Annotated in this window: 99 protein-coding genes (2 of these 99 running past the window's edge); 56 read left to right on the top strand and 43 right to left on the bottom strand. The window is 58.7% G+C overall.

Annotated features, from left to right (window positions below; all coding sequences use genetic code 11):
- Together ACLEXF_RS11035 and ACLEXF_RS11030 are read right to left on the bottom strand one after the other, a co-directional pair.
- Positions 1 to 417 carry the 5' portion of a glycoside hydrolase family 31 protein gene (locus ACLEXF_RS11035; RefSeq protein ID WP_004886238.1) on the bottom strand. 1,947 nt of this gene lie to the left of the window's left edge, so only the first 417 of its 2,364 coding nucleotides appear in the window; the start codon lies at positions 415 to 417; its stop codon lies off the left edge, out of view.
- 15 nt (positions 418 to 432) lie between these two features.
- Complete coding sequence (locus tag ACLEXF_RS11030) at positions 433 to 1,734, bottom strand: MFS transporter (protein ID WP_004886240.1); 1,302 nt, start codon at positions 1,732 to 1,734, stop codon at positions 433 to 435.
- A 300-nt stretch (positions 1,735 to 2,034) separates the two neighbouring features.
- Here ACLEXF_RS11030 and ACLEXF_RS11025 point away from each other — a divergent pair, with 300 nt between their 5' ends.
- Positions 2,035 to 3,108 carry a LacI family DNA-binding transcriptional regulator gene (locus ACLEXF_RS11025; protein ID WP_407259878.1) on the top strand — a complete coding sequence of 358 codons (1,074 nt, stop codon included), beginning with the start codon at positions 2,035 to 2,037 and terminating at the stop codon, positions 3,106 to 3,108.
- Here ACLEXF_RS11025 and ACLEXF_RS11020 read toward each other — a convergent pair.
- The 6 genes from ACLEXF_RS11020 to moeA form a co-directional block, all read right to left on the bottom strand.
- On the bottom strand, positions 3,105 to 4,370 hold the full coding sequence (locus ACLEXF_RS11020; RefSeq protein WP_017900150.1) for a DUF1479 domain-containing protein: 1,266 nt from the start codon (positions 4,368 to 4,370) through the stop codon (positions 3,105 to 3,107). The two genes, ACLEXF_RS11025 and ACLEXF_RS11020, sit on opposite strands and share 4 nt — an antisense overlap.
- A gap of 140 nt (positions 4,371 to 4,510) precedes the next feature.
- Entirely contained in the window at positions 4,511 to 5,326 is an 816-nt protein-coding gene (locus tag ACLEXF_RS11015; protein WP_407259877.1) for a Cof-type HAD-IIB family hydrolase, read from the bottom strand.
- 179 nt (positions 5,327 to 5,505) lie between these two features.
- Positions 5,506 to 7,938 (bottom strand): formate C-acetyltransferase/glycerol dehydratase family glycyl radical enzyme, encoded by a 2,433-nt coding sequence (locus tag ACLEXF_RS11010; protein WP_407259876.1) that lies wholly within the window; start codon positions 7,936 to 7,938, stop codon positions 5,506 to 5,508.
- Between the two features lie 4 nt (positions 7,939 to 7,942).
- Positions 7,943 to 8,842, bottom strand: a complete 900-nt coding sequence (locus ACLEXF_RS11005; protein ID WP_004886257.1) for a glycyl-radical enzyme activating protein — start codon at positions 8,840 to 8,842, stop codon at positions 7,943 to 7,945.
- Between the two features lie 155 nt (positions 8,843 to 8,997).
- Positions 8,998 to 9,753, bottom strand: coding sequence for a molybdopterin-synthase adenylyltransferase MoeB (gene moeB, locus ACLEXF_RS11000; RefSeq protein ID WP_080837438.1), 756 nt, complete (start codon positions 9,751 to 9,753; stop codon positions 8,998 to 9,000).
- The gene (gene moeA / locus ACLEXF_RS10995; RefSeq protein WP_017900147.1) at positions 9,753 to 10,988 is read right to left on the bottom strand and encodes a molybdopterin molybdotransferase MoeA; all 1,236 of its coding nucleotides are present in this window, start codon (positions 10,986 to 10,988) and stop codon (positions 9,753 to 9,755) included. The genes moeB and moeA overlap by 1 nt, the downstream gene beginning before the upstream one ends.
- Positions 10,989 to 11,223: 235 nt before the next feature.
- Between moeA and iaaA the strand changes: the two genes are divergently transcribed.
- From iaaA to gsiD, 5 genes are all read left to right on the top strand, one after another.
- Entirely contained in the window at positions 11,224 to 12,165 is a 942-nt protein-coding gene (iaaA, locus tag ACLEXF_RS10990; RefSeq protein WP_407259875.1) for a beta-aspartyl-peptidase, read from the top strand.
- Positions 12,166 to 12,182: 17 nt separating this feature from the next.
- Positions 12,183 to 14,042 carry a glutathione ABC transporter ATP-binding protein GsiA gene (gene gsiA, locus ACLEXF_RS10985; protein ID WP_124989131.1) on the top strand — a complete coding sequence of 620 codons (1,860 nt, stop codon included), beginning with the start codon at positions 12,183 to 12,185 and terminating at the stop codon, positions 14,040 to 14,042.
- Positions 14,043 to 14,074: 32 nt separating this feature from the next.
- Positions 14,075 to 15,616, top strand: coding sequence for a glutathione ABC transporter substrate-binding protein GsiB (gene gsiB / locus ACLEXF_RS10980; RefSeq protein WP_124989132.1), 1,542 nt, complete (start codon positions 14,075 to 14,077; stop codon positions 15,614 to 15,616).
- A gap of 72 nt (positions 15,617 to 15,688) precedes the next feature.
- Positions 15,689 to 16,609 carry a glutathione ABC transporter permease GsiC gene (gsiC, locus tag ACLEXF_RS10975; protein WP_032455765.1) on the top strand — a complete coding sequence of 307 codons (921 nt, stop codon included), beginning with the start codon at positions 15,689 to 15,691 and terminating at the stop codon, positions 16,607 to 16,609.
- A 1-nt stretch (position 16,610) separates the two neighbouring features.
- Entirely contained in the window at positions 16,611 to 17,522 is a 912-nt protein-coding gene (gsiD, locus tag ACLEXF_RS10970; protein WP_004886276.1) for a glutathione ABC transporter permease GsiD, read from the top strand.
- Positions 17,523 to 18,109: 587 nt separating this feature from the next.
- On the opposite strand, the gene rimO is transcribed toward gsiD, so the two are convergent.
- On the bottom strand, positions 18,110 to 19,435 hold the full coding sequence (gene rimO / locus ACLEXF_RS10965) for a 30S ribosomal protein S12 methylthiotransferase RimO (protein ID WP_004141985.1): 1,326 nt from the start codon (positions 19,433 to 19,435) through the stop codon (positions 18,110 to 18,112).
- Between the two features lie 235 nt (positions 19,436 to 19,670).
- Positions 19,671 to 20,912 carry an oligosaccharide MFS transporter gene (locus tag ACLEXF_RS10960; RefSeq protein WP_049116963.1) on the bottom strand — a complete coding sequence of 414 codons (1,242 nt, stop codon included), beginning with the start codon at positions 20,910 to 20,912 and terminating at the stop codon, positions 19,671 to 19,673.
- 377 nt (positions 20,913 to 21,289) lie between these two features.
- Between ACLEXF_RS10960 and bssR the strand changes: the two genes are divergently transcribed.
- Positions 21,290 to 21,673, top strand: a complete 384-nt coding sequence (gene bssR / locus ACLEXF_RS10955; protein ID WP_004201285.1) for a biofilm formation regulator BssR — start codon at positions 21,290 to 21,292, stop codon at positions 21,671 to 21,673.
- A 115-nt stretch (positions 21,674 to 21,788) separates the two neighbouring features.
- On the top strand, positions 21,789 to 22,898 hold the full coding sequence (locus ACLEXF_RS10950; RefSeq protein ID WP_004201287.1) for a PQQ-dependent sugar dehydrogenase: 1,110 nt from the start codon (positions 21,789 to 21,791) through the stop codon (positions 22,896 to 22,898).
- A 2-nt stretch (positions 22,899 to 22,900) separates the two neighbouring features.
- Here the strand turns inward: ACLEXF_RS10950 and ACLEXF_RS10945 are convergent, their stop codons facing one another.
- Positions 22,901 to 23,527 carry a glutathione S-transferase family protein gene (locus ACLEXF_RS10945; protein ID WP_004201289.1) on the bottom strand — a complete coding sequence of 209 codons (627 nt, stop codon included), beginning with the start codon at positions 23,525 to 23,527 and terminating at the stop codon, positions 22,901 to 22,903.
- 255 nt (positions 23,528 to 23,782) lie between these two features.
- Here ACLEXF_RS10945 and dacC point away from each other — a divergent pair, with 255 nt between their 5' ends.
- Positions 23,783 to 24,985, top strand: coding sequence for a serine-type D-Ala-D-Ala carboxypeptidase (gene dacC, locus ACLEXF_RS10940; protein ID WP_004201290.1), 1,203 nt, complete (start codon positions 23,783 to 23,785; stop codon positions 24,983 to 24,985).
- A 39-nt stretch (positions 24,986 to 25,024) separates the two neighbouring features.
- Here the strand turns inward: dacC and deoR are convergent, their stop codons facing one another.
- Positions 25,025 to 25,783 carry a DNA-binding transcriptional repressor DeoR gene (gene deoR, locus ACLEXF_RS10935; protein ID WP_032455767.1) on the bottom strand — a complete coding sequence of 253 codons (759 nt, stop codon included), beginning with the start codon at positions 25,781 to 25,783 and terminating at the stop codon, positions 25,025 to 25,027.
- Positions 25,784 to 25,885: 102 nt separating this feature from the next.
- Positions 25,886 to 26,479, bottom strand: coding sequence for an undecaprenyl-diphosphate phosphatase (gene ybjG / locus ACLEXF_RS10930; protein WP_004201292.1), 594 nt, complete (start codon positions 26,477 to 26,479; stop codon positions 25,886 to 25,888).
- A gap of 326 nt (positions 26,480 to 26,805) precedes the next feature.
- Here ybjG and kdeA point away from each other — a divergent pair, with 326 nt between their 5' ends.
- Positions 26,806 to 28,038, top strand: coding sequence for a multidrug efflux MFS transporter KdeA (gene kdeA, locus ACLEXF_RS10925; protein WP_004201293.1), 1,233 nt, complete (start codon positions 26,806 to 26,808; stop codon positions 28,036 to 28,038).
- A 38-nt stretch (positions 28,039 to 28,076) separates the two neighbouring features.
- On the opposite strand, the gene ACLEXF_RS10920 is transcribed toward kdeA, so the two are convergent.
- Both ACLEXF_RS10920 and ACLEXF_RS10915 read right to left on the bottom strand, forming a co-directional pair.
- Positions 28,077 to 28,889, bottom strand: a complete 813-nt coding sequence (locus ACLEXF_RS10920) for a Cof-type HAD-IIB family hydrolase (RefSeq protein ID WP_017900140.1) — start codon at positions 28,887 to 28,889, stop codon at positions 28,077 to 28,079.
- Positions 28,889 to 30,091, bottom strand: a complete 1,203-nt coding sequence (locus tag ACLEXF_RS10915) for an MFS transporter (protein WP_017900139.1) — start codon at positions 30,089 to 30,091, stop codon at positions 28,889 to 28,891. The genes ACLEXF_RS10920 and ACLEXF_RS10915 overlap by 1 nt, the downstream gene beginning before the upstream one ends.
- A gap of 82 nt (positions 30,092 to 30,173) precedes the next feature.
- Here ACLEXF_RS10915 and ACLEXF_RS10910 point away from each other — a divergent pair, with 82 nt between their 5' ends.
- Positions 30,174 to 30,737, top strand: a complete 564-nt coding sequence (locus ACLEXF_RS10910; RefSeq protein ID WP_407259874.1) for a TetR/AcrR family transcriptional regulator — start codon at positions 30,174 to 30,176, stop codon at positions 30,735 to 30,737.
- 178 nt (positions 30,738 to 30,915) lie between these two features.
- Here ACLEXF_RS10910 and ACLEXF_RS10905 read toward each other — a convergent pair whose 3' ends face one another.
- On the bottom strand, positions 30,916 to 32,601 hold the full coding sequence (locus tag ACLEXF_RS10905) for an aspartate:alanine antiporter (RefSeq protein ID WP_004179131.1): 1,686 nt from the start codon (positions 32,599 to 32,601) through the stop codon (positions 30,916 to 30,918).
- A 267-nt stretch (positions 32,602 to 32,868) separates the two neighbouring features.
- Between ACLEXF_RS10905 and ybjM the strand changes: the two genes are divergently transcribed.
- Entirely contained in the window at positions 32,869 to 33,252 is a 384-nt protein-coding gene (gene ybjM / locus ACLEXF_RS10900) for an inner membrane protein YbjM (protein ID WP_004201325.1), read from the top strand.
- 6 nt (positions 33,253 to 33,258) lie between these two features.
- Here the strand turns inward: ybjM and ACLEXF_RS10895 are convergent, their stop codons facing one another.
- Positions 33,259 to 33,522 (bottom strand): GrxA family glutaredoxin, encoded by a 264-nt coding sequence (locus ACLEXF_RS10895; protein ID WP_002896352.1) that lies wholly within the window; start codon positions 33,520 to 33,522, stop codon positions 33,259 to 33,261.
- A gap of 202 nt (positions 33,523 to 33,724) precedes the next feature.
- On the opposite strand from ACLEXF_RS10895, the gene ACLEXF_RS10890 reads away from it, so the two are divergent.
- The 12 genes from ACLEXF_RS10890 (at position 33,725) to ACLEXF_RS10835 (ending at position 44,844) form a co-directional block, all read left to right on the top strand.
- Positions 33,725 to 34,012, top strand: coding sequence for a YbjC family protein (locus ACLEXF_RS10890; protein WP_004201326.1), 288 nt, complete (start codon positions 33,725 to 33,727; stop codon positions 34,010 to 34,012).
- On the top strand, positions 33,996 to 34,718 hold the full coding sequence (nfsA, locus tag ACLEXF_RS10885) for a nitroreductase NfsA (protein ID WP_043522161.1): 723 nt from the start codon (positions 33,996 to 33,998) through the stop codon (positions 34,716 to 34,718). Before ACLEXF_RS10890 ends, nfsA begins: the two co-directional genes overlap by 17 nt.
- A 114-nt stretch (positions 34,719 to 34,832) precedes the next feature.
- The gene (gene rimK, locus ACLEXF_RS10880) at positions 34,833 to 35,735 is read left to right on the top strand and encodes a 30S ribosomal protein S6--L-glutamate ligase (RefSeq protein WP_004201328.1); all 903 of its coding nucleotides are present in this window, start codon (positions 34,833 to 34,835) and stop codon (positions 35,733 to 35,735) included.
- A gap of 88 nt (positions 35,736 to 35,823) precedes the next feature.
- Positions 35,824 to 36,303: a YbjN domain-containing protein gene (locus ACLEXF_RS10875; protein ID WP_017899416.1), complete on the top strand. Its 480-nt coding sequence runs from the start codon at positions 35,824 to 35,826 to the stop codon at positions 36,301 to 36,303.
- Between the two features lie 348 nt (positions 36,304 to 36,651).
- Positions 36,652 to 37,764, top strand: a complete 1,113-nt coding sequence (potF, locus tag ACLEXF_RS10870; RefSeq protein WP_004201329.1) for a spermidine/putrescine ABC transporter substrate-binding protein PotF — start codon at positions 36,652 to 36,654, stop codon at positions 37,762 to 37,764.
- Positions 37,765 to 37,925: 161 nt separating this feature from the next.
- A complete protein-coding gene (gene potG / locus ACLEXF_RS10865) occupies positions 37,926 to 39,059 on the top strand; it encodes a putrescine ABC transporter ATP-binding subunit PotG (RefSeq protein ID WP_004201330.1) in 1,134 nt (377 codons plus the stop codon).
- A gap of 10 nt (positions 39,060 to 39,069) precedes the next feature.
- Positions 39,070 to 40,023, top strand: coding sequence for a putrescine ABC transporter permease PotH (gene potH / locus ACLEXF_RS10860; protein WP_004201331.1), 954 nt, complete (start codon positions 39,070 to 39,072; stop codon positions 40,021 to 40,023).
- The gene (gene potI, locus ACLEXF_RS10855) at positions 40,020 to 40,865 is read left to right on the top strand and encodes a putrescine ABC transporter permease PotI (RefSeq protein ID WP_002896372.1); all 846 of its coding nucleotides are present in this window, start codon (positions 40,020 to 40,022) and stop codon (positions 40,863 to 40,865) included. The genes potH and potI overlap by 4 nt, the downstream gene beginning before the upstream one ends.
- 57 nt (positions 40,866 to 40,922) lie before the next feature.
- Positions 40,923 to 41,411 (top strand): YbjO family protein, encoded by a 489-nt coding sequence (locus ACLEXF_RS10850; protein WP_004201332.1) that lies wholly within the window; start codon positions 40,923 to 40,925, stop codon positions 41,409 to 41,411.
- A 41-nt stretch (positions 41,412 to 41,452) separates the two neighbouring features.
- Complete coding sequence (rlmC, locus tag ACLEXF_RS10845; RefSeq protein ID WP_048294434.1) at positions 41,453 to 42,580, top strand: 23S rRNA (uracil(747)-C(5))-methyltransferase RlmC; 1,128 nt, start codon at positions 41,453 to 41,455, stop codon at positions 42,578 to 42,580.
- Positions 42,581 to 42,658: 78 nt separating this feature from the next.
- Positions 42,659 to 43,375 carry a response regulator transcription factor gene (locus ACLEXF_RS10840; protein ID WP_004201334.1) on the top strand — a complete coding sequence of 239 codons (717 nt, stop codon included), beginning with the start codon at positions 42,659 to 42,661 and terminating at the stop codon, positions 43,373 to 43,375.
- Positions 43,372 to 44,844: a sensor histidine kinase gene (locus ACLEXF_RS10835; RefSeq protein WP_407259872.1), complete on the top strand. Its 1,473-nt coding sequence runs from the start codon at positions 43,372 to 43,374 to the stop codon at positions 44,842 to 44,844. Before ACLEXF_RS10840 ends, ACLEXF_RS10835 begins: the two co-directional genes overlap by 4 nt.
- Positions 44,845 to 44,927: 83 nt before the next feature.
- Here the strand turns inward: ACLEXF_RS10835 and artJ are convergent, their stop codons facing one another.
- The 7 genes from artJ to yahO form a co-directional block, all read right to left on the bottom strand.
- Positions 44,928 to 45,659 (bottom strand): arginine ABC transporter substrate-binding protein ArtJ, encoded by a 732-nt coding sequence (artJ, locus tag ACLEXF_RS10830; RefSeq protein ID WP_004201336.1) that lies wholly within the window; start codon positions 45,657 to 45,659, stop codon positions 44,928 to 44,930.
- Between the two features lie 184 nt (positions 45,660 to 45,843).
- Positions 45,844 to 46,512, bottom strand: coding sequence for an arginine ABC transporter permease ArtM (gene artM / locus ACLEXF_RS10825; RefSeq protein ID WP_004201338.1), 669 nt, complete (start codon positions 46,510 to 46,512; stop codon positions 45,844 to 45,846).
- The gene (gene artQ, locus ACLEXF_RS10820) at positions 46,512 to 47,228 is read right to left on the bottom strand and encodes an arginine ABC transporter permease ArtQ (RefSeq protein ID WP_004201339.1); all 717 of its coding nucleotides are present in this window, start codon (positions 47,226 to 47,228) and stop codon (positions 46,512 to 46,514) included. Before artQ ends, artM begins: the two co-directional genes overlap by 1 nt.
- A 6-nt stretch (positions 47,229 to 47,234) precedes the next feature.
- A complete protein-coding gene (gene artI, locus ACLEXF_RS10815) occupies positions 47,235 to 47,966 on the bottom strand; it encodes an arginine ABC transporter substrate-binding protein ArtI (protein ID WP_002896390.1) in 732 nt (243 codons plus the stop codon).
- Positions 47,967 to 47,986: 20 nt separating this feature from the next.
- On the bottom strand, positions 47,987 to 48,715 hold the full coding sequence (gene artP / locus ACLEXF_RS10810) for an arginine ABC transporter ATP-binding protein ArtP (protein ID WP_004201340.1): 729 nt from the start codon (positions 48,713 to 48,715) through the stop codon (positions 47,987 to 47,989).
- 226 nt (positions 48,716 to 48,941) lie between these two features.
- Entirely contained in the window at positions 48,942 to 49,457 is a 516-nt protein-coding gene (locus ACLEXF_RS10805) for a lipoprotein (protein ID WP_049092390.1), read from the bottom strand.
- 250 nt (positions 49,458 to 49,707) lie between these two features.
- Entirely contained in the window at positions 49,708 to 49,980 is a 273-nt protein-coding gene (yahO, locus tag ACLEXF_RS10800; protein ID WP_004201342.1) for a DUF1471 family periplasmic protein YahO, read from the bottom strand.
- Between the two features lie 360 nt (positions 49,981 to 50,340).
- On the opposite strand from yahO, the gene ACLEXF_RS10795 reads away from it, so the two are divergent.
- Both ACLEXF_RS10795 and ACLEXF_RS10790 read left to right on the top strand, forming a co-directional pair.
- Complete coding sequence (locus ACLEXF_RS10795) at positions 50,341 to 51,480, top strand: sensor domain-containing diguanylate cyclase (RefSeq protein WP_004201344.1); 1,140 nt, start codon at positions 50,341 to 50,343, stop codon at positions 51,478 to 51,480.
- Positions 51,481 to 51,511: 31 nt separating this feature from the next.
- Positions 51,512 to 52,342 (top strand): N-acetylmuramoyl-L-alanine amidase, encoded by an 831-nt coding sequence (locus tag ACLEXF_RS10790; RefSeq protein ID WP_004201345.1) that lies wholly within the window; start codon positions 51,512 to 51,514, stop codon positions 52,340 to 52,342.
- Here ACLEXF_RS10790 and ACLEXF_RS10785 read toward each other — a convergent pair.
- From ACLEXF_RS10785 to poxB, 4 genes are all read right to left on the bottom strand, one after another.
- Positions 52,339 to 53,352, bottom strand: coding sequence for an NAD-dependent epimerase/dehydratase family protein (locus tag ACLEXF_RS10785; protein WP_032455772.1), 1,014 nt, complete (start codon positions 53,350 to 53,352; stop codon positions 52,339 to 52,341). The genes ACLEXF_RS10790 and ACLEXF_RS10785 overlap by 4 nt on opposite strands.
- An 87-nt stretch (positions 53,353 to 53,439) precedes the next feature.
- Positions 53,440 to 54,882 carry an SDR family oxidoreductase gene (locus tag ACLEXF_RS10780; protein ID WP_065878982.1) on the bottom strand — a complete coding sequence of 481 codons (1,443 nt, stop codon included), beginning with the start codon at positions 54,880 to 54,882 and terminating at the stop codon, positions 53,440 to 53,442.
- A 10-nt stretch (positions 54,883 to 54,892) separates the two neighbouring features.
- On the bottom strand, positions 54,893 to 55,894 hold the full coding sequence (gene ltaE, locus ACLEXF_RS10775; protein ID WP_004201348.1) for a low-specificity L-threonine aldolase: 1,002 nt from the start codon (positions 55,892 to 55,894) through the stop codon (positions 54,893 to 54,895).
- Between the two features lie 38 nt (positions 55,895 to 55,932).
- Positions 55,933 to 57,651, bottom strand: a complete 1,719-nt coding sequence (poxB, locus tag ACLEXF_RS10770; RefSeq protein ID WP_407259871.1) for a ubiquinone-dependent pyruvate dehydrogenase — start codon at positions 57,649 to 57,651, stop codon at positions 55,933 to 55,935.
- Positions 57,652 to 57,802: 151 nt separating this feature from the next.
- Here poxB and ACLEXF_RS10765 point away from each other — a divergent pair, with 151 nt between their 5' ends.
- Complete coding sequence (locus tag ACLEXF_RS10765; RefSeq protein WP_004201350.1) at positions 57,803 to 58,237, top strand: DoxX family protein; 435 nt, start codon at positions 57,803 to 57,805, stop codon at positions 58,235 to 58,237.
- A gap of 206 nt (positions 58,238 to 58,443) precedes the next feature.
- On the opposite strand, the gene hcr is transcribed toward ACLEXF_RS10765, so the two are convergent.
- The 4 genes from hcr to aqpZ form a co-directional block, all read right to left on the bottom strand.
- Complete coding sequence (gene hcr / locus ACLEXF_RS10760; protein WP_043522152.1) at positions 58,444 to 59,412, bottom strand: NADH oxidoreductase; 969 nt, start codon at positions 59,410 to 59,412, stop codon at positions 58,444 to 58,446.
- Positions 59,413 to 59,422: 10 nt separating this feature from the next.
- Entirely contained in the window at positions 59,423 to 61,075 is a 1,653-nt protein-coding gene (gene hcp / locus ACLEXF_RS10755) for a hydroxylamine reductase (RefSeq protein ID WP_064150680.1), read from the bottom strand.
- Between the two features lie 143 nt (positions 61,076 to 61,218).
- Positions 61,219 to 62,118, bottom strand: a complete 900-nt coding sequence (locus ACLEXF_RS10750; RefSeq protein ID WP_004201354.1) for a lysine exporter LysO family protein — start codon at positions 62,116 to 62,118, stop codon at positions 61,219 to 61,221.
- A gap of 115 nt (positions 62,119 to 62,233) precedes the next feature.
- On the bottom strand, positions 62,234 to 62,929 hold the full coding sequence (gene aqpZ / locus ACLEXF_RS10745; protein ID WP_004201355.1) for an aquaporin Z: 696 nt from the start codon (positions 62,927 to 62,929) through the stop codon (positions 62,234 to 62,236).
- 419 nt (positions 62,930 to 63,348) lie between these two features.
- Here aqpZ and ACLEXF_RS10740 point away from each other — a divergent pair, with 419 nt between their 5' ends.
- The 3 genes from ACLEXF_RS10740 to macB all read left to right on the top strand — a co-directional run bounded on the left by ACLEXF_RS10740 (position 63,349) and on the right by macB (position 68,206).
- Positions 63,349 to 65,007 carry an ATP-dependent endonuclease gene (locus ACLEXF_RS10740; RefSeq protein WP_023320055.1) on the top strand — a complete coding sequence of 553 codons (1,659 nt, stop codon included), beginning with the start codon at positions 63,349 to 63,351 and terminating at the stop codon, positions 65,005 to 65,007.
- Positions 65,008 to 65,153: 146 nt separating this feature from the next.
- A complete protein-coding gene (macA, locus tag ACLEXF_RS10735) occupies positions 65,154 to 66,269 on the top strand; it encodes a macrolide transporter subunit MacA (RefSeq protein WP_004201357.1) in 1,116 nt (371 codons plus the stop codon).
- The gene (macB, locus tag ACLEXF_RS10730; RefSeq protein ID WP_032455777.1) at positions 66,266 to 68,206 is read left to right on the top strand and encodes a macrolide ABC transporter ATP-binding protein/permease MacB; all 1,941 of its coding nucleotides are present in this window, start codon (positions 66,266 to 66,268) and stop codon (positions 68,204 to 68,206) included. Before macA ends, macB begins: the two co-directional genes overlap by 4 nt.
- 76 nt (positions 68,207 to 68,282) lie before the next feature.
- On the opposite strand, the gene cspD is transcribed toward macB, so the two are convergent.
- Positions 68,283 to 68,504 carry a cold shock-like protein CspD gene (gene cspD / locus ACLEXF_RS10725; protein ID WP_002896516.1) on the bottom strand — a complete coding sequence of 74 codons (222 nt, stop codon included), beginning with the start codon at positions 68,502 to 68,504 and terminating at the stop codon, positions 68,283 to 68,285.
- Between the two features lie 325 nt (positions 68,505 to 68,829).
- Between cspD and clpS the strand changes: the two genes are divergently transcribed.
- Positions 68,830 to 69,147: an ATP-dependent Clp protease adapter ClpS gene (gene clpS / locus ACLEXF_RS10720; RefSeq protein ID WP_109938529.1), complete on the top strand. Its 318-nt coding sequence runs from the start codon at positions 68,830 to 68,832 to the stop codon at positions 69,145 to 69,147.
- Between the two features lie 30 nt (positions 69,148 to 69,177).
- Positions 69,178 to 71,457, top strand: a complete 2,280-nt coding sequence (gene clpA / locus ACLEXF_RS10715; protein WP_004201360.1) for an ATP-dependent Clp protease ATP-binding subunit ClpA — start codon at positions 69,178 to 69,180, stop codon at positions 71,455 to 71,457.
- 123 nt (positions 71,458 to 71,580) lie between these two features.
- Here the strand turns inward: clpA and infA are convergent, their stop codons facing one another.
- From infA to trxB, 5 genes are all read right to left on the bottom strand, one after another.
- On the bottom strand, positions 71,581 to 71,799 hold the full coding sequence (infA, locus tag ACLEXF_RS10710; protein WP_001040187.1) for a translation initiation factor IF-1: 219 nt from the start codon (positions 71,797 to 71,799) through the stop codon (positions 71,581 to 71,583).
- Between the two features lie 350 nt (positions 71,800 to 72,149).
- Positions 72,150 to 72,854 (bottom strand): leucyl/phenylalanyl-tRNA--protein transferase, encoded by a 705-nt coding sequence (gene aat, locus ACLEXF_RS10705; protein WP_017899435.1) that lies wholly within the window; start codon positions 72,852 to 72,854, stop codon positions 72,150 to 72,152.
- 39 nt (positions 72,855 to 72,893) lie between these two features.
- Positions 72,894 to 74,615 carry a heme ABC transporter ATP-binding protein/permease CydC gene (gene cydC / locus ACLEXF_RS10700; protein WP_048323528.1) on the bottom strand — a complete coding sequence of 574 codons (1,722 nt, stop codon included), beginning with the start codon at positions 74,613 to 74,615 and terminating at the stop codon, positions 72,894 to 72,896.
- A complete protein-coding gene (gene cydD / locus ACLEXF_RS10695; RefSeq protein ID WP_060656386.1) occupies positions 74,616 to 76,382 on the bottom strand; it encodes a heme ABC transporter permease/ATP-binding protein CydD in 1,767 nt (588 codons plus the stop codon).
- Positions 76,383 to 76,496: 114 nt separating this feature from the next.
- Positions 76,497 to 77,465 (bottom strand): thioredoxin-disulfide reductase, encoded by a 969-nt coding sequence (gene trxB / locus ACLEXF_RS10690; RefSeq protein WP_043522138.1) that lies wholly within the window; start codon positions 77,463 to 77,465, stop codon positions 76,497 to 76,499.
- A 532-nt stretch (positions 77,466 to 77,997) separates the two neighbouring features.
- On the opposite strand from trxB, the gene lrp reads away from it, so the two are divergent.
- From lrp to ACLEXF_RS10645, 9 genes are all read left to right on the top strand, one after another.
- A complete protein-coding gene (lrp, locus tag ACLEXF_RS10685) occupies positions 77,998 to 78,492 on the top strand; it encodes a leucine-responsive transcriptional regulator Lrp (RefSeq protein ID WP_000228469.1) in 495 nt (164 codons plus the stop codon).
- 135 nt (positions 78,493 to 78,627) lie between these two features.
- Positions 78,628 to 82,893: a DNA translocase FtsK gene (gene ftsK / locus ACLEXF_RS10680; protein WP_407259870.1), complete on the top strand. Its 4,266-nt coding sequence runs from the start codon at positions 78,628 to 78,630 to the stop codon at positions 82,891 to 82,893.
- 122 nt (positions 82,894 to 83,015) lie between these two features.
- Positions 83,016 to 83,627, top strand: coding sequence for an outer membrane lipoprotein chaperone LolA (gene lolA, locus ACLEXF_RS10675; protein ID WP_004201368.1), 612 nt, complete (start codon positions 83,016 to 83,018; stop codon positions 83,625 to 83,627).
- A gap of 8 nt (positions 83,628 to 83,635) precedes the next feature.
- Positions 83,636 to 84,979: a replication-associated recombination protein RarA gene (gene rarA / locus ACLEXF_RS10670; RefSeq protein WP_004201370.1), complete on the top strand. Its 1,344-nt coding sequence runs from the start codon at positions 83,636 to 83,638 to the stop codon at positions 84,977 to 84,979.
- A 91-nt stretch (positions 84,980 to 85,070) separates the two neighbouring features.
- Positions 85,071 to 86,363, top strand: coding sequence for a serine--tRNA ligase (gene serS / locus ACLEXF_RS10665; protein ID WP_004201371.1), 1,293 nt, complete (start codon positions 85,071 to 85,073; stop codon positions 86,361 to 86,363).
- A gap of 198 nt (positions 86,364 to 86,561) precedes the next feature.
- Positions 86,562 to 89,000, top strand: a complete 2,439-nt coding sequence (dmsA, locus tag ACLEXF_RS10660) for a dimethylsulfoxide reductase subunit A (protein WP_407259869.1) — start codon at positions 86,562 to 86,564, stop codon at positions 88,998 to 89,000.
- A 10-nt stretch (positions 89,001 to 89,010) separates the two neighbouring features.
- Entirely contained in the window at positions 89,011 to 89,628 is a 618-nt protein-coding gene (locus tag ACLEXF_RS10655) for a DMSO/selenate family reductase complex B subunit (protein ID WP_004201375.1), read from the top strand.
- Between the two features lies 1 nt (position 89,629).
- Positions 89,630 to 90,493: a dimethyl sulfoxide reductase anchor subunit family protein gene (locus tag ACLEXF_RS10650; RefSeq protein WP_062914568.1), complete on the top strand. Its 864-nt coding sequence runs from the start codon at positions 89,630 to 89,632 to the stop codon at positions 90,491 to 90,493.
- Positions 90,494 to 90,767: 274 nt separating this feature from the next.
- Positions 90,768 to 91,916: an MFS transporter gene (locus ACLEXF_RS10645; protein ID WP_004201378.1), complete on the top strand. Its 1,149-nt coding sequence runs from the start codon at positions 90,768 to 90,770 to the stop codon at positions 91,914 to 91,916.
- A 151-nt stretch (positions 91,917 to 92,067) separates the two neighbouring features.
- On the opposite strand, the gene pflA is transcribed toward ACLEXF_RS10645, so the two are convergent.
- The 4 genes from pflA to ycaO form a co-directional block, all read right to left on the bottom strand.
- The gene (pflA, locus tag ACLEXF_RS10640; RefSeq protein ID WP_002898145.1) at positions 92,068 to 92,808 is read right to left on the bottom strand and encodes a pyruvate formate lyase 1-activating protein; all 741 of its coding nucleotides are present in this window, start codon (positions 92,806 to 92,808) and stop codon (positions 92,068 to 92,070) included.
- A 191-nt stretch (positions 92,809 to 92,999) separates the two neighbouring features.
- Positions 93,000 to 95,282, bottom strand: a complete 2,283-nt coding sequence (pflB, locus tag ACLEXF_RS10635; RefSeq protein WP_004201379.1) for a formate C-acetyltransferase — start codon at positions 95,280 to 95,282, stop codon at positions 93,000 to 93,002.
- Positions 95,283 to 95,333: 51 nt separating this feature from the next.
- Positions 95,334 to 96,191 (bottom strand): formate transporter FocA, encoded by an 858-nt coding sequence (gene focA / locus ACLEXF_RS10630; protein ID WP_004201380.1) that lies wholly within the window; start codon positions 96,189 to 96,191, stop codon positions 95,334 to 95,336.
- A 385-nt stretch (positions 96,192 to 96,576) separates the two neighbouring features.
- Positions 96,577 to 98,337: a 30S ribosomal protein S12 methylthiotransferase accessory factor YcaO gene (gene ycaO / locus ACLEXF_RS10625; protein WP_023320066.1), complete on the bottom strand. Its 1,761-nt coding sequence runs from the start codon at positions 98,335 to 98,337 to the stop codon at positions 96,577 to 96,579.
- Positions 98,338 to 98,452: 115 nt separating this feature from the next.
- Between ycaO and ACLEXF_RS10620 the strand changes: the two genes are divergently transcribed.
- The 13 genes from ACLEXF_RS10620 to ACLEXF_RS10560 all read left to right on the top strand — a co-directional run bounded on the left by ACLEXF_RS10620 (position 98,453) and on the right by ACLEXF_RS10560 (position 113,416).
- Positions 98,453 to 99,145 (top strand): DUF421 domain-containing protein, encoded by a 693-nt coding sequence (locus ACLEXF_RS10620; RefSeq protein WP_004201382.1) that lies wholly within the window; start codon positions 98,453 to 98,455, stop codon positions 99,143 to 99,145.
- Between the two features lie 188 nt (positions 99,146 to 99,333).
- Positions 99,334 to 100,422, top strand: coding sequence for a 3-phosphoserine/phosphohydroxythreonine transaminase (serC, locus tag ACLEXF_RS10615; RefSeq protein ID WP_276418430.1), 1,089 nt, complete (start codon positions 99,334 to 99,336; stop codon positions 100,420 to 100,422).
- A 73-nt stretch (positions 100,423 to 100,495) separates the two neighbouring features.
- Positions 100,496 to 101,779, top strand: coding sequence for a 3-phosphoshikimate 1-carboxyvinyltransferase (gene aroA / locus ACLEXF_RS10610; protein WP_023320069.1), 1,284 nt, complete (start codon positions 100,496 to 100,498; stop codon positions 101,777 to 101,779).
- Between the two features lie 174 nt (positions 101,780 to 101,953).
- Positions 101,954 to 102,637 (top strand): (d)CMP kinase, encoded by a 684-nt coding sequence (cmk, locus tag ACLEXF_RS10605; RefSeq protein WP_004201385.1) that lies wholly within the window; start codon positions 101,954 to 101,956, stop codon positions 102,635 to 102,637.
- A 133-nt stretch (positions 102,638 to 102,770) separates the two neighbouring features.
- The gene (rpsA, locus tag ACLEXF_RS10600; protein WP_002898162.1) at positions 102,771 to 104,444 is read left to right on the top strand and encodes a 30S ribosomal protein S1; all 1,674 of its coding nucleotides are present in this window, start codon (positions 102,771 to 102,773) and stop codon (positions 104,442 to 104,444) included.
- Between the two features lie 151 nt (positions 104,445 to 104,595).
- The gene (gene ihfB / locus ACLEXF_RS10595; RefSeq protein ID WP_002898165.1) at positions 104,596 to 104,883 is read left to right on the top strand and encodes an integration host factor subunit beta; all 288 of its coding nucleotides are present in this window, start codon (positions 104,596 to 104,598) and stop codon (positions 104,881 to 104,883) included.
- 202 nt (positions 104,884 to 105,085) lie between these two features.
- Positions 105,086 to 107,350, top strand: a complete 2,265-nt coding sequence (locus tag ACLEXF_RS10590) for a ComEC family protein (protein WP_407259868.1) — start codon at positions 105,086 to 105,088, stop codon at positions 107,348 to 107,350.
- A 36-nt stretch (positions 107,351 to 107,386) separates the two neighbouring features.
- On the top strand, positions 107,387 to 109,135 hold the full coding sequence (gene msbA / locus ACLEXF_RS10585; RefSeq protein WP_004201387.1) for a lipid A ABC transporter ATP-binding protein/permease MsbA: 1,749 nt from the start codon (positions 107,387 to 107,389) through the stop codon (positions 109,133 to 109,135).
- Positions 109,132 to 110,112, top strand: a complete 981-nt coding sequence (gene lpxK / locus ACLEXF_RS10580) for a tetraacyldisaccharide 4'-kinase (protein WP_117130241.1) — start codon at positions 109,132 to 109,134, stop codon at positions 110,110 to 110,112. Before msbA ends, lpxK begins: the two co-directional genes overlap by 4 nt.
- Positions 110,113 to 110,166: 54 nt before the next feature.
- Positions 110,167 to 111,396: a winged helix-turn-helix domain-containing protein gene (locus tag ACLEXF_RS10575; protein WP_336579187.1), complete on the top strand. Its 1,230-nt coding sequence runs from the start codon at positions 110,167 to 110,169 to the stop codon at positions 111,394 to 111,396.
- A 63-nt stretch (positions 111,397 to 111,459) separates the two neighbouring features.
- Positions 111,460 to 111,642: a protein YcaR gene (ycaR, locus tag ACLEXF_RS10570; protein WP_004201390.1), complete on the top strand. Its 183-nt coding sequence runs from the start codon at positions 111,460 to 111,462 to the stop codon at positions 111,640 to 111,642.
- Positions 111,639 to 112,385, top strand: coding sequence for a 3-deoxy-manno-octulosonate cytidylyltransferase (kdsB, locus tag ACLEXF_RS10565; RefSeq protein ID WP_004201392.1), 747 nt, complete (start codon positions 111,639 to 111,641; stop codon positions 112,383 to 112,385). The genes ycaR and kdsB overlap by 4 nt, the downstream gene beginning before the upstream one ends.
- Before the next feature lie 137 nt (positions 112,386 to 112,522).
- Positions 112,523 to 113,416 (top strand): YcbJ family phosphotransferase, encoded by an 894-nt coding sequence (locus ACLEXF_RS10560; protein ID WP_004201393.1) that lies wholly within the window; start codon positions 112,523 to 112,525, stop codon positions 113,414 to 113,416.
- Here ACLEXF_RS10560 and elyC read toward each other — a convergent pair.
- Complete coding sequence (elyC, locus tag ACLEXF_RS10555) at positions 113,393 to 114,172, bottom strand: envelope biogenesis factor ElyC (RefSeq protein WP_004201396.1); 780 nt, start codon at positions 114,170 to 114,172, stop codon at positions 113,393 to 113,395. The two genes, ACLEXF_RS10560 and elyC, sit on opposite strands and share 24 nt — an antisense overlap.
- Positions 114,173 to 114,293: 121 nt before the next feature.
- Between elyC and cmoM the strand changes: the two genes are divergently transcribed.
- Together cmoM and mukF are read left to right on the top strand one after the other, a co-directional pair.
- A complete protein-coding gene (cmoM, locus tag ACLEXF_RS10550) occupies positions 114,294 to 115,094 on the top strand; it encodes a tRNA uridine 5-oxyacetic acid(34) methyltransferase CmoM (RefSeq protein ID WP_017899447.1) in 801 nt (266 codons plus the stop codon).
- Positions 115,091 to 115,343, top strand: partial view of a chromosome partition protein MukF gene (mukF, locus tag ACLEXF_RS10545; RefSeq protein ID WP_002898189.1) — the start only. 1,070 nt of this gene lie beyond the right edge of the window; the window shows 253 of its 1,323 coding nt (coding positions 1–253); it begins with the start codon at positions 115,091 to 115,093; its stop codon lies off the right edge, out of view. The genes cmoM and mukF overlap by 4 nt, the downstream gene beginning before the upstream one ends.

The raw sequence follows: 115,343 nt of genomic DNA, 5'->3' as shown, positions 1-115,343 counted from the left end.
GTGGGCGACGCCGTCGCCGTGGGCATTGGCCAGATAGGCGCTGGTGGGGCGGTCGTTAGCAAGCTGCTGCCATTCCCCGGCGTCGTCGCGATAGCTCCACTCCAGCCACAGCGGCTGATGGACGGTGACGCGCAGCTGGCGGGTGGCGATGGTCAGCGTATCGGCCTCCTGTGTCAGCTGCCAGGCCGGGAGACTAAAACCGCTGAGGTCATCCCGGGCGCGGCCTTCCCACGGCACATCCTGCTGCGGAGCGATACTCCAGGTGCGATCCAGCGCCAGCTGGCCCTGGCGTTTCAGCAGCACGCGGAATAAATTCTCTTCCAGTACGTACAGGCACAGGGTGTGCTGGCCATCGACCGTCAGTTCAACGTGATGCTCCAGCTGTTGATGTAAACTCCAGTGTTTCAACGTTTTCATATCTTACATCCACTCTCAGGCGCGCTTGGCGCGACGTTCAGCAATAAATGCCACCAGGAAAACGGCGCCAATCAGGTCAAAGAAACCCATGGCGATGAACAGCGGGTTGAAGCCAATTTTGTCGGCGGTCACCCCGATTAATAACGAGAACAGGAAGCTGGCGATCCACGCCGCGGATCCGCGCATACCGTTTACCGTCGCCATTTGTCCCTTGTCGAACGACTCCACCACCAGCGCGCTGAGCATGCAGGAGATGATCTGATGTCCGAAGCCGCCAATGGAGATCAGGACGATGGTGATATAGGGATCGCGGGTGATAGCGACGAGGGCCAGGGAGATCATCAGAAATGCGCCGGTCACCGAGCTGGCGATCACTGAGTTGACTCGCGTACAGCCGAACCAGCGAACGTACAGGCGGGTGAGGTAGCCGCTGACCACGCTGCCGAGGTCGGCGGCGAGGAAAGGCAGCCAGGCGAACATGGCGATCTGCTTGAGATCCATGCCATGCTCTTTGGCCAGGTACAGCGGTACCCAGAAGCTCAGCACCGCCCAGGCGGGCTCGGCCATAAACGCGGGAATGGCGATCCCGTAGAAACGTTTATTCTTCGAGACGGTTTTGAGTGCGGTAAAGAAGGGCTGTTTCACCGGCGGCGCTTCGTTATCCTGCTTGATGTACTCCAGCTCGCTTTTGCTGAGGTTGGGGTGCTTTTCCGGGTTCTGATAGAAGGCCCACCACAGCACCACCCACAGCAGGGCCAGCGCGCCGGTAAACATAAACGCCCCCTGCCAGCCGAAGGAAGCGTGGGCGAAGTAGATGATCGGCGGGGCGAGCATTGCGCCGATAGAGAACCCGACGCCAGCCCAGCCGGCGGCGATTGGCCGTTCAGACTTCGGAAACCACTCGCCGATGGTTTTGGCGTTGGCCGGGGTGGCGGCCGCCTCGGCCCCGCCCATAAAGAAGCGCAATATCGCCAGGTGCAGCCAGCTGCCGGCCCCGGCGTGGGCGATACAGGCCAGCGCCCACAAGGTGGCGCAGATCATAAACCCGAGCTTCAGGCCGATGACGTCGATAAGCCAGCCACAGAGCGGCTGGAAAATCGTGTAAGCCAGCTGAAACGCGCCGACGATCCAGGAATATTGTTCGGTGGTAATGCCGAGCGTCGCTTTCAGTTCCGGGGCGATAATCCCCAGCGAGTTGCGTGTGATGTAGTTGACGGTGACGCCAAGTAAAAACAGGACCAGCACCCACCAGCGCAGGTTTTTTACCACCCGGCGCGTTTTGCTGACCGCGATATCATTGTTGAGGCCTTGACTCATAGCACACTCCACATGACGTTAGTAGGGGGAAAGTGACGACCTCAATCCTTGAGTGGCCACGTAGTGTTATTAACTATTTGAATAGTCTATTTTTTTATCTCAACATCATTGGTATAACTAGTATGGGAGATGTTGGACCAATTCAGGCTAAGGGAGAAAAAACGGCGGGCAAAGTGCTATTTATGCAAGTTTTTTCATGAAATGACCGGGATCTCAAATTTTGCGCTGTCATTTGCTTACAGGGAGCGCTTTGGCGATTATGAAAATTCTTTCATTTTTCAATCGGAGCTGGATCACAAAATGGATAAAAAGCTGCGCGTCGCCGAAATCGCCGCCCGCACTGGGCTGTCGGCCAGTACCGTTTCGCGCGTCCTGGCCGGAAAGGCGAATACCAGCGACAAGGCGCGCCGGGCGGTGCTGGAGTGCGCCCGCGAGCTGGGGGTCATGCAGGGGCTGGCCGCCGGGCGTCTGCTGCTCAATAATCTGCTGGTGTTTGCCCCGCAGCGCGCCTTCGATGAGCGGTCGGATATCTTCTACTACCGGGTGATCCAGAGCATCAATAACGTGCTGGCGGCGCATGAAGTGCGCCTGCGCTACTGCGCGCTGGACGAAAACGACAGCGACGCCAATCTGTTTCTTGCCCGCATGAACGAAGCGGAAACCCAGGCCGCGGTGCTGCTGGGGATCGACGATCCGCATATTCATGGCCTGGCGGCGGATCTGGGTAAACCCTGCGTCTTGATAAACTGTCGGGATGAAGGGATGCGGTTGCCGTCCATTGCCCCCGATCATCGTTTGATTGGCCAGTGCGCCGCCCGCTATCTGTTTGATATGGGGCATCGGGTGGTGATGAATGTCATGTGTTTGCGCCGCTATACCATGGAGCTGCGGCTGGGGGGGATCGAGGAGGCGTGGCGCGCGCGCAATTTGCGCTTTACCGCCAGCCGGGATCTCATCAGCGTCGCCAACTTTAGCGCCAGAGAGACCGAAGAGCAGGTGGGGGCCTGGCTTGATGGCTTACAGGGCAGGCCGTTGCCCACCGCCTTCCTGGTGGGCGGCGATTTCATGGCCGCCGGCACGGTCAGCGCATTGCAAAAGCGCGGCCTGCGGGTGCCGCAGGATGTCTCGGTGATGAGCATCGACGGGTTTAATCTGGCGGCGATCCAGGAGGTGCCGCTGACCGCGGTGCATGTGCCGCGGGATGAACTGGGCAGCGAGGCGGTGCATCTCCTGCAGCAGCGCCTGTTGCGCCCGGAGGCGCCGCACGGTTCGCTGCTGCTGCACGGCACGCTGGTGGTGCGCGATTCGGTACGGCGGATCCGGCCGGGCAAAGGCCATACCGCCGTGGAGCCGCAGGGGCTGTATGACGATTAAACCGGGATACCCAGCGCCCGCTTGCCGTGGATGTTCAGATCTTCCAGAGTGAAGCGCCCCTGCCAGCTGGCCTCATAGTCCTCGCGCGGGAAATCCCCCGGCGAGGCCCCTTTTTCCAGAGCAATTTTCACTTTCTGCGCGTAGGCGAGGTTCTTTTCGCACATCGGCGCTGCCGGAATGTACATCACATTGCCCCAGCCCTGCTGATTTTCCACCGGCGCCACCGAGTGAATGACGTCGCAGTGCCACCAGACGGAATCGCCAGCGTTCAGCGCCGGAATCGAACTGAGGGCTTTGATCAGCAGCGGGTGCCACTGCTCAGAGATCGGCAGTACTCTGCCCGGCGCGACGCCGCACAGCTCATCTTCCGGCACATCGTCAAGCAGCGGGCGCAGCAGAACATAAGCCATCGCCTCGGGGATCGGCACCACGTGCAGTAGCCCCTGACCCGGGATCATGTCCGACAGCGCGGTCCAGCCCTGGAAAGTGCGGAACACTGAGCATTTGGTGGTGTTGTCGACGGTGTACTCTTCCACTTCAGTACGGTGCGCGGCGTCCCACGGATCGTAAGCGTCGACATGACCGTTAAACACGTTGGCGAAGACCTGCTGGTAGGCGGGGAGCAGCCAGCGCTCCAGCGCACCGGAATCGGTATGCGCGCCCAGCCCCTTCGAGGTGGTTCCCGGCGGACGGCGGCGAATGCGGTCAGGGTAAATGACGCTGACGTCCGGATCGAACCAGCGCTTGCCGTCCTGCTCAAAGCGCCACAGGCGGTTGAGGAAGGACTGCGCCGCGGCCATTTCATCGCTCTGGCGGGCCTGCATTTGCGAGGGCGACCAGTAGATGGGATAGATTTCCGGCCGCGAAGCCTCAAGCGTACCGAAGAAGCTGTCGCCTGGCCCTTTGTAGACCTCGTCGAAATGGTTCAGATCCAGATATTCCAGCATCGCGGTATCCCAGGCCAGCGCCTGTTCGCGCGGAAAGTGGCCTTTGATCACCGCGCAGCCCCGGCGCTTAATAGCCGCGCGCTGGGCATCGCTCACGGTTCCCTCGGCGATATCGCGGAACGGAATGGTTGGCCAGACCTCCTGGCCTGCGGCTTTCAGCGTCTCAATCTCCTGCAGGCGCTCGCTGATGCGCGCTGAGAGCTTATCGAACACCGCCTGGACGTCGCCGATTTGCGCCCGCAGCGCCTGCTTCATCTGGCGAATCGCCGCTTTGTGGTCGGCGGGGAGTGTTTCGTGGGTCGGGAGAGCAGCCATAATAACCTCGCTGTATCTTTCATTCGAAAGTATTAAATCTTACAAACGTTAATTTAAGTTAAAATGGAGTTAATGCAAGTTTAAAATCTTGCTGCGGCGCACAAAATGGACAAGCCGGGGCGCGCAGCCCCGGAGAGAGGTCAATGGTTGAAGGGAGCGCTGTTATCGAGGACGGCCTGAATGACGTTCAGCGCGCCGTCATGGTTATTATCGTCGGTCGCGTATCCGGCGATAGCCTTAATGCTGTCGGCGGCGTTACCCATGGCGAAAGCGTATTTCACCAGCTTCAGCATTTCGGCGTCGTTGCCGCTGTCGCCGATGGCCACGCACTGCTGCGGCGACAGGTTCCAGCGCTTGAGCAGGCGGCTGATGCCGTTGGCTTTATGCAGGCCGGGAATAATCAAATCGACAAAGCCAAAGCCGCTGGTGACCGGCTTCATAATGCCGTCGAGCGACACGTGCAGTTTATCGATCAGCTGCGGGATCTCACTGTCCGGCAGGTTCAGAGAGAATTTGAACAGCGTATCGTCGATGGCGTGATAGTCGCTTACCCGCTGCAGACGGTGGTAGTGCTTTGACATCAGGTCGACGAAGGCATCCGGGGCGTTATCGCTGACGTAAGCGCTCTGCAGGCCGCAGGCGACGAAGTTCAGCTGCGGATCTTTGAGTAGTTCGCCAATCACCACCTGCGATTCGTGGCGGGTCAGTTCGCCGTGGAACAGCTGCTTACCATGCGCAAAGACCAGCGCGCCGTTTTCGGCGACGAACGAGATCTGCTCGCGGATCTCCGGGAAGAAGGAGATCAGCTGATAGTACTGGTTGCCGCTGGCGACAACGAATTCAATGCCGCGCTGCTGCAGCTGGGCGAATTGCGCCAGAAACCGTGCACGATCGTAGGTTTTGGCGTCATTGAGAAAAGTTCCGTCCATATCGGTGACGATAACTTTAACGGTCATAAGGGGGTGCTCCTGGCTTAACTTCGACCAGTAACATTCTAATTACAATGTGATGGGGAGCACAAATTTATTTCGAATGAAAGTTCATGCATTCAGAAAATGCCGGGAGGCGGCGTTGCCTTTCCCGGCCTGCAGGACAGGTAAGGCCCGCTAAGCGTCGCGCCAGCGGGCCTGAGGGGTTAGAGCGTATGCTCGGTACGGGCGATGATATCGTCCTGGGTATCCGGCGACAGGGCGGTAAAGAACGCCGAGTACCCGGCGACGCGCACCACCAAATCGCGGTACTGGTCGGGGTGTTTCTTCGCCTCCAGCAGCGTGTCGCGCGAGACAATGTTGTACTGGATATGCCAGCCTTTATGCACCTCGAAGAAGGTGCGCAGCAGCACCATCAGCTTCTGCTTATCGGACTCGTTCTCCAGGGTGGACGGATTCAGCTTCTGATTAAGCAGCACGCCGCCGAGGATCGCCCCGGTGGGCAGTTTACCCACCGAACTGATGACCGCCGTCGGTCCCAGATGGTCGGTTCCGGAGGCCGGGCTGGCCCCTTCCGCCAACGGGGTGTGCGCTTTACGGCCATCCGGCGTCGCCATGGTCTGCGCGCCGAACGGCACGTTGGCGGAGATAGACGACGTGCCGGCGTAATAGTTGCCGCCGATCGGGCCGCGGCCATAGCGCGGGTTGTGATACTGCTTCAGCTCGTCGATATAGGTCTGGTAGGCCCGCGCCAGCAACGTGTCCACGCTGTCATCATCGTTACCGTACTTCGGCGCGCCGTTGATCAACCGCTGGCGCAGCTGCTCGTGGGTCAGGCCGTCGAAATCTTCCGCCAGCGCCTTCGCCAGTTCCTGCTGGCCGATAACGCCCTGATCGAAGACCAGCTTTTTCACCGCCGCCAGGCTGTTGCCGAGGTTGGCGATGCCCACCTGCAGACCGGACACCCAGTCATATTTCGCGCCGCCTTGCTTGATACTCTTCGCCCGTTCGATGCAGTCGTCCACCAGCGCCGAACAGAGAATATCGTGGACGTTCTCTTCCAGCATGGTATCGACCACGTACTCAATCTCAATCGACTTACGGGTGTAGTAGCGGATCTGGCGGTCCCAGTCGGCCAGCACCTCGTCGAAGTTAGCGAAGTTGCCTTTCGACAGGGCGTGCTCCTGCGGCAGAAACACCTGGCCGCTGGTGGCATCGCGGCCGCCTTCCAGCGTCGCCAGCATCACCCGCGCGAAGTTGATAAAGCTCATGCCGGTGCAGCGATAGCCCCATTTGCCGCCGACCGCGGTTTCGATACAGCCGATGGCCGCATAATCGTAGGCGTCCTGCGGCTCAATACCCAGCTTGATAAATTCCGGGATCACGATTTCGTCGTTATTAAACGCTGGCATACCGAAGCCGCAGCGGATCACCTGGACGCAGGCGTCGAGGAAATCGTTGCTCATTCCGGCGTGGTAGCGCACGCTGAGGTTCGGCTGGGTGGAACGCAGACGACCGCAGGATTCCAGGATGGCATACGACAGCGGGTTGACCCCGTCCTGCGGCTGGCCATCCACCAGGTTCTGGCCGCCGATGGTGACGTTCTGGTACAGCGGGCTGCCGGCCGAGGCCTTGGAGTGCGAGCCGGAGCGGATCTTGTTAACCTCCAGCAGCTTCAGCCAGCAGCTGTGCAGCAGCTCAATGGCCTGTTCGCGATCCAACGATTGCTGCAGCTCAACGTCGCGGCGGTAGTACGGATAGAGGTACTGGTCCATGCGGCCAAACGAGACCGAGTGGCCATTGGATTCAATCTGCAGGATCAGCTGAATGAAGTAGCACAGCTGCAGCGCCTGCCAGAAGGTCTTCGGCGGCTCATGGGCGATGATGTCGCAGTTTTCGGCAATCGTCAGCAGCTCCTCGCGGCGTGCGTCACGGGATTCTGCCGTCGCCATCTCGCGCGCCAGCGCGGCGAAGCGTTTGCTGTGGTCGCTGACCGCCGCCAGCACAATATCAATCGCTTTCAGGAACTGTTCGCCGTGCAGGTCTTCCAGCACCGTCAGATTGATGCGCGACCGGCGTTCGGCGACTTTCGCGCGCAGGCCGTCCAGGCCTTTCTCCAGCAGCAGCGGGTAGTTGACCGCCAGGTGGGCGTCGCCGGAGGTCATGTTGCCCTCTGCCTTAATAATGCCGGTGGCGAGCAGCGCTTTCTGCTCATCGGTAAACATGCCGTAGCAGCGGTCCTGTACGGTCTGGCCGCGCCACCACGGGCACACTTCATGCAGCACGCGCTTGTTCTCTTCGCTGACCGCGAAGCCGGCGCCGGGGCGGTCGGCGAGATCGTCGATCTCTTTTTCGATCCAGCTGACGGTGTATTCCGGGAAGATCGGCGCGGCGCGCACTTCGCTGGCCTGGTTGCCGACGATCAGCTCATCGTGCTTGATCCAGATGGTGCGCTCGGCAAGGTGATGCGCCAGCGCCAGGGCACGACGCACCGGGATTGGCTTATCAAGATGCTGCTGATACATCTCGGTGTAGTGGCGGGCGCGTTCGGTACAGACCGGTGGCTTGACAATATGCACCAGCGCCATTTTATGGGCCTGGATGCGGGCGCTGAGGGTGTTGAGTTTCAGAGTCGTCATAAGGTTATCCTCGTAAGATCGCCGTTAGCCCCTTGCTCCGCGCATAATCCTGCGCAAAGGCGAGCAGCTCGGGAGCATCCAGCGGTTTATCCGGTGCGGTGTAGGGCTGACTGAGTAACTGGTATTTATTCATTCCCAGCGTGTGGTAGGGCAGGAAATGGATTTCGCTGACCCGCAGGCGGTCGGCGGCAAAATCAGTGATGGCGGTGATGTCGGCTTCGCTGGCGTTGAATCCCTGGATCAGCGGCACGCGAATAATCATGTTTTTCCCCGCCTGCGCCAGACGCTGCAGGTTGTCCAGCACCCGGCGGGCGCTGCCGTCGGTCCACTGCCGGAAGACGGCCTCGTCGACATGCTTCAGGTCGGCGAGAAACAGGTCGACGAAGGGTAAAGCCGGTTCAATGTATTTCCAGGGGACGTGCAGGCAGGTTTCCACAGCGGTATGGATCCCTGCCTGATGGCTGGCCTCGAACAGCGCCCGCGCCAGGCCCGGATTCATAAAGGGTTCGCCGCCGGAAAGGGTGATGCCGCCGCCGCTGCGATCGTAAAAGGGTTTATCGCGCAGCACCGTCGCCATGATCTCCTCGACGCTCTTCTCTTCGCCGCACACCGTGAGCGCGGTGGTGGGGCAGCAGTCGCGCAGCGCGGCGATATGGCTGTCGTTAACGTGTTGCCGGTGAATGATCAGGCCATCGAGGGTGCGGGTGATAACCGCCGGCGCCGCCTGCTGGCACAGCTCGCAGCCGGCAAGGCACAGGCGCGGGTCATACAGCAGGTCTTCGCTGCGGGCGCGGCTCTCCGGATTCTGGCACCAGCGGCAGCCCAGCGAGCAGCCTTTCAGGAAGACGACGGTGCGGATCCCTGGGCCGTCATGGGTGGAATAGCGCTGGATATTGAAGATCATGGTTTACCCTCTTTTTTTGCGTATGAATATAAAAACACTTTCGAATGAAAGTTATGTTGACGCAAATCAACAAGCGGGATGGGGATAAGTCAGAGGGGAGAAAATAACGAGAGCGGTCACAAAACCACCGGCGACTCTCGTCGCCGGTAGGGGGATTAGTGCGAGCCGCATACCTCGCACTGCGGGTGGCGCATCAGCTTCATTTCACGAAACTGGCAGGTCATGGCGTCGTACATCACGATTTTTCCGCTGGCGGGCGTGCCGTAGCCGGTCAGCAGCTTAATGGCTTCCATCGCCTGCAGGGAACCGATAGTGCCCACCAGCGGGGCCATCACGCCGGCTTCGACGCAGGTGAGGGCATTTTCGCCAAACAGGCGGCTCAGGCAGCGGTAGCAGGGTTCGCCCTGCTGATAGGTGAAGACGCTGATCTGCCCCTCCATGCGGATCGCCGCCCCGGAAATCAGCGGGGTTTGGTGGCGGAAGCAGCCGGCGTTGAGCTGGTTACGGATGGCGACGTTGTCGGTGCAGTCGAGCACCAGATCGTGCCCGGCAATCTGCGCCGCCAGCGCCGGTTCGTCCAGTAAGGCATTGAGCGGCACCAGATGAACGTGCGGATTAATGCGCGCCAGCGCCTCGCGGGCGGAATCCACCTTAGGCTGGCCGAGGGTGGCATCGCTGTGCAGCGTCTGGCGCTGCAGATTGGAGAGCGAGACGGTGTCGAAATCGAGCAGGGTGAGCTGCCCCACCCCGGCGGCGGCCAGATACTGCGCGGCGGCGCAGCCAAGCCCGCCGAGGCCGACCACCAGCACCCGAGCGGCCTTTAGCCGCTCCTGGCCGTCAAAATCAAAACCGCGCAAAACAATCTGCCGGTTATAGCGCAGCATCTCTTCATCGCTCAGCTCCACGGCCATTACAGCCCCCCAAACAGATGGCTGAACGGTTCGACCTCGACCCATTCGCCCGCTTCAACGTGGCCGCGCTCGCGCTCCAGCACGATAAAGCAGTTGCCGAGGCTGAAAGAGCTGAAAATGTGCGAGCCCTGATGGCCGGTGGTGGTCACCACCAGCTCGCCGTCCGGGTTGCGCTGCAGAATACCGCGTTGAAAATCGAGGCGGCCCGGCGACTTTTTCAGTCGTGTGGCGGCGCGTACCCGCAGGCGAGTTGCCTGAAGCGGGCCGTACTTGCCCGAGAGCTTCGCCAGCAGCGGCTGCACCAGCTGACAGAAGGTGACGGTGGCGGAAACCGGGTTGCCCGGCAGGCCGCAGAACCAGCTGCTGCTGAGCTTGCCGAAGGCGAAGGGTTTGCCCGGCTTGATCGCCAGCTTCCAGAAGCCGATCTCCCCCAGCTCTTCAAGAATGGTTTTGGTGTAGTCGGCTTCGCCCACCGAGACGCCCCCGGAGCTGATGACCACGTCGGCCTGCTGGTCGGCGGCGATAAAGGCCTCACGCAGTTGCGCCGGATCGTCAGGAATAATGCCGAGGTTAATGACCTCGCAGCCCAGCTGTTCGAGCATCAGATGCACCGCCAGGCGGTTGGTATCGTAAATCTGGCCGTCGCCGAGCGGTTGACCCGGCAGCTGCAGCTCATCGCCGGTCGAGAAGACCGCGACGCGAACCTTGCGCACCACCTCGACGTCGGCAATGCCCAGCGAGGCCAGCACCGGCAGCTCGGCTACCGTCAGCGGCGTTCCCGCCGGGAAGACCACCGCGCCATGGGCGATATCTTCTCCGCGGCGGCGAATATGCTGCCCGGCTTTCACCGGCGCGGTAAAGCGCACGCCGGCGTCGGTCTGTTCAGTCTCTTCCTGCATGACTACCGCGTCGCAGCCTGCAGGCACCGGCGCGCCGGTCATAATGCGGATACAGGTGCCGGTGGGCCAGGCGTCGTGAAACGGCTGGCCGGCGAAGGCCTTCCCGGCGACCGGCAGGGCCGCGCCGTCGCGAAGGTCGCTCAACCGGACGGCATAGCCATCCATCGCCGCGTTATCAAAGCCGGGGACATCCAGCGGGGAGATAATGTCATGGGCGGTAACGCGCGCGAAGGCCTGCAACAGCGGTACAGTTTCCGTGGCGCTCAGCGGCGTAATACGATCGAGCATCTGGGTGAGGGCTGTGTCGAGCGGCATCAGTCCGGCGGTAAAATCCATGGGTCACTCCTGCGGGCAAAACGGCGAAAACGCCTATTATGGCAGAAAAGCGGCGCGGGCTGTATGCCACCTGGGTACGAGGCTTTACATCGCCCGCCGCTCTTTCTATATTCAAAAATTGTATAAGACATTCAGCAATATAATGATATCAATACCCTTATTCCTGACGTGACCGGCGCCGCGACGCGCTACGACAGGGCGGGGGCTATCCACTTCATCGTTAAGGACTGGCGAAATGGGCAAGGCGGTTATAGCAATTCACGGCGGCGCAGGGGCGATTTCTCGCGCGCAGATGACGCCGGAGCGGGAGCGGGAGTACGTGGCGGCGCTGTCGGCTATGGTCGAAAGCGGACAGAAAATGTTGGCTGCGGGCGCCAGTGCGCTGGATGCCGTGACCGAGGCCGTCCGTCTGCTGGAGGAGTGTCCGCTGTTTAACGCCGGGATCGGCTCGGTATTTACCCACGATCAAACCCACGAACTGGACGCCTGCGTGATGGACGGCTACAGCCTGCAGGCGGGGGCGGTGGCCGGGGTCAAACATTTACGTAATCCGGTGCTAGCGGCGCGTCTGGTGCTGGAGAAGAGCCCGCACGTGCTGCTGATCGGTGAGGGGGCGGAAAATTTCGCCTTCTCCCACGGAATGGCGCGCGTCGATAACGATCTCTTTTCCACCCCCGAGCGCCTGCTGCAGCTGCAGGAGGCGAAAGCGGGTGGGGAGATCATCCTTGACCACCATGCCGCTCCGCTCGACGAACGCCAGAAAATGGGCACCGTCGGGGCGGTGGCGCTCGATCTGGCCGGCAATCTGGCGGCGGCGACCTCCACCGGCGGCATGACCAACAAACTGCCCGGACGCGTTGGCGACAGCCCGCTGCCGGGCGCGGGGTGCTACGCCAACAACGCCAGCGTGGCGGTCTCCTGCACCGGCACCGGCGAAGTCTTTATGCGTACTCTGGCGGCCTACGATATCGCCGCCCTGATGGAGTACGGTCAGCTCAGTCTCTATTCTGCCTGCGAGCGGGTGGTGATGGAGAAGCTGCCGGCCCTCGGCGGCAGCGGCGGACTGATTGCCGTCGATCGCGAAGGCAACGTCGTTTTACCGTTTAACAGCGAAGGCATGTACCGCGCCTGGTGCTATGCCGGCGATACGCCGACCATTGGCATTTATCGCGAATAGAACAAGGGAGAGGGAGAGTGCCGCAAACTCACGAAACGGATACCTGCGAAGTACTGGTGGTGCGCAACCTGAACGTGGCGTTTCGCCAGCAGGATGCGCCAGAGGTGCAGGCCGTGCGTCAGCTTTCCTTCAGCCTGCGCCGCGGCGAGACGCTGGCGATTGTCGGGGAGTCTGGTTCGGGAAAATCGGTCACCGCTCTGGCGCTGATGCGTCTGCTTGACGCCGCCAGCAGCGAGGTGAGCAGCGAGGGGCTGTGGCTGCGACGGCGCAACCGGCAGGTGATCGCGCTCAATGAGCAATCGGAGGCCGAAATGCGCCGGGTACGCGGCGCGGACCTGGCGATGATTTTTCAGGAGCCGATGACTTCGCTGAACCCGGTGTTCACCATCGGCGAGCAGATCGCCGAATCCCTGCGTCTGCACCAGGGGCTGGGGCGCGAAGAGGCGCTGCGCGCGGCAAAAAAGATGCTCGACCAGGTGCGTATTCCCCAGGCGGAAGAGATGCTCTCACGCTATCCGCACCAGCTCTCCGGCGGCATGCGCCAGCGGGTGATGATCGCCATGGCGCTCTCCTGTCGGCCGGCGGTGCTGATTGCCGACGAGCCGACCACGGCGCTGGATGTCACCATCCAGGCGCAAATTTTGCAACTTATCGCTGTCCTGCAAAAGGAGATGGCGATGGGGGTAATCTTTATCACCCATGACATGGGGGTGGTGGCCGATATCGCCGATCGGGTGCTGGTCATGTATCGCGGCGAGGCGGTGGAGACCGGCAGCGTCGAGGAGATTTTCCGTTCACCGCAGCACCCTTATACGCAGTCCCTGCTGGCGGCGGTCCCCCGGCTGGGTGAGATGCGCGGTCGGGATCTGCCGCGCCGCTTTCCGCTGCCGGGGCAGCCGCTGGCGGAGACAGAAACGCCAGACACGGTGGTGGCGGGGGAGCCGATTCTGCAGGTGCGCGATCTGGTGGCCCGTTTCCCGGTGCGCGGCGGGCTGCTCAATCGCGTGACGCGCGAAGTGCATGCGGTGGAGAAGGTGAGTTTTGATCTCTGGCCGGGAGAGACCCTCTCTCTGGTGGGGGAGTCCGGCTGCGGCAAGTCGACCACCGGCCGGGCGCTGCTGAGGCTGGTTGAGACCCAGGGTGGCACCATTACCTTCGATGGTCAGCGGATCGATACCCTCTCCGGCAGCAAGCTGCAGTCCCTGCGGCGCAATATTCAGTTTATTTTTCAGGATCCTTACGCCTCGCTCGATCCGCGCCAGACGGTCGGCGATTCGATTATGGAGCCGCTGCGGGTGCATGGCCTGCTGGACAGGGAGGCGGCTCGCGAGCGGGTCGCCTGGCTGCTGAAGCGCGTGGGGCTGCAGCCGGAGCATGCCTGGCGCTACCCCCACGCCTTTTCCGGCGGCCAGCGGCAGCGGATCTGCATTGCCCGCGCGCTGGCGCTGAATCCGAAGGTGGTGATTGCCGATGAGTCGGTGTCGGCCCTGGATGTCTCCATTCGTGCGCAGATTATCAATCTGATGCTCGACCTGCAGCGCGAGATGGGCATCGCGTTTCTGTTTATTTCCCATGATATGGCGGTGGTGGAGCGCATCAGCCACCGCGTGGCGGTGATGTATCGCGGCCGGATTGTCGAAATCGGCCCGCGCCGCGCAGTGTTTGAAAACCCGCAGCACCCCTATACCCGTAAGCTCATGGCTGCCGTACCGGTGGCCGACCCGGCCTACCGTCATCCGCAGCGGGTCCTGCTGTCTGATGACGTCCCGGGCAATATCTATAAGCGGGGCGAGGAGATCGCCAGCCCGCCATTGCAGCAGGTTGGGCCGGGCCACTTCGTCGCCCACGACGCCGCCGACGTGCTGGGCAGAACATAACAACACATAACGCACCTTTTCAGGAGAACACGATGACACAACCTGTTTCACGCAAATGGTGGCTGGCGCTGAGTATCGCGGCGGCCCTGGCGAGCGCCCCCGCTTTTGCTGCCAAAGATGTGGTGGTGGCGGTCGGGTCTAACTTCACGACGCTCGACCCCTATGATGCTAACGATACTCTGTCGCAGGCGGTGGCGAAGTCCTTTTATCAAGGCCTGTTCGGCCTTGATAAAGAGATGAAGCTGCAAAATGTTCTTGCCGAGAGCTACACCGTGTCGCCGGATGGCCTGGTGTACACCATCAAGCTGCACAGCGGGGTGAAATTCCAGGATGGCACCGACTTTAACGCCGAGGCGGTCAAGGCTAACCTCGACCGCGCCAGCAACCCGGAAAACCATCTCAAGCGCTATAACCTGTATAAAAATATCGCCAGCACCGAGGCGGTTGATCCGACCACGGTGAAAATCACCCTTAAACAGCCGTTCTCGGCGTTTATTAATATTCTCGCCCATCCGGCGACGGCGATGATTTCGCCGACGGCGCTGAAAAAATATGGCAAGGATATCGGCTTCCACCCGGTGGGCACCGGGCCGTATAAGCTCGATACCTGGAACCAGACCGACTTCGTGAAGGTCAGCAAGTTCGATGGCTACTGGCAGCCGGGGCTGCCGAAGCTGGATTCCATTACCTGGCGACCGGTGGTCGATAACAATACCCGGGCGGCGATGCTGCAGACCGGCGAGGCGCAGTTTGCCTTCCCGATCCCCTACGAGCAGGCGCCGCTGCTGGCGAAAAACAGCAAACTAGAGCTGGTGGCCAGTCCGTCGATCATGCAGCGTTACATCAGCATGAACGTGACGCAGAAACCGTTCGATAATCCGAAGGTGCGCGAAGCGATCAACTACGCCATCAACCGCCAGGCGCTGGTCAAGGTGGCGTTTGCCGGCTATGCCACCCCGGCGACCGGCGTGGTGCCGCCATCGATTGCCTACGCTCAGAGCTACCCCGCGTGGCCTTACGATCCGGCGAAAGCGCGCCAGCTGCTAAAAGAGGCCGGCTACCCCAACGGGTTTAGCACTACGCTGTGGTCGTCACATAACCACAGCACCGCGCAGAAAGTGCTGCAGTTTACCCAGCAGCAGTTGGCGCAGGTGGGCATAAAGGCGCAGGTGACGGCGATGGACGCCGGTCAGCGGGCGGCGGAAGTGGAAGGTAAAGGGCAGAAAGAGAGCGGGGTACGGATGTTCTATACCGGCTGGTCCGCCTCCACTGGCGAAGCCGACTGGGCGCTGTCGCCGCTGTTTGCTTCCCAAAACTGGCCGCCGACCCTGTTTAACACCGCTTTTTACAGCAATCCGCAGGTGGATAGCGCGCTGAGCGAGGCGCTGGAAACCACCGATCCGCAAGAGAAAACCAAACTCTATAAAGCGGCGCAGGATATTATCTGGAAAGAGTCGCCGTGGGTGCCGCTGGTGGTGGAGAAACTGGTCTCCGCCCACAGCAAGAACCTCACCGGCTTCTATATCCAGCCGGACACCGGCTTCAGCTTCGAACAGGCAGATTTAACACCGTGAAGGTCGAGATGATGCCCTCCGGCGCTAGTGGGCGGAGGGCGGTTTTTCCGCGGGGCGGGTTGTGGAGGTACGATGCTCAACTATGTGATTAAGCGCCTGCTGGGGCTGATCCCCACCCTGCTAATCGTCGCGGTGCTGGTGTTTCTCTTCGTCCATATGCTGCCCGGCGACCCGGCGCGGCTGATTGCCGGACCAGAGGCCGACGCCCAGGTGGTGGCGATGGTGCGCCAGCAGCTGGGACTTGACCAGCCGCTGCACGTCCAGTTCTGGCACTACATCACCAACGTGCTGCGCGGCGATTTTGGCATGTCCATGGCCTCGCGGCGTCCCGTTGCCAGTGAGATAGGCAGCCGCTTTATGCCCACCCTGTGGCTGACGCTGGCCAGCATGAGCTGGGCGGTGCTGTTTGGCATGGCGGCGGGGATCGCGGCGGCGGTGTGGCGCAATCGCTGGCCTGACCGTCTGGGAATGGCGCTGGCGGTGAGCGGTATTTCGTTTCCGGCCTTTGCCCTCGGCATGCTGCTGATGCAGGTGTTTTCGGTTGAGCTGGGCTGGCTGCCGACGGTGGGCGCCGACAGCTGGCGGCACTATATTTTGCCGTCGCTGACCCTCGGCGCGGCGGTGGCGGCGGTGATGGCGCGCTTTACCCGCGCGTCGTTCGTCGATGTGCTGCATGAAGACTATATGCGTACCGCCCGGGCGAAAGGGGTGAGCGAAACGCGGGTGGTGCTCAAGCATGGTCTGCGCAATGCGATGATCCCGGTGGTCACCATGATGGGGCTACAGTTCGGTTTCCTGCTCGGCGGCTCGATCGTCGTGGAGAAGGTCTTCAACTGGCCCGGGCTGGGGCGACTGCTGGTCGATTCGGTAGAAATGCGCGATTACCCGGTGATTCAGGCGGAAGTGCTGCTCTTTTCGCTGGAGTTTATTCTTATCAATTTAGTGGTGGATGTGCTGTACGCGGCCATAAACCCGGCTATCAGGTATAAGTAAGGTGCGATTGCTTAACTGGAGAAGGCAGGCGGCGCTGAACGCCATGCCGGGCATCAGGCCCGGCGAAATCCATACCCCCTGGCATGAGTTCTGGCGGCGCTTTCGGCGTCAGCCGGTGGCCATGGGCGCCGGTATTTTCGTGCTGTTGCTGATTGCGGTGGCCATCGTCGCCCCATGGATAGCGCCGTACGATGCGGAAAATTATTTCGACTACGACCGGCTTAACGAGGGGCCTTCGCTGGTGCACTGGTTCGGTGTCGACTCTTTGGGGCGCGATATTTTCAGCCGGGTGCTGGTGGGGGCGCAGATCTCGCTGGCCGCCGGGGTGCTGGCGGTGCTGATTGGCGCGGCCATCGGCACGGTGCTTGGGCTGCTGGCCGGCTACTATGAGGGCTGGTGGGACCGGCTGATTATGCGTCTGTGCGACGTGCTGTTCGCCTTTCCGGGGATCCTGCTGGCGATCGCGGTGGTCGCCGTCATGGGCAGCGGGATGGCCAACGTGATTATCGCCGTGGCGATCTTCTCGATCCCGGCTTTCGCCCGGCTGGTGCGGGGCAACACCCTGGTATTAAAGCAGCAGACCTTTATTGAATCGGCGCGCAGCATTGGCGCCAGCGATGCCACCATCCTCTTCCACCACATCCTGCCGGGGACGGTGTCGTCGATCGTGGTTTATTTCACCATGCGCATTGGGGTATCGATTATTTCGGCGGCCAGTCTGTCGTTTCTCGGTCTCGGCGCGCAGCCGCCCACGCCGGAGTGGGGCGCGATGCTCAACGAGGCGCGGGCGGATATGGTGATGTCCCCGCACGTGGCGCTGTTTCCGGCGGTGGCGATTTTCGTGACCGTGCTGGCGTTTAATCTGCTGGGGGATGGCCTGCGCGATGCGCTGGATCCGAAGTTAAAGGGGTAGGGGACGTCGGGTGACGGTCTGGCGCACGACGGGGGGATAAGCTGCATCGGTTGCCACTTTCTCTGCCCGGGAAAAGCGTTTATCACGTGTGGCGTCAGCGCACATTGCGCTCCCGGTTAATTTTCTGCGTTATGTCTGGCTTGGCGCAGGGAGCGCACAGGGGGCGGCCAGTCGCCGCCGCCCCCTGTACCCCCGGGCTCCGGCCAGCAACATCGCCACTTCGTGGTGCCTTCGACTTATCCCTGCAGGCTGCGGGTCGGGCCGAGGCAGCGTCCGTGCAAAACATGGCCCTCAGCCCGCATCCATGCGGGCTGCCCCGGCCTTCCGGGAACGTCTCAGCGATGTTGAGGCCGCCAGCACCGGCAGTTTCAGCGGCCCCATGTCCGGCGGCGATTCACATATTGGGACTGGACCCCGTAGGCCGGGTAAGCGTAGCGCCACCCGGCAAAATAACGGCGCAACAGGGTTGCCTGGAAGGTCATCAACGCTTGCCCGGCGGCGCTGCGCTTGCGGGGGCCTGGGGGGGGAGCCTACGGGAGGACCCCGTAGGCCGGGGAATGCGCTAAGCCGCTATCCGGGAAGCTGGACTAGACCCGGGTTCCCCACAGGTCGTATTCGTCGGCGTGCTCGACTTTCACCCGCACCACGTCGCCCGGCTTAACGCGGGTTTCGCCGTTCAGGTAGACCGCGCCGTCGATTTCCGGGGCGTCGGCCATGCTGCGGCCAATGGCGCCTTCTTCATCAACTTCATCCACCAGCACCAGGATTTCGCGACCCACTTTTTCCTGCAGACGCTCGGCAGAGATCTGCTGCTGCAGCTGCATAAAGCGGTTCCAGCGCTCCTCTTTCACCTCTTCCGGCACCTGATCCGCCAGCTCATTGGCGGTGGCGCCTTCAACCGGGCTGTACTTGAAGCAGCCGACGCGGTCGAGACGCGCCTCTTTCAGGAAGTCGAGCAGCATCTGGAAATCTTCTTCCGTTTCCCCCGGGAAGCCCACGATAAAGGTGGAGCGCAGGGTCAGATCCGGGCAGATTTCACGCCACTGCTTGATGCGCGCCAGCTGACGGTCAGCGGAACCTGGACGCTTCATCAGCTTCAGGATGCGCGGGCTGGCGTGCTGCAGCGGAATATCGAGGTACGGCAGAATTTTGCCTTCTGCCATCAGCGGGATCACATCGTCAACGTGCGGGTACGGGTAGACATAGTGCAGGCGCACCCAGATGCCGAGCTTCGCCAGCTCTTCGCACAGGCTGACCATGCTGGTCTTCACCGGCATACCGTTGTGGAAACCGGTGCGGTGCTTGACGTCGACGCCGTAGGCGGAGGTGTCCTGCGAAATCACCAGCAGCTCTTTCACGCCAGCGTCAGCGAGGCGTTTGGCTTCCGCCAGCACTTCGCCAATCGGACGGCTCACCAGGTCGCCGCGCATGGACGGAATAATGCAGAAGGTGCAGCGATGGTTGCAGCCTTCAGAAATTTTTAAGTAGGCGTAGTGGCGCGGCGTCAGCTTAACGCCCTGTTCCGGCACCAGGCTCAGGAACGGGTTGTGCTTCGGCTTTGGCGTATAGTGGTGGACGTGCTCCAGCACCTGCTCATAGCTGTGCGGACCGGTGATCTCCAGCACCTTCGGGTGCACTTCACGGATCTGATCCTCTTTTGCGCCGAGACAGCCGGTGACGATCACCTTGCCGTTCTCTTTCAACGCTTCGCCGATCGCTTCCAGCGATTCCTGCACAGCGCTGTCGATAAAGCCGCAGGTATTAACGATCACCATATCGGCGTTGTCGTAGGTAGGAACGACGTCATAACCTTCGGTGCGCAGTTCGGTCAGGATACGCTCTGAGTCCACGAGGTTTTTCGGGCAGCCCAGGGAGACGAAGCCGATTTTCGGCTGGTGCGTGACATTGCTCATAGCTTAAAAAGTGTTCAATTATTGGAATGGTCAGGGCAGGAATTCTACAGATCTTTGCGAAAAAGAGTATAGCTCCGTCACGGTTAATGGTGAAAAAGCGCACCCAGCCCTGCCTTTCATGCCCCTGCCGCTAAAGCGGATCCCGCACGCCCCGGAGCAGAGGGGCGGGAAACGCTTCCGGCAAGCCGTGCGCGCAGGCGGCGATTCACGCCCGGCGTTGCTGCCGGGCAGAGACTTATTGCGCCGGGGTGACGGCTCCGGAGGGGGCGGCGCCGGGCTTTTTCGGCTCGCGCTTATCCTGCAGCGTGAAGACAGAGATCAAAGTAAATAGTCCGGCGATGCCGCCGAGGATCAGATAGGTGTCGGCGAAGCCAATGGTATCGTACAGATAGCCAGCCAGCGGGGAGTAAATGGCGGTGGCGATCGAGGCGACAAACAGCACCAGTAAATAGACTGTCGAAGAGAGCTTGTGGTCGAAGTTGGCGGCGATGAATTTAAAGACCGACACCAGAATTAACGGTTTCTCCAGGGCATGCATCATTTTTACTGCGCCAATCCACACCGGGCCAAGAGGCACCGCCGAACCAACAATACGTACCGACATGATCAGCCCGGCAATGATCAGCGCCCACTTGGCGCCGGTCCGGTTAACAAACCACGGCATCAGGCATAAGAACAGCGTTTCGCCGCAAACCTGAATGGAGGCGAGGATCCCATACCAGCGGTTGCCTTCCTCCGGCGTCGGGAACTGTTGCGAGAAGTACTGGGCAAACTGCTGATCGTAGGTGTCATAAATTTGCGTGACGAACAGGGTAAAGAGCAGCAGCATCCAGAACTGACCGTTCTTCGCCAGCTCGAGGGCATGGGAGACCTTCAGCGATTCGCTTCGCGCCACATCAGCGTCGGTTAATTCAATTTTGGTCAGCATAAAGCAGATGGCGGCGATGACGATGGCGAGGCTGGCGAGCCAGAAGGCCAGATTGGGATTGCTGTCGATATATTTACCCACAATCCAGGCCGCCGCTGCCCAGCCTAACGAGCCCCACATCCGCACCCGACCGTATTCGAACTGGTAGCGACGGGAAATCTTATCGATGTAAGAGTCGATCACCCCGCAGCCGGAGTTAAAGATGATCCCCAGATAGATCCCCCCCAGCAGCGCGCCGAACCAGAAATTGTGCACCAGCAGCGGCGCGTAAACATAGATAAAGAAGGGGCCCACCGGCAGGAGCAGGGCGACCAGCAGCCAGATAAGCCGTTTTTTCAGGCCGAACTTGTCGGAGATAAAGCCGAAGAAAGGTTGCATCAGCAGGGCGATAAAGGCGTTGACCGAGTAGAGCAGGCCGGTTTTCGTGGCGCTGATGCCAAGATGCTGGGTGGTCCAAATGACAAAGAAAGCCATGGTCGACGACCAGGCGAACAGGTAGAGGAAATCGAAAAGACTCAACAGAAGGTAGTTTCTTTTACCGGGCGTCATGGTTCAGTTCCTTGCAAACGGGCAGAGAGATTATCAGCGAACCGCGGCCGCGGTCGCTGTTTTTATTAAATGTTATACGTATTACATAGATGATTTGTTATGGCACTCTGGCTGGCGATCTTGCAATAGCGTCTGCGATATAATGTGATCATTGCAGCACTATTTTGGCCACTTAATGGCGATGATGGCGATTTTGTTTCTTTGCGAAATTAAATGTGATCGTATTACATTTACTTTGTTATAGACCTGACAAAGCGGCAGAGTTGTCAAATTGTAAAGGGTGTTAAAGTCTTGGGAATAATTGACCTGGCGCATCATTTCGTACAAAAAATAACCGTATTATGGATAGGGTAAAGGACGACAGAGGAGGAACCGTGATGACCGTTGACAGACTATACCGCCACCTTTTGCAGAAGCTCATTAACGCCAATATCGATATTGACGCCTATCTGCAGCTGCGGAAGGCCAAAGGCTACATGTCAGTCAGCGAAAATGACCATCTGCGTGAAAACTTGTTTGAGCTTTGCCGTGAAATGCGTGCCCAGGCGCCGCGCCTGCAGCATGTCATTTCACCGGAGGAAAAGGATGCCCTTCGTTTGGCCGGCGAGTCCGTCGCCGCCGCTGCAGTATGCCTGATGAGCGGGCATCATGATTGTCCGCTGTACATCGCTGTTAACGTAGAGAAGCTAGAACGCTGTCTGACAGGATTGACTTCAAATATTCATAAATTGAATAAATTGTCGCCAATTCCTCATGCCTGATCGGCTGAAACCCAGGGGAAGTGGATGCTTCCCCTGTTAAAGGTTATGTAAAAATCCCCGCGCAAATTTCCCCGCTGGCTACCCTTTAGCGCAGAGCTGACGAAAGGAGAATGCCATGCGTCCGATCCCGCTGCTGTTGCTATTGAGCGCCCTGTCGCTGCCGGCCCTGAGCCAGGCCGCGGCGCGGGTGGAGGTATTGCAGAACCGGCTGGCCCATCCGTGGAGCCTGGCATTTCTCCCCGGCGACCAGGGCATGTTGATTACCCTGCGTGGCGGCGAGCTCAAGCGCTGGCAGCCGGGTAAAGGCCTGTCGGCGCCGATAGCCGGCGTGCCGCAGGTGTGGGCCAACGGCCAGGGGGGCTTACTGGACGTGGCGCTGGCCCCGGATTTCGCGCAGTCGCGGCGGGTGTGGCTAAGCTATGCGGAAAGCGACGCCAGCGGCAAAGCGGGCACCGCGGTGGGCTACGGGCAGTTGAGCCAGGATGCCACTCAACTGACGAATTTCACCGTGGTGTTTCGCCAGCAGCCGAAACTCTCCGTCGGCAATCATTTTGGCGGCCGGCTGGTGTTTGACGGCAAAGGGCATCTCTTTATTGGCCTCGGGGAGAACAATCAGCGTCCCACCGCTCAGGATCTCGACAAGCTGCAGGGAAAAGTGGTCCGCCTGACGGAGAACGGGGGTGTGCCGCCGGATAATCCCTTTGTTGGCCGGGCCGACGTGAGGCCGGAGATCTGGGCCTACGGCATCCGCAACCCACAGGGGATGGCGATAAATCCGTGGAGCGGGGCGCTGTGGCTGAACGAGCACGGCCCGCGCGGCGGGGATGAAATTAATATCCCGCAGGCGGGAAAAAACTACGGCTGGCCGCTGGCGACGCACGGCATTAACTACAGCGGCCTGCCCATTCCGGAGGCCAGGGGCAAAACGGTTCCGGGAACCGAGCCTCCCCTGTATGTCTGGCCGGTCTCGCCCGGGGTAAGCGGGATGGCCTTCTACGCGGCGCAGACCTTTCCCCAGTGGCAACATAAGCTGTTTATCGGCGCGCTGAAGGAGACGTCGCTGATTGTTCTGGCGGTGGACGGCAACCAGGTCCGCGAGGAGGGGCGCCTGCTGGAGGCGCGCGGGAAACGCATCCGCGACGTTCGCGTGGGACCCGACGGCTATCTGTATGTGTTAACCGACGAGTCTAACGGCGAGCTATTGCGGCTGAGTCCGGAGAAGTAGCGTCAGGTGACCGGGATCTGCACCACTTCGCGCCAGGCGGGACGCTGGCTAATCTGCTGATACCAGCGCTGCAGATGGGGCCGCGGTTGCCAGCTGTCGAGGATCGACAACAGGTTGTAGACGAAGGGGGCGACGGCAATATCGCCAAGGCCGAACTGCTCGCCAGAGAGCCACGGCATTTTGGCCAGTTCGTCATCCAGCATGGCGAACAGCGTTTCGCAGGCGCTGATCCCCGCGGCGATGGCCGCCGGGTCGCGTTGCTCCGGCGGCGTCCTCACCAGGCCCATTAACACCGGGCGATGAGCGGGAGAGAGGGTGCCGTTGGACCAGTCCATCCACTTTTCGCCTTGCGCGCGCTGCGCCGGCGCGGCCAGCCACAGACGGTCAACGCCATACTGGGCGGCAAGGTAGCGAATAATCGTATTTGATTCCCACAACACCACCCCGGTGGCATCGTCCTTTAACAGCGGCACCAGCCCGTTGGGGTTCATCGCCAGATATTCCGGGTCATGATTGAGACCAAACTCCAGCCCGGCGAGGATCTGCTCATACGGCAGATCCAGCTCCTCCAGCACCCAGCGCACTTTCTTCACGTTGGTCGAATTATTACGTCCCCACAGTGTAATCATTTTCGCTCCTGAGTTTGTTTCACTGCCGTTGCAGCGCGATCGGCGATCATGTTGGGATAAAGTTAATATTTAGGCAATCACGATCAAAAAAATTGTTCTGATTAAAGCACGGCGGCATGTTATTGCGTAAACTTTAAAAACTTTACCAACTCGCTGTTTCTTTAAGGTCATTTGTACGCTTTACTCACCGGTTGCTGCGGCGCGGTCAGAGTGGCGCGGCATATTTTGTTTGGAAAGGATACTTGGGTGGCTCTTATGATGCATGACGCTTTTTCCCTTCGCGGCCTCGCGGCAGGTTGCGCGCTGTTATTTCTTGTCGCACCTGCGGTGCAGGCTGCAGAACAACTCCCCGACGCCCCTTCGATTGACGCTCGCGCCTGGATCCTAATGGACTACGCCAGCGGGAAGGTGCTAAGCGAAGGCAATGCCGATGAAAAACTCGACCCGGCCAGTCTGACGAAGATCATGACCAGCTACGTGGTGGGGCAGGCGATAAAAGCGGGAAAAATTAAACTGACCGATATGGTGACCGTCGGGCGCGATGCCTGGGCGACCGGCAACCCGGCGCTGCGCGGCTCATCGGTGATGTTCCTCAAGCCCGGCATGCAGGTTTCCGTGGAAGATCTGAACAAAGGGGTCATCATTCAGTCCGGTAACGACGCCAGCATTGCCATTGCGGACTACGTGGCGGGCAGCCAGGACGCTTTCGTCAGCCTGATGAACGGCTACGCCAAAAAAATGGGGCTGACCAACACCACCTTTATGACCGTTCACGGCCTTGATGCGCCGGGGCAGTTCAGTACCGCTCGCGATATGGCGTTGTTGACCAAAGCGATGATCCACGATGTACCGGAAGAGTACGCGGTACATAAAGAGAAAGAGTTCACCTTTAATAAAATTCGTCAGCCAAACCGTAACCGTCTGCTGTGGAGCACCAACCTCAACGCCGATGGCGTGAAAACCGGGACCACCGCCGGGGCCGGCTATAACCTGGTTTCTTCGGCCACGCAGGGCGATATGCGTCTGATTGCCGTGGTGCTGGGGACCAAAACCGACCGCATTCGTTTTAACGAGTCAGAAAAACTGCTGACCTGGGGCTTCCGCTTCTATGAAACCGTGACGCCGATTAAACCGGATGCCACCTTCGTCACTCAGCGCGTGTGGTTTGGCGACAGCAGCGAAGCGAAACTGGGGGCTGGCGAAGCGGGCTCTATCACCCTGCCGAAGGGGCAGTTGAAAAACCTGAAAGCCAGCTACACCTTAAACCAGCCGCAGCTTACCGCGCCGCTGGAGAAGGGGCAGGTGGTCGGGACTATCGACTTTAAGCTGAATGATAAAACCATCGAGCAGCGCCCGCTGATCGTCATGGAGCCGGTGAAAGAGGGCGGTTTCTTCAGCCGGATGATCGACTTCGTACTGATGAAACTCCACGGCTGGTTCGGCAGCTGGTTCTCCTGATGTCATGACCGCGCCCGGCGGGGCGCGGTCCGTTCATGTTCAGTACAGCAGCGAAATCTGCTGCGCCTTCGCCAGCGCGACCAGCTCGTCATCCGGGCAGATATCGCTGGCGATCACATCAAACTTCGCTAACGCCCCCATGCGCGCCGGACGCACTTTGCCAAACTTGCTGTGGTCTACCACCAGCACGTGGTAGCGCGCGTGTCGCATCGCCCAGTGCTTGACCGGCAGTTCCTCCAGGTTATAGCAGGTTGCCCCTTGCTCGCAGTCAATGCCCGCCGCCGAGTAAAAGGCGATATCAGGGCTCAGATGGCTGAGGGTATCCTCAAGGCTCAGCGGCATAAAAATCGCGTTGCTGGCATGAAATTCCCCACCGCACAGGACCGCGCGGCACTGGGGCTTTTCCTGCAGGGCCAGAAAGGTGTTCAGGGAGTAGCAGACGCCGGTGAAGGGCATAGCGTCGTCAATGGCGTCGATGATCCACGGGGTGGTGGTCCCGCAGTCGAAGAAGGCCATCTGATGGGCCTCCAGCAGCGCGGCCGCATGGCGGGCGGCGCGGCGTTTTTCCTCGACCAGCCGGGTTTTTTGGTCGCTGAGCAGGTAATGGGTGGCGCTGCGCGGCTCCAGCACAATGTATCCGCCGAGCAGCACGACCGGACCGCTGTGGCCGTTGAGGTCGCGACGAATGGTCATTTCCGACACCCCGAGCAGGGAGGCCGCTTCTTTCAGATGCAGCTTATCGCTGCGCTTGAGTGCCTGAATGAGCTGACTGATGCGTTCGTCACGGCGAGTTTCCATATTCCCTCTGCGCTAAAATCGCCCTGCGGAGGCAGGGCGTTAGCGGGATTTTACCTGTCGCTTGCGGGTTAGTCACGCGGTCGCCGCCGCGACGGTCGGCGTTTAGCCGCGCACCCAGCCTTTGCGGATCGGCAGGGAGAAGCAGAGGCGATAGAGGCGCTGCAGCTGACGGTACAGCGCCGAGCCGACAGTATGCCAGATTAGCGCCGCGCCAAGGCAGCCGCACATCCCGGCCAGCAGGCCGCCGACCATGTCCAGCGGCCAGTGGACGCCGAGATAGACGCGGGACCACGCGATGGCGGCGGCAAGGGCCATCAGCAGGGCGCCGGACCAGACGCGGTGCCAGAACAGGAAGGCCAGGGCAAAGGTAAAGCTGACGGTGCCGTGGTCGCTGGGGAAGGAATCGTCCGCCGCGTGGTGCAGGAAGTTATAGCCCACGCCAGCGACAAACGGCCGATCGTGCGGATAGAGGTGGCCGATCGCCCATGAGACGGTCAGGCTGATGCTCAGCGCCAGCATCAGCTTAAACACCATCTGCCGCTGGGCAGGCCCCCACAGCCACAAGGTCACCACCAGCAGGGGCACGATCAGAATTAGATCTTTAGCGATGAAAATCGCCACCTCAATGGCCCACTGCGGCGAGGCCGGGGTCGCGTTGAGCAGGGCGAACAGCGCGTAGTTAATATTTTCCAGCATAGACTTCCAGGCTCGTTGGTCCGATAGCAAATAAGCCGCTTACCCTAAATAAAAGCGGTGCGGAGATAAAGCAGTATTGTCTTAAATATCAGGTTGTTAAGAAATGTCGCCTTCTGAGGTGCGGCGCTAACTCCCTGAAAAGCGTCAGTATATCCTTTGTCACATGGCTGAAACATAAACGGAATATATACGCAGAGTGAATTGCTAAGACGAGCCCTGACGCTGGCGCGCAACTCGCAATATTGTGCGGTGTCACCCACAATTCACTATCTCCGCGCCGGGAGTTTCATTACACTTTGCGCGATTTTTGATAGATAAGAGATTTCATGCAAAATTATTCGCTTTCAGGTCGCCGCCTCGGAAGGCAGGCGCTGCTGTTCCCGCTATGTCTGGTGCTGTACGAGTTTTCCACCTATATCGGCAACGATATGATCCAGCCGGGTATGCTGGCCGTGGTTCAGGAGTTTCAGGTGGGCAACGAGTGGGTACCCACCTCGATGACCGCTTATCTGGCCGGCGGCATGTTTCTACAGTGGCTGCTGGGGCCGCTGTCGGACCGTATTGGCCGCCGTCCGGTGATGTTGACCGGGGTGGTGTGGTTTATCGTCACCTGCCTGGCGACGCTGCTGGCGCAGACCATTGAACAGTTCACCCTGCTGCGCTTCCTGCAGGGGATCAGCCTGTGCTTTATCGGCGCGGTCGGCTACGCGGCGATCCAGGAGTCCTTTGAGGAGGCGGTGTGTATTAAAATCACCGCCCTGATGGCCAACGTGGCGCTGATTGCCCCGCTGCTGGGGCCGCTGGTGGGCGCCGCCTGGGTGCATATCCTGCCGTGGGAGATGATGTTCGTGCTGTTCGCCGTGCTGGCGGCTATCTCGTTTGTCGGCCTGCAGCGGGCGATGCCGGAAACCGCGACGCGACTGGGTGAAAAGCTGTCGGTCAAAGAGCTGGGCCGCGACTATCGGCTGGTGCTGAAGAACCTGCGCTTCGTCGCCGGCGCGCTGGCTACCGGCTTTGTCAGCCTGCCGCTGCTGGCGTGGATCGCCCAGTCGCCGGTGATTATTATCAGCGGCGAACAGGCGACAAGCTATGAGTATGGCATGCTGCAGGTGCCGATTTTCGGCGCGCTGATTGCCGGCAACCTGGTGCTGGCGCGCCTGACTTCGCGCCGTACCGTGCGCTCGCTGATTATCATGGGCGGCTGGCCTATCGTGTTTGGCCTGCTCCTCTCCGCGGCGGCGACGGTGGTCTCTTCCCACGCCTATCTGTGGATGACCGCCGGTCTGAGCTTCTACGCCTTCGGGATTGGCCTGGCGAACGCCGGCCTGGTGCGCTTAACCCTGTTCGCCAGCGAGATGAGCAAAGGCACGGTTTCGGCGGCGATGGGGATGCTGCAGATGCTGATCTTCACCGTCGGCATCGAGCTCAGCAAACATGCTTACGAGCTCGGCGGCAACGGGCTGTTCAGCCTGTTTAACCTGTTGGGCGGGGTACTGTGGCTGGGGCTGATGATCTACTTCCTGAAAGATAAAAGCGTCGGCAATTCGCAGCAGGGATAACCGGTTGAAAACCCGGATGCGCTCGCATCCGGGTCTTATCAGGCGAATGGCGCTTCGCGATCCAATACCTTATCGATAATCTGCAGAACACCCTCTTCGTTATTGTGCGGCGCGTGATAGCGGGCGACGGCTTTGACGTCTTCCCGGGCGTTGGCCATGGCGAAGCCAAATCCGGCGTGCTGCAGCATTTCGATATCGTTGCCGCTGTCGCCGAACGCCACCACCTCGTGATCTTCAATACCCCAGCGCTGTTGCAAAATACGCAGGCCGTTGGCTTTGTGCACCCCCGGGATAATTAAGTCGATGCTACCGTAGCCGGTGGCTACCGCTGTCACCATGTCCCCCAGCGCCGCGTGCAGCTTCGGCTGAATCTCCGGGATCAGGCGGTCCGGCACGTTGAGACCAAATTTGAGGATGGTGTCATCGAGATGGTTAAAATCATCCACCAGTTCAAGGCGGTGATAATACTTCGCCGCCACCGTCTTCAGCGCGTCGTTGTAGCGGTTGAGGGTGTAGGCGCTGCGCTTCCCGCAGGCGATGATTTCGATATTCGGCAGCGTCTGCAGATGGTCGACCACGGCGTTGAAATGGTGAACCGGCAGCTGGCAGTTGAAGACGTCTTCATTGTCGCTCACCACCCAGCCGCCGTTTTCCGCCACGAAGGCGATCTGGTGGGCGATCTCCGGGAAGAAGGAGATCAGCTGGTAGTACTGGTTGCCGCTGGCGACCACGAAGCGAATGTTTTGCTCGCGCATCCGCTGATACTGGGCGAGGAAGCGCGGCCGGTTGTAAGTTTTGGCATCGCTTAAAAAGGTGCCGTCCATATCCACCGCAATCAGTTTGATGCTCATTAGCTGTTCTCCATAACGGGTTCAGACTGTGGCTTAGCCACCGCGCGGGCGACCAGCGCCGCCACCATCACCAGGCCCAGCACCACCATCATGGCGCTGCGCAGGCCGAAATGCTCGCCGAGGAAGCCCAGCAGCGGCGGCCCGACGAGGAAAGCAAGATACCCGGTAATCGCCACCACGCTGACGCGCTTAGGGGCATCCGGACCGGTATCGCTGGCGGCGGAGATGGTCAACGGGAAGCCGAGCGAGGCGCCAATGCCCCACAGCAGCACCGAAATGCCCGCCACCCAGGGGTTGTCGACGAAGATAATCAGGCCAATGCCCAGAGCGCCCATCACCGCGCTGCCACGAACCACCGTCACCCGGCTGTAGCGATCGATAAACCAGCCGCCGGTAAAGCGGCCCAGCGTCATGCCGAGGGTGAAGCCGGCATAGATCAGCGAGCCGGAGGTGGGGCTAAAGCCGTGGCCGTCCACCATCAGCAGCGGCAGCCAGTCATTGGCTGAGCCTTCGGCGAAGGCCATCGCCAGGACGATAACCCCGATAAGCAGCAGCTGCGCATCGCGCCATACCGGCAGACCTTTCGCCTCGCCGTGGGCGGCTTCGGCGGCATTTTTACCGGTACCCTCCGGAATGGCACGGATAGCAATGGCGATGGGCAGGATGGCCACCAGCGCGGCCGCCAGGATATGCGGGGCGGCGGGAAGGCCGAACCCGGTCACCGCCATGCCCACCCCGGCGCCGAACAGGGTGCCAAAGCTGTAGAAGCCGTGCATCATCGGCAGCACCGTTTTATTCATCTCCCGCTCAACCGCCGCGCCTTCGACGTTAATGGCGACCTCTGCCGAGCCAAAGCTGGCGCCAAAGATGGCCAGACCGAAGGCGAACAGCGGGGCGGAGGCAAGCCACAGCGCCAGGCTGAGCACCAGCATGCCGAGTACGGCGAAGGACATGGTGGTGCGGATGACCTTGCGGGTGCCAAAGCGCTTCACCAGCCACGCCGAGCAGAGAATACCGCTCATCGACCCCACCGACAGGCCAAACAGCACGACGCCCATCTCTGCGGTAGAAAGCGCCAGCAGATCGCGGATCGCCGGCGTGCGGGTGGCCCAGGAGGCCATTAATAAGCCAGGGATGAAAAAGAACATAAACAGCGCCCACAGTCGAAGCTGGAGCGCTCTGCGCGAAGATTGCGTCGTCATCCGTAAACGCCTTAAAGGAGAAGAATGAAGACAACAGTAGCAAGCATGTGTACATTTGTACATAAACCGGAAGAGGAAAATCATGGCCCGTAGACCGAACGATCCGCAGCGCCGCGAGCGCATCCTGCAGGCGACGCTGGACACCATCGCGGCGCACGGCGTCCATGCGGTGACGCACCGTAAAATCGCCACCTGCGCGAATGTGCCGCTGGGGTCGCTGACCTACTATTTCAGCGGCATCGAGGCGCTGATCGAGGAGGCGTTCAGCCTGTTTACCGCCGAGATGTCGGCGCAGTATCAGCAAAGCTTCGCCGGGGTAGCGAACCGGCAACAAGCCTGCGATGCCATCGCGGAGCTGATCTTCAGCGCCCAGGTGACCACGGCGCGCAATATGGAGCTGATGTACCAGCTGTATGCGTTCTGTAGCAGCCAGCCAGCGCTGAAGGCGGTGATGCAGAACTGGATGCGGCGCAGCCAGCAGACGCTGGAGCAGTGGTTTGCCCCTGACACCGCCCGCGGCCTCGACGCCTTTATTGAAGGGATGACCCTGCACTTTGTCACCGACCGCGCGCCGCTGTCGAAGGCGGCGATCCGCATGATGGTCGGGCAGCTGGCGGGGGAGAGGGCGCAGGAAGAGGAGTACTGAGGCGGCGTTTCACCCGGAATGGCTAAACGCAGGCAACAAAAAACCCATCAACCTTGAACCGAAGTGGCGGGGTTGATGGGCTCCACAAAATGGGGACATCAAAGAAAAGCAGTGGCATTACTTATGACTGATGCCCTGAGAAAAAGTTCTGCCTGTGGCGGCTTTTTTCGCAAAAAATTTATTGTAGCCCCGGCCAGATGATCACGATGAGCGTCCCGGCGAGGGTGAGCAGCACGTTGGCGATGGCGTAGGTGCCCGCATAGCCGAGCGCCGGAATGTTGCTGCGCGCGGTATCGCTAATGATCTCCATCGCCGGGGCGCAGGTGCGCGCCCCCATCATGGCGCCGAACAGCATCGCCCGGTTCATGCGCAGCACATAGGCGCCAAACAGGAAGCAGATCACCACCGGCACCAGGCTGACGATAAGCCCTGCCGCCAGCATCTGGCCGCCGACGGCGCCCAGCCCGTTATTGATCCCGGCCCCGGCGCTGAGCCCGACCCCGGCCATAAACACCATCAGGCCAAACTCTTTCACCATGTTCAGCGCCCCCTGCGGGATATAGCCGAAGGTTGGGTGGTTGGCGCGCAGGAAGCCAAGCATGATGCCGGCGAACAGCAGGCCGGCGGCGTTGCCGATGCCGAAGCTGAAGGAGCTGAACTGGAAGGTGATCATGCCGATCATCAGGCCGACGATAAAGAAGGCGCAGAAGGCCAGCAGGTCGGTCACCTGGCTGTGAATGGAGATAAAGCCGATGCGATCGGCAACGGTCTTCACGCGGCGGGCGTCGCCGCTGACCTGCAGCACGTCGCCTTTGTTCAGCACCACGTTGTCGTCGATAGGCATCTCGATCTGGCTGCGAATAACCCGGTTTAAGAAGCAGCCGTGGTCGGTGAGCTTGAGCTGCGCCAGGCGGCGGCCGACGGCGTTGTGGTTTTTGACCACAATCTCTTCGGTGACGATGCGCATGTCGAGCAGATCGCGGTCGAACACCTCTTTACCGTTGCGGAAGCTCGGGTCGAGGCGAGCGTGCGCGTCCGGGTAGCCCACCAGCGCAATATCGTCGCCCATCTGCAGCACCGCGTCGCCGTCCGGGTTGGCCAGAATGCCGTTGCGGCGGATGCGTTCGATATAGCAGCCGGTCTGGCGATAAATGCCCAGCTCGCGCAGATTTTTGCCATCCGCCCACGCCACCAGCTCCGGGCCGACGCGATAGGCGCGGATCACCGGCAGGTAAACTTTACGTTTGGAATCGGTATCGAGGCCGCGCTCGCGGGCGATTTGCTGGGCGCTGGTCTGCAGATCCTGATGCTGCAGCTTGGGCATATAGCGGGCGCCGACGATGAGGCTCACCAGACCAACCAGGTAGGTCAGGGCATAGCCGAGGCTCAGATGGTCAAGCGACTGCGCCAGCTGATCGCTGGGCAGGCCGAAATGGCGCAGAGTGTCACCCGCGCCCACCAGCACCGGGGTGGAGGTCATCGCCCCCGCCAGCATACCGGCGGTGAGCCCGATATCCCAGCCGAACACTTTACCCAACACCATGGCGATCAGCATCGCGCTGCCGACCATCACCAGCGCCAGCATCAGATAGTTTTTCCCGTCACGGAAAAAAATCGAAAAAAAGTTAGGACCGGCTTCCACGCCGACGCAAAAAATAAACAGCATAAAGCCGAGATTAAGGGCATCGGTGTTAATCGCGAAATGCTGCTGACCTAATAATAGAGAAACGACTAAAACGCCAATGGAATTACCAAGTTGTACTGAGCCGAGACGCAGTTTTCCCAGGCATAGTCCTAATGCAAGTACAACGAATAATAACAGGATGTAATTCCCGTTTAACAAATCTGCGACGTTTATATTCACGAAAGCCAACTTCTCGTTTACTAGTAAGTTGTTGAAGGAAATGGTTATTTGGTCTAAGGTTGCTCAGGCGTTCGCGTTGTCGCGAACCTATTCTGGCACCCTGTTATAACCAGCAAAAATATACCCGCTAGTTTAATCCTTCCTGGATGCGGCGGCTAGTGACAATCGTTTTCAGGCTGGCAGGGGAGTTATTGGCATGGATTGCCGAAATGCTTTATCTGACTGGGCGACGTGGACGTGAGTTAGAGGCAACATCAGGAGGATACGGTGAAATCTGAGCGTAGTTGGGCCGGCATTATCTGTGGCTTCGTTCTGTTCATTGTGGTGTGCTTATCGTTGTTGTTACATATGAAAGGGGCCTTTCGCGCCAGCGGCAACCCGGAGCTGGGCCTGCTCTTCTTTTTGCTGCCAGGAGCGGCGGCGAGCTGTCTCTCTCCCGGTCGGCGGGTGCTGCGTCCTTTGCTCGGCGCGATGCTGGCGGCGCCGGTCTGTATGGTGACGATGCGGCTGTTTTTCGTCACGCACCGGACGTTCTGGCAGGAGATGGCGTGGGTACTGAGCGCGGTGTTCTGGTGTGCGCTGGGGGCGTTGTGCTTTTTGTTTATCTGCGCCTGGCTTGATACCTGGCGCAGTCATTCATCGAGCAAATAAATTTACTCAGGCAAACAGGCCAAGGTTCTCTTTCGCCCAGGCTTCGAAATCGGTGCAACCGCCGATGTGTTTCTGGTCGACGAAAATCTGCGGTACGGTTTCAACCGGTTTGCCGACGGTTTTTTCCAGGTCAGCTTTGCTGATGCCTTCGGCGTGAATATCCACGTAACGGTAGTTAAAATCATCACGCTCGTTGGTCAGTTTTTCGGCCAGCTCTTTGGCGCGAACACAGTAAGGGCAGCCTGGACGACCAAAAATAACGGTAAACATTGCTTCTCTCCTTAAACCTCAGCCGGATGGCGAATGGCGCTTATGATGCCTGCATTGGCCGGTGAGGGAAAGCAGGTTCTGCCTTTTGCTTCGATGGTTTACGGCTATGTTTGATAAATGTCGTACTATCAAAACCCGTATACTGACCCGGCGGCGCGGCGGCATTGGCTGGCGCGTTGCGTTTATCAACCGGAGAGGCGTGATGCGAAAATTTGCCCCGTTGCCGAAAAGCATTCTGCTGGTTGAGATCCTCGGGATGGGGCTGTTAACCCTCGCCTGGCTCTCACTTAACCAGTATGTCCAGCTGCCTGCGCCCATTGCCAGCCCGACCGCGGCGCTGGTGATGCTCTTTGCCGGGATCGTGCTGATGATCCCTGCCGCCATCGTCGTGATGTGGCGGATGGCGCAGATCGTGGCCCCGCAGTTAACCCACTCTCCTGAGCCTGAATCCTTGTCTGACAGAGAAAAACGAAATGACGCCGACCATTGAGCTGCTGCGTAGCCACCGTTCTATCCGCCACTTCACCGATGCGCCCGTGAGCGACGAACAGCGCGCGGCGATTATCGCCAGCGCGCAAGCGGCATCTACCTCGAGTTTTTTACAGTGCACCTCCATCATTCGTATTACTGACCCGGCCCTGCGTGAACGTCTGGTCCCACTGACCGGCGGCCAGCAGCATGTCGCCCAGGCGGCGGAGTTTTGGGTCTTCTGCGCCGACTTTAATCGCCACCTGCAGATCTGCCCGCAGGCGGAGCTGGGGCTGGCGGAACAGCTGCTGATCGGCGTTGTCGATACGGCGCTGCTAGCGCAAAACGCGCTGACCGCCGCCGAGTCCCTCGGGCTGGGCGGCGTCTATATCGGCGGGTTGCGCAACAGCATCGAGGCGGTGACCGAGCTGCTGGAGCTGCCAAAGCACGTCCTGCCGCTGTTCGGCCTTTGCCTTGGCTGGCCGGCGGATAACCCGGACATCAAGCCGCGGATGCCGGCCGGCATGCTGGTGCATGAGAACCGCTATCAGCCGCTGGATAACGCGCTGCTGGCGGAGTATGACGACCAGTTGGCGCACTATTATCTGTCGCGCGGCAGCAACGCCCGCCGCGATACCTGGAGCGATCATATCCGTCGCACTATCGTGAAAGAGAGTCGTCCGTTTATTCTCGACTATCTGCATAAGCAGGGGTGGGCAACGCGCTGATTACGTGTACACTGCTGCTCCGGCCAGGCGGTATCCGCCGCTGGCGGCAGGAAAGGTGAAAATGTGTTCGATAGCTGAGGCCCGCCAGAGCGGGTCTTTTTGCAGAGGTGCAGGATGAAAATTGCCATATTATCCCGGGATGGAACGCTTTATTCATGTCGACGCCTGCGCGAAGCGGCGCAACAGCGCGGGCATCAGGTCGAGATCCTCGATCCGCTTTCCTGTTATATGAACGTCAGTCCGGTGGCCTCGTCGATCCACTACAAAGGTCGCCAGCTGCCGCACTTTGATGCGGTGATCCCGCGCATTGGCTCAGCGATCACTTACTATGGCACCGCGGCCCTGCGACAGTTTGAGCTCCTGGGAAGCTATCCGCTGAACGAATCGGTCGCTATTACCCGCGCTCGCGATAAGCTTCGCTCGCTGCAGCTGCTGGCGCGCCAGGGCATCGATCTGCCGCTGACCGGCATCGCTCACTCCCCCGATGACACCAGCGATCTGATCGCCATGGTCGGCGGCGCGCCGCTGGTGGTGAAGCTGGTGGAGGGCACCCAGGGGATCGGCGTGGTGCTGGCGGAGACCCGTCAGGCGGCGGAGAGCGTGATAGACGCCTTTCGCGGGCTGAACGCCCACATCCTGGTGCAGGAGTACATTGCCGAGGCAAAAGGCTGCGATATTCGCTGCCTGGTGGTCGGCAATGAGGTGGTGGCGGCGATCGAACGGCGGGCGAAAGAGGGCGATTTTCGCTCTAACCTGCACCGCGGCGGCATGGCCTCGGTGGCGCAGATTAGCGACGAGGAGCGGGCCATCGCCATCAAGGCGACGCAAACCCTGGGGCTGGACGTCGCCGGTGTCGATATTTTACGCGCCACCCGCGGGCCGCTGGTGATGGAGGTAAATGCCTCGCCCGGGCTGGAAGGAGTGGAAACCACCTCCGGTGTGGACATCGCCAGCAGGATGATCGCCTGGATCGAGCGCCAGGCGACACCGGAATTCTGTTTGAAAATAGGCGGCTAACCGCCGGATGCAAGACTGTCATGGTATGCGGCGCTTTTTTTGCGTAAGCTATGGCGTCGTTTTTCCACTGTAAGAGGTCACAGGCACTATGGATTCACTGGTCGTACCGGGTCTGGATACGCTACGTCGCTGGCTGGATGAGATCGGCATCAGCTTTTTTGAGTGCGATTCCTGCCAGGCATTGCACTTGCCGCATATGCAGAATTTCGACGGTATTTTTGATGCCAAAATTGACCTGGTGGACAACGTGGTGCTCTTTTCCGCCCTGGCGGAGGTGAAGCCGACTGCTCTGTTGGCGCTGTCAGCGGATCTCTCGGCCATCAACGCCAGCTCGTTAACCGTGAAGGCGTTTATCGACATTCAGGACGATAATTTGCCCAAGCTGGTGGTCTGCCAGTCGCTGTCTATCGGTCCTGGGGTGACCATGGAGCAGTTCGCCTGGTTCTTCCGCCAAAGCGAGGAGCAGATCTCGATGGTGATCCTCGAAGCCGGCGCCAATCAGCTGCTGTACAAAGGCGAAGAAGAAGAGCCCGCCGCGGAAAACGTGCAATACCATTTTCTTCACTAAACCTGCCTAAAATTAGCGCAGCCACTACCGCAGCGGCTGCGTATTACCCGCTTTTATTCTGTATTTAACCTTTCTTTAAAGCATTATTCACCGCCATTCAGGCCGTTTTGGCTTATCACGTAGACCGTTACTGCATAAAAATTTGATAAAAGGCGTTTTTTTACCTGGGCTATAGCCTCTTATTCTGGCTACAGTTATTCTGGCGATGCTTCCAGTTGCGAGCAACCACTCCGGGAGAGATCCGCTCTCCTTTTCTCAGGCAATGAAAAAATATGCATGATTTTTGCATGCGTAGAAATGCGTATATTTGAGCCCGTAAGTTAACGGGCGTTGAGAAGGAAAAGAGATATGACCGCCTTTGGTAAAAAATGGTTAACAGGTCTGGTTACGGGTGCGCTGATGGCTGTCTCTGCCGGTTCGCTCGCTGCCGAACAAAAAACCCTGCATGTCTATAACTGGTCTGATTATATTGCGCCGGACACTGTGGCCAATTTCGAAAAAGAGACCGGGATTAAAGTCGTGTATGACGTTTTTGATTCCAATGAAGTGCTGGAAGGCAAATTGATGGCCGGCAGCACCGGTTTCGATCTGGTGGTGCCGTCGGCAAGCTTCCTTGAGCGCCAGCTGGCGGCGGGGGTGTTCCAGCCGCTGGATAAGAGCAAGCTGCCCAACTGGAAGAACCTTGATCCCGAAGTGCTGAAGCTGGTCGCCAAGCATGACCCGGATAATAAATACGCTATGCCTTACCTGTGGGCGACGACGGGCATTGGCTATAACGTGGATAAAGTGAAAGCCGTCCTCGGCAAAGATGCGCCGGTGGACAGCTGGGATCTGGTGCTGAAGCCGGAGAACCTTGAAAAACTGAAAAGCTGCGGCGTCTCCTTCCTCGACGCGCCGGAAGAGATTTTCGCCACTGTGCTGAACTACCTTGGCAAGGATCCGAACAGCAGCAAAGCGAATGATTACACCGGTCCGGCTACCGATCTGCTGCTGAAGCTGCGGCCGAACATCCGCTACTTCCACTCTTCGCAATATATTAACGACCTCGCCAATGGCGACATCTGCGTGGCGATCGGCTGGGCAGGGGACGTCTGGCAGGCGGCTAACCGTGCGAAAGAGGCCAAGAACGGCGTCAACGTCTCTTACTTTATTCCGAAAGAGGGCGCGCTGGCGTTCTTTGACGTCTTTGCCATGCCGGCCGACGCCAAAAATAAAGATGAGGCCTATCAGTTTCTTAACTATCTGATGCGCCCGGATGTGATCGCCAAAATCAGCGACCAGGTGTTCTACGCCAACGGCAACAAGGCTTCCACGCCGCTGGTCAGCGAGACTATCCGTAACAACCCGGCGATTTATCCGCCAGCGGATGTGTTCGCCAAACTGTTCACGCTGAAGGTGCAGGATCCGAAGATCGACCGCGTGCGTACTCGCGCGTGGACCAAAGTGAAGAGCGGTAAATAAACTCTGACGGCCCGGTAAGCGGGCCGAATCAGAACGGCACTCGCCGGGAAATGGCAGCGCGCCCGGCGAGCAGAAGCACCAGGATGGTGCACATGCACTGTTAAGCACGAAGTATGGCACCGGACCATATGGTGATCGTTTTTTTGCCGGAGAGCACCCGATTGAACGACGTAATGCCCCGCCCACAGGCGAAAGCCCCCAAAGCGCTGACCCCGCTGCTGGAAATCCGTAACTTAACCAAGTCGTTTGACGGCCAGCATGCTGTCGACGATGTCAGTCTCACTATTTACAAAGGCGAAATTTTTGCTCTGCTGGGCGCATCAGGCTGCGGGAAATCGACCCTGCTGCGCATGCTGGCGGGCTTTGAGCAACCGACCGCCGGACAGATTATGCTCGACGGCGTGGATCTGGCGCGCGTGCCGCCCTATCAGCGGCCTATCAATATGATGTTCCAGTCCTACGCCCTGTTTCCCCATATGACCGTTGAGCAGAATATCGCCTTCGGCCTGAAACAGGATCGCCTGCCGAAGGCGGAAATCACCGCCCGGGTGCAGGAGATGCTGGCTCTGGTGCACATGCAGGAGTTCGCTAAACGTAAGCCGCACCAGCTCTCTGGCGGCCAGCGCCAGCGTGTCGCGCTGGCGCGCAGTCTGGCGAAACGACCTAAGCTGCTGCTGCTCGACGAACCAATGGGGGCGCTGGATAAAAAGCTGCGCGATCGCATGCAGCTGGAGGTGGTGGATATTCTTGAGCGCGTTGGCGTGACCTGCGTGATGGTGACCCACGATCAGGAAGAGGCCATGACCATGGCGGGCCGTATCGCCATCATGAACCGCGGCAAGTTTGTGCAGATTGGCGAACCGGAAGAGATTTACGAACACCCGACCACCCGCTACAGCGCCGAGTTCATCGGCTCGGTGAACGTCTTTGAAGGACTGGTGAAAGAGCGCCTCGAAGATGGCCTGGTGCTGAGCTCGCCGGGCCTGGTGCATCCGCTGAAGGTTGACCCCGACGCCTCGGTGGTGGACAACGTGCCGGTATGGGTGGCGCTGCGTCCGGAGAAGATCATGCTGTGCGATGAGCCGCCGGCGGATGGTTACAATTTTGCCGTCGGCGAGGTGATTCATATCGCCTATCTGGGGGATCTCTCTATCTATCATGTGCGCCTGCAAAGTGGGCAGATGATCAGCGCCCAGCTGCAGAATGAGCACCGCCATCGGAAAGGGACGCCCACCTGGGGTGACGAGGTGCGTTTATGCTGGGATGCGGACAGCTGTGTTGTACTGACGGTGTAAGGAGAGGGCGATGAGTACCGTTGAATCCCCGTCAGGGGCGAAAAAACCGGGCGGCTTCGCGCTGTGGGCGGCGCGCCTGCAGATGGCGCATGGCCGCAAGCTGGTGATCGCGCTGCCCTATCTGTGGCTGATCCTGCTGTTTATGCTGCCGTTCCTGATCGTGTTCAAGATAAGTCTTGCCGAGATGGCGCGGGCGATCCCTCCCTACACCGATCTGATGGAGTGGGCGGATGGCCAGCTGACGCTGACCCTTAACTTTGCCAACTTCCTGCAGCTGACCGACGATCCGCTCTATTTCGAGGCTTATCTGCAGTCGCTGCAGGTGGCGGGCATCTCGACGCTCTGCTGCCTGCTGCTGGGCTATCCGCTGGCCTGGGCGGTGGCGCACAGCAAGCCATCGACGCGCAATATTCTGCTGCTGCTGGTGATCCTTCCGTCGTGGACGTCGTTTTTGATCCGCGTCTATGCCTGGATGGGGCTGTTGAAGAGCAACGGGGTGTTGAATAACTTCCTGCTGTGGCTAGGGGTTATCGATCAGCCGCTGGAGATCCTGCACACCAACCTGGCGGTGTATATCGGTATCGTCTACGCCTATCTGCCGTTTATGGTGCTGCCTATCTATACCGCGCTGACCCGCATCGACTATTCGCTGGTGGAGGCCTCGCTGGACCTCGGCGCCCGGCCCCTGAAGACCTTCTTTCAGGTGATCGTTCCGCTCACCAAAGGGGGGATTATCGCTGGCTCCATGCTGGTGTTTATCCCGGCGGTGGGGGAGTTCGTGATCCCGGAGCTGCTGGGCGGGCCGGACAGCATTATGATTGGCCGCGTGCTGTGGCAGGAGTTCTTTAACAACCGCGACTGGCCGGTCGCCTCGGCGGTGGCGATTGTCATGCTGCTGTTGCTGATTGTGCCGATCATGTGGTTCCACAAGCACCAGCAAAAACAGATGGGGGAGCAGGGATGAACGACTTGCCTGTAGTACGCTCGCCGTGGCGCATTCTGATCCTCGTGCTCGGATTCACCTTCCTTTATGCCCCGATGCTGATGCTGGTGATCTACTCGTTCAACAGCTCGAAGCTGGTGACGGTCTGGGCCGGGTGGTCGACGCGCTGGTATAGCGAACTGTTCCACGATGACGCGATGATGAGCGCGGTGGGGCTGAGCCTGACTATCGCCGCCTGCGCGGCGACGGCGGCGGCGATCCTGGGCACCATCGCCGCGGTGGTGATGGTGCGCTTTGGGCGTTTTCGCGGCTCCAACGGCTTCGCGTTTATGATCACCGCGCCGCTGGTCATGCCGGACGTGATCACCGGGCTCTCGCTGCTGCTGCTGTTCGTGGCGCTGGGTCACGCCATCGGCTGGCCGTCGGATCGCGGGATGTTGACCATCTGGCTGGCGCACGTCACCTTCTGTACCGCCTACGTGGCGGTGGTGATCTCCTCGCGCCTGCGCGAGCTGGACCACTCGATCGAAGAGGCGGCGATGGATCTGGGCGCCGCGCCGCTGAAGGTCTTCTTCGTCATCACGCTGCCGATGATTATGCCGGCGGTGATCTCCGGCTGGCTGCTGGCCTTCACGCTGTCGCTGGATGACCTGGTGATCGCCAGCTTTGTCTCCGGTCCCGGGGCCACGACCTTGCCGATGCTGGTCTTCTCCAGCGTGCGCATGGGGGTCAACCCGGAGATCAACGCCCTGGCGACGCTCATCCTCGGCGTGGTCGGTATTGTTGGTTTTATCGCCTGGTATTTGATGGCCCGCGCAGAAAAGCAGCGAGTGCGCGATATCCAGCGTGCAAGACAAGGCTGAACCACCTAAAATCGGTACAGCAGCCTCCGGTCGGCGCCACCCTGTGGCGCCGTTTTCATGGAAGACATTACGTTGGGATTGTTTACGAAAACTCGCTCATCGCATGCCCGCCTTAACGTCCCTGCGCTGGTGCAGGTGGCGGCCTTTGCTATTATTTTGATTCGCGGTTTGGATCTGCTGATGATCCTCAATCTGTTGGGCCTGCAGGGGCTGAACGAATTCATACACCGTAGCGTCCAGACCTGGAACCTGACGCTGGTCTTCCTCGGCAGCCTGGCGCTGGTGTTTATCGAAATCTGGTGCGCCTTCTCGCTGGTGAAAGGGCGCAACTGGGCGCGCTGGGTCTATCTGCTGACGCAGATGATAGCCGCCGGCTACCTGTGGGCGGCGTCGCTGGGCTACGGGTATCCGGAGTTGTTCAGCATTCCCGGCGAATCCAAACGGGAGATCTTCCACTCGCTGGTGATGCAAAAACTGCCTGATCTGCTGGTCCTGACGCTGCTGTTTGTGCCCGCGAACTGCCGCCGGTTTTTCCGCCTGCAATAACGGTGATACAATCCCCGCCCCTGGAATTTTGAAGGTCAATTATGCATTGCGCACTCTACGACGCCGGCCGCTGCCGCTCCTGTCAATGGCTGGAACGGTCGGTTCCGCAACAGCTCGCCGATAAAATGGCCGACCTGCGCACGCTGCTGGCGGCGATCCCCGTCGCCGACTGGGGCGAGCCGGTCAGCGGGCCGGAGGCGGCATTCCGTAACAAGGCCAAAATGGTGGTCAGCGGCAGCGTTGAGCGTCCGCTGCTGGGGATGCTGCACCGCGACGGCACCCCGGTGGATCTCACCGACTGCCCGCTCTATCCCGCCGAGTTTGCGCCGGTGTTTGCCGTCCTGAAGCCCTTTATCGCCCGCGCCGGGTTAACCCCCTACAACGTCGCGCGCAAGCGCGGGGAGCTGAAATATCTGCTGCTAACCGCCAGCCAGCAAGGGGAGATGATGCTGCGCTTCGTGCTGCGCTCAGAGGCCAAGTTGGCCCAGCTGCGCGCCGCGCTGCCCTGGTTACAGGCACAGTTGCCGCAGCTTAAGGTGATCACGGCGAATATCCAGCCAGTGCATATGGCTATTATGGAAGGCGAGCAGGAGATCTTCTTCACTGAACAGCAGGCGCTGGGGGAGGTCTTTAATGAGGTGCCGCTGTGGATCCGTCCGCAAAGCTTCTTTCAAACTAACCCGACGGTAGCCAGCCGGCTGTACGCCACCGCCCGCGACTGGGTGCGCGCGCTGCCGGTCCAGCATATGTGGGATCTGTTTTGCGGCGTCGGGGGTTTTGGCCTGCACTGCGCGACGCCGGCGATGCGCCTGACCGGTATAGAGATTGCCCCGGAGGCGATCGCCTGCGCCAGGCAGTCTGCCGCGCAGCTGGGGCTCAGCAATCTGCATTTTCAGGCGCTGGACTCCACGCAGTTCGCCACGCATGAAGCGGATATCCCGCAGCTGGTGCTGGTCAACCCGCCGCGTCGCGGCATTGGCGCCGAACTGTGCGACTATTTAAGCCGCATGGCGCCGCCCTATATTATCTATTCCAGCTGTAACGCCCGCACCATGGCGACCGACATTGCTCTTCTTAGCGGCTATCGCGTCGAGCGGGTCCAGCTGTTTGATATGTTCCCCCACACCGCCCACTACGAAGTGCTGTCCCTGCTGGTCCGCGAAGTTTAAACAAAATGTGAAGGCTTTGCGTCGCAGAAATCGGGTAAGCTTGACGCAGCATGTTTTGTTATTGGTGGGGGGAATCTAATGGCCAAAACCATTCTGCTGGTGGAAGATGATGAGGATATTGCCACGCTGCTGCGGCTCAATCTTCAGGATGAGGGCTATCAGATTGTGCATGAGGCCGACGGCAGCCAGGCTCTCGCCCGGCTGGAAACGCGGGTCTGGGATGCGGTGATCCTCGATTTGATGCTGCCCGGCGTCGATGGCCTGGAGATCTGCCGGCGTATCCGCCAGATGACCCGCTATCTGCCGGTGATCATCATCAGCGCTCGCACCAGCGAAATGCACCGCGTGCTGGGCCTGGAGATGGGCGCCGACGACTATCTGGCGAAACCCTTTTCGCTGCTGGAGCTTATCGCCCGCGTTAAAGCGCTGTTTCGTCGCCAGGAGGCGATGGGGCAGAACCTGCTGATGGACGCCGGGCGCCTGTCCTGCCATGGTCTGAGCATCGATCCGCTGTCCCGCGAAGTGAGGCTGCGCGGCGAGTTGGTGGATCTCACGCCGCGCGAATTCGAGCTGCTGTATTACTTTGCCCGCCATCCCGGGGAGGTGTTTTCGCGGCTGGCGCTGCTGGAGCAGGTCTGGGGATATCAGCACGAGGGCTATGAGCACACGGTCAATACCCATATCAACCGCCTGCGCAGCAAAATTGAACGTGACCCGGCCGAGCCGGACATCATTCTGACCGTCTGGGGCAAAGGCTATAAGTTCGCCCCGGTGACGCAAGAGGCCGCCCCGTGATCCGCCGCCTGAGCCTCAGCCAGCGGCTGGCGCTGGTGGTGGTCTCCCTGCTGATACTGTGCGCGGCGGCGGTGTGCGTCGTTCAGTTACATAGCAGCGCGCAGTATGGCAACGCCATGGTGCAGCGCCTCTCCGCCGGGCTGGCTCAGCAAATTGTGGCCCGCGAACCGCTGCTGGACGCCCACGGCGAGGTCAACCGGCAAACCCTGAAGTCGCTGTTTGACCGTCTGATGACCTTTAATCCCAGCGTGGAGCTCTATCTGCTGTCGCCGGATGGCGACCTGTTGGCCGATGCGGCGGCGCCGGGACATATCCAACGCCAGCGGATCGACATGGCGCCGGTGCAGGTTTTTCTCACCGGCAGTACGTCGCCGGTGTATGGCGACGATCCCCGCAGCCTTGACGGGCGAAAAGTCTTCAGCGCCGCCCCGCTGCGCGTCGACGGCCAGCTGCGCGGTTACCTGTATATCATTTTGCAGGGGGAGACCTTTAATCAGCTGGCGGCCGACGCCTGGCAAAAAACGCTGTGGAGCATTGTTCTGTGGACCCTGCTGCTGGTGACTCTGTTTGGCCTGCTGGCGGGAGGCCTGGCATGGTTCTGGGTGACCCGGCCGGTCCGCCAGCTCACCGCCCAGGTGGCGGCGAACGATCGGGACAGCATCAGCGCCATCAAAACCCTGGCGGCCCGCACGCCGGAGCCCCATCCCGGTAACGAGGTGGCGGTGCTCGAAAATCGCTTTATTGACCTTGCCCGGCAGATAGCCGGTCAGTGGGATCGGCTGGCCGACAGCGACCGCCAGCGCCGCGAATTTGTGGCCAATATTTCCCACGATTTACGTACGCCGCTCACCTCGCTGCTGGGGTATCTGGAAACGCTGACCCTGAAGGACGAACGGCTGACCGCCGAGGAGCGCAGGCAGTATCTCACCATCGCCCTGCGCCAGGGCAACAAAGTGCGCCATCTTTCGCAGCAGCTCTTTGAGCTGGCGCGACTGGAGCACGGGGGCATTAAGCCGCAGCGCGAGCGTTTCGCGATGGGGGAGCTGATTTCCGACGTGGCGCAGAAGTTTGAATTAACCGCCCGCACGCGCGAGGTGAACCTGCAAATTGATGTGCCGGGGCCGCTGCCGCTGGTTAACGCCGATGTGTCGATGATTGAGAGGGTGGTGACCAACCTGCTCGACAACGCCATGCGGCATACTCCCGTCGGCGGGGAGATTCGTCTGGCGGTCTGGCAGGAGAATCAACAGATCCAGGTTGAAGTGGCAGACAACGGAACGGGCGTCGATGCCGCGCTGCGCGACGATCTGTTCCAGCGGCCGTCGGCGTTGTCTGCCCAGGCGTCGCGGGAGGATCGCGGCGGGTTAGGGCTGCTGATTGTGAAACGAATGCTGGAGCTGCACGGGGGCGGGATCAGGCTGGTGGAGTCGGTAAGCGGGGCGCGGTTCAGGTTCTTCGTGCCACTTTGAGAAATTGCCGGGTGGCGGCTACGCCTTACCCGGCTACGGGGAAAGTGTAGGCCGGGTCAGCGCAGCGCCACCCGGCAAAAAAGTTACTCCGGGAACCACTGGTTGCTGATTTTCTGGTAGGTACCGTCGGCTTTAATCGCCTTCAGCGCCGCGTTCAGTTTCTCCAGCAGCGCCTTGTTATCCGGGCGCACGGCAATCCCAAGGCCGGTGCCGAAGTATTGCGGGTCGGTCACTTTCGGCGTGGCTGCCCCCAGCTGCGGGTTGGTTTTCAGCCACTCGTTGACCACAGCCGTGTCGCCGAACACGCCGTCGATACGGCCATTTTTCAGATCGATAATCGCGTTCTGGTAGCTGTCATAGGCGACGGTCTTCACCTCAGGATGTTTATCCTGCAGATATTTCTGGTGGGTGGTGCCGTTTTCCATGCCGATCCGTTTGCCTTTCAAATCATCGAACGAGTGGAATGCGTCTTTTTTGGCGATCACCAGCGCGGAGTTGGCGTAGTACGGGTCGGTGAAGGCGACCTGTTTGCTGCGCTCCGGCGTAATATCCATTCCGGAAATCACCGCGTCATACTTCTTAAACTTCAGCGCCGGGATCAGGCTGTCAAACGCGTGGTTGGTAAAGGTGCATTCTGCCTGCATTTGTTTGCACAGCGCATGGGCCAGATCGATATCAAAGCCGACAATCTGGTTATTAGCGTCCATCGATTCAAACGGCGGATAGGTCGCGGACACGCCGAAGCTGATTTTCTCCGCGGCGGCGGCGCCGAAGGTGAACGTGGTGAGCAGTGCAGCCAGAACTAACTTTTTCATCGTGGAACTCCCGTCTATCAATCTTATGATTATTCGCCGTGTCTGCGGCATAGGGTGACAATGCCATTAAATGAATTTATATGCAATAAAAATGATTAAGTATTTTATTTAATATAAAAAAAGACGGACAGATATTAGACTTGTCCGTCTTGTTGTTCACTTATTATGCAAAATACGCCAGGCGCTAATTACGCCGCTCGAAGGCTAGCGCTTTGCGCTCCACCAGCCGCATCAGCAGCGTCAGCAGCCCGTTGACGATGAGATAGATAATCCCGGCGGCGCCGAACACCATCACGTCGTAGGTCCGTCCGTACAGCAGCTGGCCGTGGCCCATCACTTCCATCAGGGTGATGGTGTAGGCCAGAGAGGTACTCTTAAAGACCAGCACCACTTCGTTGGAATAGGACGACAGCGCGCGCTTAAAGGCATACGGCAGCAGGATCGCCAGGGTATCCTTTTTACTCATCCCCAGCGCGCTGCACGACTGCCATTGCCCGTCGGGGATCGCCCGGATGGCGCCATAAAACAGCTGGGTGGTATAGGCGGCGCTGTTGAGCGACAGGGCGATCAGGGCGCACAGCCACGGCTCGGAGATAAGGTGCCAGAGCCAGGGATATTCCTGTAGCGAAGGAAACTGTCCTGGGCCGTAGTAGATCAGGAAGATCTGCACCAGCAGCGGTGTACCGGTAAACAGGGTGATGTAGCCGCGCACTATCCACACCAGCCCCGGCGTCTTCAGCGTCAGGATAATGGTAAAGATCAGCGACAGGATCAGCGCCACGATAATCGACGCCACGGTCAGCGTCAGGCTGGTATGCAGTCCTTTCAGCAGTTCGGGTAAGTAGTCGAGCATCAGCCTGGTCTCCGTTCGAAGCGCGTCGCACGCTGGTCAATCCGCTTAAGGATGTATTGACTCAACAGGGTGATGACGAGATAGATTGCCGCGGCAATGATATACCAGTTAAAGGGCTCCTGAGTGCGGGTGGCGATGCTTTTAGTCTGCAGCATCAGATCGTTGACGCTGATAAGGCTCACCAGCGCGGTGTCCTTCAGCAGCACCAGCCACTGGTTGCCGAGACCGGGCAGCGCATGGCGCCACATCTGAGGCATCACCAGGCGGAAGAAAATGGCCGCTTTCGACAGCCCCAGCGCCTGGCCGGACTCCCACTGACCCTGCGGAACGGCTTTCAGCGCGCCGCGCAGCGTTTGCGAGGCGTAGGCGGCATACAGCAGCGACAAGGCGATCGCCCCGCAGAGGAACGGACTGACGTCAAAGTTCTCAATCTGCATCTGCACCGGGATCTGGATGAACCCGAGCGGGATGGTAAAACCGTCAGAGAGCGTCAGCAGCAGCTGGGACGAGCCAAAATAGATAAACAGCACCACCAGAATTTCAGGTAGTCCGCGCAGGATGGTCACAATGCCGGTTGCAAGCCAGGCTACCGGGCGCCATTTCACTGACTCCAGTACCGCGAAGAGCATCGCCAGGACGAGGCCGATGGCGAGCGCGCAAACGGCAAGGCCGACGGTCATCCCGGCGGCGCTTGCTAATGGAAAAATTTCGTTCATTCAGTCTTACTTCTGGAACCATTTGTTATAGATGGTCTGGTAAGTGCCGTCTTTCTTCACTTTTTCCAGCGCAGCGTTAAATTTCTGCTGCAGGTCGGTGTTGCCCTGACGCACGGCAATGCCCAGCCCGGTGCCGAAATAGGCTTTGTCGGTCACTTTATCACCCACTGCCGCCAGCTTCGGATTGCTCTTCAGCCATTCGGTGACCACGGCGGTATCACCAAAGACCGCGTCAATACGACCATTCTGCAGATCCAGCTTCGCATTCTGGTAGCTGTCGTAAGGGACGGTAGTGATTTCCGGATGTTTATCGGTGATAAATTTCTGGTGAGTGGTACCGTTCTGTACGCCCACTTTTTTGCCCTTCAGCTGATCAATGCTGGTGAACTTGCCCTGCTGACCGACGAACAGCGCCGAGTTGTCATAATACGGGGTGGAGAACAGTACCTGCTTTTCACGCTCAGGCGTGATGTCCATCCCGGCCATGACCGCGTCGAAACGGCGGAATTTCAGCCCCGGGATCAGGCTGTCAAAGGCCTGGTTGGTGAAGGTACAGGTGGCATCGATCTCTTTACACAGCGCGTTAGCCAGATCCACATCGAAACCGACGATCTGGTTGTTGGCGTCCACCAGCTCAAACGGAGGGTAGGAGGCCTCGGTGGCGAAACGAATGGTCTGCGCGGCGGAAGCGGAGAGGCTCATGCCTGCGAGCAGGGCGGCAATCAGTACTTTTTTCATCGTCATTTCCCCGAAAAACATCAATGTGAAAGATAGTTTTTAAACGCGTCAGTTTGCGGATGCGTGAAGCAGGAGGCATCCCCTTGCTCGACGACATGGCCATTTTCCATATACACCACCCGGCTGGCCGTCTTGCGCGCCACTTCAACTTCATGGGTGACGATAACCTGGGTGATGCCGGTTTCAGCCAGCTCGCGGATGATGCTAACGATCTGGGCGGTGATTTCCGGGTCGAGCGCCGCGGTAGGCTCATCGAACAGCAGAACCTGCGGCTCCATCATGAGCGCGCGGGCGATCGCCACACGCTGCTGCTGGCCGCCGGATAAATGCAGCGGGTAACGATCGCTGTAGGGCTTCAGACGCAGGCGCTCCAGCAGCTTCTCGGCGCGAGCCAGCGCCTGATCCTTGCTTAACCCCAGTACGCGACAGGGGGCCTCGATCAGGTTCTGCTGTACCGTCAGGTGCGGCCACAGGTTGTACTGCTGAAAAACCATGCCGACGTTCTGCCGCAGTTCGCGAATCGCTTTATCGGACGGCGCTCTGGTGAAGTCGAAATGGTTACCGGCGATGGTTAACGAACCGGAACGCGGCATCTCCAGCAGGTTGAGTACGCGCAGCAGCGAGCTCTTCCCGGCACCGCTGGGGCCGAGCAGCACCAGCGTTTCCCCCTGCGGGCAATCCAGCGTGATGTCGAACAGCGCCTGGTGCGCGCCGTAGAAGCAATTAATGCCGTTTAGTTTAATACTCATCTGGGCAGTCTGATACGAATAGCTATTGAGGCCGCAAATAGTACCTTTGGCAGAATAGTTATGCAATATTTATGCGTTAAAAGTTAAATCTAAACCACGTTTAGCTTTAAAGTTAGCACAAAATATTGCCTGGTGGGTGAGGGGGGCGTAAATGTCGGCATTCTCGGGGCGAATACCGACATTTTACCGGGGTTATCGTTTCAGCGGCGTCGCTTCAACTCCCGAACTAGCGTTTCTCCAGACTCTGTCGCAACGTTCCGGCCGGCGCGTGGCTGTTGTTGCCGAGATAGCGAACGTCATCGACGGCCCAGCACTGGCCTTCCTGGATCATCAGCACTTCGTCTTTCCAGTTCTGGGTTCCCTGTTTCAGCTCCACGCGCAGCGGAATGTTGCGCGCATCGCGATTAGGGATGGTTGAGGCGCTGGCGACGACGGCGCTCTCCGCGGGGGTGCTGCTGCTGGAGAACGGGTTAGCCTGCAGCAGCTTGCTGTTGGCCGGATCCTGACGGGCGTCATTGAGTAACTTCGCCAGGCCGTCGCTGAGATAGGGGCGCAGCGCCGCCGGATCCTGAGTACGGTTCTGGATCTGAGTGTCGTAGAATTTTTGCGCTACGTCGTCAGGGCCGCCTTCGACACAAGGGCCGCTGCGGGTGCCATTATCTTTATAGGCCGGGGTGACGGTCGTACAGGCGCTGAGCGCCAGCGCGCAAGGGAGAAGTGCTGCAAGAAGTTTGTAGCGCATGATGATTTCCTTATAAGCGAACTACGTTTTCAGTTTCCGTTAAAGCATAGCGTATAGCGTGCGGATTGTACTTGACGCAAAGAGCTAAGACCTTGATGTGGCTACAGCCTTAGGGCTGGAAATCAGCAGGGGGATGACGGCGGTTTTCAGGCAGAAAAAATCACGGCGGGATAAAAATAAATTATGGCTTTGCATAAACAAGAAACACTACCCCGGAAACAGGGTAGTGTTTCTTGAGAGATAAGATTAGTTATTTCTTCTTATAGATATTAGCGGAAATGTGCAGTTTTTTATCCGTGTTCCCGGAAGAGAGCACGATAACATCCGCGCCTTTTTCATCAGCTTTTTTAATCAGCTCTTCACGAGCGTCGCTCGGTGCGGTCTGGCCGGTAGAAGAAATGGTGCCGATCTTGGTGTATTGCGTATGGACCTTATCAAAAGCTTCTTTCGATAAAATCTCAGCGGAGAAGGCGTTCGCCGTTAAAAACAATGCCGCACCTGCCACTAAAGCTGCATATTTCATATTTTTAGACTCCATTGTTTATCTTGCTATCATCATGCTCTTGTTTTAACTCACCAATGAGCGATTTCAGATTGTACTAACACTGCTTTTTTTTCAAGCAAAATACTGCAATTTTATGACGGCTAGTTAACTCTTTTTTAAAGAAAAGATGACAGAATTCGCATTGATAATGCTTGCTTTTTTTTGCCGTTTACACATCGTGAACGGAGCATACCAATTTCTACTGACATTAGCTGAAAATCAGCTTAAGAGGCCGGGGCAGGGGAGACAGCGCGCGGACAGACATTCCCGGAAACATAGTTTATCATATAGACAAGCAGGGGCTGCGCCTATGGTCATGCAGGTCACCAGGGAGATAAGATGTTAACAAATAAGCGAGAGCGCGCCCGGCAGCAGCGAACCGCGTTGTGGGCCACCAGAGATGATGTCCAGCGCCATGCGCTGTCAATGAGTCTGCCCTGGCTGGCTTTTGTAAATATCGCGTTTGCGTTAATGATTTTCTCCCGCAACTTTATTTTTACCTATTTTGATAAGAAGCTCCTGACTCACCAGGCGGTTATTCCTTATATCGAAATAGCGCTGATTGCGGTTATTATTATTTCGGCCATTTTAGTGATTATTGCCATCACGCCGCGTCTGGCGCAGGGGCGTTATACGCTGAATATCATCACCGCGCTGCTGCTGGTGCTCAGCCTGTGCTGGTCCCTGAGTAATTACTGTTTTATCTTTTTCTGGGCTTTGCCCTTCGCCTGGCCGCTGCTGGTTATATTGTTGACCACTGGCCTCACTGCGTTGTATCACCATTGGCCGGGCATTATCGCTTTTATGCTGCCGCTATGGGGGACGGCCTTGCTAGCGGGAATTCAGATCCACTATCACGCTGAAATTCGCTTTTTGATCCTGTGGACCATCTTTACGGCGATTTTGCTGTATGGACGACGTATTCTCCAGCGCTGGTACGATGAAGCCTGGGATACGCATCAGGAAAATATGCAGCTTATTCAGCGGCTGGAAAGTATTGCCAACCAGGATGCATTAACCGGGACCGCTAACCGCCGGGCGCTGAATGCGTATCTGGCGGAGATCTGGCAGCAAAACACGCCGTTGTCGCTGATGATGATCGATGTCGATTACTTTAAACGCTATAACGATCGCTATGGTCATCAGGCTGGTGACGAGTGCTTATCTTCTGTCGCGCAGGTGCTGAAAATGGCGGTCCGGGCCGAAGATGATCTGGTGGCTCGCTATGGCGGCGAGGAATTTGTGGTGGCGTTGCCTAGGGTTCCCCTGGTGCATGCCACCGCGATTGCCGAGCGCATTCAGCAGAAAATTCACGAGGCGGCGCTTCCTCATGAGGCATCAGAGGTGGCGTCGGTGGTGACCGTCAGTATCGGGATCGTCGATTCCGATGGCACGGTCCCGATGGAGACGCTGATCGCCCGGGCGGACAGTGCGCTGTACCAGGCGAAAAATAAAGGACGTAATCAATGGTCTTATTAACCCGGAGACGCTGCCGGGCAAGGGAGAAGGGATGAAACGGATTGCCTATGTACTCCTGTTGGCGCTACTGCTGGCCGGCTGCGCGGGGGAAAAAGGCATCATCGATCGCGACGGATATCAGCTGGACACTCGCCATCCGGCGCAGGCGGCCTATCCGCGCATAAAAGTGCTGGTTATCCACTATACCGCAGATAATTTTGATGTCTCCCTGGCAACCCTGACTGATAAAGAGGTCAGCTCCCACTATTTAATTCCTGAACAGCCGCCGCGCCACCATCATAAACCGCGGATCTGGCAGCTGGTGCCGGAAGAGGATCTGGCCTGGCACGCCGGGGTGAGCTACTGGCGCGGCAGCACGCGCATCAACGATACTTCCATTGGTATTGAACTGGAAAACCGCGGCTGGCAGAAGACTGCGGGGGGTAAAAGCTTTACCCCCTTTCACCCGGAGCAGATCGCGGCCCTGATCCCGCTGGCGCGCGATATTATCACCCGCTACCACATCGCGCCGCAGAACGTGGTAGCCCATGCCGATATCGCCCCGCAGCGCAAAGACGATCCGGGACCGTTGTTCCCCTGGCAACAGCTGGCGCAGCAGGGGATTGGCGCCTGGCCGGACGAGCAGCGGGTGGCTTTCTATCTGAACGGGCGCCCGGCCAGTGAGCCAGTGGACCCTGAGGTAGTACTGGATTTGCTGGCGCGCTACGGCTATCAGGTCACGCCGGAGATGACTCCCGCGCAGAAAAAACGAGTGATTACCGCCTTCCAGATGCACTTCCGCCCCCAGCGCTGGGATGGCGTAGCAGATGCGCAAACCGAAGCGATAGCCGAGGCGCTGTTAGAAAAGTATGGTCAGGGTTAGCGGTGAAGTTTACCGTGGTCGCGCAGCCAGGCGGCGGTACGCACAATCCCGTCGTCCAGCGTCACCACCGGCTGATAACCCAGCTCATCCTGCGCGCGAGTGATATCGAGCGTAAAATCAAAATTCAGTTTCGAGACGCCGTAGTGGGTAAAGGCCGGCTCTTTGGCCGTTTTATCGCCAAAACGCTCCATGCTGCGGGCGATAATATCCAGCATCGGGTAGGGGACTGAGCGGATCCGGCATTTGATGCTCAGCTCGTCGATCAGTTTCTGCACGATACTGCGCAGGGTGCGCGGTTCGCCGTTGCTGATATTCCACGCGCGGGCGGAGGGAAGATGATCGCACGCCGGCTGGCTCGCCAGCCACATCGCGTGGACGGCGTTTTCATAATAGGTCATATCGACCAGCGCGCTGCCGCCCCGTGGCAACAGGACGCTGCCATAGTGTTGCATCATTTGCGCCAGCCGGGGAATAAAGACTTTATCGTGCGGCCCGAACAAACTCTGCGGGCGCAAAATGGTAAAACGGGTGTGCGGGTTGGCCTGCGCCAGCAGGTTGATCACCTCTTCGCTGGCTGCCTTGCTGCGGGCAAACTCGTTGGCGAAGCGGTGCGGGCGGAAATCTTCCTGAATATCGCGATGGTGGTGATAATCAAAATAGAGCGAGGGCGAAGAGATATGAACGAAATTGCGTACGCCCCATGCTACCGACCACTCGCCGAGGCGACGGGTGGCGCGGACGTTAGCGAGATCGAAAGCCTGCTGCGTGCCCCAGGGCGAGGTAAAGCTTGAGCAGTGCCACAGGGTATCGATACCGGCGAGCATCACTTTAGCCTGCGAAGAGACCAGCTCGGTTAAATCCGCCGGGATGAATTCCGCCCCCATTTTGCTCAGAAGCTTACCCATCGCTTCGTTGCGCCCGGTCGCTCGCACGCTGATGCCCTTGTTGCGCAGATATTCCACTGCGTTGCGGCCTAATCCGCTGGTCGCACCGGTAACCAGTACCTTCATATCACTCTACTGTCCCAGAAAAGAATTTCGTGCGCATTTTTCCGTGATTCTCCCGACTATGCAATGAGAATCATGAAAGAATAATGCTTATCCTTCGACTCTACCTGAGATTTGTTCGGCCAACCGGGCGATGCGTTGCGCCATACCGCGGAAAATAAACAGGTGCGCCGGGATCATCAGCAGCCAGTAGACCAGGCCCGGCATACCGTGCGGGTGCCACCAGGCGCGGACGTCCAGTTCACGACGATCGCCTTTATCGTTAATGGTAAAGCTTAACCGGCCCAGCCCCGGCGCTTTCATGCCGAACAGCAGAGTGAGCTGTTTTTCTTCCTCCACAATAATCACCTTCCAGCTGTCGACCGTATCGCCGGTCTGCAGATAGTCGCGCTGCGGTCGCCCTTTGGCCAACCGGTGGCCGACCAGCAGATCCATCGCGCCGCGGGTTTTCCACAGCAGATTGCCGAAAAAATATCCCTCTTTACCGCCGATTTGGTTAACAACCTGCCACAAAGCTTCGCGGCTCGCCGGAGTGGCGACGGTGCAGCCTGCCTGTTTCGGATAGTAGCCGTACTCCGGTCGCCAGCGGGCGAAAGCCTGGGCGTCGTAGCCCCAGTCGCTGGAGTTTACCAGCTGCTCTTCTTCTTTCAGGGTGCGGCGAACCGCCTGATCGAAGGGGATCAGCGTTTGCGGGATCAGCGCCCGCAGCGTCCGGTCATCGGCGATCAGATCGTGCTTCAACCCCTGAATCAGCGCTTTGGCGATGGTCGGAGGTACCGAGGTGATGACATTGAGGAACCACACCGAGATCCAGCGCGTCGGCAGGGGAATCGGAATAAGCGGGCGGTGTTTGCCGCTGACGGCCATAAAGCGAATGAACTGCTGCTGGTAGCTTAACACCTCCGGACCGGCGGCTTCGAAGACGCGGTGCGCGTCGGAAGGATGATTCAGCAGCTCAACGAGGTCAACGAGCAGGTTTTCCAGCGCGACAGGGGTGGTACGCGAACGCACCCAGCGCGGAGGAGTCAGCACCGGCAGGTTATAGACCATGTCGCGCATCACCTCGAAGGCGGCGGAGCCGGCGCCGACGATAATCCCGGCCCGCAGCTCGGTGACCGGCACACCCGACTCGCGCAGGAGATCGCCGGTGACCTGACGAGCGCGCAGATGGTCGGACTGCTCCTGCGCTGGTGCCTGCAGCGAGCTGAGAAAGATAATCTGACGCACCGGCGTCTGGCGCAGGGCATCGCGAACATGCGTCGCCACCCGACGCTCATGGGCGATAAAATCGCCGCCTTCGCCCATGCCATGTACCAGATAATAAAGCGTATCGATACCGGTGAGCAGCGCAGGCAGAATCTGCGGTTGGTTGAGATCGACGGACCGGCAGGTGACGCCGGGCAAATCGAGCTTTTGCAGTCGGTCGGTATGGCGCGCCGCCGCCAGCACTGGATAACCCCGCGCGCTTAACTCGCGCACCAAATGCTGACCGATATAGCCGCTGGCGCCGAGCACCAGAACAGATTGCGACACGCCTGACTCCTTAGCGTTGTAAAAAAGCCTGCCAGTGGGCGACCACCTCGCTCAACTGCTGACGGTCGACATCCAGGTGAGTGACCAGACGGACGACTGGCGAAGCGTTGATCAGCACGCCGCGCGCCTGCATAAACTCGCCGAGCGCCCGGGCCTGCTCATCACCGACGCGAACGAACAGCATGTTGGTATCGTGACGAGTAACGTCGGCGCCGATGGCGCGCAGCTGATCCGCCATCCACGCGGCGTTATCGTGATCCTCCTGCAGGCGCTGCACATTATTTTTCAGCGCGTACAGCCCGGCGGCGGCCAGAATGCCCGCCTGGCGCATCCCGCCGCCGACCATTTTCCGCCAGCGAACGGCGCGACGAATGTACGCCTCACTACCGACCAGCAGCGAGCCTACCGGGGCGCCAAGCCCCTTTGACAGACAGATGGTGAAGGAGTCGCAGTATTGGGCGATATCGCGTAACTCGCAGCCGTAGGCCACCACGGCGTTAAAGATGCGCGCGCCGTCGACGTGCAGCGCCAGATTGCGCTGGCGGGTAAACGCCCAGGCTTCCTGCAGATAGTCGCGAGGCAGCACCTTACCGTTATGGGTGTTTTCCAGACTCAGCAGGCGGGTCGGGGCAAAATGGATATCGTCAGGTTTGATTTTTGCTGCGACTTTATCCAGCGGCAGCGAACCGTCTGCCGCGGCGTCAATCGGCTGCGGCTGAATACTGCCGAGAACCGCCGCCCCGCCGGCTTCGTACAGATAGTTATGCGCCCCCTGGCCGACGATATACTCTTCGCCGCGCTGGCAATGGCTGAGCAGGCCGACGAGGTTGGCCTGGGTGCCGGTGGGCAGAAACAGCGCCGCCTCTTTGCCGGCCAGGTCGGCGGCGTAGCGCTGAAGTTCATTGACGGTAGGGTCGTCGCCATACACATCGTCCCCGACCGGGGCGGCCATCATGGCTTCCAGCATGGCGCGCCCGGGGCGGGTAACGGTATCACTGCGCAGATCGATCACGGCTATTCCTTGTTCTGGTTCAGAGTATTGCTTCTGTTTTACCTGAGCCAGTTGGTTTTCGCCAGTTCGATGACTTCATCGCCGCGCCCGCTGATGATCGCCCGCAGCATATACAGGCTAAAGCCTTTAGCTTGCTCCAGCTTGATCTGCGGCGGGATCGCCAGCTCCTCTTTGGCGACCACGACGTCGACCAGCACTGGACCGTCGGTGCGGAAGGCGGTCTGCAGCGCTTCATCCACCTCGGCGGCTTTCTCAACGCGAATACCTTTAATCCCGCAGGCTTCGGCGATGCGGGCGAAGTTGGTGTCGTGCAGCTCCGTGCCGTCGGTGAGATAGCCCCCGGCCTTCATCTCCATCGCCACGAAACCCAGCACGCTGTTGTTAAAGATGATAATTTTCACCGGCAGCTTCATCTGCGCCAGCGACAGAAAATCCCCCATCAGCATGCTAAACCCGCCGTCGCCGCACATGGCCACCACCTGACGCTCCGGCGCGGTGGCCTTGGCGCCAATGGCCTGCGGCATGGCGTTGGCCATGGAGCCGTGATTGAATGAACCCAGCAGGCGGCGTTTGCCGTTCATCTTGAGATAGCGTGCCGCCCAGACGGTCGGGGTGCCGACATCGCAGGTGAAAATGGCGTCTTCATCGGCAAAATGGCTGATCTGCTGCGCCAGATATTGCGGGTGGATCGCCTTCTCGCTGGGCTTCGCCAGATCGTCGAGTCCTTTTCGCGCGTCGCGATAGTGCTCCAGCGCCTTATCGAGGAAGCGGCGATCGGTTTTCTCTTCCAGCAGCGGCAGCAGCGCCTTCAGCGTTGATTTAATGTCGCCCACCAGCGCCATATCGACCTTACTGTGCGCGCCGATGCTGCCGGGGTTAATGTCGATCTGAATAATTTTGGCGTCGGTCGGATAGAAGGCGCGATAGGGGAACTGGGTGCCGAGCAGGATCAGGGTGTCGGCATTCATCATGGTGTGGAAGCCAGAAGAGAAGCCAATCAGCCCGGTCATGCCCACATCATACGGGTTGTCATACTCCACATGCTCTTTACCGCGCAACGCATGGACGATGGGAGCTTTAATTTTCGCCGCGAACTCCACCAGCTCCTGGTGGGCGCCGGCGCAACCGCTGCCGCACATGAGCGCGATATTGCTGGAGTAGCGGATCATCTGGGCCAGCTTGCGCAGCTCTTCTTCCGCCGGGGTGACCGTCGGCAACGGCGCATGATACCACTGGCTGCTGGCGCTCTCCGGGGCCGCCTTCAGCGCCACGTCGCCGGGCAGCACCACCACCGAAACGCCGCGGTTGATCACCGCCTTGCGCATCGCCACCGCCAGCACCTGCGGGATCTGCTCCGGGGTGGAGACCAGCTCGCAGTAGTGGCTGCATTCGCGGAAGAGCTCCTGGGGATGGGTCTCCTGGAAATAGCCGCTGCCGATTTCGCTGGATGGAATGTGGGCGGCAATCGCCAGCACCGGGACATGGTTGCGGTGACAGTCAAACAGACCGTTGATCAGATGCAGGTTACCCGGTCCGCAGGAACCAGCGCAGACCGCCAGTTCGCCGGTCAGTTGCGCCTCCGCGCCGGCGGCGAAAGCGGCAACCTCTTCGTGCCGGGTGGCCATCCAGTCGATGGTGCCCATGCGGTTCAGGCTATCGCTCAATCCATTGAGGGAATCGCCGGTGACGCCCCAGATACGTTTCACGCCGGCCTGTTCCAGCATTTTGGCAATGTATGCGGCCACGGTTTGTTTCATGATCTCCATCTCCTTTTTTTGATAACGCCTTCAAGCTTAGATGAAACTGCAGCTTACGTTGCCGATTGCCCTCAATTTTTTGCTGGTTTTATTGCTGAAGCAATGGGCATACTCTGGGATCTCACAGGGTGTAAAACAGGAAGCACATCAAATGGTTAAGGGATTGTTAAATGCAGTAAACAGAACGCTGTCGCATGAAGACGCCGGTAAACTCTTGTTACGACTCGCCGTCGGCGGGTTAATGCTGTTTCACGGTTTGCACAAGCTGCTGGATGGCGTGGACGGCATTAGCGGGATGCTGGCGGCGAAGGGGTTGCCGGGGTTTATCGCCTACGGTGTGCTGGTGGGGGAGGTGGTCGCCCCCTGTTTGTTGATTGTCGGCATCCTGACGCGCCCTGCGGCGCTGGTGTTGGCTTTCACCATGGTGGTGGCGTGGCTGATGGTCGGTCTCGGCAAGACATTTGCGCTTGATGCGGTGGGGGCGTGGGCGATCGAGAATCTGGTCTATTTCTTTGTTGGCGCGCTGGCGATTGCGCTTTTGGGCGCCGGGCGTTACTCGCTGGCCGGTCAGTCGGTCTGGCGGTAAAAATGCCTCATTCGTCCTGGGGCGTAAAGTCGATACTGTTGTCGGTTGGCCGCTTTTCAGTCCGGGAAAGCGTTTATCTCATGTCGCCTGAGAGTTTATTGTCGCCAAGGGTTTTCCCGGAGGCGGCGCATTGCGCCTTCTCCGGGCTACCAAATCGCACAGCGCTGTAGCCCCGGTAAGCGGTAGCGCCACCGGGGATTTTGACCTCAGGCGAGAACCAGATCGCTCTGCGGGTGACAGGAGCAGGCCAGCACATAGCCGTCGGCGATTTCATCTTCGGTCAGCGTCATGGTGCTGGTGACGCTATACTCCCCGGAAACGACTCTGGTTTTGCAGCAGCCGCAGACGCCGGCGCGGCAGGCGACGGTCACCGGCACCTGATTGCTCTCCAGCGCCTCGAGCAGGGTGGTGCCCACCGGCGCGTAAAACTCTCTCGCCGGCTGCAGTTTGGTGAATTTCAGCCCGCTGGTGGCGGCCTCTGCCACCGGTGTGAAGAACTTCTCCTTAAAGAAGCGGGTGACACCCAGGGCGGCCACCTCCTGCTCAACCTTCTCCATATACGGCGCTGGCCCGCAGGTCATCACGGTGCGGCTGGCGATATCCGGCACGCTCTGCAGTAGCTCCAGGGTCAGACGGCCGGCGACAAAACCGTGCGTTGCGTTGTGCTCCGCCACCAGGGTAACCGGATAGTTGCGCCACTCCTCGGCAAAGATCACATCCTCCGGCGAACGAACGCTATAGATCACTTGCACGTCTGCCAGCGGGCGGTACTTCGCCAGCCAGCGGCGCATCGACATTATCGGCGTCACCCCGCAGCCGGCGGCCAGCAGCAGGAATTTATCTTCTGCTTTATCGTCGCAGATAAACTCGCCCATCGCATCGGACAGCCAAAGATAATCGCCGCGTTTGACCTCGTGGGTTAACCATTGTGAACCCGCACCCTCGTTAATGCGGCGAACGGTCAGCGTAATATACTCGCTGACCCCCGGCGTGGAGGAGAGGGTGTAGGCGCGCAGCGTTTCCGCGGAATCACGCACGCTGACCAGGGCGTACTGCCCGGCGCGATACGGATAGTAATCGTGGCACAGCAGCGAAAGGGTCCACACGTCCGGGGTTTCCTGGTGAATGTGGTGAACCTGCATCCGCCACGGGCATTGCGAAGTTGGCATGGTCATCAGGGACTCCTTACGCGCTCAGCAGCTGCTGCATATCTTGTTCCACGGTGGTCACGGAACGCAGACCAAACTTCTCATTGAGGACAGCCAGCAGATCCGGAGTGAAGAAGCCCGGCGCCGTCGGGCCGGTGACGATATTTTTCACGCCGAGAGACAGCAGCGTCAGCAGGATGACAATCGCTTTCTGTTCGAACCAGGAGAGCACCAGCGACAGCGGCAGATCGTTGACGCCGCAGCCCAGTTTTTCCGCCAGCGTGACCGCCAGAATAATCGCCGAATAGGCATCATTACACTGACCAGCGTCGACCAGACGCGGCAGGCCTTCGATATCGCCGAAATCCAGCTTGTTAAAGCGGTATTTACCGCAGGCCAGCGTCAGGATCAGACAGTCGTCCGGCACGCTGGTGGCAAAATCGGTGAAATAGTTACGTTCCCCGCGCGCGCCGTCGCAGCCGCCGACGAGGAAGATATGGCGCAGTTTTTCACGGCTGACCAGATCGATCAGCGTATCCGCCGCGCCGAGCAGGGTCTGACGGCCAAAGCCGACGGTGATCAGATGCGGGATTTCGCTGTACGGGAAGCCCGCCATCTGCTGCGCCTGGGCAATGACCGGGGAGAAGTCTTCGCCTTCCAGGTGGTTCACGCCCGGCCAGCCGACGATGCTGCGAGTCCAGATGCGATCGTCGTAAGCGCCGACGGTGGGATCGATGATGCAGTTAGAGGTCATCACGATGGGGCCCGGGAAGCGGGCGAATTCCACCTGCTGGTTCTGCCAGCCGCTGCCGTAGTTGCCGATCAGATGTTTGAATTTACGCAGCTCCGGATAGCCGTGCGCCGGCAGCATTTCGCCGTGGGTATAGACGTTGACGCCGGTGCCTTCCGTCTGCTCCAGCAGGTTGTAGAGATCTTTCAGGTCGTGGCCAGAGATCAGGATACATTTACCTGCGGTGGCTTTTACGTTGACCTGAGTCGGCGTTGGGTGGCCATATTTCGTGGTTTCGCCGGCGTCAAGGATGCTCATCACTTTGAAGTTCATCTGGCCGATTTCCATCGAACATTCGAGCAGCGCATTCATATCCGCAGGCCAGGTGCCCAGCCACGCCATGATCTTGTGGTACTGGGCGTAAATGGCGTTGTCGTACTGGCCGAGCACGTGGGCGTGTTCCATATAAGCCGCAGCGCCTTTCAGACCATACAGGCACAGCAGGCGCAGGCCGAGGATATTCTCGCCGATAGCGGCTTTATCTTTATTCGGGGCATAGTCTGCCGCCTGACGCTGCAGGCCACCCAGATCGTCGCCGACCAGCTGCAGGTCGGCCACCGGGCTGTCAACTTTGGCGCTGGCATCAAGGTCCAGGCACTGCGCTTTCAGCGCCTCACGCATGGCAATCGCCTGACGGGCATAGCCGACGATGCGCGGAGAATCGAAATTGACGTTAGTTAGCGTAGAGAAGAAGGCGCGGGGGGCGAAGCTGTCGACCTCATGATCGATAATGCCATATTCGCGGGCCTTAAGCGCCCAGGCGGAGAGGCCTTGCAGTGACGCAATCAGCAGATCCTGTAGATCGGAGGTTTCCGCTGTTTTACCGCACATCCCCTGCGCGTAAGAGCAGCCGTTGCCGGCCGGGGTACGAATGGTTTGTTCACATTGCACACAAAACATGGTCACACCTTTAAAGTTATATTTGATATACATGTTTAAGGTTATGCCCGAGCGCGTGAGGAGAAAAGGTATTTCTGATACAACTTAAAGGGAGATTGATTTAGCGCAAAATTGGCGGCAGGAAGTCTGCCGCCAGCGCGTACTCAGGCGGCAAAAAAGGCGATCAGGATCGGGACCAGCAAGCTCAGCAGAAAACCGTGCACGATAGCGGCAGGGACGATCTCCACGCCGCCGGAACGCTGCAGCACCGGTAGGGTGAAGTCCATGGAAGTGGCGCCGCACAGACCCAGCGCCGTGGAGCGGCTACGGCGAATCAGGCCCGGAATTAACATGATGGCCAGCAGCTCGCGGCACAGGTCGTTGAAGAACGCCGCGCTGCCGATTACCGGGCCAAAGGATTCGGTCAGTAAAATACCGGAGAGTGAATACCAGCCGAAGCCGCTGGCCATCGCCAGACCGGTCTTTAGCGGCAAATCCAGAATAAAGGCGTTGAGGATGCCGCCGAGTAATGAACTGATCGTGACCACCACGGCGACGATCATTCCCCGGCGGTTAAGGACTATTTGTCGCAGACTCATTCCATTATTGCGTAATTGAATACCGACGAGGAACAGGAGAAAGATCAGCGTATATTCGCTGGCTTCGGTGGCGTGTTGTAAAAAAGGCAGGCCGGTCAGGCCAAGCAAAAAACCGAGGACCACCACCCCGCACAGCTGGAGTGATTCCAGGGCCATGGCCAGGCGCGAGGGTAATTTCTCCTGACGATGCAGACTGCGCCAGGGCATTTTTCTTTCCAGCCACAGCAGAGCGGTAATATTACACAGTAAAATGATGACCACGCTCACCGCGGCGTAATGCAATATCGCCAGCAGATTGCTGGCCAGATTGTCGAGAAACGCCAGGCTGATACCCATAAAAAAGAGGATCACATAGACAATCCAGCTCAGCATCCGGTGAATCAGTTTTAGCGCAGAGGAGTGACGAAGAGGCAGTAAATAGCCGACGACCAGCGGCAACAGAATGATGAACAGTCCCGAGAACATGAACGACGCAGCCCTTGCATGATGAGAATAGCGCTCATGACACTACCCAAATAGCCGGGCCGAGTAAAGCTGTCGCCAGAAAGAAAAAGCCCGGAGACCCGGGCTTTAGAAAGGATTAATCGCGTTTTTCCAGCAGAGTGCGGTACAGCACGCCGCCAAGGATCCCGCCGACGATCGGCATGACCCAGAACAGCCACAGCTGCTGCAGCGCCCAACCGCCCTGGAAAATCGCCACCGCGGTGCTGCGCGCCGGGTTGACGGAAGTGTTGGTGACCGGAATGCTGATTAAATGGATGAGAGTCAGCGCCAGGCCGATAGCGATCGGCGCGAAGCCCGCCGGCGCGTGTTTATCGGTAGCGCCATGGATAACCAGCAGGAAGCCGCAGGTCAGTACGATTTCAATAACGATAGCCGACAGCATAGAGAAGCCGCCCGGGGAGTGTTCGCCATAGCCGTTTGAGGCAAAGCCGCTGGCGGCGGCATCAAAGCCGGCTTTACCGCTGGCCACCACGTACAGCACCGCGGCGGCAATAATTCCGCCGACCACCTGGGCGATAATATAGCCAATGACCTCTTTCGCCGGGAAACGACCACCGGCCCACAGGCCTAAGGTCACCGCCGGGTTGAAATGACCGCCGGAAATATGGCCAACCGCATACGCCATGGTTAATACGGTTAAACCAAATGCCAGCGCCACGCCGGCAAAACCGATACCCAACTCGGGAAATGCTGCGGCAAGTACGGCGCTACCGCAGCCGCCAAATACAAGCCAGAAGGTGCCGAAGCATTCGGCTGCTAATTTTCTGAACATAACCACCTCAATTTAAATGTATACGCGCACGAGCGGACCGTGCCGGTCTTTATTTATCGTGATAAGGGACGACGATAAAAATAAAGCGGCGTTATTCTAGAGATAATCGCCATCCCAGAGCCAGTTAAATATATTGATATTATTTGATTTAGGGCAAGGTGAAGGGATTGCGTTTGCCAGTTTAACTCTTCCTATATCCATCCAAGATTATCAATAGTGTAGAACATAACGTCTGAAATAAAACTATTTTGTTTGATGAATAATCAATAGCCGTTAATAGACGATAAGTGCGTAATTTTATGAATATATTTAATCTCCTGAATAGGATGCGCAGAGGTGATTAAGCGGAGTGTCATCTTGCCGCCGCCCTCGCTATACTGTTGATTACTGAAGGAGAGTGGTGGTGTAGCGGAGGGGATATGCTTCTTGAGCGCGTAGAAATCGTCGGTTTTCGCGGTATCAATCGTCTGTCGTTGATGCTGGAGCAAAATAACGTCCTGATCGGGGAGAACGCGTGGGGGAAGTCCAGTCTGCTTGATGCGCTGACCCTGCTTTTGTCGCCAGAGTTCGATCTTTATCACTTTGTCCGCGATGACTTCTGGTTCCCCGCGGGCGACATCCAGGGGCGCGAGCACCATTTGCATATTATTCTGACCTTTCGTGAAACCGAGCCGGGGCGCCATCGGGTGCGGCGTTTCCGTCCGCTTCAGCGCTGTTGGGTGCCCTGTGATGACGGGTATCACAGGGTGTTCTACCGCCTGGAAGGCGAACTCGCCGATGACGACAGCGTGATGACCCTGCGCAGTTTTATCGATGGCGAAGGCGAAGCGCTGGCGCTGGAGGATATCGATGAGCTGGCCAGACACCTGGTGCGTTTGATGCCGGTGCTGCGCCTGCGCGACGCGCGCTTTATGCGGCGCATTCATAACGGGACGGTACCGCACTCGCCGCAGATAGAGATCACTGCCCGCCAGCTGGATTTTCTCTCCAGAGAGCTGGTCAGCCATCCGCAAAATTTATCCGACGGTCAGATCCGTCAGGGGTTGTCGGCCATGGTGCAGCTGCTGGAGCATTACTTTGCCGAGCAAAGCAGCGCCCAGACGCGACATCGCCTGATGCGTCGACGTTCCCATGATGAGCAGCGTAGCTGGCGTTATTTGGATATTATCAACCGCATGATCGACAAGCCCGGCGGGCGCAGCCATCGGGTGATCCTGCTGGGGCTGTTTGCTACCCTGCTGCAGGCGAAAGGGACGGTGCGCCTCGATCGCGACGCGCGGCCGCTGCTGTTGATTGAGGATCCCGAGACCCGCCTGCACCCGATCATGCTCTCCGTCGCCTGGCATCTGCTGAATTTGCTGCCGTTGCAGCGTGTGACCACCACCAACTCCGGAGAGCTGCTGTCCCTGACGCCGGTGGAGCAGGTTTGTCGGCTGGTGCGTGAATCGGCGCGGGTGTCGGCATGGCGGCTGGGGCCGGGCGGAATGAATGCCGAAGAGAGTCGACGCATTGCCTTTCACATCCGCTTCAATCGCGCCTCATCGCTCTTCGCCCGCTGTTGGCTGCTGGTGGAGGGGGAGACGGAAACCTGGGTTATCAACGAGCTGGCCCGCCAGTGCGGCCATCATTTTGATGCTGAAGGGGTGAAAGTGATTGAATTCGCCCAGTCGGGCCTGAAGCCATTGATCAAATTCGCCCGCCGGATGGGGATCCAGTGGCACGTGCTGGTGGATGGCGATGAGGCAGGAAAAAAATATGCCGCGACCGTACGCGGTCTGCTGAATAATGATCGCGAGCTGGAGCGCGACCATCTGACCGCTCTGCCGGCGCTGGATATGGAACACTTTATGTATCGTCAGGGATTTGATGACGTTTACCACCGGGTGGCGCAGATCCCGGATAATGTGCCCATGAATATGCGGCGGGTGATCACCAAGGCCATCCATCGCTCATCCAAGCCGGACCTGGCGATTGAGGTGGCAATGGAAGCCGGCCGCCGTGGGGTGGACGCTGTGCCGACGCTGCTGAAAAAAATGTTCTCGCGGGTACTGTGGCTGGCCCGCGGTCGCGCTGATTAATCTCTTCGCCGTCGGGAATTTCGGCGGCGCAAAGCTCTCCGGCAGCTAAACAAAACATCATTGGCGCGAAAAATGGGTGTCCTGTTGCCGACGGGTTTCGATAGAATCACCGCCTGGAGCGGCAGGGAAACAGCAGGAATCGGAATATGAAAGTGAAGGGAAAACGCAGGACCGTCTGGTGGCTGTTGGCGATCGTTGTGCTGGGTCTGGCTGTCTGGGGATGGCGGATTCTCAATGCGCCGCTACCGCACTACCAGACGCTGGTGGTGCGCAAAGGCGATCTCCAGCAGAGCGTGCTGGCCACCGGCAAGCTGGATGCCCTGCGAAAAGTTGACGTCGGCGCCCAGGTCAGCGGACAGCTGAAGACGCTGCACGTGAATATCGGCGATAAGGTCAAAAAGGATCAACTGCTGGGGGTTATCGATCCTGAGCAGGCGCAAAACCAGATCAAAGAGGTGGAGGCAACGTTGATGGAGCTGCGCGCCCAGCTCAATCAGGCGCGCGCGGAGAGTAAGCTGGCGCAGGTGACCCTGGCCCGTCAGCAGCAGCTGGCGCAGCGCCAGCTGGTCTCGCGACAAGACCTCGATACCGCGGCCACCGACCTGGCGGTGAAACAGGCGCAAATCGGCACCATTGAAGCGCAAATTAAGCGCAACCAGGCAACGCTCGACACGGCGAAGACCAACCTCGACTACACGCGGATCCTGGCGCCGATGGCTGGTGAAGTGACGCAAATTACTACCCTGCAGGGACAGACGGTGATCGCTGCCCAGCAGGCGCCGAACATTTTGACCCTGGCGGACCTCAGCACCATGCTGGTGAAAGCGCAGGTCTCCGAAGCGGATGTCATCCACCTCAGACCGGGACAAAAGGCGTGGTTTACCGTGCTGGGCGACCCGCTAACTCGCTATGAAGGCAAGCTGAAGGACATTCTGCCGACGCCGGAAAAAGTCAACGACGCCATCTTCTATTATGCCCGCTTCGAGGTCCCGAACCCGCAGGGAATTCTGCGCCTCGACATGACCGCGCAGGTGCATATCCAACTGGCCGAGGTGAAGAACGTGATCACCATCCCGCTGAGCGCCCTGGGTGATGCGGTCGGTGATAACCGCTACCACGTCCGGCTGTTGCGTACCGGCGAGGTCAAAGAGCGTGAGATTGTCATTGGCGCGCGCAATGATACCGACGTCGCGGTGGTGCAGGGACTTGAAGAGGGGGATGAGGTGATCGTCGGCGAGAGCGCGAGCGGGGCGGCAAAATGACGGCCCTGCTCGAGCTGCGTGATATTCGTCGCAGCTATCCTTCCGGCGACGGCAGCGTTGAGGTCCTCAAGGGGATCACCCTCAGTATCCATGCCGGGGAGATGGTGGCGATCGTGGGCGCCTCCGGCTCGGGAAAATCGACGCTGATGAATATCCTTGGCTGCCTCGACAAACCCACCAGCGGCACCTATCGGGTGGCGGGAACCGATATCGCGCAGCTGGATGGCGATGCGCTGGCCCGTCTGCGGCGGGAGCACTTTGGTTTTATCTTTCAACGCTATCACCTGCTGTCGCATCTGACCGCCGCGCAGAACGTCGAAGTGCCGGCGGTGTATGCCGGTAGTGAACGGCGGGCACGCCTGGCGCGCGCGCATGAGCTGCTGTTGCGGCTGGGGCTGGGCGAGCGCGCCGACTATCAACCGTCGCAGCTGTCCGGCGGCCAACAGCAGCGGGTCAGTATCGCCCGCGCCCTGATGAACGGTGGGGAAGTGATCCTCGCCGATGAGCCCACCGGCGCGCTGGACAGCCATTCCGGCGAAGAGGTTATGGCGATCCTGCACCAGCTAAAAGCGCAGGGGCACACGGTCATCATTGTGACCCACGATCCGCAGGTCGCCGCTCAGGCGGAGCGGATCGTCGAGATCCGCGATGGCGAGATCGTCCGCAACCCGCCCGCCAGCCGCCAGGGCGGCGGACTGCGCGCCCGTCCGCAGGCGGAGCCTTCGGCGTGGCGTCAGTTTACCAGCGGCTTTCGCGAAGCGCTGGTGATGGCCTGGAGAGCGATGGCGGCGAATAAAATGCGTACCCTGCTGACCATGCTCGGCATTATTATCGGTATTGCCTCGGTGGTGTCGATCGTGGTGGTGGGGGATGCCGCCAAGCAGATGGTGCTGGCAGATATTCGCGCCATCGGCACCAATACCATTGATGTGTATCCTGGTAAGGATTTTGGCGACGACGACCCGCGCTATCAGCAGGCGCTGAAGTATGACGATTTGCTGGCGATCCAGAAGCAGCCGTGGGTGCGCTCCGCCACGCCGGCGGTTTCAAAAAGCCTGCGCCTGCGCGCCAACAATATTGACGTTGCCGCCAGTGCGGAGGGGGTCGGTCCACAGTATTTTAATGTCTACGGCATGACCTTTAGCGAAGGCAATACCTTCAATGAACTGCAGCTCAACAGCCGGGCTCAGGTGGTGGTGCTCGACAGCAATACCCGTCGCCAGCTGTTTCCCAATAAAGCGAAAGTGGTGGGCGAGGTGATCCTGGTGGGTAATATGCCGGCCACGGTGATTGGCGTTGCGGATGAAAAGCAGTCGATGTTCGGCAGCAGCAAAATTCTCCGCGTCTGGTTGCCCTACACCACCATGGCGGGAAGAGTAATGGGCCAGTCGTGGCTGAACTCCATCACTGTGCGCGTTCATGAAGGCTACGACAGTGAAACCGCAGAGAAACAGCTGCTGCGTCTGCTGGAGCTGCGGCATGGTAAAAAAGATGTATTCACCTGGAATATGGACAGCGTCTTGAAAACCGCCGAAAGGACCACACATACCTTACAGCTGTTCCTGACATTGGTGGCGGTGATTGCCCTGGTGGTCGGCGGGATTGGCGTAATGAATATTATGCTGGTGTCGGTGACCGAACGGACGCGGGAGATCGGCATCCGCATGGCGGTTGGCGCGCGGGCCAGCGATGTGCTGCAGCAGTTTCTCATCGAGGCGGTGCTGGTTTGCCTGGTCGGCGGTGCGCTGGGGGTGACGTTGTCGCTGATGATCGCGTTTATTCTGCAACTGTTTCTCCCGGGCTGGGAGATCGGTTTTTCGCCGCTGGCGCTGGTGACGGCGTTTCTCTGTTCGACGTTAACCGGGGTGCTGTTTGGCTGGCTGCCGGCGCGCAATGCGGCGCGGCTCGATCCGGTGGATGCCCTGGCGCGGGAGTAGTCGGGATGAGAAATAAAAATGCCAGTCAGAAGGACTGGCATTTTATTAGCAGGATGTACACAATGAAGCAAAAGAGTTATGCAGCCGTTTCCGCTTCCACAGGGACGATCACGCTGGCGTGGTTGCCTTTTGGCCCCTGGTGAACATCAAACCGAACGGCTTGTCCGGCTTTTAGCGTTCTGTAACCATCCATCTGGATGGTGGAGTAATGGGCGAAAATGTCTTCGCCGCCGCCCTCAGGGCAGATAAAACCGAACCCTTTGGCATTGTTGAACCACTTAACAGTACCCATTTCCATACTTCGACATCCTTCGTAAATCTTTATTAGTAAGATGGAATGAACCGGTGGTGGAGTGACGAGTTGTTCAATTGCTCGCCAACTCTCGCCACTACAATTTAGAGAAATACGAAAACGCGTCAAGCGATTGAGGAGGGGGAACGGCGAAAAATGCGTCAAAATTTGAAGCAGTTAACGCTATTGCCGGGGAATGTGACAGCCGTCGCGGATAGAAGCGATAGATGATAGTTATCTATGATCTGTTGTAGATTTGTGATGAGCATAACCTCTGGTCATCGACAGGCCTCCGCCTGTTGGCAACAGCAACCGATGATGAACACTGACGATGAGTAAGAGAGATTGGCTGGACTTCGAGCACCTGGTTGACAACGAAGTTCGTGATGCGATTAAACCGCCATCTATGTATAAAGTGATATTGGTCAATGATGACTACACTCCAATGGAGTTTGTTATTGACGTGTTACAAAAATTCTTTTCTTATGATGTTGAACGTGCAACGCAACTGATGCTCACGGTTCACTATGAAGGTAAGGCGATTTGTGGCGTGTTTACCGCGGAAGTGGCGGAGACCAAAGTCGCTATGGTGAATCAGTACGCGAGGGAGAACGAGCATCCATTGCTGTGTACGCTGGAAAAAGCCTGAATTCAGGCATGAAAATTGGGGGAGGTGCCTATGCTCAATCAAGAACTGGAACTCAGTTTAAATATGGCTTTCGCCAGAGCGCGCGAGCACCGTCATGAGTTTATGACCGTCGAGCACTTGCTGCTGGCTCTGCTAAGCAACCCCTCGGCCCGTGAGGCCCTGGAAGCGTGTTCAGTGGACCTGGTGGCATTGCGTCAGGAACTTGAAGCCTTCATCGAACAAACCACACCCGTCCTGCCAGCCACGGAAGAAGAGCGCGACACCCAGCCGACGCTGAGCTTCCAGCGTGTGCTGCAGCGCGCCGTTTTCCACGTGCAATCTTCTGGCCGCAGCGAAGTGACCGGCGCCAACGTGCTGGTGGCCATTTTCAGCGAGCAGGAGTCGCAGGCCGCCTACCTGCTGCGTAAACATGAAGTGAGCCGACTCGATGTGGTGAACTTCATTTCTCATGGTACACGCAAAGATGAGCCGAGCCAGTCTTCCGATAACAGCGGAAGCCAGCCTGGCAATGAAGAGCAAGCCGGCGGGGAGGAACGTATGGAAAACTTCACCACCAACCTCAATCAGCTTGCTCGCGTTGGCGGCATCGATCCCCTGATCGGCCGTGAAAAAGAGCTGGAGCGCGCCATTCAGGTCCTGTGCCGTCGGCGTAAAAATAACCCGCTGCTGGTGGGGGAATCCGGCGTCGGTAAAACCGCCATCGCCGAAGGCCTTGCCTGGCGTATTGTGCAGGGCGATGTGCCGGAAGTCATGGCTGACTGCACCATCTACTCGCTTGATATTGGTTCTCTGCTGGCCGGGACGAAATACCGTGGCGATTTTGAAAAACGCTTTAAAGCGTTGCTGAAACAGCTGGAGCAGGATACCAACAGCATCCTGTTCATTGATGAGATCCACACCATCATCGGTGCGGGAGCGGCGTCTGGCGGCCAGGTCGATGCGGCTAACCTGATCAAACCGCTGCTTTCCAGCGGCAAGATCCGGGTGATTGGCTCCACCACTTACCAGGAGTTCAGCAACATCTTTGAAAAAGATCGTGCGCTGGCCCGCCGTTTCCAGAAAATCGATATTACCGAACCGTCGGTGGAAGAGACCGTCCAGATTATCAACGGCCTGAAGCCGAAGTACGAAGCGCACCACGATGTGCGTTATACCGCCAAGGCGGTGCGTGCGGCGGTTGAGCTGGCGGTGAAATACATTAACGATCGCCATCTGCCGGATAAGGCGATTGACGTGATTGACGAGGCGGGGGCGCGGGCGCGCTTAATGCCGGTCAGCAAGCGTAAGAAAACGGTCAATGTGGCGGATATCGAGTCCGTGGTGGCGCGCATTGCGCGGATCCCTGAGAAGAGCGTCTCCCGCAGCGATCGCGATACGCTGAAAAACCTTGGCGATCGACTGAAAATGTTGGTCTTTGGTCAGGATAAGGCCATCGAGGCGCTGACGGAAGCCATCAAGATGGCGCGCGCCGGGCTGGGCCATGAGCACAAGCCGGTGGGTTCATTCCTGTTCGCCGGGCCGACCGGGGTGGGGAAAACCGAAGTGACCGTGCAGCTGGCGAAGGCGCTGGGTATTGAGCTGCTGCGTTTTGATATGTCCGAATATATGGAACGTCATACCGTCAGTCGTTTAATCGGGGCGCCTCCGGGCTACGTCGGCTTCGACCAGGGCGGGCTGCTGACCGATGCGGTGATTAAACATCCGCATGCGGTGCTGCTGCTCGATGAGATCGAAAAAGCGCATCCGGACGTGTTCAACCTGCTGCTGCAGGTGATGGACAACGGCACGCTGACCGATAACAACGGACGTAAAGCGGACTTCCGCAACGTGGTGCTGGTGATGACTACCAACGCCGGGGTGCGGGAAACCGAGCGTAAATCGATTGGCCTTATCCAGCAGGACAACAGTCCGGACGCAATGGATGAGATCAAGAAGATCTTTACGCCGGAGTTCCGTAACCGTCTCGACAACATCATCTGGTTCGATCACCTCTCCACCACGGTGATCCATCAGGTTGTCGACAAGTTTATCGTCGAGCTGCAGGTTCAGCTGGATCAGAAAGGCGTCTCCCTGGAAGTCAGCCAGGAAGCGCGCGACTGGCTGGCGGAAAAAGGCTACGACCGGGCAATGGGGGCACGTCCAATGGGACGCGTCATTCAGGACAACCTGAAAAAACCGCTGGCGAACGAGCTGCTGTTTGGCTCGCTGGTCGACGGCGGGCAGGTGACGGTCTCTCTGGACAGCGCGAAAAATACGCTGACCTACGACTTCCAGAGCGCGCCGAAGCACAAACCGGAAGCCGCCCATTAAGGCGATATCTTCAATGTAAAAAACCGGCCAGGGGCCGGTTTTTTTTTGCCTGCTGGCGGTAGAAATGAAAAGACCGGGAATTATCCCGGCCTTCAGCATCTGACGCCTTAAGGGCGAAAACAATCAGCGACTACGGAAGACAATGCGGCCTTTGCTCAGGTCGTACGGGGTCAGCTCAACAGTCACTTTGTCGCCCGTCAGAATGCGGATGTAGTTTTTACGCATTTTACCGGAGATATGCGCGGTTACCACGTGACCGTTTTCCAGTTCTACGCGGAACATAGTGTTAGGCAACGTTTCAAGTACGGTGCCCTGCATTTCAATATTGTCTTCTTTGGCCATCTAGTCCTCTGGGGTATCACTACCGTAGTTTTGAACCGGCAAGATAATGCCGAAGTTCATCATGTAAGTAAAGTTTTACGTGTCTACCCTGAATCATTCACCTTGCCGCAAGGCGCGCAGTCAGCACGCCGGCAATGGAAATATGACGGGTATGAATCGCCGAAGTAGTTTTGGCGCATTGCCCGGGACACACACGGCCATGCCGCGTGACAGGCGCAAACGTAAAGGGGAGTGACAGAACGATGGGCGTTATCTGACTCTTATTATTCCCAAACGGCGGCGGGGCAACAGGCAGAAGCTACTCTACCGCGCAATTATACCATCCTGACGCAAAATGTGCTGAAAACATTTTATTGTCCGCCCGGAAATAGCACCCGCGGTACCCAAAATCGCTCGGGCAGACGGTAGCCGCGTAATACTGACAGATAGTCCAGATAATCGCGGCGGGGAATATCCACCGCGCCTAATGATGCGGTATGGTTGTTCAGCACCTGACAGTCAATTAATTTACCGCCGCTCTGCGCAAAGTCCTGGCAAAATACCAGCAGCGCGGTTTTGGAGGCATTTTCCGCCCGGCTGAACATCGACTCGCCGCAAAACAGCGCCCCCTGTGCCACGCCGTACATTCCCCCCACCAGAGTATTCTCCTGCCAGACTTCAATGGAGTGGGCATGCCCCAGTTCATGCAGCTGGTGGTAGGCGCGAACGATGCTGCTGGTTATCCAGGTGCCTTCGTCACGATCGCTGGCGCAGCCCTCTATCACCTCGCCAAAGGCGTGGTTGAGCGTGACGCGGTAGGGCGAACGCTGATGAAAGCGCTTCATGCTGCGGCTGAGATGGAACTGTTCCGGCCAGAGCACCGCCCGGGGATCGGGCGACCACCAGAGGATCGGGTCGCCGGGGGAAAACCAGGGAAAAATACCACGCTGATAGGCCATCAGCAGGCGCGCGGGGCTCAGATCGCCGCCGAGCGCCAGCAGGCCGTTAGGTTCACGCAGGGCGCCTTCCGGAGAAGGGAAGGCGATAGAATGCCGGGAGAGCTGAACCAGACGCATTTTAACCTCAATACGCATCAGCAAAAATTAGATAATAGCCTACAGACGCTGTTTAAACTGGAAGTACCGGCCCTGTTTAGCGAGCAGCTCCGCGTGACTACCTTGCTCAATTATCTGGCCGTTGTCCATGACTATTATCTGATTAAAACGCGCCAGGCCTCGCAGGCGGTGGGTGACCATCAGCACGGTTTTCTCGCGTAAGACTTCCGCCAGCAGATGCAGGATCTGGCTTTCGGTGGCCGCATCCAGACCTTCTGTCGGTTCGTCCAGCAGCATCAGCGGCGCATCGTGGAGCAGCGCACGGGCAATGGCCAGCCGGCGCAGTTCGCCGCCGGAAAGCTGGCGTCCGCCTTCGCCCAGCCAGCCGTTGAGTCCGCCATCTTCCAGCAGTTTTTCCAGGCCTACCTTCTCAAGGGTGGCGCAGAGCAGAGTGTCATCAGCCTCAGGCGCCGCCAGCAGCAGGTTGTCGCGCAGGGTGGCGCTGAACAGGTGCACGCGCTGCGGCACCACGCTCATTGACTGCCGCAGGGTGGCTTCGCTGAGCCCGGACAGCGGCTGGTCGTTGAGCAATATTTCACCCTGTGTCGGATCCCATGCGCGGGTGAGTAACTGCAACAGCGTCGACTTTCCGCAGCCGGTTCGGCCAAGAATAGCAATATGTTCCCCGGCGGCAATCTGCAGGGAGATGTTCTCCAGAGCGGGGGAGGGCTGCTGCGGGTAGCGGAAGGTGACCTGCCTGAAAGCTAAGGCCACCTGCGCAGGCTTGCTGGCCTCGCCCTCGACGAAGGAGACTTCCGGCTGCTGGTCAGTGATCTGCGAGATCCGCAGCGCGGAGGCGATCACCTGACCTAAATGCTGGAAAGCGCCGGTGACGGGCGCCAGGGCTTCGAAAGCCGCCAGGGCGCAGAAGACGAACAGGGCGATCAGCGCCCCGGGCTGGCTGTTGCCGCCGACGCCATCTGAGGCCAGCCAGAGCATGGCCACCACGGCGATACCGCCGATCAACAGCATCAGCGCCTGCGAAAGCGCGGTCAGCTCGGCCTGGCGACGCTGCGCCTCCTGCCAACTGAGCTCGGTCTTTTCCATTTGCGCGCGATAGCGGTCGCTGGCGTTAAACACCATCAGCTCCGCCTGGCCCTGCAGCCAGGCGGTAAGCTGTTGCCGATACTGGCCGCGCAGCTGGGTCATACTCTCTCCGGCCGGTTTACCGGCGCGATAGAACAGCGGCGGCATAACCAGCAGGGTCACCAGCATGATACCGCCGAGCGTTAGCGCGAGGGTGACATCGAGCAGGCTTAATCCGCAGGTCACCACCACAATCACCACCAGCGCGCCGACCAGCGGCGAAATGACCCGCAGGTAGAGATGATCCAGGGTGTCGACGTCGGCTACCACGCGGTTGAGCAGTTCACCCTGGCGAAAGCGCGCCAGCCCCGCCGGAGAGAGGGGGAGTAGTTTGCTGAAGGTGAAGACGCGCAGGTGCTGTAGCACGCGGAAGGTGGCGTCGTGGCTGACCAGACGCTCGAAGTAGCGTCCGGCGGTCCGGATAATCGCTGCGCCGCGAACGCCCGCGGCGGGCAGCATATAGTTAAAACTGTAGATCCCGGCGACGCCCACCACCGCAGAGGCGGAGAGAAACCAGCCGGAGAGCGTCAGCAGGCCGATACTGGCCAGCAGGGTCACAATTGCCAGTACGATGCCGAGCAGCAGCATCCATTTGTGGCGTTTGTACAGTGCCAGATAGGGTAAGAGCGCGCGCATTTAAATCTCCTCCTGACGATGGGCCAGCAGCGCCGAGAAGACCCCGCCGGCGCGGGCCAGCGTGGCGTAGTCGCCTTGTTCGATAATCTGTCCGTCCTGCATCACCCAGACGGCATCCCAGTCCGCCAGTCCCTCAAGCTGATGGGTAACCAGCAGCGTGGTTTGCTGGGTGGAGGCGTGGGTCAATGCCTGCATGACCCGTTGTTCGCTGTGGGCGTCGAGGCTGGCGGCGGGTTCATCCAGCAGCAGCAGGCGGCACGGCACCAACAGCGCGCGGGCGACCGCGATACGCTGCGCCTGGCCGACCGACAGACGGCCCGCCTGATCGCCCACGGCGGTATGGATCCCATCCGGCAGCAGAGCGATAAACTCGCTCACCCAGGCCTTGTCCAGCGCCAGTCGAAGCTGGGCATCGCTGGCTTCCGGCCACGCCAGCAGCACATTTTCCCGCAGCGTGGCGGCAGGAAGCTGGGGATTCTGCCCCACCCAGCTTAACAGGCGACGCCAGCGATCGGCGTCCAGCTCGCGCAGCTCCACGCCATTGACCTTCAGCGAACCCTCATAGGGCAAAAAGCCGAGCAGGGTGTTCAGCAGTGAACTTTTCCCTGAGCCGCTCTGCCCCACCAGCACCACCCGCGCGCCTGCAGGCAGTGAAAAGGTCAGCGGCCCGGCGAGGACTTTCCCTTCGGGAGATTTGATCAGCAGATCGCGCGCTTCCACGCCAATCAGATCGTTGTCATTTAAGGTTTTTTCGCCACGCTCCACCTGGGTCAGCGGGGTTTCCATAAACGTTTTCAGGCTGTCTGCGGCGCCCACGGCCTGGGCTTTGGCATGGTAGAAGGTGCCCAGGTCACGTAACGGCTGGAAAAATTCCGGGGCGAGGATCAGCGTCAGGAAGCCCGCCATCAGCGTGACGCCCGCGCCATAGTGGCCGAAGTTCAGCTCGCCAAGGTATGAGAAGCCAAAATAGACCGCCACCAGCGCAATGGAGAGCGAGGTGAAAAATTCCAGTACCCCGGAGGAGAGGAACGCCAGGCGCAGGACTTCCATGGTGCGTTGGCGAAAATCCTGCGAGGCGTCGCGAATATTATCGATTTCTGCCTGACCGCGGTGAAAAATACGCAAGGTTTCCATGCCGCGCAGGCGGTCGAGGAAGTGGCCGCTGAGGCGGGCCAGCGCCTGGAAATTACGCCGGTTGGCATCGGCGGCGCCCATCCCAACCAGGGCCATGAACAGGGGGATCAGCGGCGCAGTGCCGAGGAGGATCAGCGCGGCGGCCCAGTTTATCGGGAAAATAGTGATAACGATCAGCAGCGGCACGCAGGCCGCCAGCGTCATTTGCGGCAGGTAGCGGGCATAATAATCGTGCATATCATCGATCTGCTCGAGGATAAGCGTTGCCCAACTGCCGGCCGGTTTGCCCTGGATCCACGCCGGGCCCGCCTGCTGGAGGCGGTCGAGCACCTGGCGGCGAATTTCATAGCGAATATGCTGCCCGGCCTGAAAGCCGACCCGTTCACGCAGCCAGACCACCCAGGCGCGCAGCACAAAGGTCAGCACCAGCAGGGTTAGCGGCAGCAGCAGGGCGGTCGCAGGAATATTCTCCATCACCATCCGATGCAGGATCCGCGCCAGGAACCAGGCCTGCGCCACGATCAGCAGACCGCTCGCCACGCCAAGGAGGCGGGAAATCATCAACCAGCGACGGGAGATAATGCTTTGCTGTTTTAACCAGCGGGTTAACTCTTGTTGACGGGTTTTATTCATTGCGCGCTTTGCAGGTGTCGTTATCGGAATATTGGGCACGGCAATGTTACATCGCGGCAAAAATAAAGGCGACTTTTCGTCGCCTTCTTTACCTTTGTTACTGACTTGTAAAGATTATTTGCAGGCGTCAGCCAGACCGTCGAGGTAACGTTCAGCGTCCAGCGCCGCCATGCAGCCGGTGCCGGCGGAGGTGATAGCCTGACGATAAATATGGTCCATGACATCGCCGGCGGCGAACACGCCCGGGATGCTGGTCTGGGTCGCATTGCCATGGATACCGGACTGCACTTTGATGTAGCCGTTCTCCAGCTCCAGCTGACCTTCAAAGATGGCGGTGTTCGGGCTGTGGCCGATGGCGACAAACAGACCGGCTACTTCCAGGGACTCGACGTTGTCGCTGTTTTTGGTATCGCGCAGACGCAGGCCGCTGACGCCCATCTGGTCGCCGGTCACCTCTTCGAGGGTGCGATCGGTATGCAGCACGATGTTGCCGCTTTCCACTTTGTCCATCAGGCGTTTGATGAGGATTTTTTCCGCACGGAAGGAATCGCGACGGTGGATGAGGTGTACCTCAGAGGCGATGTTTGACAGATACAGAGCCTCTTCAACCGCGGTGTTGCCGCCGCCGATCACCGCCACTTTCTGGTTGCGATAGAAGAATCCGTCACAGGTGGCGCAGGCGGAAACGCCGCGGCCCTTGAAGGCTTCTTCGGAAGGCAGGCCCAGGTAACGGGCGGAAGCGCCGGTGGCGATAATCAACGCGTCACAGGTGTATTCGCCGCTGTCGCCGGTCAGACGGAACGGCCGGTTTTGCAGATCGACGCGGCTGATATGGTCGAAAATAATCTCGGTTTCAAATTTCGCGGCATGCTCGTGCATGCGCTCCATCAGCAGCGGACCGGTCAAATCGTTCGGATCGCCTGGCCAGTTTTCCACTTCCGTCGTGGTGGTCAGCTGACCGCCTTTTTCCATCCCGGTGATCAGCACCGGCTGCAGGTTGGCGCGTGCGGCATAGACCGCCGCGGTGTATCCCGCAGGTCCAGAACCAAGGATAAGCAGTTTACTGTGTTTGGCTGTGCCCATGAGATCCCCATAATAATTGGCATACATTGGGCTGGGATTGTAGGGAATTTGTTGTCGTAAAAAAAGAGCGCAGCGATTTTGTTAACGATGTGTGCAATAGAAGCGGCCGATGAATTGGCGATTTTCCCGGCAAGGAATATAACTATTTCTACTGTTGGCGGGACAATTATAAGACGAAAAAATGAGAATCAACCAGGGTAGATGATGAATATCTGGCATCTTGTACTAAAAATCGATGTTTTGCTTTGACAATCCCCTGTGCTTTTGCGAAAACATTCAAGGAAGAAGAAAAGCAGTATTTGGCGTGCGGCGAATTTTCATGCACGCAAATGCCATTTTTATCCGGGTCAACGAAATCTACGCATGGTGTGGACAGACGCCATGCGTGATGTCGGTGACTGCCGTCAGGCAACGGGCTTCTCACGTACCCCTGGGTTACCCAATGTCGTACGGGTAATAACAGGATGGGCTCTGGCAGTGAAGGCACAGAGCCGGAACAGGAGTAGGGAAGGAATACAGAGAGACAATAATAATGGTAGATAGCAAGAAGCGCCCTGGCAAAGATCTCGACCGCATTGATCGTAACATCCTGAATGAATTGCAAAAAGATGGGCGAATTTCTAACGTCGAGCTTTCTAAACGGGTGGGACTTTCTCCGACGCCTTGCCTTGAGCGTGTGCGTCGTCTTGAAAGACAGGGTTTTATTCAGGGCTATACGGCGCTGCTCAACCCGCATTATCTGGATGCATCACTTCTGGTATTTGTTGAGATTACTCTGAATCGTGGCGCACCGGATGTGTTTGAGCAATTTAACGCCGCAGTGCAAAAACTTGAAGAAATTCAAGAGTGTCATCTGGTTTCCGGTGATTTCGACTATCTGTTGAAAACCCGCGTACCGGATATGTCAGCGTATCGTAAATTACTGGGCGAGACCTTGCTGCGCCTGCCGGGCGTTAACGACACCCGTACCTATGTGGTAATGGAAGAAGTCAAGCAAAGTAATCGTCTGGTTATTAAGACGCGCTAACACGGAACAGGTGCAAACTCGACGTAGTTTGATTACACTCCTGTTAATCCATACAGCAACAGTGCCGGGGAGACCCGGCGCTGTTGTCCGTTTTAGCAGCAGGCAGGAAACAGCCTGATACCTGGAGAGCCTTTCTTGAGCCAGGAATACACCGAAGACAAAGAAGTCAAACTTACCAAACTCAGCAGCGGGCGCCGACTCCTCGAGGCGATGCTCATCCTTTGCTCCCTCTTCGCCATCTGGCTGATGGCGGCATTACTGAGCTTTAACCCCTCGGACCCAAGCTGGTCGCAAACGGCATGGCATGAGCCTATCCATAATTTAGGCGGCGCCCCCGGCGCGTGGCTTGCCGATACCCTCTTTTTCATTTTTGGCGTCATGGCCTACACCATCCCGGTGATCATCATCGGCGGATGCTGGTTTGCCTGGCGGCATCAGGAAAATGACGAATATATTGATTATTTCGCCGTTTCGCTGCGCCTCATCGGTGCGTTAGCCCTGATCCTGACCTCCTGCGGTCTGGCGGCGATTAATGCCGATGATATCTGGTACTTCGCCTCTGGCGGGGTGATTGGCAGCCTGCTCAGCACCACCCTGCAACCGCTGCTGCACAGCAGCGGCGGCACCATCGCGCTGTTGTGCATCTGGGCGGCCGGCCTGACGCTGTTTACCGGCTGGTCGTGGGTCAGCATTGCGGAAAAACTGGGCGGAGGCATCCTGTCCGTACTCACCTTTGCCAGCAATCGTACCCGTCGGGATGATACCTGGGTCGATGAAGGCGAATACGAAGACGACGATGAAGAGTACGACGACGAAGAGGCGGCAACCCCCCAGGAGTCGCGTCGCGCCCGTATCTTGCGCAGCGCACTGGCGCGGCGTAAACGTCTCGCTGAGAAGTTTACCAACCCCATGGGGCGTAAAACCGACGCGGCGCTTTTCTCCGGCAAACGGATGGATGACGGGGAAGAGGCAGTGCAGTACAGCGCCAGCGGTGCGCCTGTTGCCGCCGACGATGTACTGTTTTCCGGCGCCAGCGCCGCGCGTCCCGCCGAGAATGATGTGTTGTTCTCCGGCGCCAGCGCCGCGCGCCCGGGCGATTACGACCCTTACGATCCGTTGCTGAACGGCCAGAGTATCGCTGAGCCGGTGGGCGCAGCGGCGGCGGCCACTGCCGCGCCGCAGCCGTGGGCCGAATCACCGGCTGGTCATCAGGGCGCTGCGCCGGTTTATCAGCCGGAAGCTGGTTACCCGCCGCAGCCCTACCAGCCAGAGCCGGCACCGTATCAGCAGCCTGCTTATGCTCCTCATGCCGGTCAGCCGGCACCGCAGGCGTATCAGCCTGAGCCAGTGCAGTATCAGCAGCCGGTTTACGATCCGTATGCCGGCCAGCCTGCGCCGCAGGGGTATCAACCCGAGCCTGCGCCGTATCAGCAGCCGGTTTACGATCCGTATGCCGGTCAGCCTGCGCCGCAGGGGTATCAACCCGAGCCTGTGCCGTATCAGCAGCCGACTTACGATCCGCATGCCGTCCAGCCGGCACCGCAGGCGTATCAGCCTGAGCCAGTGCCGTATCAGCAGCCGGTTTACGATCCGCATGCCGTCCAGCCTGCGCCGCAGGGGTATCAGCCAGAGCCGGCGCCGTATCAGCAGCCGGTTTACGATCCACATGTTGCTCAGCCTGCGCCGCAGGGGTATCAGCCAGAGCCGGCGCCGTATCAGCAGCCGGTTTACGATCCACATGTTGCTCAGCCTGCGCCGCAGGGCTATCAACCCGAGCCTGCGCCGTATCAGCAGCCGGCTTACGATCCGCATGCCGGTCAGCCTGCGCCGCAGGCGTATCAGCCTGAGCCCGCGCCGGTACCTGCCGCGCAGCCAGAGCCTGAGGTCGTGCAGGAAGAAGTGAAACGTCCGCCGCTCTATTATTTCGAGGAAGTGGAAGAGAAGCGGGCGCGCGAACGCGAGCTGCTGGCTTCCTGGTATCAGCCTATTCCGGAGCCGGAAAGTCCGATCGCCACCAAACCGCTGACGCCGCCCGCCTCGCCGTCCAAACCGCCCGTGGAGTCAACCGTAGTTTCTGCGGTGGCGGCAGGAGTGCATCAGGCAACGGCTGCCAGCGGCGGCGCAGCCGCTGCGAAGACGGCGACCGCCGCGGCCGCAGCGACAGCGCCATTGTTCAGCCCGGCCTCCAGCGGACCGCGGGTCCAGGTGAAAGAGGGCATTGGTCCAAAACTACCGCGGCCAAATCGCGTTCGCGTCCCGACGCGTCGGGAACTGGCCTCCTACGGCATCAAGCTACCGTCGCAGCGGGAAGCTGAACAGCGCGCGCGGCAGGCCGAGCGCGACCCCCATTATGATGATGAGCTGCTCTCGGATGAGGAAGCGGATGCTATGGAGCAGGATGAGCTGGCTCGCCAGTTCGCCGCCACTCAACAGCAGCGCTATGGCCATCGCTGGGAAGACGATAACGCGACTGATGACGATGACGCCGATGCCGCGGCGGAAGCGGAGCTGGCGCGCCAGTTTGCCGCCACCCAGCAGCAGCGCTACGCCTCCGAGCAGCCGCCGGGCGCTAATCCGTTCTCGCCGGCGGATTATGAATTCTCGCCGATGAAAACGCTGGTCAATGAGGGTCCGAGCGAGCCGCTGTTTACGCCGACACCGGAAGTACAGCCGCAGCAGCCAGCCCAGCACTATCAACAACCAGCCGCCGCTCCGCAGCAGGGTTATCAACCTGCGCAGCACCAGCCGGTACACCCTCAGCCAGTGCCGCAGCAGCCTTACCAGACTGCGCCGCAGCCCGTGCAGCAGCAACAGCCGGTTGCCCCACAGGGGCACCAGCCTGCCGCGCCTGCGCCGCAGGAGAGCCTGATCCACCCGCTGCTGATGCGCAATGGCGATAGTCGACCGCTGCAAAAGCCGACAACGCCGCTGCCGTCGCTGGATCTGCTCACGCCGCCGCCCAGTGAAGTCGAGCCGGTCGATACCTTTGCTCTTGAGCAGATGGCACGACTGGTGGAAGCGCGACTCGCCGATTTCCGCATTAAAGCGGATGTGGTGAACTACTCGCCGGGGCCGGTGATCACCCGCTTCGAACTGAATCTGGCGCCTGGCGTCAAAGCGGCGCGAATCTCTAACCTGTCACGGGATCTGGCGCGTTCGCTGTCCACGGTCGCCGTGCGCGTGGTGGAAGTGATCCCGGGTAAACCGTATGTCGGGCTTGAGCTGCCGAATAAAAAGCGCCAGACCGTCTACCTGCGTGAAGTGCTCGACAACAGCAAGTTCCGTGATAACCCGTCGCCGCTGACCGTGGTGCTGGGTAAAGACATCGCCGGCGATCCGGTGGTGGCCGATCTGGCGAAAATGCCGCACCTGCTGGTGGCCGGTACCACCGGTTCCGGTAAGTCAGTCGGCGTCAACGCCATGATCCTCAGCATGCTCTACAAAGCGCAGCCGGAAGATGTGCGTTTCATTATGATCGACCCGAAAATGCTCGAGCTGTCGGTCTACGAAGGTATTCCGCATCTGCTGACGGAAGTGGTCACCGACATGAAAGACGCCGCCAATGCGCTGCGCTGGAGCGTCAACGAGATGGAGCGTCGCTACAAGCTAATGTCGGCGCTGGGCGTACGTAATCTGGCGGGCTATAACGAGAAGATTGCTGAAGCGGCGCGCATGGGCCGTCCGATCCCGGATCCATACTGGAAGCCAGGCGACAGTATGGACGCCGTGCACCCGGTACTGGAAAAGCTGCCGTACATAGTGGTGCTGGTGGACGAATTCGCCGACCTGATGATGACCGTCGGTAAGAAGGTGGAAGAGCTGATCGCTCGCCTGGCGCAGAAAGCGCGTGCGGCGGGGATCCACCTGGTGCTGGCGACGCAGCGTCCGTCGGTGGATGTCATTACCGGTCTGATTAAGGCCAACATTCCGACGCGTATCGCCTTTACCGTGTCGAGTAAAATTGACTCGCGTACCATTCTCGATCAGGGCGGTGCGGAATCGCTGCTCGGGATGGGGGATATGCTCTACTCCGGGCCGAACTCCACCACGCCGGTGCGCGTCCATGGGGCGTTTGTTCGCGATCAGGAAGTCCACGCTGTGGTTCAGGACTGGAAAGCCCGCGGTCGTCCGCAGTATGTTGACGGCATTACCTCCGACAGCGAAAGCGAAGGCGGCGGCGGCGGTTTCGACGGCGGTGAAGAGCTGGATCCGCTGTTCGATCAGGCGGTCAGCTTTGTGACCGAGAAGCGTAAAGCGTCGATTTCCGGGGTGCAGCGCCAGTTCCGCATTGGCTATAACCGTGCCGCGCGTATCATCGAACAGATGGAAGCGCAGGGCATTGTCAGCGAGCAGGGCCATAACGGTAACCGCGAAGTGCTGGCGCCGCCGCCCTTTGAATGAGTGCAAAGTTGGGTAAATAAGCGCAAAATCAGCCAATTCTTCTGTCCCGCCGCCGTCGGCGGTCCTACATTAGGGGCAGAAGAGGCTCCCGCGTCGGGAGTGACGCACATTAAGGAAGAACAATGAAAAAACTCGCAATCACCTGTGCATTACTGTCTGGTATGGTCGTCAGCCAGGTCTGGGCAGATGCGGCCAGTGACTTAAAAAGCCGTCTTGATAAAGTGAGCAGCTTCCATGCCAGCTTCACGCAAAAAGTCACCGACGGCAGCGGCAACGCCGTGCAGGACGGACAGGGCGACCTGTGGGTAAAACGCCCGAATCTGTTTAACTGGCATATGACCCAGCCGGATGAGAGCGTCCTCGTTTCGGATGGTAAAACCCTGTGGTTCTATAACCCGTTCGTCGAGCAGGCCACGGCGACCTGGCTGAAAGACGCCACCAGCAACACGCCGTTTATGCTGATTGCCCGCAACCAGTCCAGCGACTGGCAGCAGTACAATATCAAACAAAACGGCGATGATTTTGTGCTGACGCCGAAAAGCGGCAGCGGCAACCTGAAGCAGTTCACGATCAACGTCGGTCGGGACGGCACCATCCATCAGTTCAGCGCCGTCGAGCAGGACGATCAGCGCAGCAGCTATCAGCTGAAATCGCAGCAGAACGGCGCCGTCGACGCATCTAAGTTCACCTTTACGCCGCCGAAAGGGGTGACGGTGGACGATCAACGTAAGTAGAGGCGAAAGTGAGCAATCTGTCGCTCGATTTTTCCGACAACGCGTTTCAACCTCTGGCCGCTCGCATGCGGCCAGAAAATTTAGCGCAGTATATTGGCCAGCAGCACCTGCTGGCGCCGGGCAAACCCCTGCCGCGGGCGATCGAAGCCGGGCACCTGCATTCGATGATCCTCTGGGGGCCGCCGGGTACCGGCAAGACTACCCTGGCGGAAGTTATCGCCCGTTATGCCAGCGCCGATGTCGAAAGGATCTCGGCGGTGACCTCCGGGGTGAAAGAGATCCGCGAGGCCATTGAGCGCGCGCGGCAGAATCGCAACGCCGGCCGACGAACGATTCTGTTTGTTGACGAAGTGCATCGCTTCAATAAAAGCCAGCAGGATGCCTTTCTGCCGCATATTGAAGATGGCACTATCACTTTTATTGGCGCGACCACCGAAAACCCTTCCTTTGAGCTTAACTCAGCGCTGCTCTCCCGCGCCCGCGTCTATTTACTGAAATCGCTCACTACCGACGATATCGAGCGGGTGCTTGACCAGGCGATGAACGATAAAACCCGCGGCTACGGCGGCCAGGATATCGTTTTGCCGGATGAGACCCGCAGGGCCATCGCCGAACTGGTAAACGGCGACGCGCGGCGGGCGCTGAATACCCTGGAAATGATGGCCGATATGGCCGAGAGCGATGATGCGGGCAAGCGGGTGCTGAAGGCGGAACTGCTGACCGAGATCGCCGGCGAGCGCAGCGCGCGCTTTGATAATAAAGGCGACCGTTTCTACGATTTGATTTCCGCCCTGCATAAGTCGGTGCGCGGTAGCGCGCCGGACGCGGCGCTTTACTGGTACGCGCGGATCATCACCGCCGGGGGCGATCCGCTGTATGTTGCCCGCCGTTGTCTGGCGATTGCCTCGGAAGACGTCGGCAACGCCGACCCGCGGGCGATGCAGGTGGCCATATCGGCGTGGGACTGCTTCACCCGCGTCGGGCCGGCGGAAGGCGAACGGGCGATTGCCCAGGCTATTGTCTATCTGGCCTGCGCGCCGAAGAGCAATGCGGTCTACACCGCCTTTAAAGCGGCGCTGGCCGATGCGCGAGACCGTCCGGACTATGACGTTCCGGTGCATCTGCGCAATGCGCCGACGAAGCTGATGAAAGAGATGGGCTACGGGCAGGAGTATCGCTACGCTCATGACGAACCTAACGCCTACGCCGCCGGCGAGCAGTACTTCCCGCAGGAAATGGCGCAAACGCGCTATTATCACCCGACAAACCGGGGGCTTGAGGGCAAAATTGGCGAAAAGCTCGCCTGGCTCGCTGAACAGGATCAAAATAGCCCGATAAAACGCTACCGCTAATTGAGGCGTTGCGGTAAGGTTATTACACTATTTCCGTGGCCGTAGCCTGCGGCCACTTTTCTTTTTTTAATTCGATAAGCACAGGATAAGCATGCTCGATCCCAATCTGCTGCGTACCGAGCCAGACGCAGTCGCAGAAAAACTGGCACGCCGGGGCTTTAAGCTGGATGTAGATAAACTTCGCGCGCTTGAAGAGCGTCGTAAAGTTCTGCAGGTGCAAACGGAAAACCTGCAGGCGGAGCGCAACTCCCGATCGAAATCCATTGGCCAGGCGAAAGCGCGCGGGGAAGACATCGAGCCATTACGCCTGGAAGTGAACAAACTCGGCGAACAGCTGGATGCCGCAAAATCCGAGCTGGAAGCGCTGCTGGCGGAAATCCGCGATATCGCGCTGGCGATCCCGAATATTCCTCACGATGACGTGCCGGTTGGCCGTGACGAAAACGACAACGTTGAAGTCAGCCGCTGGGGCACGCCGCGCCAGTTCGATTTTGACGTGCGCGATCACGTGACGCTGGGTGAAATGCACGGCGGGCTGGATTTTGCCGCCGCCGTTAAGCTCACCGGTTCGCGCTTCGTGGTGATGAAAGGCCAGCTGGCCCGTCTGCACCGCGCCCTGGCGCAGTTCATGCTGGATCTGCACACTGAACAGCATGGCTATAGCGAAAACTATGTCCCGTACCTGGTAAACCAGGACACCCTGTATGGCACCGGCCAGCTGCCGAAATTCGCCGGCGACCTGTTCCATACTCGCCCGCTGGAAGAAGAGGCTGACAGCAGCAACTACGCGCTGATCCCGACGGCGGAAGTGCCGCTGACCAACCTGGTGCGTGATGAAATTATCGATGAAGACGATCTGCCGATCAAAATGACCGCCCATACGCCGTGCTTCCGTTCCGAAGCGGGTTCTTATGGTCGCGACACCCGCGGTCTGATCCGTATGCACCAGTTCGATAAAGTTGAGATGGTGCAGATTGTCCGTCCGGAAGACTCCATGGCGGCGCTGGAAGAGATGACCGGCCACGCCGAGAAAGTGCTGCAGCTGCTGGGCCTGCCGTACCGTAAGGTCGCGCTGTGCACCGGCGATATGGGCTTCAGCGCCTGCAAAACCTATGACCTCGAAGTGTGGGTTCCGGCGCAGAACACCTACCGTGAGATCTCTTCCTGCTCTAACGTCTGGGATTTCCAGGCGCGTCGTATGCAGGCTCGCTGCCGTAGCAAGTCCGACAAGAAGACCCGTCTCGTTCATACCCTGAATGGTTCTGGCCTGGCGGTTGGTCGTACGCTGGTGGCGCTGATGGAAAACTATCAGCAGGCCGATGGCCGTATCGAGATCCCGGAAATCCTGCGCCCGTATATGCGCGGCCTCGAATATATCGGTTAATTTTTACCATCTCCCTTAAAAGCGCCTGCGGGCGCTTTTTTTACACCCTTATTGATACCGGGCAATAATCCCTTCCGCGAATGCAGTGATACTCCCTTTGGATTAAATCAGCATAAAAAACCAATAATATTTCAAAGCATTATATATATGACTATATAGCGCTTATCAGTTTATTGTGAGCAACCAAAGCGAGTATCCATGAAAATTAAAGCCCCCGATGCTTTACTGGCTGCTGAGGTAAGCCGCCGTGGTCTGATGAAAACCACGGCAATAGGCGGCCTGGCGCTGGCCAGCAACGCACTAACGTTACCCTTTTCCCGTATGGCCCATGCCGCCGACACGCCAGCCCCGGCCAGTGAGAAGGTGGTCTGGAGCGCATGCACCGTCAACTGCGGTAGCCGCTGCCCGCTGCGCATGCACGTGGTGGATGGCGCGATTAAATACGTTGAAACCGATAATACCGGTGACGATAACTATGACGGCCTGCATCAGGTGCGCGCCTGCCTGCGCGGACGTTCTATGCGCCGCCGGGTTTATAACCCCGATCGGCTGAAATATCCCATGAAGCGCGTAGGTAAACGCGGTGAGGGTAAATTCGAGCAAATCAGCTGGGAAGAGGCTTTCGATATCATCGCCAGCACGACGCAGCGGCTGATTAAAGACTACGGCAACGAGTCCATCTATCTGAACTACGGCACCGGCACGCTGGGTGGCACGCTGACCCGCTCCTGGCCGCCGGGGAAAACCCTGATTGCCCGTCTGATGAACTGCTGCGGCGGGTATCTCAATCATTACGGCGACTATTCATCCGCGCAGATTGCTGCCGGGTTGAATTACACCTACGGCGGTTGGGCAGATGGCAACAGTCCGTCGGATATTGAAAACAGCCAGCTGGTAGTGCTGTTCGGCAACAACCCCGGGGAAACGCGGATGAGCGGCGGCGGGGTGACCTACTATCTTGAGCAGGCGCGCCAGAAATCCAATGCCAGGATGATCATTATCGATCCGCGCTATACCGACACCGGCGCCGGACGCGAAGATGAATGGATCCCGATTCGCCCCGGCACCGATGCGGCGCTGGTATCGGGTCTGGCGTGGGTGATGATCACCGAGAATCTGGTCGATCAGCCGTTCCTCGATAAATACTGCGTGGGATACGACGAGAAAACGCTGCCCGCCGGTGCGCCAGCCAATGGTCATTACAAAGCTTACATTCTTGGCGAGGGCACTGACGGTATCGCCAAAACGCCGGAGTGGGCCTCGACCATTACCGGTATTCCGCGCGAACGCATTGTTAAACTGGCGCGGGAAATTGCCACCGCTAAACCGGCCTATATCAGCCAGGGCTGGGGGCCGCAGCGTCATGCCAACGGCGAAATCGCCACCCGGGCTATCGCGATGCTCGCCATTCTGACCGGTAACGTCGGGATCAACGGCGGCAATAGCGGCGCGCGCGAGGGCTCCTACAGCCTGCCGTTTGAACGTATGCCGACGCTGGAGAATCCGGTTCAGACCAGCATCTCGATGTTTATGTGGACCGATGCGATTGAGCGCGGTCCGGAAATGACCGCCCTGCGCGATGGGGTGCGTGGCAAAGATAAGCTCGATGTGCCGATCAAAATGATCTGGAACTATGCGGGCAATTGCCTGATCAATCAGCACTCTGAGATCAACCGCACCCACGAAATCCTGCAGGACGATAAGAAGTGCGAGATGATTGTGGTCATCGACTGCCATATGACCTCGTCAGCGAAATACGCCGATATTCTGCTGCCGGACTGCACCGCCTCTGAGCAGATGGATTTTGCGCTGGATGCCTCCTGCGGCAACATGTCCTACGTCATTTTTGCCGACCAGGCCATCAAGCCGCGTTTCGAATGTAAAACCATCTATGAGATGACCAGCGAGCTGGCGAAGCGCCTTGGCGTCGAGGAGAAATTTACCGAAGGCCGTACCCAGGAAGGCTGGATGCGCTATCTGTATGAGCAGTCGCGCAAAGCGATTCCAGACCTGCCGGATTTCGACACCTTCCGTCAGCAGGGCATCTATAAGCAGCGCGATCCGCAAGGTCATCATGTGGCCTACAAAGCCTTCCGTGAGGATCCGCAGGCTAATCCGCTGACCACGCCTTCGGGCAAGATCGAAATTTACTCGCAGGATCTGGCGAAAATCGCCGCCACCTGGGAGCTGCCGGAAGGGGATGTTATCGATCCGCTGCCGATCTACACCCCGGGTTTCGAAAACTATAACGATCCGATGACAGCGAAATACCCGCTACAGCTCACCGGTTTCCACTATAAATCTCGCGTCCACTCGACCTACGGCAACGTCGATGTACTGAAGGCCGCCTGCCGGCAGGAGATGTGGATTAACCCGATCGATGCCCGCCAGCGCGGCATTGCCAACGGCGATCGCATTCGTATCTTCAACGACCGTGGGGAAGTGCATATCGAAGCGAAGGTGACGCCGCGCATGATGCCGGGCGTCGTCGCGCTGGGGGAAGGGGCCTGGTATAACCCGGATGCCGCGCGCGTGGATCAGGCGGGCAGCATTAACGTACTGACCACCCAGCGCCCCTCGCCACTGGCGAAGGGAAACCCGTCGCATACCAACCTCGTCCAGGTTGAGAAGCTGTAAGGAGTAACCGATGACAACTCAGTATGGATTTTTTATTGATTCCGCCCGTTGCACCGGTTGCAAGACCTGCGAACTGGCCTGTAAGGACTACAAAAATTTGACCCCGGAGGTCAGCTTCCGTCGCATCTATGAATATGCCGGCGGCGACTGGCAGGAGGATAACGGCGTCTGGAATCAGAACGTGTTCGCCTATTACCTCTCCATCGCCTGTAACCACTGCGAAGATCCAGCCTGCACCAAAGTCTGCCCGAGCGGTGCGATGCACAAGCGCGAAGACGGTTTTGTGGTGGTCAACGAAGAGGTCTGCATTGGCTGCCGTTACTGCCATATGGCCTGTCCGTACGGCGCGCCGCAGTATAACGCCGATAAAGGCCATATGACTAAGTGCGACGGCTGCCACGAGCGCGTCGCCGAAGGGAAAAAGCCGATCTGCGTCGAGTCCTGCCCGTTGCGGGCGCTCGATTTCGGGCCGATTGCCGAACTGCGCGCTAAGCACGGCCAGCTGGCGGCGGTGGCGCCGCTGCCTTCGGCGCACTTTACCCGGCCGAGCATCGTGATCAAACCTAACGCCAATGCCCGGCCGTGTGGCGATACCACTGGTTACCTGGCGAACCCGAAGGAGGTGTGAGATGGGAAACGGATGGCATGAATGGCCGCTGATGATCTTTACGGTCTTCGGCCAGTGCGTCGCGGGCGGCTTCATCGTCCTGGCGCTGGCGCTGATGACGGGCAAGCTTTCCCGTGAGCAGGAGCAGCGCGTGGTAGGTAGCATGTTCGGCCTGTGGGTATTGATGGGGGTCGGGTTTATCGCCTCGACAATGCACCTCGGTTCGCCGCTGCGGGCCTTTAATTCGCTCAATCGCGTGGGGGCCTCGTCGCTGAGTAATGAGATAGCCAGCGGGGCGATCTTCTTCGCCATTGGCGGGATTGGCTGGCTGCTGGCCGTGTGCAAAAAGCTGCCTGCCGGACTGCGTAGCCTGTGGCTGGTAGTGACCATGGCGCTGGGGGTGATCTTCGTCTGGATGATGGTGCGGGTCTATAACACCATCGACACGGTGCCGACCTGGTATACCGTCTGGACGCCGCTGAGCTTCTTCCTGACGCTGTTTATCGGCGGCCCGCTGCTGGGCTATCTGCTGCTGCGCGTCGCAGGCGTCGACGGTTGGGCGATGCGCCTGCTGCCGGTGGTCACTTTGCTGGCGCTGCTGGCGAGTATTGTGGTGGTCCTGATGCAGGGGATTGAACTCGCCACTATCCGCAGCTCAATTCAGCAGGCCTCCGCCCTGGTGCCGGATTATGGGCTGCTTATGGCCTGGCGCGTGGTGCTGCTGGCGCTGGCCCTGGCCTGCTGGTGCGTGCCGCAGATTCGCGGCCGCAAGCCGGCGCTCTCGCTGCTCGGCCTGGCGTTTGTTCTGGTGCTGGCGGGAGAGATGATTGGCCGCGGCGTATTCTATGGTCTGCATATGACCGTCGGGATGGCTATCGCCAGTTAATCAGCCTCATCATGCCGGCGCAGGCGTGCCGGCATGATGAAAACGTGCTGTTGATAGATGAAATTTTTCGACTGAAATTAACGCCGGGATTTATTAATAAATTAAGAAAAACAATAGCGTATTATTTGTTGCCTCACCTTTCCCCCTTCTGTGGATAAAAAACTTCTATCGTGCCCTGCAAAACCGCGTCAGGCCTGATTTCAGGTGGATTGACAATGTTTTTAGCGGTGGCATGATGCGCTCGCGATCTGAACATTCCTCACGGTTTTTACCCATGACCATCTACACCCGGCCAGTGCAAATGCTGCTCTGTGGCCTGCTTTTACTGACCCTGGCGATAGCGGTGCTGAATACGCTCGTCCCGCTGTGGCTCGCCCATGAAAATATGCCAACCTGGCAGGTCGGCATGGTGGGGTCATCTTATTTTACCGGCAACCTGGCCGGTACGTTGCTTGCCGGCTGGGTGATCAAGCGCCTGGGGTTTAACCGCAGCTATTATCTCGCGTCGTTAATCTTTGCCGTCGGCTGCGTAGGGCTGGGGATCACCGTGGGCTTCTGGACGTGGCTGAGCTGGCGGTTTATCGCCGGCGTAGGCTGCGCGATGATTTGGGTGGTAGTGGAAAGTGCGCTGGTCTGCAGCGGCACTTCTCGCAGCCGCGGTCGTCTGCTGGCGGCGTACATGATGGTTTATTACGTTGGTACCGTACTCGGCCAACTGATGGTCAGTAAACTACCCACTGATTTAATGAGCGTCCTGCCGTGGGTGACGGGCCTGGCGCTGGCGGCGATCCTGCCGCTGCTGTTTACCCGCATTATGGGGCAGGCCGAAGAGCCGCATGAAACGGTACGGATCTGGCCGATGCTTAAGCTGCGCCAGGCGCGCCACGGGGTCAATGGCTGTATTATCTCGGGGATTGTCCTCGGCTCGCTGTATGGCCTGATGCCGCTGTGGCTGAACCATCAGGGCGTCAGCGACGCCGGCATTGGCTTCTGGATGGCGGTGATGGTGAGCGCGGGGATCCTCGGCCAGTGGCCGGTAGGGCGGCTGGCAGACCGCTACGGTCGCCTGCTGGTGCTGCGGGTGCAGGTTTTTGTGGTGATTCTGGGATGTCTGGCGATGCTCAGCCAGGCGGCAATGGCGCCGGCGCTGTTTGTGCTTGGGGCATCCGGTTTCACGCTGTATCCGGTGGCGATGGCCTGGGCCTGTGAGAAAGTGGAGCACCATCAGCTGGTGGCGATGAACCAGGCGCTGCTGATGAGCTATACCATCGGCAGCCTGCTGGGCCCGACGCTGACGGCGATGCTGATGCAGAACTTCTCGGATAACCTGCTGTTTATCATGATCGCCAGCGTGTCGTTTATCTATCTGCTGACCCTGCTGCGCAAAGCCGGGCATCATCCAACGCCGGTGGCGCACGCCTGATCCTGTAACGCGCAGCGCATGCTGCGCGTCATCCGCTTCAATTACCTAAGCTTGCTGCTGCACAGCCAACCTGCCGCTTTGCATGAGAATGCAACGGCTGGACGGACACGGCTTCCCACGCCGTTGCAGGCCTTCACCGGCCCGGACGGGATTAGTACATCACTTTGTGGCCATACTGCTCAAGGATGCCTTTTACCCGCTCCATGGTCTCTTTCTTCGGCGGATGGACGCCGTCCAGCTTGTATTCTTCGCCCATCGCTACCCATTTGTGTTTGCCCAGCTCATGGTATGGCAGCAGCTCGATTTTTTCGACATTGCCCATATCGCGGGTAAATTCACCCAGGCGGTGCGCGGAGTCATCATCGTCTGACCAGCCCGGAACCACCACGTAGCGGATCCAGACATTGATATTCTTCTTCGCCAGATACTGGGCGAATTCCAGCGTACGATGGTTAGAGACGCCGACCAGGTTCTGGTGAATCTCATCATTCATCTGCTTGAGATCCAGCATCACCAGGTCTGTTACCTCCAGCAGTTCGTCGATAACCGGATCGTAGCGACGGACAAAGCCGTTGGTATCGAGACAGGTATGAATACCTTCTTTCTTACAGGCGCGGAACCAGTCGCGAACAAACTCCGCCTGCAGGATCGCCTCACCGCCCGATGCGGTGACGCCGCCGCCGGAAGCATTCATAAAGTGACGATAGGTCACCACCTCTTTCATTAGCTCTTCAACGGTGATTTCTTTGCCGCCGTGGGTATCCCATGTATCACGGTTATGGCAGTACAGGCAACGCATCAGGCAGCCCTGGAAAAAAGTAATAAAGCGGATGCCCGGGCCATCAACGGTGCCACAGGATTCAAAGGAGTGAATGCGACCAATAACTGACATTGCGGTGTTTTCTCCAGATGTGGCCCATCCGGGGCCGTGTTGGTGCACAGCTCAGCGGCTGTGTCGAGTCTGTTTTGACAGATACCCAAAGTATAGATAACTGGCAAAGCAGGCTAGGGCGGGGATTACTTGTTAAAAAGGCCCCACTGATGTGGGGCCTTTATTGTACGCTTTTTCAGTCAGACAGGGAATTACATGGTCTGAGTGAAGGTACGGGTAATAACGTCCTGCTGCTGTTCTTTAGTCAGGGAGTTAAAACGTACAGCGTAGCCAGATACGCGGATGGTCAGCTGCGGATATTTTTCCGGGTTTTCCATCGCGTCGAGCAGCATTTCGCGGTTCATCACGTTCACGTTCAGGTGCTGACCACCTTCGATGGACGCTTCGTGGTGGAAGTAACCATCCATCAGACCCGCCAGGTTGGTCTTACGAACTTCGTCATCTTTACCCAGTGCGTTCGGTACGATAGAGAAGGTGTAAGAGATACCATCTTTCGCGTAAGCAAACGGCAGTTTCGCTACGGAGGTCAGAGAGGCAACAGCGCCTTTCTGGTCACGACCGTGCATCGGGTTAGCACCTGGTCCGAACGGCGCGCCAGCGCGACGACCGTCTGGGGTGTTACCGGTTTTCTTACCATATACCACGTTAGAGGTGATGGTCAGAACAGACTGAGTCGGGATCGCGTTGCGGTAGGTGTGCAGTTTCTGAATTTTCTTCATGAAACGTTCAACCAGGTCAACGGCCATGTCATCGACGCGAGCATCGTTGTTACCAAACTGCGGATATTCGCCTTCGATTTCGAAGTCAACAGCCAGACCGTCTTCGTCACGAATCGGTTTAACTTTCGCATATTTGATAGCAGACAGGGAGTCAGCAGCAACGGACAGACCCGCGATACCACACGCCATGGTGCGGATAACGTCACGGTCGTGCAGCGCCATCAGAGAGGCTTCGTAGCTGTACTTGTCGTGCATGTAGTGGATGATGTTCAGCGCAGTGACGTACTGTTTAGCCAGCCAGTCCATGAAGTGATCCATGCGCTCCATGACTTCGTCGAAGTTCAGGACGTCGCCTTTGATCGGTTCAGATTTCGGACCCACCTGCATTTTCAGTTTTTCATCCACGCCGCCGTTGATAGCGTACAGCATGGTTTTTGCGAGGTTGGCGCGAGCACCGAAGAACTGCATTTGCTTACCAACAACCATCGGGCTTACGCAGCATGCGATAGCGTAGTCGTCGTTATTGAAGTCCGGACGCATCAGGTCATCGTTCTCATACTGCAGAGAAGAGGTATCGATGGACACTTTAGCCGCGAATTTCTTGAAGCTCAGCGGCAGTTTTTCAGACCACAGGATAGTGATGTTCGGCTCCGGAGACGGCCCCATGGTGTACAGGGTGTTCAGGAAGCGGAAGCTGTTTTTGGTCACCAGAGTACGGCCGTCAACGCCCATACCGCCGATGGATTCCGTTGCCCAAATCGGGTCGCCGGAGAACAGTTCATCGTATTCCGGGGTACGCAGGAAGCGAACCATACGCAGTTTCATGACCAGGTGGTCAACCATTTCCTGCGCGTCTTGCTCGGTGATTTTACCCGCCTGCAGGTCACGTTCGATGTAGATATCCAGGAAGCTGGAGGTACGACCGAAGGACATTGCCGCGCCGTTCTGAGATTTCACGGCAGCCAGGTAACCGAAGTAGGTCCACTGGATAGCTTCCTGAGCGGTGGTTGCCGGACCGGAGATGTCGTAGCCATATTTAGCCGCCATCTCTTTGATCTGGCCCAGCGCACGGTGCTGTTCAGCAATTTCTTCACGCAGACGGATGGTCGCTTCCAGATCTTCGCCGCTTTCCAGTTTCGCTTGCAGTGAGTTGAACTGGGCGAATTTGTCTTTCATCAGGAAGTCGATACCGTACAGCGCAACGCGACGGTAGTCACCGATGATACGACCACGGCCGTAAGCATCCGGCAGACCGGTCAGTACGCCGGATTTACGGCAGCGCAGGATGTCCGGAGTATAGACGTCGAAAACACCCTGGTTGTGAGTTTTACGGTACTCGGTGAAGATTTTTTTCAGCATCGGGTCCAGTTCGCGATTGTACGCTTTGCAGGAACCTTCAACCATTTTAATACCACCAAACGGGATGATCGCACGTTTCAGCGGCGCTTCGGTCTGCAGACCAACGATTTTTTCCAGACCTTTCTCGATATAGCCTGCGTCGTGAGAGGTGATGGTGGAAGCCAGGGCAGTGTCAAAATCAACAGGCGCGTGAGTGCGGTTTTCCTGTTTTACACCTTCCATTACGGTGTCCCACAGCTTGGTGGTCGCTTCAGTCGCGCCAGCCAGGAAGGATTCGTCGCCTTCATATGGGGTGTAGTTTTTCTGAATAAAGTCACGGACGTTGACTTCATTCTGCCAGTCACCTTTCGCAAAACCTTCCCAGGCTGTGGCTAACTTTTCATTAAGCTCGGACATGTAACACCTACCTTCTTAAGTGGATTTTTTATTTACTGCCTGAAACAACCCTTAGTGATGGTCGTTGCCACGCAGGTAAATGACCCAGTATGTCAACCCGACCAGCAGACCCCCGCCGATAATGTTCCCGATAGTTACCGGAATCAGGTTATCAGTGATGAAGTTCATAACGGTCAAGTGAGAGAAACTTTCCGGAGTCGAACCGATTGCGGTCCAGAATTCCGGGCTTGCAAAGTTGCGGATTACGATACCCATCGGGATCATAAACATGTTGGCGATGCTGTGCTCAAAGCCGCTGGCAACGAACATCGCTACCGGCAGGACCATGATCATCGCTTTATCCATCAGGCTACGACCGGAATAGCTCATCCATACGGCGAGACAAACCATCAGGTTAGCGAGGATACCCAGGCTCACGGCCTCCACAAAAGTATGGTGCATTTTGTGGTCAGCGGTCTGCAGGACATTAAGCCCCCAACCGCCGTTGGCAGTCATATATTCGCCTGATAACCACATCAGCAGCACAAACAGCAGTGCGCCCACCAGGTTACCAAAATAGACGTTGAGCCAGTTTTTTGCCAGTTGCCCCCAGGTAATTCGACCGCTGGCTTTCGCCACCACGATCAATACCGTAGAGGTAAAGAGGTCAGCGCCGCAGATAACGCACAGAATCAGACCCAGGGAAAAACAGACCCCACCGATAAGCTTGGCAATCCCATAAGGCATCGCGGCAGTGCCGGTGGTCGCGGTGATATAGAATACGAAAGCGATGGAGATGAAAACGCCAGCGGTGATCGCCAGATAAAAGGTCTTCATCGGATGCTTCGTTGCTTTATAGACACCTGCTTCTTCGGCGACTTTCGCCATCGCGGCAGGGAGCAAAAGATCAAAAGGGTTGTCAGCTTTCACACTAACTCTCTCTTTATATAAGTTGGCGGTGAGATACTAACAAAGCATTATAGAAGGGAAATTGATATAGATCATATCTCACCGGAACTATATGCCTTTTTAGTGTGTGGTTTTTGTGATTTATTGAATTAAGTAATTGAATATTATGAGGAAAATAAATTTTAAAATTTATAAATTATGTTGAATTTTTTCGTTTTCACGCCATTTCTTGAGTTAATTAATATGGAGTATTTTATTTAAAATTAACGAATGGTAAATGTTATAAGCGCGTTATTTACTATTAATTAACTTTACAACTACAAACTATAGTGGCCACCTCGTCAGGTGAAATCAACGGAGCCACATTGGGCTCCGTTGTTGGCAACCACGATGGCGCGCTTAGGGCTTATTTTGCCCAGAACGCCGCCTTCGCCCGCTGCAGTTTTTCATAAGCCTTCAGTAGCGACTGATGGGCCGGGAAGGCCTGCAGATCGCTGTCGACAGCCTGGAGGCCATAGAACGGCGCTTCCCCGCTCAGCGCCGCGCTGGCGGCTTCGACCGCCTCGGCGCCGTACATACGGATGAAGGCGTTCAGGTATTGCAGCGGCTGACGCTCCTCTTCCTGGCTCAGCAGCAGCAGGGTCTGCAGGCAGCGATAGTAGTTAGCACGTTCGGCGCTGAAGACCGAAGCGTTGAATTCCATGGTCCACTCGGTCCAGATCAGCGCCTGCTCCAGATCGCCGCCGGCCAGGGCCAGCATGGCTTTCAGCTCCCCGACGCGCAGGGTATACCAGCCGTTGTCTTTGCCGGTGGCGAGGCCCAGCAGTTCGCGAACGCGGGTGAAATCATCCAGACCCTCATCGTCCATCTGCTCGATCAGCGCCAGGTAATCTTCTTTTTCCCACTCGCTGCCCGGCAGGGACAGAATGGTGTCGCGCAGATGAGCGCCCATGCTGTTGTTCGCCAGCCACAGATCTTCCGCTGGGTAAATATCCGACATCCCCGGGACGATGATACGGCAGGCGTAAACGCCCAGGTGCTCGTAGTCGGCGATATATACTTCTTTATCTTCGGCCTTGAAGATGGCCATCAGGGTGGCGAACTCTTCTTCTGTGGTGCCGGAGAAGCTCCAGTCCACGAACGGATAGTCGGCATCCTGCTTGAACATATCCCAGGAAATCAGGCCGCTGGAGTCGATAAAGTGGGTTTCGAGGTTAGCGTGCTCGGCGACTTCTTCATCGTCGAAGGTCGGCGGCGTGAAGACGTCGAGATCTTTCAGGCTACGGCCCTGCAGCAGTTCGGTGACCGTACGCTCCAGCGCCACGCCGAAGTCCGGGTGGGCGCCGAAAGAGGCGAAGCAGGTGCCGTTTGCCGGGTTAAACAGCACGACGCAGATAACCGGATACTTGCCGCCCAGCGAGCCATCATAGGCAAAGATCGGGAAACCTTCGGCTTCCAGTTTGGCGATCGACTCCACGACGCCCGGATAGCGCGCCATGACCTCCGCCGGGATCTCCGGCAGGCTGATGCTTTCGGCGATGATGCGATTTTTGATGTGGCGCTCAAAGACTTCGGACAGGCCCTGCACGCGAGCTTCATTACGGGTGTTGCCGGCGGACATGCCGTTGGAGACATACAGGTTGCCGACGATATTCATAGGAATATAGACCGTTTCGCCGTCGGACTGGCGGGTAAAGGGCAGGCCGCACACGCCGCGCTCATCATTACCGGATTGCAGATCCACCAGCATGCTGGCCGTCAGCTGATCGTCCGGATCGTAGAACGCGCGCAGACGAGCATCCAGCAGGCCTTCCGGGACCTCGTCGTCTTCGGTCAGCGGGAACCACTTTTCGTTCGGGTAGTGAACGAACGGGCCATTAGCGATAGTGTCGCCTAACCAGAAGTCAGCGAAAAAATAGTTGGTGGACAGGCGCTCGAAATATTCGCCCAGCGCGGAGGCGAGGGCTGCCTTTTTGGTGGCGCCTTTACCATTAGTAAAGCACAGCGCGCATTCCTTATCGCGAATGTGAACGGACCACACGTGCGGCACCGGGTTCAGCCACGAGGCCTCTTCGATATCAAATCCGAGGTCGAGCAATTTTTGCTGGAAGCGAGCGATGGAATCTTCCAGGGCGGCATCTTTGCCGGGAATAAACGTTTGGGTCATGGCGATCACTTTTGTCGTACGGAAAGCGCGCAATGATACGGCTTTTATCTGACAGGTGCTATCTCCATCATCTGGCTATGCTTAGAGACATCTTTTAATACTCAGGGAGATGATAATGAAAGCCTTTGACTGGCAGCGGATGGCGCTCGATAAAGTGCCGGTGGAATTTCTCGGCGAGGTGGCGCTACGCAGCCTCTACACCTTCGTTCTGGTCTTTATTTTCCTCAAAATTACCGGACGGCGCGGCGTGCGGCAGATGTCGCTGTTTGAGGTGCTTATTATTTTGACCCTCGGTTCGGCGGCGGGGGACGTGGCGTTTTATGACGATGTCCCGCTGTTGCCGGTGCTGGTGGTCTTCGTCACGCTGGCGCTGCTTTATCGCGGCATCATGTGGCTGATGGGACATAGCGAAAAGCTGGAGGATCTGCTGGAGGGGAAACCTATCGTGGTGGTGGAGGAGGGGCAGCTGGCCTGGGAGAAACTGCATGCGGAAAATATGACCGAATTCGAATTTTTTATGGAGCTGCGGGTCAACAGCGTCGAGCAGCTCGGCCAGGTGCGGCTGGCGATCCTTGAAACCAACGGCCAGATCAGCGTGTTTTATTATCCCGATGACGAGGTGAGGGCCGGGTTGTCGATCCTCCCGACGCACTGCACCACGCGCTATACCACTATTCCTCAGGAAGGGATCTACGCCTGCGTACGCTGCAGCATCGTGATGGCGATGCAGGCGGGAGAAAAGCGAATATGTCCCCGCTGCGCAAATGCAGAATGGTCGAAGGCCAGCCGGGCGAAACGGCTCACCTGACAGCAAATATGTCGGTTTTATTACGTCAAGCCGATAGATTCTGTTGTGTGACGGCCGCCGCGTTTTGCCGTCGGCGAGTTTTAGCCATTGCGGACCGTGTCACTGAATGATAAAACCGATAGCCACAGGAATAACTTATGCCCGCGGCGGTTCGCGGGCAAAACAACATAGCAACGTGGTGAGGGGAAATGGCTCAGGTCTATAACTTCAGTTCGGGCCCGGCAATGCTGCCGGCGGAAGTACTCAAACTGGCTCAGCAGGAACTGTGCGACTGGCACGGTCTGGGTACGTCGGTCATGGAAATCAGTCACCGTGGTAAGGAATTCATCCAGGTGGCAGAAGAGGCAGAACAGGACTTCCGTTCTCTGCTGAACATCCCTTCCAACTATAAAGTGTTGTTCTGCCATGGCGGCGGCCGCGGCCAGTTCGCCGGGATCCCGCTGAACATCCTCGGCGATAAAAACGTCGCTGACTATGTGGACGCCGGCTACTGGGCGGCCAGCGCGGTCAAAGAGGCGAAGAAATACTGCACGCCTAACGTCATCGACGCGAAAATCACCGTCGACGGCAAGCGCGCGGTCAAGCCAATGAGCGAGTGGCAGCTGACGCCGGGCGCGGCGTATCTGCACTACTGCCCGAACGAAACCATTGACGGTATCGCGATTGACGATACGCCGAACTTCGGCGACGACGTCATCGTGACCGCCGATTTCTCCTCCACTATTCTGTCTCGCGAAATTGACGTCAACCGCTACGGCGTGATCTACGCTGGCGCGCAGAAGAATATCGGCCCGGCAGGGTTGACGCTGGTTATCGTGCGTGAAGATCTGCTGAGTAAAGCCAGCGTGGCCTGCCCGTCAATCCTCGACTACACCGTGTTAAGCGAGAATGACTCGATGTTTAACACGCCGCCGACGTTCGCCTGGTATCTGGCCGGTCTGGTGTTTAAGTGGCTGAAACAGCAGGGCGGCGTCGCCGCGATGGACAAGATCAACCAGCAGAAAGCCGAACTGTTGTATGGCGTGATCGATAACAGCGGCTTCTATCGTAACGATGTGGCGCAAGCCAACCGCTCCCGCATGAACGTGCCGTTCCAGCTGGCGGACAGCGCGCTGGATAAACTGTTCCTTGAAGAGTCGTTTGCCGCCGGGCTGCACGCGCTGAAGGGCCACCGGGTGGTGGGCGGCATGCGTGCCTCCATCTACAACGCGATGCCGCTGGACGGCGTGAAGGCGTTAACCGACTTTATGCTGGACTTCGAACGCCGCCACGGTTAATCGCCCGTTTCTTTCTTCCTCCCCGCGGCCTGTCTGCGGGGTTTTTATTCTGTTTGTTTGAGAGTGAAGTTTGATGGAATCCCTGACGTTACAACCCATCGCACGCGTAGAGGGCACCGTGAACCTGCCTGGTTCGAAAAGCGTCTCCAACCGCGCGCTGCTGCTGGCCGCCCTGGCCCGCGGCACGACGGTGCTGACCAACCTGCTGGACAGCGACGATGTGCGCCATATGCTGAATGCCCTGAGTGCGCTGGGGGTTCAATACACCCTGTCTGCTGACCGTACCCGCTGTGAAGTGACCGGCAACGGCGGCCCGCTGCATGCCGCAGCGGCGCTGGAGCTGTTCCTCGGCAACGCCGGTACCGCGATGCGCCCGCTGGCGGCAGCTCTGTGCCTTGGCAGCAACGATATCGTGCTCACCGGCGAGCCGCGAATGAAAGAGCGCCCGATTGGCCATCTGGTGGATGCCCTGCGTCAGGGCGGCGCTCAGATCGACTATCTGGAGCAGGAAAATTATCCGCCGCTGCGCCTGCGCGGGGGGTTCCAGGGGGGCAACGTCGACGTTGACGGCAGTGTCTCCAGCCAGTTCCTGACCGCGCTGCTGATGGCCGCGCCGCTGGCGCCGCAGGATACCGTTATCGCCATTAAGGGCGATCTGGTGTCGAAACCCTATATCGACATCACCCTGCACCTGATGAAAACCTTCGGGGTTGAGGTGGACAACCAGTCTTATCAGCGCTTTGTGGTGCGCGGCAAGCAACAGTATCAGTCACCGGGGGATTACCTGGTGGAGGGGGATGCTTCATCGGCCTCGTATTTCCTCGCCGCTGGCGCCATTAAGGGCGGCACGGTGAAGGTCACCGGTATTGGCCGCGGCAGCGTACAGGGCGACATTCGTTTCGCCGACGTACTGGAAAAAATGGGCGCCACCGTCACCTGGGGCGACGATTTCATCGCCTGCACCCGTGGCGAGCTCAAGGCTATCGATATGGATATGAACCATATTCCGGACGCCGCGATGACCATCGCCACCGCCGCGCTGTTCGCGCAAGGCACTACCACGCTGCGCAATATCTACAACTGGCGGGTCAAGGAGACGGACCGTCTGTTCGCCATGGCGACAGAACTGCGTAAAGTAGGCGCCGAGGTGGAAGAGGGTGAAGATTATATTCGCATCACCCCGCCGGCGACGCTGAAGTTTGCTGAAATCGGCACCTATAACGACCACCGGATGGCGATGTGCTTCTCGCTGGTGGCGCTGTCTGATACGCCGGTGACTATCCTTGATCCCAAATGTACGGCGAAAACGTTCCCCGACTATTTTGAGCAACTGGCGCGGATCAGTACCCTCGCCTGAGTAAAACTTTGTCATCCCGCGGGCTGATGTCCTGTCAGCCCGCTATAATTGCGCAAAACTTCTGCTTTTCATTTCCTGTAGTCCGTAATTTACAAGCAATGCTCACTTTCCGGCGTATTGATGCGTATAATGCGCGGCGTTTATATTCCATGCGCCTTGCTGAAGGAGAAAAAGATGACGGCGAATATTCCGGTAATCACCATTGATGGGCCTGGCGGTGCGGGTAAAGGTACGTTGTGCAAGGCAATGGCGGAAGCGCTGGGCTGGCATCTGTTAGATTCAGGCGCGATCTACCGCGTTCTGGCGCTGGCGGCGCTGCATCATCATGTTGACGTGGAGTCCGAAGAGGCGCTGGTGCCCCTGGCTGCCCATCTTGACGTGCGCTTTATTTCTACTGACGGCAACCTGGAAGTGGTGCTGGAAGGGGAAGATGTCAGCGGCGAAATTCGCACCCAGGAGGTCGCGAACGCCGCCTCCAAGGTGGCGGCTTTCCCTCGCGTTCGCGAAGCGCTGCTGCGCCGCCAGCGCGCCTTTCGTGAACTGCCGGGGCTTATCGCCGACGGGCGAGATATGGGCACGGTGGTTTTCCCGGACGCGCCGGTGAAAATTTTCCTCGATGCCTCGGCCGATGAGCGAGCGCATCGCCGCATGCGGCAGTTGCAGGAAAAGGGCTTTGATGTTAACTTTGAACGTCTTTTGTCCGAGATAAAAGAGCGTGATGATCGCGATAGAAATCGCGCCGTGGCGCCGCTTGTCCCGGCTGCCGATGCATTAGTTCTCGATTCAACCGAACTAAACATTGAGCAAGTGATTGAAAAAGCGCTACAATATGCGCGCGAAAAATTGGCCGTTGCGTAAGCCTTAACCGGTAACGCGCCGAAGCCTCCGAATTATAGCAGTACCCCGCGGCAATGGATGGTCAGCGGGTATGTGAAACAACCCCATCCGGCACGGAGCCAGGTGGACGTTAATATTAACCTGAAGATTAAACATGACTGAATCTTTTGCTCAACTGTTTGAAGAATCCTTAAAAGAAATCGAAACCCGCCCGGGTTCCATCGTTCGTGGTGTTGTTGTTGCTATCGACAAAGACGTAGTACTGGTTGACGCCGGTCTGAAATCTGAGTCCGCCATCCCGGCTGAGCAGTTCAAAAACGCCCAGGGCGAGCTGGAAATCCAGGTTGGTGACGAAGTTGACGTTGCTCTGGATGCAGTAGAAGACGGCTTCGGTGAAACTCTGCTGTCCCGTGAGAAAGCTAAACGTCACGAAGCTTGGATCACGCTGGAAAAAGCTTACGAAGACGCTGAAACTGTTACCGGTGTTATCAACGGCAAAGTTAAAGGTGGCTTCACTGTTGAGCTGAACGGTATTCGTGCGTTCCTGCCGGGTTCCCTGGTAGACGTTCGTCCGGTGCGCGACACGCTGCACCTGGAAGGCAAAGAGCTTGAGTTCAAAGTCATCAAGCTGGACCAGAAGCGTAACAACGTTGTTGTTTCTCGTCGTGCCGTTATCGAATCCGAAAACAGCGCAGAGCGCGATCAGCTGCTGGAAAACCTGCAGGAAGGCATGGAAGTCAAAGGTATCGTTAAGAACCTCACTGACTACGGTGCATTCGTTGATCTGGGCGGCGTTGACGGCCTGCTGCACATCACCGATATGGCCTGGAAACGCGTTAAGCATCCGAGCGAAATCGTAAACGTTGGCGACGAAATCACTGTTAAAGTGCTGAAGTTCGACCGCGAGCGTACCCGTGTATCCCTGGGCCTGAAACAGCTGGGCGAAGATCCGTGGGTAGCTATCGCTAAACGTTATCCGGAAGGTACCAAACTGACCGGTCGCGTGACCAACCTGACCGACTACGGCTGCTTCGTTGAAATCGAAGAAGGCGTTGAAGGCCTGGTTCACGTTTCCGAAATGGATTGGACCAACAAAAACATCCACCCGTCCAAAGTTGTTAACGTTGGCGACGTAGTGGAAGTGATGGTTCTGGATATCGACGAAGAACGTCGTCGTATCTCCCTGGGTCTGAAGCAGTGCAAATCTAACCCATGGCAGCAGTTCGCGGAAACCCACAACAAGGGCGACCGTGTTGAAGGTAAAATCAAGTCTATCACTGACTTCGGTATCTTCATCGGCTTGGACGGCGGCATCGATGGCCTGGTTCACCTGTCTGACATCTCCTGGAACGTTGCAGGCGAAGAAGCAGTTCGTGAATACAAAAAAGGCGACGAAATCGCAGCAGTTGTTCTGCAGGTTGACGCAGAGCGTGAGCGTATCTCCCTGGGCGTTAAACAGCTGGCGGAAGATCCGTTCAACAACTACGTTGCTCTGAACAAGAAAGGCGCTATCGTTGTTGGTAAAGTCACTGCAGTTGACGCTAAAGGCGCAACCGTAGAACTGGCTGACGGCGTAGAAGGTTACCTGCGTGCTTCTGAAGCATCCCGTGACCGCGTTGAAGACGCAACTCTGGTTCTGAGCGTTGGCGACGAAGTTGAAGCGAAATTCACTGGCGTGGATCGTAAGAACCGCGTAGTGAGCCTGTCTGTACGTGCGAAAGACGAAGCGGAAGAAAAAGACGCTATCGCTACCGTGAACAAGCAGGAAGACGCGAACTTCTCCAACAACGCCATGGCTGAAGCGTTCAAAGCAGCGAAAGGCGAGTAATCTTTGTCATTCAGGTAATAACAACCTGAATAGTGACGAGTTTACTTGACAGATTGCAGGATTCGTCCTGTAATCAAGCACAAAGGGCGGCTACGGCCGCCCTTGTTTAAGCTGTTAGCTAATTTTTGCCTTGAAGGAAACCGGAGGAATAATGACCAAGTCAGAATTGATTGAAAGACTTGCCAGCCAGCAATCTCACATTCCGGCGAAAGCGGTGGAAGATGCTGTTAAAGAAATGCTGGAACATATGGCCTCAACGCTTGCTCAAGGTGAGCGCATTGAAATCCGCGGTTTCGGCAGCTTCTCTCTGCACTATCGTGCACCTCGCACCGGACGTAACCCGAAAACTGGTGATAAAGTCGAACTGGAAGGTAAGTACGTTCCGCACTTTAAGCCCGGGAAAGAATTACGTGACCGCGCCAATATTTATGAAGGGTGAGTTGCACGACGTGCAACCGGCCTGACGATAAAAGCACCTTCGGGTGCTTTTTTTGTGCCCGCCATTTACGTCCCGCTTCGCAAAAAAAAAGCGCCTGACTGCAAGCGTGACGATTGTCTGGAACGCTGCACGCGCGCCTGAATTCTGCCCGAGGACGTCAGCTTCGCTTTGCGTAACACTGCCCGCTCACAGGGAGGTGTTTATGCGTCTACCATGGCTTGCCGGATGCGCCATCATCGCGATACTGCCGCTACTCTGGCTACCCGCGTTGCCGGGCCCGGGCATTCTGGCGTTCGCCGGCGTACTGGCGCTGTTGCTGACCCGTCTGCGCGGGACGGTCATCGCCGTTGTGGCGATGACGCTTCTGCTGATGGTCTGGGGAGTATTGAGCGCATATCAGGCGCTGTGGCCAACGCAGCACCTCACCGGCGCCGCCCGGCAGGCGGAAGTGTTCCTCCACGAGACGGATGGCCAGACTCTGCACCGCGGACAGATTGTGCGCCTGGCGGACCGCTTCCTGTTCCCCCCGGTTGGCGTGACGTTATACGGGGAACTTGCACCAGCCCCCGTCTGTGCGGGGCAGCGCTGGATGATGACGCTGCGCCTGCGGCCGGTGCATGGGCAGCTCAATGACGGAGGCTTCGACAGCCAGCGCTATGCGCTGGCCCAGCATCGGCCGCTGAGCGGGGGGATCGTCGCCGCTTCCGCGTTGGATACCCGCTGCAGTCTGCGCGCCCGCTACCTGGCGTCGCTGACCCGGCGATTGCAGACTTATCCCTGGCATCCGGTGATGCTGGGCCTGGGGATGGGGGAGCGGCTGGCGCTGCCGGCGGAGATCAAAGTCCTGATGCAGAACACAGGCACCTCCCACCTGATGGCTATCTCCGGTTTGCATATTGCTCTTGCGGCTTCCCTGACCGTGCTCCTGCTGCGCGGTTTACAGTCCCTTTTCCCGGGGCGCTGGATCGGCTGGCGGCTACCGCTGCTGGCTGGGCTGGCGGGCGCAGTCGGCTATGCCTGGCTGACCGGTATGCAGCCACCGGCCCTGCGCACTTGCGTAGGGCTTGCAGTCTGTTGTGCTTTACGTTTGTCGGGTCAACGCTGGACGGCGTGGCAGATGTGGCTCTGCTGTCTGGGGGCGATTCTGGTTGCCGATCCGCTGGCGGTGTTGTCGCAAAGCCTGTGGCTATCCGCCTTTGCGGTGGCGGGGCTGATCTTCTGGTTCCAGTGGTTACCGCTGCCTGACAGTCGCTGGCGCTGGCCGTGGAAAGCGCTGTTCGCCCTCGTGCATTTGCAGGCTGGCGTGACGCTGCTGCTGATGCCGCTGCAGCTGCTGCTCTTCCATGGCATAAGCCTGACGTCGATGGCCGCTAATTTGCTGGCGGTACCGTTAGTGACCCTGCTGGCGGTGCCGCTCATTCTCGCCGGAATGCTCCTGCATCTCACTGGACCGGAGGTGGTGGCGTCGCTGATCTGGCTGGCAGCCGATCGCGTGCTGGCGGTGTTGTTCTGGGGGTTACGACGTTTACCGGACGGCTGGCTGACGCTGGATGCCCGTTGGCTCTGGATCAGTAGCCTGCCGTGGCTGCTGGTGATGGGCTGGCGTTTTCAGAGCTGGCGGTATACTCCAGCGCTGTGTCTGAGTGTGCTGTTTTTGCTGGCGCGGCCATTCAGCCGGCAACCGCCCGCGGACCAATGGCGGGTGACGATGCTGGATGTCGGGCAGGGGCTGGCGATGGTGATCGAACGTCACGGCAAGGCGTTATTGTACGATACCGGGCCGGCATGGCCGCAGGGCGACAGCGGTCGACAGGTGATTATCCCTTGGCTGCGCTGGCACCATCTGCAGCTGCAGGGGATTATGCTGAGCCACGAGCATCTTGACCATCGCGGCGGCCTCGAATCCGTGCTGCAGGCATGGCCGCAGGCGTGGGTGCGCAGCCCTTTAGGCTGGGCGCGTCATCTGCCGTGCCATCGCGGCGAACGCTGGCAGTGGCAGGGACTCACTTTCCAGGCGCTGTGGCCGCTGCCGGGCAGCGCGGCAAAGGGAAACAATCACTCCTGCGTGGTGCGAATCGATGACGGTCGCTCCAGCATCCTGCTGACCGGCGATATAGAACGTCAGGCGGAGCAGGCGATGATCAGCCGCTACTGGCAGCATCTGGCGTCTACACTTATTCAGGTTCCCCATCACGGCAGCAACACCTCCTCCAGCGAACTGCTGGTCCGGCGGGTGGATGGCGCGGCCGCGCTGGTTTCCGCTTCGCGCTACAATGCGTGGCGGATGCCCTCGCACAAGGTCGTTCAGCGCTATCGCCAGCGGGGGTATCGCTGGTTCGCCACGCCGCAGCAGGGGCAGATAACGGTGGTTTTTTCTGCAGAAGGGTGGCAAATCCATAGCTTACGGGATCAAGTTTTACCTCGTTGGTATCATCAGTGGTTTGGCGCGCCCGCCGATAACGGGTAGAATATGCGGCTATTTCAACACAAGCTGGTTTATTGAATGCAGAACGATAAAGATCTCTCCACGTGGCAGACCTTCCGCCGACTTTGGCCGATTATTGCACCGTTTAAAGCCGGGCTAATCGTAGCGGCGGTGGCGTTAGTGCTTAACGCGGGCAGTGACACCTTCATGTTATCGCTTCTTAAACCGTTATTGGATGATGGTTTTGGTAAAACGGATCGCTCAGTGCTGCTATGGATGCCGCTGGTGGTTATCGGGCTGATGGTGCTGCGTGGGATCACCAGCTACATCTCGAGCTATTGTATCTCCTGGGTTTCCGGCAAAGTGGTGATGACCATGCGTCGTCGCCTGTTCGGCCACATGATGGGCATGCCGGTGGCTTTCTTTGACAAGCAGTCTACCGGGACGCTGCTGTCACGTATCACCTATGATTCTGAACAGGTCGCTTCCTCCTCTTCCAGCGCGCTGATCACCGTGGTCCGCGAAGGGGCATCGATTATCGGCCTGTTCGTGATGATGTTCTATTACAGCTGGCAGCTGTCGTTGATCCTAATTGTACTGGCGCCGATCGTGTCGGTAGCAATCCGCGTGGTCTCCAAGCGTTTTCGCAATATCAGTAAGAATATGCAGAACACGATGGGGCAGGTCACCACCAGCGCTGAGCAGATGCTGAAAGGGCACAAAGAGGTGCTGATGTTTGGCGGCCAGGAAGTGGAAACCAAACGTTTTGATAAGGTCAGCAATAAAATGCGCCTGCAGGGGATGAAAATGGTTTCCGCCTCGTCTATCTCCGACCCGATCATTCAGCTTATCGCCTCCCTGGCGCTGGCCTTTGTCCTGTATGCCGCCAGCTTCCCGAGCGTGATGGACACCCTGACCGCTGGGACCATTACCGTGGTCTTCTCCTCCATGATTGCGCTGATGCGTCCGCTGAAGTCTCTGACCAACGTCAATGCCCAGTTCCAGCGCGGGATGGCGGCATGCCAGACGCTGTTTGCGATCCTCGATTCCGAGCAGGAGAAAGACGAAGGTACCCGCGTCATTGAGCGGGCGAAAGGCAATCTCAAGTTCGAGAACGTCACCTTTACCTATCCGGGTCGCGAAGTGGCCGCGCTGCGCAATATCAATCTCGATATCCCGGAAGGGAAAACTGTGGCGCTGGTGGGACGCTCCGGTTCGGGTAAATCGACCATCGCCAGCCTGATCACGCGCTTCTACGATGTCGACGATGGGCAGATCCTGCTGGATGGCCATGACTTGCGCGAGTACAAGCTGAGCTCGCTGCGCGACCAGGTAGCGCTGGTTTCACAGAACGTGCACCTGTTCAATGATACCGTCGCCAATAACATCGCCTATGCCCGTACTGAAGAGTACAGCCGCGAGCAGATTGAAGAGGCTGCGCGAATGGCCTACGCCATGGACTTCATCAACAAGATGGACAATGGCCTGGATACCATCATCGGCGAAAATGGCGTGATGCTGTCCGGCGGCCAGCGCCAGCGTATTGCTATCGCCCGTGCGCTACTGCGTAACAGCCCGATCCTGATCCTCGATGAAGCCACCTCGGCGCTGGATACCGAGTCCGAGCGTGCGATTCAGGCGGCGCTGGATGAGCTGCAGAAAAACCGCACCTCGCTGGTTATTGCCCACCGTCTGTCAACCATTGAGCAGGCTGATGAGATTGTGGTGGTTGAAGACGGGCGGATCGTGGAGCGCGGAACGCACCACGACCTGCTGGAGCATAAAGGCGTATACGCCCAGCTGCATAAGATGCAATTCGGCGAATGATCGCGCGCATCTGGTCCGGTGAGTCGCCGCTGTGGCGCCTGCTGCTGCCGCTCTCCTGGCTGTATGGCCTGGTGAGCGCGTTGATTCGCCTCAGCTATCAGCTGGGGTGGAAAAAAGCCTGGCGCGCGCCGGTGCCGGTGGTGGTGGTCGGTAACCTGACCGCCGGCGGCAACGGTAAAACGCCGGTGGTGATCTGGCTGGTGGAGCAACTGCAGCAGCGCGGCATTCGCGTTGGGGTGGTCTCTCGCGGCTACGGCGGTAAAGCCGAACGCTACCCGCTGGTATTAACTGACCGGACCAGTACGGCGCAGGCAGGCGATGAACCGGTGCTCATCCATCAGCGCACCGGCGCGCCGGTGGCGGTCTCTCCGCTCCGCAGCGACGCGGTGAAAGCGCTGCTCAGCGCGCACGAGCTGCAGATTATCGTCACCGACGATGGGTTGCAGCACTATAAGCTGGCGCGGGACCGGGAAATTGTCGTCATCGACGGCGTGCGCCGCTTTGGCAACGGCTGGTGGCTGCCTGCCGGGCCGATGCGTGAGCGGGCATCGCGCTTGCAAAGCGTTGATGCGATTATCGTCAACGGTGGCGTGGCGCGTCCGGGAGAGATCCCGATGCAGCTGCGTCCCGGGATGGCGGTCAACCTGCTCACCGGCGAACGTCGCGATGTCTCTACCTTCACTAACGTAGTGGCAATGGCCGGCATCGGCCATCCGCCGCGCTTTTTCGCCACCCTCGAAAGCTGTGGCGTCCAGCCGGTCAAAACCGTGGCGCTGGCGGACCATCAGGCGCTGAGCCAGGCCGATGTCACCGCTCTGGTAACCGCCGGGCAGACGCTGCTGATGACCGAGAAAGACGCCGTGAAATGTCGCGATTTCGCCGCTGCGAACTGGTGGTATTTACCGGTCGACGCCATAATGGCCGATGAACGCGCACAGCGGTTGCTTGCGGACTTAGCGGCGTTGGCGCAACGTTAACCGACGCGCCGGCTTTGCTCGCCGCTGTGCTGGAATTCCTGACGGAGAACCTGCATGTCGGTATTGCAACTATCGATTAATGAGGCGCGCCACCTCCATCTCGCGGCGCAGGGGTTATTAAAAAAGCCCCGGCGTCGCGCTCGCCCGAATGACATCCTTTCCACCATCCAGCAAATGTCGCTGCTGCAAATCGATACCATCAACGTGGTGGCCCGCAGCCCCTACCTGGTGTTGTTCAGCCGCCTCGGCAGCTATCCGCAGCACTGGCTGGATGAGTCATTGCGCAGCGGCGAGCTGATGGAATACTGGGCGCATGAAGCCTGTTTTCTGCCGCGCAGCGATTTCGCCCTTGTGCGCCACCGAATGTTGAACCCCGACAAGATGGGCTGGAAATATCATCGCGCGTGGATGGAGGAGCATGCCGGAAGTATTGCAGAGCTGGTGGCGCATATCGGACAAAACGGACCGGTTCGCTCGGCGGATTTTGCCCACACACGCAAAGGCGCCAGCGGCTGGTGGGAGTGGAAACCGCATAAGCGCCACCTGGAAGGGCTGTTTACCGCCGGTGAAGTGATGGTGGTGGAGCGGCGCAACTTTCACCGCGTGTATGATTTAACCCGGCGGGTGATGCCGCACTGGGACGACGAGCGCGATGCGCTGCCCCGCGACGCTGCGGAGGCCATCATGCTGCGCAACAGCGCCCGCAGCCTCGGCATCTTTCGCCCCCAGTGGCTGGCGGATTACTATCGTTTACGTCAGCCGGCGCTACCGGGTTTGCTGGCGGCCTGGCAGGAAGAGGGCCTGGTTGTGCCAGTCGACGTGGAAGCGCTTGGCGAGATGTGGCTGCATCGCGACGCGCTGGCGCAGCTGGAGTCAGCGCTCGGCGGTAAACTTACCGCCAGCCATAGCGCCGTGCTCTCGCCCTTCGACCCGGTGGTCTGGGATCGGAAGCGCGCTGAGCAACTGTTCAACTTCAGCTATCGCCTGGAGTGCTATACCCCGGCGCCGAAGCGTCAGTATGGCTACTTCGTACTGCCTCTGCTGCACCAGGGGAAACTGGTCGGGCGGATGGACAGTAAAATGCATCGCAAAAGCCGGGAGCTGGAGATCTTCGCCCTGTGGCTGGAGGATGAGGTGAAGATCACCCGTGGTCTGGAGCAGGGGCTGCGCCGGGCGATCAACGACTTCGCACGCTGGCAATCGGCAGACCGGATCCTGTGTCGACGCCTGCCGGAAGGGCTGTTTGTCGGCCAGGAGCGAGGATGGGAAATCGATGCCGATTGATCCCGGCGCCGACCTTCCTGTGTTATGCTGCTGAGAAATCTATCCGGTCCATCAGGAGGAAACATGGATCACCGTTTACTTGAAATCATCGCCTGCCCGGTCTGTAACGGTAAGCTGTATTACAGTCAGGATAAGCAAGAACTTATTTGCAAACTTGATAGTCTGGCGTTTCCGCTGCGCGACGGTATCCCTGTGCTGCTGGAGACAGAAGCGCGTCCGCTGGCGGTAGAAGAGAGTCACTCATGAGTTTCGTGGTCATTATTCCTGCGCGTTTCGCCTCCACGCGCCTGCCGGGAAAACCACTGCAGGACATTAACGGCAAGCCGATGATTGTCCATGTGCTGGAGCGCGCCCGCGAATCCGGCGCGGATCGCATTATTGTCGCCACCGATCACGAAGAGGTCGCCCGGGCGGTTGAAGCCGCCGGCGGCGAGGTCTGCATGACCCGCGCCGATCATCAATCCGGCACCGAACGGCTGGCGGAGGTGGTGGAGAAGTGCGCGTTCAGCGATGACACCATCATCGTCAATATCCAGGGCGATGAGCCGATGATCCCCCCGGCTATCGTCCGCCAGGTGGCGGAGAATCTGGCTGCCAGCACCAGCGGAATGGCGACGCTGGCGGTACCGATCCACGATGCGGAAGAGGCGTTTAATCCAAATGCGGTCAAAGTGGTGATGGATGCGCAGGGCTATGCGCTCTATTTCTCCCGCGCCACCATTCCCTGGGATCGCGATCGCTTTGCCCACTCCCGCGACGCCATTGGTGATTCTCTGCTGCGCCACATCGGCATCTATGGCTATCGCGCCGGCTTTATTCGCCGCTATGTCAGCTGGGCGCCAAGCCCGCTGGAGCAGATAGAAATGCTCGAGCAGCTGCGGGTGCTGTGGTATGGCGAGAAGATCCATGTCGCCGTGGCGGCCGAAGTGCCCGGCACCGGCGTCGATACCCCTGAAGATCTGGCGCGCGTCCGCGCTGAACTGCGTTAGTCCTCTGTCCCCTCCTTGCAGGAGGGGATATTCCCACCGGTTTTATGCTTTTTTTGCCCATTTTTGATCTTATCCGATGACAACCCAGGTGCGGGCGCTCATTATGAAATCAGTAGTGTTCATAGGGGTAATCGACAATGGAACAGTTGCGAACCGAACTGAGTCACCTGCTTGGCGAAAAGCTGAGCCGGGTGGAGTGTGTCAGTGAAAAAGCCGCTACGGCGCTGTGGTCCCTGTATGACGCGCAGGGAAATCCGATGCCGCTGCTGGCGCGAAGTTTCACCACCCCCGGCGTGGCGCGGCAGCTGGCCTGGAAGATCTCCACTCTGGCGCGCAGCGGTACGGTGCGCATGCCGGTGGTCTATGGCGTGATGACGCATGAAGAGCATCCCGGGCCGGACGTGCTGCTGCTTGAGCGTCTGCGCGGCGTCCCGGTGGAGGCGCCCACCCGCACCCCGGCGCGCTGGGAACAGCTGCAGGAGCAGATCGTCGAGGCGCTGCTGGCCTGGCATCGTCAGGACAGCGGCGGCTGCGTGGGGATGGTCGATAATACCCAGGACAATCTGTGGCCGAACTGGTACCGGCAGCGGGTGGCGATGTTGTGGAGCACCCTGAACCTGTATCAGGACACCGGTCTGACCATGCAGGATAAGCGGGTTTTGTTCCGCTCGCGCGAGTGTCTGCCGGAGCTGTTCCGCGATTTCAATGATAATGCCGTACTGGTGCACGGCAATTTCACCCTGCGCAGCATGCTGAAAGATCCGCGCAGCGATCAGCTGCTGGCGATGGTTGGTCCGGGGATGATGCTGTGGGCGCCGCGGGAGTACGAACTGTTCCGTCTCGCGGAGGGGGGCCAGGCCGAGCAGCTGCTATGGCGTTACCTGCAGCAGGCGCCGGTCTCCGAGGCCTTTGTCTGGCGGCGCTGGCTTTATCTGCTGTGGGATGAGGTGGATAGTCTGGTCAATACCGGGCGCTTTGACCGCGCCCGTTTCGACCTCGCTGCAAAATCACTCCTGCCCTGGCTCGCCTGAGCTGCCTTTCAGCCATTGCCAGACGCGACCAAGCGTTTCATAGCCGACCCGGTCGCTGTGCATCAGCCACACCGGTGAAGGAATGACCCGCTCCCACGGATTGAGCGGTGACGTGACCGCCATCTGATTAGCCGGCGCGGGCAGCGGATCCAGACCGGCATGGCGAAAGAAGATCATCGCCCGCGGAAGATGCGACGCCGAGGTGACCAGCAGGAAGGGGGCGTCGCCGATGGCGCCCTTCACCGCCAGCGCTTCCTCTTCCGTATCTTTCGGCTTATCGAGCACGATGATATCGCTGCGCGGTACGCCGAGGCTCTCCGCCACTCTCGCCCCGGCCTCCGCCGTGCTGACGGGGTTGGTTTTTGCCGCCGCGCCGGTAAAGATCATTTTCGATCCCGGATTCTCCTGCCACAGGCGAATGCCCTCCGTCAGGCGCGGCAGGCTGTTGCTGATAAGGTTAGAGCTAGGCGCCCACTCCGGGTTCCAGGTATAGCCGCCGCCCAGCACCACCACGTAGCTCACCGGCTGCTCGCCGCGCCAGGTGGGATAGCGATCTTCTATCGGTTTAAGCAGGCTGTCTGCCACGGGCTGCAGGCTCAGCAGCGTCAGCAGCAGCCAGCCGAGGCTCACGCAAAACTTCCCGGTACGTTGAAAGCGGCTGAACCATAACAGGGCGATCCCGATACCGATCAGCAACAGCAGGGCAGGAAGCGGTAGCAGCAGACCGCCGACGATCTTTTTTAGCGTGAAAAGCATGCCAGATGGTTCCTTTTTTAACCATATAACCAAAGTTATGTTCGGATCTTATAACAGATCGCTTCATTCTCGGCGTGGGTATGACAAAATAGCGGTTTTGTGTTGGCTTGTGGAGTCGCCCGTGCAGGATCGCAATTTCGATGACATTGCTGAAAAGTTTTCGCGCAATATTTACGGCACCACAAAAGGCCAGCTGCGCCAGGCGATCCTCTGGCAGGATCTGGAGCCGCTGCTGGCGCAGCTGGGGCCGGGGCCGCTGAGGGTACTGGATGCCGGCGGCGGCGAAGGGCAAACGGCCATTAAAGTGGCGCAACTGGGCCATCACGTGACGCTGTGCGATCTCTCCGCTGAAATGGTGGCCCGCGCCCGCCAGGCTGCTGTCGATAAAGGTGTGATCGACAACATGCATTTTGTACAATGCGCGGCTCAGGATATTGCGCAGCACTTGGAAAGCCCGGTCGATCTGGTACTGTTTCATGCGGTGCTGGAGTGGGTGGCGGAGCCCCAGGCGGTGCTGCGTACCCTGTGGTCGACGCTGCGTCCTGGCGGCGGCTTGTCGTTGATGTTCTACAATGCTAACGGCCTGCTGATGCACAATATGGTTGCCGGTAATTTCGATTACGTACAACTGGGCATGCCAAAAAAGAAAAAACGCACGCTGTCGCCGGACTATCCGCGTGAGCCGCAGCAGGTTTATCACTGGCTGGAAGAGATTGGCTGGCAGATTGTCAGCAAAACCGGCGTGCGGGTGTTTCATGATTATCTGCGTGAAAAACGCCAACAGCATGACAGCTATGCGGCGCTGCTGGAGCTGGAGACGCGCTACTGTCGTCAGGAGCCGTACCTCAGCCTGGGCCGTTATATTCATGTCACCGCGCTTAAGAGCCAGGCTCATAGCCGCAGATGCAAGGATAAAGTATGAGTGAATTTTCCCAGACAGTCCCCGAACTGGTTGCCTGGGCCAGGAAAAATGATTTTTCTATCTCGCTGCCGGTCGACAGACTCTCTTTCCTGCTGGCGATCGCCACCCTGAATGGCGAACGGCTGGAAGGGGAAATGAGCGAGGGAGAACTGGTGGATGCGTTCCGCCACGTGAGTGATGCGTTTGAGCAGACCAGCGAAACCATCAGCCAGCGCGCCAATAACGCCATCAACGATTTGGTGCGCCAGC

Origin of the sequence: Klebsiella pneumoniae complex sp. WS1778, from assembly GCF_049472055.1 — a bacterium.
Lineage (GTDB): Bacteria > Pseudomonadota > Gammaproteobacteria > Enterobacterales > Enterobacteriaceae > Klebsiella > Klebsiella quasipneumoniae.
Note: the sequence above shows the minus strand (reverse complement) of the source record. Positions and strands in the feature narration are given on the sequence as shown.

What these genes read in the sequence shown, in the direction of transcription:
- ACLEXF_RS11030 (WP_004886240.1), bottom strand. Translation starts at nt 1,734, where the DNA reads ATGAGTCAAGGCCTCAACAATGATATCGCGGTCAGCAAAACGCGCCGG.
- ACLEXF_RS11025 (WP_407259878.1), top strand. Translation starts at nt 2,035, where the DNA reads ATGGATAAAAAGCTGCGCGTCGCCGAAATCGCCGCCCGCACTGGGCTG.
- ACLEXF_RS11020 (WP_017900150.1), bottom strand. Translation starts at nt 4,370, where the DNA reads ATGGCTGCTCTCCCGACCCACGAAACACTCCCCGCCGACCACAAAGCG.
- ACLEXF_RS11015 (WP_407259877.1), bottom strand. Translation starts at nt 5,326, where the DNA reads ATGACCGTTAAAGTTATCGTCACCGATATGGACGGAACTTTTCTCAAT.
- ACLEXF_RS11010 (WP_407259876.1), bottom strand. Translation starts at nt 7,938, where the DNA reads ATGACGACTCTGAAACTCAACACCCTCAGCGCCCGCATCCAGGCCCAT.
- ACLEXF_RS11005 (WP_004886257.1), bottom strand. Translation starts at nt 8,842, where the DNA reads ATGATCTTCAATATCCAGCGCTATTCCACCCATGACGGCCCAGGGATC.
- moeB (WP_080837438.1), bottom strand. Translation starts at nt 9,753, where the DNA reads ATGGCCGTGGAGCTGAGCGATGAAGAGATGCTGCGCTATAACCGGCAG.
- moeA (WP_017900147.1), bottom strand. Translation starts at nt 10,988, where the DNA reads ATGGATTTTACCGCCGGACTGATGCCGCTCGACACAGCCCTCACCCAG.
- iaaA (WP_407259875.1), top strand. Translation starts at nt 11,224, where the DNA reads ATGGGCAAGGCGGTTATAGCAATTCACGGCGGCGCAGGGGCGATTTCT.
- gsiB (WP_124989132.1), top strand. Translation starts at nt 14,075, where the DNA reads ATGACACAACCTGTTTCACGCAAATGGTGGCTGGCGCTGAGTATCGCG.
- gsiC (WP_032455765.1), top strand. Translation starts at nt 15,689, where the DNA reads ATGCTCAACTATGTGATTAAGCGCCTGCTGGGGCTGATCCCCACCCTG.
- rimO (WP_004141985.1), bottom strand. Translation starts at nt 19,435, where the DNA reads ATGAGCAATGTCACGCACCAGCCGAAAATCGGCTTCGTCTCCCTGGGC.
- ACLEXF_RS10960 (WP_049116963.1), bottom strand. Translation starts at nt 20,912, where the DNA reads ATGACGCCCGGTAAAAGAAACTACCTTCTGTTGAGTCTTTTCGATTTC.
- bssR (WP_004201285.1), top strand. Translation starts at nt 21,290, where the DNA reads ATGACCGTTGACAGACTATACCGCCACCTTTTGCAGAAGCTCATTAAC.
- ACLEXF_RS10950 (WP_004201287.1), top strand. Translation starts at nt 21,789, where the DNA reads ATGCGTCCGATCCCGCTGCTGTTGCTATTGAGCGCCCTGTCGCTGCCG.
- ACLEXF_RS10945 (WP_004201289.1), bottom strand. Translation starts at nt 23,527, where the DNA reads ATGATTACACTGTGGGGACGTAATAATTCGACCAACGTGAAGAAAGTG.
- dacC (WP_004201290.1), top strand. Translation starts at nt 23,783, where the DNA reads ATGATGCATGACGCTTTTTCCCTTCGCGGCCTCGCGGCAGGTTGCGCG.
- deoR (WP_032455767.1), bottom strand. Translation starts at nt 25,783, where the DNA reads ATGGAAACTCGCCGTGACGAACGCATCAGTCAGCTCATTCAGGCACTC.
- ybjG (WP_004201292.1), bottom strand. Translation starts at nt 26,479, where the DNA reads ATGCTGGAAAATATTAACTACGCGCTGTTCGCCCTGCTCAACGCGACC.
- kdeA (WP_004201293.1), top strand. Translation starts at nt 26,806, where the DNA reads ATGCAAAATTATTCGCTTTCAGGTCGCCGCCTCGGAAGGCAGGCGCTG.
- ACLEXF_RS10920 (WP_017900140.1), bottom strand. Translation starts at nt 28,889, where the DNA reads ATGAGCATCAAACTGATTGCGGTGGATATGGACGGCACCTTTTTAAGC.
- ACLEXF_RS10915 (WP_017900139.1), bottom strand. Translation starts at nt 30,091, where the DNA reads ATGACGACGCAATCTTCGCGCAGAGCGCTCCAGCTTCGACTGTGGGCG.
- ACLEXF_RS10910 (WP_407259874.1), top strand. Translation starts at nt 30,174, where the DNA reads ATGGCCCGTAGACCGAACGATCCGCAGCGCCGCGAGCGCATCCTGCAG.
- ACLEXF_RS10895 (WP_002896352.1), bottom strand. Translation starts at nt 33,522, where the DNA reads ATGTTTACCGTTATTTTTGGTCGTCCAGGCTGCCCTTACTGTGTTCGC.
- ACLEXF_RS10890 (WP_004201326.1), top strand. Translation starts at nt 33,725, where the DNA reads ATGCGAAAATTTGCCCCGTTGCCGAAAAGCATTCTGCTGGTTGAGATC.
- nfsA (WP_043522161.1), top strand. Translation starts at nt 33,996, where the DNA reads ATGACGCCGACCATTGAGCTGCTGCGTAGCCACCGTTCTATCCGCCAC.
- rimK (WP_004201328.1), top strand. Translation starts at nt 34,833, where the DNA reads ATGAAAATTGCCATATTATCCCGGGATGGAACGCTTTATTCATGTCGA.
- ACLEXF_RS10875 (WP_017899416.1), top strand. Translation starts at nt 35,824, where the DNA reads ATGGATTCACTGGTCGTACCGGGTCTGGATACGCTACGTCGCTGGCTG.
- potF (WP_004201329.1), top strand. Translation starts at nt 36,652, where the DNA reads ATGACCGCCTTTGGTAAAAAATGGTTAACAGGTCTGGTTACGGGTGCG.
- potH (WP_004201331.1), top strand. Translation starts at nt 39,070, where the DNA reads ATGAGTACCGTTGAATCCCCGTCAGGGGCGAAAAAACCGGGCGGCTTC.
- potI (WP_002896372.1), top strand. Translation starts at nt 40,020, where the DNA reads ATGAACGACTTGCCTGTAGTACGCTCGCCGTGGCGCATTCTGATCCTC.
- ACLEXF_RS10850 (WP_004201332.1), top strand. Translation starts at nt 40,923, where the DNA reads ATGGAAGACATTACGTTGGGATTGTTTACGAAAACTCGCTCATCGCAT.
- rlmC (WP_048294434.1), top strand. Translation starts at nt 41,453, where the DNA reads ATGCATTGCGCACTCTACGACGCCGGCCGCTGCCGCTCCTGTCAATGG.
- ACLEXF_RS10840 (WP_004201334.1), top strand. Translation starts at nt 42,659, where the DNA reads ATGGCCAAAACCATTCTGCTGGTGGAAGATGATGAGGATATTGCCACG.
- artJ (WP_004201336.1), bottom strand. Translation starts at nt 45,659, where the DNA reads ATGAAAAAGTTAGTTCTGGCTGCACTGCTCACCACGTTCACCTTCGGC.
- artM (WP_004201338.1), bottom strand. Translation starts at nt 46,512, where the DNA reads ATGCTCGACTACTTACCCGAACTGCTGAAAGGACTGCATACCAGCCTG.
- artQ (WP_004201339.1), bottom strand. Translation starts at nt 47,228, where the DNA reads ATGAACGAAATTTTTCCATTAGCAAGCGCCGCCGGGATGACCGTCGGC.
- artI (WP_002896390.1), bottom strand. Translation starts at nt 47,966, where the DNA reads ATGAAAAAAGTACTGATTGCCGCCCTGCTCGCAGGCATGAGCCTCTCC.
- artP (WP_004201340.1), bottom strand. Translation starts at nt 48,715, where the DNA reads ATGAGTATTAAACTAAACGGCATTAATTGCTTCTACGGCGCGCACCAG.
- ACLEXF_RS10805 (WP_049092390.1), bottom strand. Translation starts at nt 49,457, where the DNA reads ATGCGCTACAAACTTCTTGCAGCACTTCTCCCTTGCGCGCTGGCGCTC.
- yahO (WP_004201342.1), bottom strand. Translation starts at nt 49,980, where the DNA reads ATGAAATATGCAGCTTTAGTGGCAGGTGCGGCATTGTTTTTAACGGCG.
- ACLEXF_RS10795 (WP_004201344.1), top strand. Translation starts at nt 50,341, where the DNA reads ATGTTAACAAATAAGCGAGAGCGCGCCCGGCAGCAGCGAACCGCGTTG.
- ACLEXF_RS10790 (WP_004201345.1), top strand. Translation starts at nt 51,512, where the DNA reads ATGAAACGGATTGCCTATGTACTCCTGTTGGCGCTACTGCTGGCCGGC.
- ACLEXF_RS10785 (WP_032455772.1), bottom strand. Translation starts at nt 53,352, where the DNA reads ATGAAGGTACTGGTTACCGGTGCGACCAGCGGATTAGGCCGCAACGCA.
- poxB (WP_407259871.1), bottom strand. Translation starts at nt 57,651, where the DNA reads ATGAAACAAACCGTGGCCGCATACATTGCCAAAATGCTGGAACAGGCC.
- ACLEXF_RS10765 (WP_004201350.1), top strand. Translation starts at nt 57,803, where the DNA reads ATGGTTAAGGGATTGTTAAATGCAGTAAACAGAACGCTGTCGCATGAA.
- hcr (WP_043522152.1), bottom strand. Translation starts at nt 59,412, where the DNA reads ATGACCATGCCAACTTCGCAATGCCCGTGGCGGATGCAGGTTCACCAC.
- hcp (WP_064150680.1), bottom strand. Translation starts at nt 61,075, where the DNA reads ATGTTTTGTGTGCAATGTGAACAAACCATTCGTACCCCGGCCGGCAAC.
- ACLEXF_RS10750 (WP_004201354.1), bottom strand. Translation starts at nt 62,118, where the DNA reads ATGTTCTCGGGACTGTTCATCATTCTGTTGCCGCTGGTCGTCGGCTAT.
- aqpZ (WP_004201355.1), bottom strand. Translation starts at nt 62,929, where the DNA reads ATGTTCAGAAAATTAGCAGCCGAATGCTTCGGCACCTTCTGGCTTGTA.
- ACLEXF_RS10740 (WP_023320055.1), top strand. Translation starts at nt 63,349, where the DNA reads ATGCTTCTTGAGCGCGTAGAAATCGTCGGTTTTCGCGGTATCAATCGT.
- macA (WP_004201357.1), top strand. Translation starts at nt 65,154, where the DNA reads ATGAAAGTGAAGGGAAAACGCAGGACCGTCTGGTGGCTGTTGGCGATC.
- macB (WP_032455777.1), top strand. Translation starts at nt 66,266, where the DNA reads ATGACGGCCCTGCTCGAGCTGCGTGATATTCGTCGCAGCTATCCTTCC.
- cspD (WP_002896516.1), bottom strand. Translation starts at nt 68,504, where the DNA reads ATGGAAATGGGTACTGTTAAGTGGTTCAACAATGCCAAAGGGTTCGGT.
- clpS (WP_109938529.1), top strand. Translation starts at nt 68,830, where the DNA reads ATGAGTAAGAGAGATTGGCTGGACTTCGAGCACCTGGTTGACAACGAA.
- clpA (WP_004201360.1), top strand. Translation starts at nt 69,178, where the DNA reads ATGCTCAATCAAGAACTGGAACTCAGTTTAAATATGGCTTTCGCCAGA.
- infA (WP_001040187.1), bottom strand. Translation starts at nt 71,799, where the DNA reads ATGGCCAAAGAAGACAATATTGAAATGCAGGGCACCGTACTTGAAACG.
- aat (WP_017899435.1), bottom strand. Translation starts at nt 72,854, where the DNA reads ATGCGTCTGGTTCAGCTCTCCCGGCATTCTATCGCCTTCCCTTCTCCG.
- cydC (WP_048323528.1), bottom strand. Translation starts at nt 74,615, where the DNA reads ATGCGCGCGCTCTTACCCTATCTGGCACTGTACAAACGCCACAAATGG.
- cydD (WP_060656386.1), bottom strand. Translation starts at nt 76,382, where the DNA reads ATGAATAAAACCCGTCAACAAGAGTTAACCCGCTGGTTAAAACAGCAA.
- trxB (WP_043522138.1), bottom strand. Translation starts at nt 77,465, where the DNA reads ATGGGCACAGCCAAACACAGTAAACTGCTTATCCTTGGTTCTGGACCT.
- lrp (WP_000228469.1), top strand. Translation starts at nt 77,998, where the DNA reads ATGGTAGATAGCAAGAAGCGCCCTGGCAAAGATCTCGACCGCATTGAT.
- lolA (WP_004201368.1), top strand. Translation starts at nt 83,016, where the DNA reads ATGAAAAAACTCGCAATCACCTGTGCATTACTGTCTGGTATGGTCGTC.
- serS (WP_004201371.1), top strand. Translation starts at nt 85,071, where the DNA reads ATGCTCGATCCCAATCTGCTGCGTACCGAGCCAGACGCAGTCGCAGAA.
- dmsA (WP_407259869.1), top strand. Translation starts at nt 86,562, where the DNA reads ATGAAAATTAAAGCCCCCGATGCTTTACTGGCTGCTGAGGTAAGCCGC.
- ACLEXF_RS10655 (WP_004201375.1), top strand. Translation starts at nt 89,011, where the DNA reads ATGACAACTCAGTATGGATTTTTTATTGATTCCGCCCGTTGCACCGGT.
- ACLEXF_RS10650 (WP_062914568.1), top strand. Translation starts at nt 89,630, where the DNA reads ATGGGAAACGGATGGCATGAATGGCCGCTGATGATCTTTACGGTCTTC.
- ACLEXF_RS10645 (WP_004201378.1), top strand. Translation starts at nt 90,768, where the DNA reads ATGACCATCTACACCCGGCCAGTGCAAATGCTGCTCTGTGGCCTGCTT.
- pflA (WP_002898145.1), bottom strand. Translation starts at nt 92,808, where the DNA reads ATGTCAGTTATTGGTCGCATTCACTCCTTTGAATCCTGTGGCACCGTT.
- pflB (WP_004201379.1), bottom strand. Translation starts at nt 95,282, where the DNA reads ATGTCCGAGCTTAATGAAAAGTTAGCCACAGCCTGGGAAGGTTTTGCG.
- ycaO (WP_023320066.1), bottom strand. Translation starts at nt 98,337, where the DNA reads ATGACCCAAACGTTTATTCCCGGCAAAGATGCCGCCCTGGAAGATTCC.
- ACLEXF_RS10620 (WP_004201382.1), top strand. Translation starts at nt 98,453, where the DNA reads ATGAAAGCCTTTGACTGGCAGCGGATGGCGCTCGATAAAGTGCCGGTG.
- serC (WP_276418430.1), top strand. Translation starts at nt 99,334, where the DNA reads ATGGCTCAGGTCTATAACTTCAGTTCGGGCCCGGCAATGCTGCCGGCG.
- aroA (WP_023320069.1), top strand. Translation starts at nt 100,496, where the DNA reads ATGGAATCCCTGACGTTACAACCCATCGCACGCGTAGAGGGCACCGTG.
- cmk (WP_004201385.1), top strand. Translation starts at nt 101,954, where the DNA reads ATGACGGCGAATATTCCGGTAATCACCATTGATGGGCCTGGCGGTGCG.
- rpsA (WP_002898162.1), top strand. Translation starts at nt 102,771, where the DNA reads ATGACTGAATCTTTTGCTCAACTGTTTGAAGAATCCTTAAAAGAAATC.
- ihfB (WP_002898165.1), top strand. Translation starts at nt 104,596, where the DNA reads ATGACCAAGTCAGAATTGATTGAAAGACTTGCCAGCCAGCAATCTCAC.
- ACLEXF_RS10590 (WP_407259868.1), top strand. Translation starts at nt 105,086, where the DNA reads ATGCGTCTACCATGGCTTGCCGGATGCGCCATCATCGCGATACTGCCG.
- msbA (WP_004201387.1), top strand. Translation starts at nt 107,387, where the DNA reads ATGCAGAACGATAAAGATCTCTCCACGTGGCAGACCTTCCGCCGACTT.
- lpxK (WP_117130241.1), top strand. Translation starts at nt 109,132, where the DNA reads ATGATCGCGCGCATCTGGTCCGGTGAGTCGCCGCTGTGGCGCCTGCTG.
- ACLEXF_RS10575 (WP_336579187.1), top strand. Translation starts at nt 110,167, where the DNA reads ATGTCGGTATTGCAACTATCGATTAATGAGGCGCGCCACCTCCATCTC.
- ycaR (WP_004201390.1), top strand. Translation starts at nt 111,460, where the DNA reads ATGGATCACCGTTTACTTGAAATCATCGCCTGCCCGGTCTGTAACGGT.
- kdsB (WP_004201392.1), top strand. Translation starts at nt 111,639, where the DNA reads ATGAGTTTCGTGGTCATTATTCCTGCGCGTTTCGCCTCCACGCGCCTG.
- ACLEXF_RS10560 (WP_004201393.1), top strand. Translation starts at nt 112,523, where the DNA reads ATGGAACAGTTGCGAACCGAACTGAGTCACCTGCTTGGCGAAAAGCTG.
- elyC (WP_004201396.1), bottom strand. Translation starts at nt 114,172, where the DNA reads ATGCTTTTCACGCTAAAAAAGATCGTCGGCGGTCTGCTGCTACCGCTT.